The sequence below is a fragment of the Shinella sp. 20P9.1.1 genome, from assembly GCF_057798995.1.
In genome coordinates this window covers 56091-167334 of record NZ_JBYOLC010000009.1, presented here as the reverse complement: position 1 = coordinate 167334, position 111244 = coordinate 56091, and the positions used below count along the sequence as shown (strand labels likewise).

Below are 111244 nucleotides of genomic sequence, written 5' to 3'. Positions count from 1 at the left end.
GTCCTCATAGGCCGGACGCCAGGGAGCGATGGTCTTCGGGTCCTTGCCCTTCAGGATCTCTGCGGCGATCTTGCCGGCGGCAAGGCCGACCTGCTCGTAGTTCACGGCGAAGCTTGCCGGTACGACACCGTCGCGCACGGCGCCGTCGTCGGAATTGACGATCGGGATCTGCGCCTGGCGGGCTGCGGCCGAAACGGCGGCGATGGCCGGCTGGAGCAGGTTGGAGGCGGGCGTGTAGATCACGTCCGCCTTGCCGGCGAAGGAGGCGATGCGCTGCTGGATGTCGTTGACGTTGTCGACGCCGACATCGACGACCTCGAAGCCGGCCGCGGGGGCCGCTTCCTTGATCTTGTCGAGCAGCGCCACGTCGTTGGCCTCGCCCGGATTGTAGGGCACGCCGAAACGCTTGGCGTTCGGCAGCAGCTTGTGGGCGAATTCCATCACCGCGGCGACGTCCTGCAGGTCGGTCGCACCCGTCATGCCGTCGTCACCGGCTTCCCAGGAGGGCACCAGCTTGGCGGCGACCGGATCGGTGACGGCCGAGAAGACGACCGGAATGCCGGAGCCGGCGAGTGCCTTCTTGGCGATCTGCGAGACGGGCGTGGTGATCGTGTAGATCAGCTTCGGCTGTTCGGCCTGAAGCTTGGCGATCATCTGCGGCACCAGCGAGGCGTCGAAATTGGTGTGGCTCTCGGTGTAGACGACGTCGGTGCCTTCGACGAAGCCGTTCTCCGCCATCGCCTTCTTGAAACCGGCGATCGAGGCGGCAAGCTGCGGGTGCTCGCCGAAATTGGCGATCCCGATGCGGATCGGCTCAGCGAGCGCATTTGCGGCGCTGAGCGCCAGTGCGCCGGCCAGAACCAGTCCCGAAACGAATGACTTAGTAAGCCTGCTCATGAAATCCTCCCAGAGATGACAAGCGGCCGCCGTTCCTCAGCGGCTTGGCGCGGATCATGGCGGCGGTCGGACAGCTTGTCAAATAATATATATATTTTGATCACGGAGCCGAAAGTATATATATTCGGCGCAAAACATGCCTGCGCTGAGGGGCCTCGATGCAAGAGCACGAGCAATCGACCAAGACCGAATCCGCCTATCGCCTGCTGCGCCGCGATATTCTCGCGACGCGGCTGAAGCCCGGTGCGCCGATGAAGCTGAGTGCGCTCCGCGATCGCTACGAACTCGGCTGGACGCCGCTGCGCGAGGCGCTGTCGCGGCTGGAGGCCGAGGGACTGGTGACGGCGATCAGCAATCGCGGTTTTGCCGTCGCGCCGGTTTCCCTGGCTGCGCTGGAGGATTTGACGCGTGCCCGCATGGTCGTGGAAATCCCGCTCCTGCTGGAATCGATTGCCAATGGCGACGGCGCCTGGGAATCGGACGTCGTCACGGCGCATTACCGGCTTTCGCGGTGCAAGCTCGTCGTCGAGACGGCGACGGAGGCCGAGATCGACGAGTGGGACGAGCGGCATGCCGCCTTCCACACCGCCCTGATCAGCGCTGCCCGGTCGAATTGGCTGTTGCGTTTCCAGGCCACGGTGTCCGATCAGCTGCGCCGCCATCACCGCTTCCTCAGCCTCGCCCCGGCGCTCCGCGCGGCCGAGGGGAGGACGGAGGGCTATGAGGCGGCGGTCGCCGCCCTTCATGACGCCATGTCGATCGAGCACCATACCGAGCTGATGGAGGCCGCGCTCGACCGGAATGCCGCGCGCGCTCAGGCCCTGATGGCCGCGCATATCGGCCTGACGGTGAATGTTTTCGCCCAGTCCGAGGACGGCGACCGCGCCGAGCCGCATCCGTCCAAATGACGGCGCTGTCCAAGCGCTGCAAACATCTCTAAAAGGCAAGGCGACGGGACAGGAAACGGACCTTTGTTATGACGGGTGACGACGAATTCGCCATCGCGCCGGACTGGCTGGATGGCGAAACCAAGGTTCTGGAAGCGCCGCACGACCACCGTGCCGAGCTGCGTCTCTGGCTGCGTCTGCTCACCTGCTCGACGCTGGTTGAGAGTGAGGTCCGCCGCCGCCTGCGTGAGGAATTCGATTCCACCCTGCCGCGCTTCGACCTGATGGCCCAGCTGGAACGGGCGCCCGACGGCATGGTGCTCGGCGAAGTCTCCAAGCGCATGATGGTCTCGCCCGGCAATATCACCGTCCTCGTCGAGCGCCTGACGGAGAGCGGCCATCTTAGCCGCACGACGTTTCCAACCGACCGTCGCGTGCAGATCATCGCGCTCACCCCCTTCGGCCGCGCCGAATTCGAGAAGATGGCGGCCCGCCACGCCGACTGGATTTCCGACCTCTTCGCCGGTCTCGCACCGGCGGATGGCAGCGTGCTGATGGATGAGCTGGCCAAGCTCAAGCGCTCCATCATCGCCTCGCTTGCCAAGGGCGGCGGTTAGCGAAAAGGCCCATCCGCCCAAAACAATTTTAAGCTTGAAATTTCTCTGAAACGAGTCCACCCTGCGTTCACAGTCCGGGGTGCCCCTTTGCATCCGCGACACACGCAGCCGGAGCTCGGGAGGAGAACGACATGCGGATCGTTTGTATCGGTGGTGGGCCTGCCGGTCTCTATTTCGCGCTTCTGATGAAGCGCCAGCATCCCGAACATCACGTTACCGTCGTCGAGCGCAACCGGGCTTTCGATACGTTCGGCTGGGGCGTCGTCTTTTCCGATGCCACGATGCAGTCGATGCGCCAGTGGGATCCGGAAACGGCCGAGGCGATTGAAGTCTCCTTCAACCATTGGGACGATATCGAACTGGTCTTCAAGGGTCGCAAGATCCGCACCACCGGCCACGGCTTCGTCGGCATCGGCCGCAAGAAGATGCTCAACATCCTGCAGGAGCGCTGCCTTGAGCTCGGCGTCGAACTGCTGTTCGAGCGCGACGTGCAGGGCGACGAGGAATTCCCGGAGGCCGACCTCATCATCGCGGCCGATGGCGTCAATTCCCGCATCCGCAACAAATATGCCGATGTCTTCCAGCCCGACATGGTCATGCGGCCGAACCGCTATATCTGGCTCGGCACCAACAAGCCGTTCGATGCCTTCACCTTCGATTTTCAGCGCACCGAACACGGCTGGTTCCAGGCGCATGTTTACCGCTTCGACGACACGACCTCGACCTTCATCGTCGAGACGACTGACGAGGTGTTCAAGGCGCACGGGCTGGACAGGATGGACCAGGACCAGTCCATCGCCTTCTGCGAAAAGCTCTTTGCCGAAAGTCTCGACGGCCACGGCCTGATGACCAATGCGCGCCATCTGCGCGGCTCGGCATGGCTCAATTTCGGCCGGCTGATCTGCGAGAAGTGGAGCCATTTCAACGGCAACAGCCATGTCGTGCTGATGGGTGACAGCGCCCACACCGCCCATTTCGCCATCGGCTCGGGCACCAAGCTCGCCATCGACGACGCAATCGAGCTCACCCGGCAGTTCGACCTGATCGGCCACGACAAGGCGAGCATCCCCGCCGTGCTCGCGGCTTACGAGGAGGTGCGCCGCGTCGATGTCGCGCGCATCCAGAATGCCGCGCGCAACGCCATGGAATGGTTCGAGGTGGTCGGCACACGTTATGCCGATACGCTGGAGCCGGAACAGTTCATGTATTCCATGCTGACGCGCTCGCAGCGCATCAGCCACGAGAACCTTCGCCTGCGCGACAAGGTGTGGCTGGAAGGTTTCGAGCGCTGGTTCGCCGAGCGGGCCGGTGCGGAGAAGGCGGCAAACGGTGCCGTGCCGCCACCGATGTTCACGCCCTTCACGCTGCGCGGCCTGACGCTCAGGAACCGCATCGTCGTCTCGCCGATGGCGATGTATTCTGCGACGGACGGTCTGCCGGGCGATTTCCATCTCGTGCATCTCGGCGCGCGCGCCATGGGCGGTGCCGCCCTCGTTTTCCCCGAAATGACCTGCGTCTCGCCCGATGCACGCATCACGCCCGGCTGCCTCGGCCTCTGGAACGACGAGCAGCAGCAGGCCTTCCAGCGCATCGTCCATTTCGTGCATCATGAGACGCTTGCTAAAATCGGCATCCAGCTCGGCCATGCCGGGCGCAAGGGTGCGACGAAACTTGCCTGGGACGGCATCGACCAGCCGCTCGCCGAAGGCGGTTGGCCGCTGATCTCGGCTTCGGCCTTGCCCTATCTCAAGCATTCTGAGACGCCGCGCGAAATGACCCGCGAGGACATGGACCGCGTCGTCGCCGACTTCGTGGCGGCGACCGAACGGGCGCGCGACATCGGCTTCGATATTCTCGAACTGCACGCTGCGCACGGCTATCTCCTGTCGAGCTTCCTCTCGCCGCTGACCAACCAGCGCACCGACGACTACGGCGGCGATCATGCGGCGCGTGCCCGCTTCCCGCTCGAAGTATTCGACGCCATCCGCAAGGTGTGGCCTGAGGACAAGCCGATCTCCGTGCGCCTCTCGACGAACGATTGGCACGAGGGCGGCAACACGCCGGAGGATGCGGCGATCTTCGCGAAGATGTTCAAGGAGGCCGGCGCCGACATGATCGACTGCTCGTCCGGCCAGGTGGTGAAGGAGGAGAAGCCGGTCTATGGCCGCCTGTTCCAGACGCCGTTCTCCGACAAGATCCGCAACGAGATCCAGGTGCCGACCATCGCCGTCGGCGCGATTTCCGAGGCCGACCACGCCAATTCGATCATCGCCGCTGGCCGCGCCGATCTCTGCGCCGTCGCCCGCCCGCATCTGGCCGACCCGTCCTTCGTGATGCACGAGGCGGCGAAGATCGGCTATGACGCCCAGCCCTGGCCGAAACAATATTATTCCGCCCGCGCGCAATATGTGAACAACCTCGCCCGTGCGACGACGGCGGGCAAGCCATGAGCAGGCGGCACGCTTTTATCACAGGCGCCGGCAGCGGCATCGGCAAGGCCATCGCACTGGCGCTTGCCGCCGAGGGTCACATCGTCAGCCTCGCGGGTCGGCGGGCAGGATCTTTAGAAGCGGTGCGCGAGGAGATCCACGCAGCCGGTGGCGAGGCCTTCGTCCACGGTGGTTTCGACGTGACGGATGCTACGGCCGTCGAACGCGGCATCGCCGCCGCGATCGCATCGGCCGGCGAGATTGCCGTGTTGGTGAACTGCGCGGGTGAAGCCCCCTCCGCGCCGTTCGAAAAGACCGATTTCGCCCTCTGGCAGCGCGTGCTCTCCATCAACCTCACCGGCGTCTATCTGGTGACGCAGGCCGCACTCGCCTCCGTCCGCCGCGCCGGCAACGGCCGCATCGTCAATGTCGCAAGCACCGCCGGCCTCACGGGCTATGCCTATGTTTCCGCCTACTGCGCCTCCAAACACGGCGTCATCGGCTTGACGCGGGCGCTCGCCCTGGAGCTGGCGCGCAGCGACGTCACCGTCAACGCCGTCTGCCCCGGCTTCACCGATACGCCGCTGATCGACGGCGCCCTCGACACGATCAGCGAGAAGACCGGCCGCTCGCGCGAGGAGGCGCGCGCCAGTCTCGCGCGCTCCAACCCGCAGGGCCGGCTGGTGAGCCCGAGCGAGGTGGCGCACACCGTTTCCTGGCTCGTCTCCGAAGGGGCGAGCGCGATCACCGGCCAGGCCATCGCGGTCGCCGGCGGCGAAATCCTCTGAAGGACGACGACATGACCAACCCCATGCAGGCCAAGCAGCGCCCCTTCAAGAACCATAAGGCGAAGCATTTCCTGTTCGAGACGGATGCCGACGGCCGCGTCGCGACGATCACGCTCAACCGTCCTGACAAGAAGAACCCGCTGACCTTCGAAAGCTACGAGGAACTGGGCGATCTCTTCCGGTCGCTGACGCGGGCCAGCGATGTGCGCGCCGTGGTGCTGACGGGGGCGGCCGGCAATTTCTCCTCCGGCGGCGATGTGTTCGATATCATCAAGCCGCTGACCGAGATGGCGATGCCCGATCTTCTCGCCTTCACCCGCATGACGGGCGAGCTGGTGCGCCAGATGCGCGCCTGCCCGCAGCCGATCATCGCCGCCGTCGACGGCATCTGCGCCGGTGCCGGCGCGATCCTCGCCATGGCCTCGGACTATCGTGTTGCAACGCCGGAGGCCAAGACCGCCTTCCTCTTCACCCGCGTCGGTCTTGCCGGTGCCGACATGGGCGCCTGCGGCATCCTTCCCCGCATTATCGGCCAGGGCCGTGCTGCCGAATTGCTGTTCACCGGCCGCGTGATGAGCGCTTCGGAAGGCTACAACTGGGGCTTCTACAATGCGCTGCACGAGCACGACGCCGTGCTCGCCGAGGCGCAAAAATTCGCCCGCAATCTCGCCGATGGTCCGTGGTTCGCCCATGCCATGACGAAGAAGATGCTCGATCAGGAATGGGCGATGGGCATCGACCAGATGATCGAGGCGGAAGCGCAGGCGCAGGCGATCTGCATGGCGACCGGCGATTTCCGCCGCGCCTTCGAGGCCTTCGCCGCCAAGGAAAAACCCGCCTTCGAGGGGAACTGACGATGGCGCCGACCCGCGATCACCTCGACTGGCCGTTCTTCGACGAGAGCCATCGCGCGCTTGCGGCCGAACTCGACGGCTTCGTCGCCCGTCGCGGCCTCGACAATATCGACCATAGGAATGTCGATGCGGCCTGCCGGCAGCTGGTCGCGTCCCTCGGCGCTGACGGCATCCTGCGCCATTGCGTTCCAAAAGCCTTCGGCGGGGCCAGCGAAGAGATCGACAGCCGGGCGCTCTGCCTGGTGCGCGAAACGCTCGCCTATGCCGACGGCCTCGCCGATTTCGCCTTCGCCATGCAGGGGCTGGGAACGGGTGCGATCAGCCTGTCCGGTTCGCCGGTGCTGAAGGAACTGATCCTGCCGAAAGTGGCGCGCGGCGAATGGCTGTCCGCCTTCGCGCTGTCCGAGCCCGACGCCGGCTCCGACGTCGCCGCGCTGGCCTGTGCGGCCCGGCGCGAGGGCGACCACTTCGTTCTCGACGGCGAGAAGACCTGGATTTCCAATGGCGGCATCGCCGATGTCTACACGCTCTTTGCCCGCACCGGCGAGGCGCCCGGCACGCGCGGCATCTCCGCCTTCGTCGTCTTCGCAGATACGCCCGGCTTCAGCATCGTTGAGCGCATCGAGACCATCGCGCCACACCCGCTCGCCCGCATCCGCTTCGAAAATTGCCGGATCCCTGCTACGCAGCTGCTCGGCAGCCCCGGCGAGGGTTTCAAGATTGCCATGCGCACGCTCGACATTTTTCGCCCGTCCGTGGCGGCGGCCGCCATCGGCTTCGCCCGTCGCGCGCTCGACGAGGCTGTGGCGCACGCCAAGACCCGAAAGATGTTCGGCGCAACGCTCTCCGACCTGCCGACGGCGCAGAGCACGCTCGGTGAGATGGCAACCGCCATCGATGCCGCCGCACTCCTGACCAGCCGCACCGCCTGGAAGCGCGACGTGCAGAAGCAGCCGACGACGCGTGAGGCGGCGATGGCCAAGATGACCGCGACGGAAAACGCCCAATGGGTCATCGATCAGGCACTGCAGCTGTTCGGGGGCAGGGGGGTGCGCACCGGCGAAATCACCGAGCGGCTCTATCGCGAGATCCGCGCGCTGCGCATCTACGAGGGCGCGACGGAAGTCCAAAAACTCATCATCGGCCGCGAGCTGATGAAAGAAGCGGCACGATAGGAGACGCCATGCACACGATCCTGCAACCTGAAGGCTGGGCGAAGCCCATCGGCTATGCCAACGGCGTGGCGGCGAGCGGCCGCACGCTCTTCGTCGGTGGCCAGATCGGCTGGAACGAGAGCTGCGCGTTCGAGACCGACGATTTCGTCGAGCAGGTGCGCCAGACGCTGAAGAACGTCGTCGCCGTGCTCGCCGCCGGCGGTGCGGAACCGCACCACATCACCACCATGACCTGGTATTTCACCGACAAGCAGGAATATCTCGGCAATCTTCGCGGCATCGGCCAGGCCTATCGCGAGACCATCGGCCGGCATTATCCCGCCATGGCTGCCATGCAGGTGGTGGCGCTGGTGGAAGACCGCGCCAAGATCGAAATCCAGGCCACGGCCGTCATTCCCGAATAGGCGAAAAATGCGGTTTTCCGAGAGCGTTTCGGCCTCCAGCCATGACGGCGTGCTCGTCGTCACCATCGACAATCCGCCGGTCAATGCGCTCTCGGCCCATGTCCGGGCGGGGCTGGTCGCAGCCCTGGACCATGCCGCAGGCGCAACGGATATCGTCGGGATCGTGGTCACGGGCGCAGGCCGCACCTTCATCGGCGGCGCCGATATCAAGGAATTCGGCAAGCCACCGGTCGAGCCCATACTTCCTGATGTCATCGAGCGTATTGAGCGCTTCGAGAAACCCGTCGTCTCAGCCGTAAACGGCGTGGCCCTCGGCGGCGGCTGCGAGGTGGCGCTGGCCTGCCATGGCCGCATCGCCGGTGAAAGCGCGAGCTTCGGCCTGCCGGAAGTGAAACTCGGCCTCGTGCCCGGCGCCGGTGGTACACAGCGCCTGCCGCGTCTGATCGGCCCGGTCGCGGCCATCGACCTCATCGGTACGGGACGGGCGGTGAAGAGCGCGGAGGCCGTCGCATCGGGTCTTGCCGATGTCGTTGCCGCCGATGCTGTTGCCGCTGCCATCGCCGCCGTGCGGGAAAAGGCCGGACAGCCGTTACGCCGCACCGGCGCGCTTGCCGTGCCCGCCGCGGACGAGGCCGCAGTCAGCGCGGCGGAGGCGAAGGTCATCGGCAAGAGCCGGGGCCAGACCGCGCCCACTGAGGCCATCCGCCTTGTCAAGGCAGCCGGCCGGCTCGGTCTCGAACAGGGGCTCTCGGAAGAGCGGGCCACCTTCCTGCGCCTGCGTGACTCCAAGGAATCCGCTGCCTTGCGGCATGTCTTCTTCGCCGAGCGCGCCGCCGGCAAGGTCGATACGCTTGAAGGCGTGCAGCCGCGCCGGATCGAAACCATCGGCGTGGTCGGCACGGGGCTGATGGGCTCCGGCATTGCCGTTTCGGCGCTCACCGCCGGTTACCGCGTCGTCGCGCTGGAGCAGACCATGGAGGCGGCCGAGAGCGGCCGCGCCCGCATCGCCGGCCTGCTCGACAAGGCCGTCCAGTCAAAGCGCCTTACGCCCGACATGCGCGACGCCTGCCTCTCCCGGTTGGAAACGACAACCGAGGCCAAAAACCTCGCGACGGCCGATCTGGTCATAGAAGCGGTCTTCGACGATCTCGCGGTCAAGACGGAACTGTTCCGCAGGCTCGACGACATCGTCGCGCCGCAGGCCATCCTGGCGACCAATACGAGTTATCTCGATCCCGACACGATCGCTGCCGCAACCGCCGATCCGTCCCGCGTGGTCGGCCTGCATTTCTTTTCGCCGGCGAATATCATGCGCCTCGTGGAAGTGGTTGATTGCACGAAAACCGCGCCCGACGTGCTGGCAAGCGCGCTCGCCGTCGTCAAACTCCTCGGCAAGCTCCCCATCGTCTGCGGCGTCACCGAAGGTTTCGTCGGCAACCGCATCTTCTCCGCCTATCGCCGCGAGGCGGAATTCATGGTGGAGGATGGTGCGCTCCCGCAGGAGATCGATGCCGCGATGGAGGCTTACGGTTTCCCGATGGGCTTTTTTGCCGTCAGCGACATGGCCGGCCTCGACATTGCCTGGGCGCGCCGCAAGCGTCAGGCCGCGACACGCGATCCCGCCGAACGCTATGTCGACATCGCCGACAGATTGTGCGAGGCGGGCCGGCTCGGGCGCAAGACCGGGCTCGGTTGGTATGCCTATCCGAACGGTGAGAAAAGCGTCGACCCCGCTGTCACCGCTTTGATCGAAGCGGCGCGGGCGGCGAAGGGCACCGTGCCGCGCGCTTTCACGGCAGGCGAGATCATGGAACGGCTTCTGAAGGTGATGGCCGATGAGGGCAGGGCGCTGCTCTCCGAGGGCATTGCCGCGCGCGCCAGCGATATCGATCTGGTGATGATCAACGGCTACGGCTTTCCCGCGCACAAGGGCGGGCCGATGTTTGCCGCCGGGCTCATCTCCTAGGAGGATGGCGGCCGGCGGCGGAACGCGGCACACAGGAGCAGACAACAGCGTTCTGCAAAGGGTGCCGCCCATGACTGCCTATCCGATAGACCTGATCCGCGCCTCCTTCCCCGCTCTGGAGGGTTCGCGCACCGCCTATCTCGACAATCCCGCGGGAACGCTGGTTCCACGGATGGTGATCGACGCCGTGGCCGGGGCGATGGCGACGGCCTCGTCCAATCTCGGCGGGCGCTTTGCCGCTTCGCAGCGCGCGGATGCCACCTGGCGCGCCGCGCATGATGCGGCCGCCGAGTTCGTCAACGCCGCCTCCTGGCAGGAGATGATCATCGGCCCGAACATGACGACGCTCGCCTTCCAGATGGGGCGTGTCATCGGCAGCACGCTTTCGCCCGGCGACGAGGTCATCGTCACGCGCATGGATCATGAAGGCAACGTCTCGCCGTGGCTTGCCATGGCCGAGGCCTACGGGCTGACGGTGAAGTGGCTGCCCTTCAACAAGGAGACCTGGCGCATCGAGCCGGAGGACCTTGCAGCTCTTCTCACGCCGCGCACGAAATTCCTGGCGCTCAACTACGCCTCGAACATGACCGGCAGCATCAACGACGTCACTGCGCTGACAGCCTTGGCCAAGGCGGCCGGCGCGCTCGTCTGGATCGATGCGGTGCAGCTTGCGCCGCACCACCTGCCGGATGTGCAGGCGATCGGCTGCGATTTCCTCGTCTGCTCGTCCTACAAGTTCTTCGGCCCGCATCTTGGCGTGCTCTGGGGGCGCGGCGACCTGCTGCGCGCGCTGCCGCCGCATCGCGTACGCTGCCAGAGCGACGACATTCCCGACCGTTTCTGCACCGGCACGCCGCAGACCGAGCTTCTCGCCGGCCTCACCGCGACGATCGATTATCTGGCATCGACAGGTGAAGCGACCGGCAGCACGGGCACGCGGCGCGAAAAGATGGCCGGCGCCTACCAGGCGTTCGATGCCTATGAGGCGGGCCTGACGCGCCGGTTGATCGGCGGGTTGACGGCGCTGCCGGGTGTCCGGCTGGTCGGCATCGCCAATCCCAATCTCTTCGCCCATCGCGTGCCGACGATCTCCTTCACGCATGACCGCGTCTCGACCCATCGTTTCGCCGAAGCGCTGGCGGCAGAGGACATCAATGTCTGGTCCGGCCACAACTACGCGCTGGAGCCCGCCCGCCATCTCGGCCTTTCCGAAGAGGAGGGCGTGGTGCGCATCGGTATCGCGCATTACAATTCCGCAGAGGAGATCGAGCGCACGCTTGCGGCGGTCGGCAAGCTTGTGGCGTGAGGACGGTTGGCGTAAAGGGTTATAAGTAGCCGTTTTCCTTCGGGAATCTTGCAGATGGAACCATGACCGAAACCGCCAGCTGGATAGAGCCCTTCGCCCATGCGCTCGACCGCTACGACCAGCCGGACAGCGTGTCGGCGTTGTTGGCGGCCATCGGCTCTGTCGCACGGTTCCATCTGGCGCTCTCGGTGGTGCATCGCAAGAACGGCGGGCCGAGCTACGTGTTCGACACGTTCTCCGGCCCCAAGGCCAAGCGGGCGGTGCAACTCTTCATCGCCGGCACCTACCTACTCAATCCGTTCTACAACGCCTATCTCGCCGGTCTGCCGGCGGGTATCTACCTGATCCGGGACCTGGCGCCGGACGAGTATCTCGGCTCCGACCTCTATCGCGGCCTCGATATCCGCCGCCATGAGGACGAGGAGCTTGGCTACCGCACGCATGGCTGGCCGGAGGGCATGGAGGAGCTGCTGATCGCCATGGACCTGCCGGGCGGCGAAATGGCGGAGATCAGCCTGTCGCGCATCCGCAGCGAAGGCGGTTTCGACGCGGCGTCCATCGCCCGGCTGCGCGAGGCGCATCCGCTGATCGCGGCGATCTTCCGCCGGCTCTGGGCACATCTTTCGCGCAACGAAAACCAGCCGCAGGCGCGCCCCATCGATCATCTCTTCAGCGATTTCGGCCGCGACGTGCTGAGCCCGCGCGAGCGCGAGGTGGCGCTTCTGATCCTGAAGGGCCATTCCAGCGAGTCGATCAGCTATCACCTGGGCATCTCGATCGCGACGGTGAAGACACACCGGCAGAAGCTCTACGCCAAGCTCAATCTCTCCACGCAGCAGGAGCTGTTCTCGACGTTTCTGCGCAGCCTCAATCTGTGAGGTGAGGGGGGCATGCTCGTGTCCCAGGCCGCACCCACAGCCCGCGCCTCATTCAAAGCCCGTGCGCCCATCCCACACCCACCAACGTCATCCTCGGCTTTGAGCCGAGGATCCACGCTACAGGCAGTGCGGATGAGTGGATCCTCGGGTCAAGCCCGAGGATGACGGAGGAGAGGGCAGGAGGACTGCGTCGGCGGCGAGGGGCGAACTTGGTTCGCCCCCTGCATCGTTTTTCAAGACTTCAGGTTTTCGCGGATCGCGGCCGAGATGGCAGCAAGGCCCTTGCTCAGCTCGTCCTCGGTCGGCCAGGCATAGCCGATGCGGAAATGCCGGTCGTCCTGCTCGAACCAGCTGCCGCGGCCGACATAGGCCTGGTGGCGACTGTAGAGGCTTTCGTGGAAACCGGCGAGATCGACATTCGCCGACGGCACGATGCGCGGGAAACAGACGCAGCCGCCCGACGGCTCGACCCACTCGACCAGCGGCTCGGAAGCGATCCAGTCCTTGACGATGGCAAAGGCGCTGGCGATGCGGGCATTGTTGAAGGCAAGCCACGCATCGCGCTGGCTGAGCGCGACATAGGCGATGTACTCGTCCACCGTGCTGCCGGAAATTCCGATCTGCTCGCGCGCGGCGAGGAAGGTTTCCATCAGCGCAGCGTCGCGCGTGATCAGCCAACCGATGCGGATGCCGGGAATGCCGTAGGTCTTGGAGAGCGAGGACACGCTGATCACGTGGGTAGACAGGCTGGCGGCAACCGGCAGCATCGTGCCTGATGTCATCTCGCGATAGGTTTCGTCGAACAGCAAGCGCGTGCCCTTGCGCTCGATAAGCGCGACCAGCGCCTTCAGTTCGCGCTCGGAAATCATCACGCCGGTCGGATTGTGCGGATAGGTGACGGAGACATATTTCGTTTCCGGCCGGATCGCCGCCTCGATCGCCTGGAGGTCGAGCCGGTAGCCGGTCTCGAAGGTCAGATCGACGATGGTCATGTCGGCGCCGATGGTGCGCGGCGTTTCCAGGTTCGTCGCATAGTTCGGCCTGACCACGACGATGTGGTCGCCGGCCTCCAGCATCGAGGTCGCGATGATGAAGAGCGCGCCCGCCGCACCCGCCGTGACGAGCACGTCGTCCGCCGCCAGGCCTTCGCCCGTGCCGGCGATCAGGCCGCGCAGGTCCGGCGCGCCGCGATGGTCGCCGTAGCACAGCAGGATGTCGTCCAGCCTGAGGTTCAGCTCACCCAGACGACGGTCGGCGACCGAGCTTTCCGAGAGATTGTAGCGGATCGTGTCGTAGCCGAGCTGCTCGGGGGATTCCAGCTCGATGGGCATGCGGACATATTTCATGGGGCTCTCCTCTGGCCTGCATGTCAAAGGGCTAGATCAACCTGATGTCACATTCCATCCACCCCGAGGGTGATGGCGGTCGTCATTTTCGGTGTGACCGGCATCATCCTTCGGGTGGATTTCCTCCCCCCTCCTGGCAGCGCATCGTTGCCCATCGGCGGAGTGAGGACCGTCGTCAAAGAGCCAACAACGAAGGGGAATGCCATGAAATTCGTGACCGGTCTGTTGTCCGCCGCAGTCGTCAGCTTGACGGCGGCTGCCATGCCCGCCCAAGCCGAAACGCTGCGCGTCGGCATGGAATGCACCTACGCGCCCTTCAACTACCGCACGCCCGAGGGCGAGATGGCCGGCTACGACGTTGACGTCGCCAAGGGCATTGCCGAGCGCATCGGCGTCGAACTCGACTATGTTTGCCAGGAATGGGACGGCATGATCCCGGCGCTGCTCGCCAGCAAGTTCGACCTGATCGTCGCCTCCATGTCGATCACCGAGGAGCGCAAGCAGAAGATCGATTTCTCTGTTCCCTACCGCGTCTCGCTCGGCCGTATCCTCGGCTCCAAGGACGCCGCGCTGAAACTGTTCGACGCGGACGGCAAGCCGATCCCGGAGGCCTTCAACGGCCTGCGTTTCGGCGTGGAGCGCGCCTCGACCTATGCGAAATGGGTGGAAGCCAAGCTGCCGGGCGCGGAAATCGCGCTGTATGACGGTGCCCAGCCCATGCTGCTCGACCTGCAGAACGGCCGCATCGACATCGCCATCACCAATCCCATGAAGGCCTATCTCGACTTCCTCAGCAAGGAGAACGGTGCCGGCTTCGAATTCGTCTCGCCGCCGATCGACGAGGTCGAGTATTTCGGTCCGGGCGTCGGCGTCGGCCTGCGCAAGGGCAATGACGAACTGCTCGCCAAGATCGACAAGGCGCTCGAGGAGATGATCAAGGACGGTTCGCTGGAAAAGTACAGCCTGAAATACTTCCCCTTCTCCATCCAGCCGGCAAACTGGAAGGGTGTGGGCCAGTAAGCATGACCTCCGGGCGTCGCGTCAGACGCGGCGCCCGATCTGCATGACGAATATGGAGGTAGGGCATGTCGGTCCTCGACGGCTGGTGGGACGATTTCTTCTTCGGCCTGATGACGGTGTTGCAGGTCTTTTCGGTGTCGCTGGTGATCGCGGTGGTCTGCGGCCTTCTCGGCGCCTCGGCAAAACTGTCCAAAAGCCGCATCCTGCGCGGCATTGCCCAGGGCTACACCATCGTGTTTCGCGGCGCGCCGGAACTTCTGGTCCTGCTGCTCTTCTATTTCGGCATGGCGATCGCGCTCACCCAGCTGGTTCAGCTCGTCGATCCCTCGGTAAAATTCATCGACCTGCCGCCGTTCTGGGCGGGCTCCATCGCCATCGGCCTCATCGTCGGGGCCTATATGACGGAGACCTTCCGCGGCGCCTTTCTCGGCGTCGATCGCGGCCAGGTCGAGGCGGCGCGGGCGCTCAGCCTCAAGCGCCACCAGATCTTCCGTTATGTGCGGCTGCCGCAGATGTGGCGGCTGGCGCTGCCGAATTTCGGCAATCACATGCTGTCCATCATGAAGGATACGGCACTCGTCTCGATCATCGGGCTGGAGGAAATCCTCTTCGTGGCCAAGATGGCGAACTCGCTCATCCACCGTCCCTTCCTGCTCTACATGACCGTCGCCCTGATCTATCTGGCGATGACCACGGTCATCACGCTCATCGTCGGCTGGCTGGAGCGGCGCGCAAACCGTCATCTCAGAGGTGCCCGATGAGCTTCGATCTCTCGCTGATCGCCACCAGTCTGCCGAAAATCCTGCAGGGCCTGGGGCTGACCCTCAACCTGCTCGCCGTCTCCACCCTGTTCGGGCTGATCCTTGCCGTCGGCATCCTGCTGATGCGCCTGTCGCGGCGGGCGTGGCTTTCCTGGCCCGCCAAGGCCTATATCTACTTCTTCCGCGGCACGCCGCTGCTCGTGCAGCTCTTCGTCATCTATCACGGCCTGCCGCAGTTCGGCTTCATCCGGCAGAGCATCCTCTGGCCGATCCTGCGCGAGCCCTACTGGTGCTCGGTCATCGCGCTGTCGCTGAATACGGCGGCCTATGTCTCGGAAATCCTGCGCGGCGGCGTGCTCGGTGTCGACAAGGGCTTCGTTGAGGCGGGCAAGGCGCTCGGCCTTTCCAAGTTCCAGCGTACGACCCGCATCACCGCTCCGCTCGCCGTGCGCCTCGCGCTGCCCGCCTACAGCAACGAGATCGTCTCCATGCTGAAATCGACCGCGCTCGCCTCCACCGTGACCCTGATGGAAATGACGGGTGTCGCCCGCACCATCGTGGCCGATACCTTCGCCCCCTACGAGATCTTCATCGCCGCGACGATCATCTATCTCGTGCTCGTCTGGATCATCCAGACCGGCTTCACGCTGATCGAGACCTATGCGAACCGCCATGTGAGAAAGACCTGATGGCCGATATCATTGTCCTGGAAAAGATGAACAAGTTCTACGGCACCTATCACGCGCTGAAGGATGTCGATCTCTCGATCGCCAAGGGCGAGAAGGTCGTGGTCTGCGGTCCCTCGGGCTCGGGAAAATCCACCATGATCCGCTGCATCAACAGGCTCGAGGAGCATGACAGCGGCCGCATCATGGTTGCCGGCGAGGAGCTGACCGACGACGAGAAGAAGATCGATCTCGTGCGCCGCGAAGTCGGCATGGTGTTCCAGAGCTTCAACCTCTTCCCGCACATGACCGTGCTGGAGAACCTGACGCTCGCGCCGCGCCTGGTGCGCAAGATGGCGACCGCCGAGGCGGAAGCCGTCGCCATGAAGTATCTCAACCGCGTGCGCATTCCCGATCAGGCGCACAAATATCCCTCACAGCTTTCGGGCGGCCAGCAGCAGCGCGTCGCGATTGCCCGCGCGCTCTGCATGAACCCGGAGGTCATGCTCTTCGACGAGCCGACCTCAGCGCTCGACCCGGAAATGATTTCCGAAGTGCTCGACGTGATGACCGATCTTGCACGCGAGGGCATGACGATGGTCTGCGTAACGCACGAGATGGGCTTTGCCCGCTCCGTCGCCGACCGCATCGTCTTCATGGACCAGGGCGAGATCGTCGAAGTCTCCACCCCCGCCGAATTCTTCGCAGCCCCCAAGTCCGAGCGTGCCCGCACCTTCCTCGGACAGATCCTTGCCCATTGAGTAGAGCAGCCATGACCGACAGTACCGAAACCTTCCTCGCCTTCGCCGAGAAAATCGCCGACAGCTCCCGCGCCTTGCTTCTGGCCGCAGCCGAAGAGGCGCCACGCGTCGACCTGAAACAGGATGCGAGCTTCGTCACCGCCACCGACCGCGCGGTGGAAGCCCGGCTGCGCGAACAAATCCGCACCGCCTTCCCCGATCACGGCATCATGGGTGAGGAATATGGCAGCGAACGGCTGGATGCCGAATTCGTCTGGGTGCTCGATCCGATCGACGGCACCGCCGCCTGGGTCGCCGGCATTCCCGTTTATGGTACTCTGATTTCGCTGGCGCATGGCGGCAAGCCTTTGCTCGGCGTCATCGACCTTCCCGCCACCGCCGAGCGCCTGACCGGCATTTCCAGCCAAGGCGCCTGGCACAACGGCAAGCCGATCCGCTGCCGCAAGGGCACCGCACTTGCCGATGCCTATATGACCTCCTCCAACCCCCGCTTCGTGCCCGAGGCCGACCGTGCGCCCTTCGCACGGCTCGACAATTCCGTGCAGTTCACGCAATACGGCGGCAGCTGCTACAGCTATGCCTGCCTGGCGCGCGGCCGCACGGATTTGGCCGTCGATGCCGGCTTCGACGCCTATGACCTCTTTGCCCCGACCGCTATCATCGAAGGCGCAGGCGGCATCGTCACCGACTGGCAGGGTGGTCCGCTCGATCTCGGCTGGAAGGGCTGCGTCATCGCGGCGGGTGATCCGGCACTGCATGCGCAGGCGCTCACGGCGCTTGCGGCGGGCTGAAGCGCGAGGCGGAACAAAGCGCTGCCCAGTGCAGTTCGGCTCCATCATTCAAAACCGATGGAGCAAAGCAATGGGCGACCGCAAACAAGCCTCTCGCGAAGACGATTTCCGGGATTACGAACAGCGCGACACCCGCGACGGTTGGCCCTATGCGGACAGCGATGGCAGTGGGGCTGGCAGGAACGCGCCCTACGGCACCGCGGGCGCCAATCTCGAGCAGTCGGACAACAACGGCATCGAGATTTCCGGCGATCCCGAACTGCGGGACGTTGATGGCGCCCCGCTGCCGTTCTCCGACGAAGAGGCGGACACGATTGCCGACGACGATCTCGAGGAGCGCATCGCGCAACTGCTCGAAGAAGACGGGCGATTCGATCTCGATTCTCTGGAAATCACGATCCGCGGCGGGATTGCCGATCTCGATGGTTCCGTCGATGGCGAGGAAGACCGCCGTCGCCTGATCGGCCTTGTCCGCCGGGTGAAAGGCGTGCGCGCGGTAACGGCCGAGAACCTCATGACGCGCGGCGTCGATAGTCATATGCCGCGGGATATGGACGAATAGACACACGGATGAAATGCTGCCGGCCCGGCATCAACTGTCGGGTCGCCTCGTTCGTCCAGGGCGCCGTGGGTGTGAACAAAGAACGCTTCTAGTGAACGGTGATTGCGATATTCGCGTCGTAGGCGGCAGCCAGGAAGGCGTCGCGCACATCACCGTCCTCCACGTCGCCATCGAGAGCATCCGCACAGATACGGATGGCATTGAAGAACGCGGCGCCATGCTGCTTGGGCCAGAATTCCAAGAGATAGGCGGCCGCTTCCAGTGAGCTGCGAACAACCACGAACGATTGTGCTTCGTCGTTGGTCACCACGACGGGCATCGGCCAATTGTGAGCGCTTTCCATGACGAACCTCGTTTCGATGTTCCTTCCTCTACAATCAGGGATGGCGTGAAAAGTTCCATCGACTGTGGTTTCCGCACGCCTCGGATTGACAGAGCGCTACAGAACATATAGTGAACAAATATGAAGAAATCGCTGCAGCAACGCCTGGCCATCCTGTCTGATGCGGCCAAATACGATGCCTCCTGCGCGTCGAGTGGAACCGTCAAGCGCGACTCCGTGGTATCAGGCGGCCTCGGCTCGACCGAAGGGGCGGGGATTTGCCATGCCTATGCGCCGGACGGGCGCTGTATTTCGCTTTTGAAGATCCTGCTCACCAATTTCTGCATCTTCGATTGCGCCTATTGTATCAACCGCTCGTCGAGCAATGTGGAGCGCGCCCGCTTCACGCCGGACGAGGTTGTCTGGCTGACGCTGGAATTCTATCGGCGCAACTATATCGAGGGCCTGTTCCTCTCGTCGGGCATCATCCGCTCGCCCGATCATACGATGGGCGAAATGGTGAAGGTGGCGAAGGACCTGCGCGTGGTGCACGGCTTTCGCGGCTATATCCATCTCAAATCGATCCCCGACGCGTCGCCCGAACTGATCGAGCAGGCGGGGCTCTATGCCGATCGCCTGTCGCTCAATATCGAACTCCCGACGGATGCGGGTATCGGCCGTTTCGCGCCGGAAAAGCGCCCCGAGGGCATTCGCCGCGCCATGGGGGATCTGCGCCGCAAGATCGAGGCGGCAGACGAACCGACGTTGCAGACCAAGCGGCGCAAACGCTTCGTGCCGGGCGGCCAGAGCACCCAGATGATCGTGGGTGCCGATGGCGCTGACGATGCGACCATCCTAAAGACCAGCGCCCGGCTTTATGGCAGCTATGGCCTGAAGCGCGTCTACTATTCCGCCTTCAGCCCCATTCCGGATGCCTCGCGGGCATTGCCGCTGATCAAGCCGCCGCTGGTGCGCGAACACCGGCTCTACCAGGCCGACTGGCTCTATCGTTTCTACGGGTTCGGCGTCGACGAGATCACCGCGGCGACCGGCGGCATGCTGGATCTCGACATGGACCCCAAGCTCGCCTGGGCGCTCGCCAACCGGCAGGATTTCCCCGTCGACGTCAACAGGGCGGCGAAGGAGACCCTGCTGCGCGTGCCGGGCTTCGGCACGAAGACGGTCGATGCCATCCTCTCCAGCCGCCGTTTCCGCCGCCTGCGGCTGGAAGATCTGGCGCGGCTTAGCGTTTCCGTGCGCAAGGTGAAGGCGTTCATCGAGGCGGAGGGTTGGACGCCACTGAAGCTCGCCGACCGCGCCGACTTGAAGACGCTCTTCGCGCGCAAGCCGGAACAGCTTTCGTTGCTGTGATGTGGACGATCCCGCTTCTCGCCCGCGGTGATTTTTCCGAATGGCGCGATGCCGCCCGCGCGCTTGCCACAGCCGGCGTCTCGCCGCGCGAGGTGGACTGGCGCATCCAAGGCGACATAGAACTCTTCGAGGCCAGCACATTGCCGGAGCTGCCGGTGCCTGATGCCGCCGCACCCCCGCTCGTGGTGCCGCAGGCCTTCCTGCCGCTTGCCGAGGCCGTCGTATGCCACACGGATCCGGGGCGCTTTCATCTGCTCTACCGCCTGCTCTGGCGCCTGCAATCCGACCGGCGCCTGCTGGAACTGACGGCGGACAAGGATGTCGCCTGGGCGCGGCTGCTGGCCAAGAACGTCGCGCGTGACAGCCACAAGATGACGGCCTTCGTGCGGTTCAAGGAAATCGCAGGGGAGGTGGAAGGCCGCCGACGGTTTTTCGCCTGGTTCGAGCCGACGCATTTCGTCGTCGCGCGCACCGCGCCGTTCTTTCGCCGCCGCTTCGCCGATATGGACTGGATCATCGCAACGCCGAAGGGCACGGCGAGCTGGAATGGCGAAAGCCTGATCGCCGACATGCGGCCGGGCGAGGATCCTGGCCACGGCGATCCCACGGACGCGCTCTGGCGCACCTATTATGCCAGTATCTTCAATCCGGCGCGGCTGAAGACTAGGGCTATGCAGGCGGAGATGCCGAAGAAATACTGGCGCAACTTGCCCGAGGCGGCCCTCATTCCCGAACTGATCGCCAATGCGGAAGCCAATGTTCGCGCCATGGCCGAGCGTGCTGCCAGCGATCCGCCGGCCTTTCACTACCGGCTTCAGGATTTGGCACAGGCAATGCCGTCCGCCGGTTTTGCTGAAGCCGGCACGCTGGAAAGCCTGCGCGAAGAGGCCCGGCGCTGCACGCGCTGCCCGCTGCATTGCACGGCGACGCAGACCGTCTTCGGCGAGGGGCAGGAGGCGGCGGTGATGATGATGGTCGGCGAGCAGCCGGGCGATCAGGAAGACCTTGCCGGCCGTCCCTTTGTCGGCCCGGCCGGAAAAGTGCTGGATGGCGTGCTGAAGGAGGCCGGCCTTGCGCGCGAAACGCTTTACCTCACCAATGCCGTCAAGCATTTCAAATATCAGCCGCGCGGCAAGCGCCGCATCCACGAGAAGCCGAACCGGGGTGAGATCGATCATTGCCGCTGGTGGCTGACGAAGGAAATCGAACTCGTCAAACCTAGGATCATCGTGGCCCTGGGCGCCACGGCCCTCTATGCGCTGACGGGCGACCGGCGCCCGCTCAGCCAGGTGCGCAGCCAACCCATGGCGATGGAGGACAATGTCGTGCTCTACCCAACCATCCATCCCTCGTTCCTGCTACGCCTGCCCGATGAGGCCGAACGCCGGCGCCAGCATGCCCTCTTTCTCGAGGACATCAGGGATATCGGTCATCTGGCGAAGAGCTTTTCGGGCTAGATCTGGATCTGGTGCCGCTTGAAATCCGTCCGTGACACCACGCCGGAAAGGCGGCTCTGGCGGTCGAGCACGGCGAGGCGACGCAGGTGCAGCGACTGCATGTTGGCGAGCACAATGGCGGGATCCTCGTCGTCATAACAATAGGTGATGTTGGTGGTCATGATGTCGGAGACCTTGGTGACCTCGGCGTTAAGGCCCGGAGCGACGGCGCGCAGGATGATGTCGCGGTCCGTCAGCGTGCCGACAAGGCCGCTGGCATCGGCAACCGGCAGAAAGGCGATATCCCACTCCGCCATGAGGCTCGCGGCATAGTGCAACGTCTCCTCCGGGCGGACGAGGTGAACGTTGCGGGTCATGATGTCGCCGATATGCATGAGGACCTCTCGAAAACCATTTCGGTAGGAACCGCCGAAGGCACTTTTGGTTCCGAAATCCGCTGTGTCCTGTCGAAGGCGATGGATATCCACGGGCCGGCCTTGCCGCGCGGTGCAAAGCGGTAGATCGCCTCACCCGGCAAGGCGGGCACCGCTCCGCTCGCCTCCGTCAGATTGGCGCGAAGGAGAAGCGTTCCGTCGGGCGAACGCCAGTCGATCGCGACGATGCCGTCCTCGGCAGGCAGGATATGCGGTTCGATGGGCCTGATCTTCAGAAGCGGCGCGATATGCCGCTGCCGCAGGCCGGTGAGGTCGCGGATGAAAGCCATCTGTTGCCGGCCCTCGGGCGTGTCCGCGCGCGACCAGTCGAGCTTGGAGCGCTCAAAGGTTTGGTCGCAAAGCGGATCGGGCAGGTCCGAAAGGGCCCTGTCATCGGGCAGACCGCCGAATTTCTCCGCTTCCGCCTCCCGTCCGGCCTTTATCGCGCGGGCAAGCTCGCCCTCGAAATCGGCAAAAAACTGGAAGGGCTGCTCCTCACCGTATTCGTCACCCATGAAGAGGAGCGGCACCGGCGGAGACAGCATCAGCAGCGCCGTCATAACCTTGAGCAAATCGGGGTCGGTCTGGCGCGCCAGCCGGTCGCCGAAGGCGCGGTTGCCGATCTGGTCGTGGTTTTGCAGGAAGTTGATATTGACGTCGGGCGGGAGCGGATCCTGCGGCGCCAGGCCGACGCGATCCTTGCCGCGGTCTGCGCCGACGAACCCCCTGGCGGTGGCTTCCCGGAGCGTGCCGATCGTATCGTCGAGGAAATTCTTATAATAGCCGCCCGTCTCACCGGTCGCGATGACGTGCAGGGCATGGTGGAATTCATCATTCCAGCCGGCGGTGTAATGCCTGACGATGCCGCCGTCGCGGTTCAGTACGCTCTTGCGGCTGTGCTGGTCCTCTACGGCGAGGTGAATGTGCCGGCCGGGGGCTGCCGCCCGCACGGTTTCCGCAAGCTCGATCAAAAGATGCGTCTCGCTCTCGTCCTCGATCTGCTCCGTCGCATCGAGCCGCAGCCCGTCGAAGCGGTAATCGACGACCCATTGAAGGGCATTCTCGATAAAGTAGCGCCGCACGGCCGGTTCGTCGAAAGCGATCGCCGCGCCCCAGGGCGTGTGCCGCTCGGGGTGGAAGAAATCCGGTGCGATGCGCGGCAGCATATTCCCGACGGGGCCGAAGTGATTGTAGACGACGTCGAGCAGCACCATCATGCCCTGGCCATGCGCCGCATCGACGAGCGCCTTGAGGTCGTCGGGCGTACCATAGACGGGATGCGGTGCATGGAGCAGCACGCCGTCGTAACCCCAGCCGCGCCGGCCGGCGAAATGGGCAACCGGCATGAGCTCGATGGCGGTGATGCCGAGCGCCCGAAGATGCGGCAGGCGGTCGATTGCGGCGCGGAATGTCCCCTCGGGCGTGAAGGTGCCGATATGCAGTTCGTAGAGAACCGCCTCGGCCCAGGGGCGTCCCTTCCATTCGGCATTCTGCCAGGTATAGGCGTCATGATCGACGACAAGCGAGGGGCCGTGCGCGTCATCCACCTGGGCGTGGGCGGCGGGGTCCGGCAGCGTCGTGCCATCACGAAGGCGGAAGGCATAGCGGTCGCCGGCCTTTGCGCCTGTCGTCAGGCGGTGCCAGCCATCGTCCATACGCTGCATGGGGATTTCGCGGCCTTCGACCAGAACTGTGATTGTCTCCTGCGCCGGTGCCCAGAGGCGGAACGTCACGCCGCCATTCTTTTCCAAAACCGGTCCCCAGCCGCGCTGCATCATCGATGGCTCCGTCATCCGTTTCCTCTTCCGTTGGACAGGATCGGAACCGGGCGGGCGGCAAAATGTTCCGGAACAATCAGCGTCTTTTCGCGTTGCATCATCGCATTTTCGCGCCCTGAAAAACGGTCCGGTGGAGAACCGTAGGGTGTGATTGTGCAATCGCTGCAGCCTGTCGCAGCTCTATCCGGGGAGGCCATTTGCTCGCTCGAAGGGGACGCATTTCATGAGCTATTCTTTTTCCGAACTCGACTTCATGAAGCCGGAGCTTGGCGCCGAATTCACCGGCGACGGCACGCATTTCGCCATCTTTTCCGCCCATGCGGAGCAGATGGAGCTGTGTCTGTTTTCTACCGACGGGAAGGAAGAGACTGCGCGCCTTGCTTTGCCCAAGCGCGAGGGCGACATCTGGTCGGGTTATATAGCCGGCCTGAAACCGGGCACCGTCTACGGCTACCGGGCGCACGGCCCCTACGATCCGAAGGCGGGTCATCGCTTTAACCCGAACAAGCTGCTGCTCGATCCCTATGCCAAGCAGGTGCTCGGCGAAATCCAGTGGGATGACGCGCTCTACGGCTACAAGATCGGCGATGCGGCGGAGGATCTGTCCTTCGACGAGCGCGACAGCGCCCCCTTCATGGTCAAGGGCGTGGTGCAGGACCCGGATTTCGACTGGGCGGGCGATGCCGCCATCCGCCGGCCCTGGACCGACACGATCATCTACGAAGCCCATGTGCGCGGCATGACGATGACGCATCCCGGCGTGCCGGAGGAACTGCGCGGCACCTTCATGGGCATGGCGAGCGATGCGATCATCGAGCATCTCGTCGATCTCGGCATTTCGGCCATCGAGCTCCTGCCGATCCAGTATTTCCCCGATGACCGCTACCTGCTGGAAAAGGGGCTGCGCAATTACTGGGGCTACCAGACGCTCGGCTTCTTCGCGCCGCAACCGCGTTTCCTCTCCGGAAAGGCCATCACCGAATTCAAGACCATGGTGAAGCGGTTCCATGCCGCCGGCATCGAGGTGATCATGGACGTGGTTTACAACCACACGGCCGAGGGGTCGGAGCGCGGCCCGACGCTCAGCTTCCGCGGTCTCGACAATCTCAGCTATTACCGCCTGTCGCCGGACGATCCGCGCCACTCCTACGATACGACGGGTACCGGCAACACTGTCAACATCGCCCATCCCATGGTACTGCGCATGGTGCTGGACAGCCTGCGCTACTGGGTGGGCGTCATGCATGTCGATGGGTTCCGCTTCGATCTGGCGAGCACGCTCGGCCGCACGCGCCATATCGAATTCGACCGTGACGGCGCCTTCTTCGATGCCATCAGGCAGGATCCGATCCTGTCTGGTGTGAAGCTGATCGCCGAGCCCTGGGATGTCGGTGACGGCGGCTATCAGGTCGGCGGCTTCCCCTATCCGTTCCGCGAATGGAACGACAAGTACCGCGACGACGTGCGCCGCTTCTGGAAGGGCGACGGCGGGCTGGTCGCCGGCCTTGCCTCGCGCCTCACGGGCTCCGCGCCGCAGTTCAACCATTCCGATCGCGGCTCGACCTCGTCCGTCAACCTGATCAGCGCCCATGACGGCTTCACCCTGATGGACACCGTCTCCTATGACGGCAAGCACAACGAGGCGAATGGCGAAGACAATCGCGACGGCCATTCCGACAACCATTCGCACAATCTGGGTGCGGAAGGCGTGACCGACAACGCCGACATCATCGCCGCCCGCGACCGCCGCCGCCGCAACATGATCGCTACGCTGTTGCTGAGCCAGGGCGTGCCCATGCTGCTCGGGGGCGACGAACTCGGCAACAGCCAGGGCGGCAACAACAACGCCTATTGCCAGGACAACGAGATCGGCTGGACGGATTGGAGCGGGCTCGACGATCCCTTCCTGAATTTCTGCAAGGGGGCCATCGCCTTCCGCAAGGCCCATACCGCGCTGCGGCAGGAGCGTTTCCTGACGGGCGATGCGGCGGAAGACGGCTCGATCGAGATCGCCTGGTACAAGCCGGACGGCAGCTTTATGAGCGATGCCGCCTGGAAGGACGGCAATTTGCGCGCCCTCGGTCTCTTCCTCTCGAAGCCCGCAAACGGCGAAGGACCGGATCAGCTCTTCGTCGTCTGCAATGCCGGCGGCGATTGCACGATGACCCTGCCTTCCGTGAACGGCATTGCATCATGGAAACGTGTCCTGGATACCGGCGCTACGGACGATGCCTTCGCCGAGCACGCGGCGGAAAGCCCGGCCACCGTCTATGGCGCGAGCATCGCCGTCTTCGAACCTGTGAACTGACGGTTTGCCATGGCGCCTGACACGCTTTCGCAAACCGGTCTCGTCTATGTCTCCGACAGCGAGCCCGGAATCCGGCGCCAGCGTGCAGGCCGCAGTTTCTGCTATCGCCTGCCGGATGGTGCGCTCGTGCGGGATGCGGCGCTGAAGGCGCGCATATCCGCGCTTGGCTTACCACCGGCCTATGACAATGTCTGGATCTGCATCCACGACAACGGCCACTTGCAGGCCACCGGTTATGACGCGCGGGGGCGAAAGCAGTATCGCTATCATGCCGACTGGCAGGCGTTGAAAAGCGGTGACAAGTTCGGCCAGCTCATCGCTTTCGGCCGGGCGCTGCCGAAAATCCGCCGCGCGGTGCGGCGCGATCTCGACGGTGCACCGGGCGCGGTCGATACGATGCTGGCGGCGATCACCGTGCTGCTCGACGAGGCACAGTTGCGCGTCGGCAATCGCGCCTATGCGGAGGAAAACAAGACCTATGGCGCGACGACGCTGTTGAAACGCCACGTCAAGCTCGCTGACGGCCGCATCGAATTGCGCTTCACGGCAAAGGGCGGCAAGCGCGTGCAGCGCACGCTGAAACATCCGCGCCTGCAGCGCATCCTGGAAGACAGCGCCGATCTGCCCGGCCGACAGCTTTTCGTCTGGAAGGACGAGACGAACCTGGTGCGCCCGATCGATTCCGGCCGGCTCAACGGCTATCTCGCCGAAATCGCCGGCATCGCGGTCTCAGCCAAGACGTTCCGCACCTGGGCGGGGAGCCTTGCAGCCTTCGCCATGGCCCGCCAAGCCATCGAAGCGGGCGGGCGGCCGACGATCAAGGGCATGGCGAACGCCGCCTCCGAGGCCCTGCACAACACGCCGGCCATCGCCCGGTCGAGCTACATTCATCCTGATGTCATCGCGCTTGCCGAAACGCCCGAGACGCTGCGCATCGCCATGCGTCGCCCGCCGCTCGCCATCAAGGGATTGCGGGCGGAGGAGGAGCGGCTTCTGCGTTTCCTCGAAAACCGCCGCAACGCCCGCCGCCGCGCCGGCAAAAAAGCGCCGGCGGCGCGAACTGCGCAGCCGGCGGTATAAGCAGGTTTACGGAATCAGGCCGCGCGGCGTTCGTGGCGGCCTTCTTCGATCTCTTCCACGATCTTGGCCACGAAGGCGTCGAGATCCTCCGGGGAGCGCGAGGTAATGATGCCCTGGTCTGTCACCACCTTCTCGTCGTGCCACTCGGCGCCGGCATTGATGACATCCGTCTTGATCGATGCATAGGAGGTGGCCTTGCGGCCGCGCAGCGCATCGGCCTCGATCAGCAGCCAAGGTGCATGGCAGATCGCCGCGACGACCTTGCCGGAGGCGAGGAAGTCGCGCACGACGCGCATCGCCGTTTCGTCCTTGCGCAGCAGGTCCGGGTTGATCTGGCCGCCGGGCAGGACGAGCGCGTCGAAGGCGGTGGAGGAAACATCGGCCGCCGTCAAATCGACGTCGACCGTATCGCCCCAGTCTTTCTTGTCCCAGCTCTTGATCGGACGTTTTTCCAGCGAGGCGATGGAGACGGTCGCGCCGCGTTTCGTCAGCTCTTCCAGCGGCACGCGCAGTTCGGAGCGCTCGTAGCCGTCGGTCGCAAGAATGAGAATACGGGCTTCTTCGATGGAGGGCATGGGTTTTCCTTTCAAGTGTATGGGGTAGTGCCGCTGCCGTCAGGGACGGAGCGAGGGCACCTTGGCGGTGGAGTTCGGACTTGGATGCCGCCTTGAGGCGATAGCCTTCTCGGTGGCCGCGTCGGCATTGACTGAATTACGTTTCGTTTTGAGATGTTCGGGTAGGGCTACCTTTTCGAGGTCGGCGCGTTCGCGCGCTGCCTGTTCCCAGTGCTCTTGGTCCTTGCCATGCGGGCGGCCTTCCGCCTCCCACAGACTATAGGCACGTTTATTGATCCATTCCTGGCGTTCGTCGTCTTGCACGATTGATGTCCCTTCGAAGGTGTCAGCGGTCTATGCCGCCGTCCACGTGTTCACGCTGAAGCCGGCTTCCTTGGCGGCCTCGATAAAGGCCCGGCGGGCAAAAGCCGGGTCGTCGTCGCTGGTCAGCCCCTGCTCGCCGATGCTGGTCGCCGCCAGAAGAGCAGGGCCATCTTTTATCGGCCAGTGGTTTTTGAGGCAGAGGAGGGCGTCCCGCGTGCTGTGAACGCGCAGTACACGCCCGTCACCCTCAAGGATGACGGCCTCGTCCCACAGCCTGTCTGTCGCGTAGATCGTCATGTCACGCCCTCCACCGCCGGTTCGGCCGGAATATCGACAAGGCTGACGATGCCGACTACACGCCGCTCATCGTTGACAACCACGAGACGCCGCACCGCGAGATCGCGCATGCGGGCTGCGACAGTGGCCGTCTCGTCATTCTCGTTACACACCTCAGGCGATACGGTCATGAATTCGGCAAGGCCCGTCGAGGTCGAAAGCCCCTTGGCGAGCACCGAAACGACGATGTCGCGATCGGTGATGATACCGACGATGGCGCCGACGCCGGGCACCTCCACGGGGAGCGCGCCGACTTCGGTTTCCGCCATCAGACGGGCGGCCGACTGGGCCGTGTCATTGGGGGAGGCGGTGACGATCTGGGCGGAGATCACGTCCTTGACACGCATTCCCATCGCCTCCTTCAAAGCCTTCCATTGGACAGGCTGCGACCATGGACCGCTGCGGGCACGGCAATCTCGTCACGTCCCTGATCAAGCGGCAGATCGACCTGATGCGGCACGATGACCTGCGGCTCCCACGAATTGCGGCGTTTGCTGCGCTGGCTGGTTTCGGGATCCGTTTGGGGGGCGGGTTTGCGGGCGAGCGTTTTTTTCTTCTGGCGCACGTAAAACTCCTGCGAACTGAGTTGGTGTCTGAAACAAACGCCGAGGCCGGGCCATGGTTCCCGAAAAACACGGAACAGGATCGCTCCCGGAACATTCCTGTCGGGCTGTGCAACGGAGGAAATGCCATGCTTTTTGCAGGAAAGGTCGCTCTCGTGACAGGGGCTGGATCCGGGATCGGCAGGGCGACGGCAGAGGCCTTTGCCCGTCATGGTGCGAGCGTTGGGGTGCTCAGCCGAACCGAAGAAGAGGTTGAAGCCGTGGTGCACGATATCCGCGCCCTCGGCGGCGACGCCATCGCGCTGGTCGCCGATATCGCGGACGAGGCATCGATGCGGGCGGCGGTGGACCGGCTCGTGGGGGCTTTCGGCACTCTCGATATCGTGATCGCCAATGCCGGCATCAACGGCGTCTGGGCGCCGATCGAAGACCTGAAGCCCGCCGAATGGGACGAAACGATTGCTGTCAACCTGCGCGGAACCTATTTGACCCTGCATCTAACCGTGCCGCATCTCAAGGCCGCCGGAGAAGGCAGCATCGTCGTCGTCTCCTCCATCAACGGCACGCGCACCTTCACCACGCCGGGAGCCACCGCCTATTCCGCGACGAAGGCCGCGCAGCTTGCGATGGTGCAGCAGCTCGCGCTGGAACTCGGCAAGTCGCACATCCGCGTCAACGCCATTTGCCCTGGCGCCATCGAGACAGAGATCGACGACAACACCCGCCAGCGCGGAACGGACGAGACCGGCATCCCGGTGGTGTGGCCGCAGGGGCAAATCCCGATCTCGGCCGGCGAACCGGGCACGGCGGCGGACGTCGCCGATGCAATCGTCTTCCTCGCCTCCTCCAAGGCCCGCCACATCACCGGCGTGCCGCTTTGGATCGACGGCGGACAGGGGTTGTTGCGGTGAGTGCTGTCGCTTTGCGCCGATTGGGAATCGATAGAATTTGGAGAAGTCAGGGACGATCCGGAACTTATCGATGCCGGCCTCATTCTATCGCGTTGTATCGAAGGAGGATGCGATGAGCGAACAGTCCGATATCCAGCTGCATTTCGATGTGTTGAGTTGCCGTGCGATGCTGTCCTGCGAGGGCAGGGATTATGTGCTGCCGGATACCTATCCCACCAAGGAGGCCGCCGCGGCAGCGGCGAAGACTTTTGCATGGGAGCAGTTGGGCCTGAAAAGCGGCCGCGCTGCAAAACCCTCCGATCTTCCCGTTTTCCAGCGCTAGCGCCGGATCTAAATATTTGACCTTGCCTGTTCCCGCCCTATGTCCGTCGCGGCCCTCAGCTGTTTCGGCAGGGCGGGAAAAATTTGGTTGGACCGTTATCGATTGCGATCTTTCGCCGGGAAACCTCGCTAAAAAGCGATCCCGCAAGATCGGCGTATAAAAGGGGGTATGAATGCGGGTGGAAGACGGGCTGGAGGAGGCGGTCGACAGCCGTTATCCTTTCCTGAGCGGTGGCGGCGATGCCGCCCGTTTGATTTCCGCCTTCGACTGGACCCGCACCCCGATAGGCCCCGTCGACGGTTGGCCGCAGAGCCTCAAGACCACGGTCAGCATCATGCTGCGCTCCCCGGTGCCGATCGTCCTCCTCTGGGGCGAGGACGGCATCATGATCTACAACGATGCCTATTCGATCTTCGCCGGCGGGCGCCATCCGGCGCTTTTGGGCAGTAGGGTTCGCGAAGGCTGGCCCGAAGTTGCCGATTTCAACGACAATGTCATGAAAGTCGGCCTGGCCGGCGGAACACTTGCCTACAAGGATCAGGAGCTGACGCTGCTTCGCCACCGCGGCGAGCCTGAGCAGGTCTGGATGAATCTCGACTATTCGCCCGTGCTCGGCGAGGACGGCCGCCCGGCCGGCGTCATCGCCATCGTGGTCGAAACGACCGGCAAGGTGAAGGCGGAGGAGCGGCTGAAATCGGAAGGCGAGCGGCTGCGCCTGATGTTCGAGCAGGCGCCCGGTTTCGTGTCGACGCTTGTCGGGCCGGATCATGTTTTCGGTATTGCCAACAATGCCTATCGCCAGCTCGTCGACAACAGGGACATTATCGGCAAACCGCTGCGCGAGGCGCTGCCGGAGGTCGTGGAGCAGGGCTTCGTCGATATTCTCGACCGCGTGCTTGCCACGCGCCGCCCCTATGTGGGCAAGGGCGCGCGCGTGCTCCTGAAGCGCCGCCACGACATGGCGCCGGACGAGCGTTTCCTGGACTTCATCTACCAGCCGGTCTTCGACGAAGACGGCAGGCCGACCGGTGTCTTCGTGCAGGGTCACGATGTGACCGAACAGAAGACGGCCGAGGACGCGCTGCGGGAAAGCGAGGCCCGCTTCCGCCTTGCCGCGGACAACGCGCCGGTCATGCTCTGGATGGGCGACGAGAACGGCAAGTGCCTCTATCTCAACGCGGCAAAGCGCGCCTTCTGGGGTGTCGCGCCGGAGGAGATCGACGGTTTCGACTGGAACACCACGGTGCATCCCGATGACCGGCAGAGACTGGCCGAGGTTTTTCAGGATGCGATGCGCCGGCAGGTGCCGTTCGTCGTCGAGGCCCGCTATCGCCGCAAGCTCGGCTGCTACCGTCTGCTGCGTACGGATGCGCAGCCGCGTTTCGGGGCGGGCGGCGAATTTCTCGGCATGATCGGCGTCAATGTCGATGTGACCGAAGTCCGGGCCGAGGACATCAGGCGCAATGCGTTGATCGAGCTGACGGACCGTTTCAGCCAGCTCACCGAGCCTGCCGACATCGCGTTTGCGGCAGCGGAAATGCTGGCCCGTGTACACAATGTCAGCCGCGCCGGCTATGGCACGATCGACCTCGTCGCTGAAACGATCACCATCGAGCGCGACTGGAACGCGCCCGGCGTCAAGACGATTGCCGGCGTGCTGAACTTTCGCGAATATGGCACCTATATCGATGACCTCAAGCGCGGCGAGACGGTGGTCGTGGCGGATGCGGAACAGGATCCGCGCACCCAGGCGACGGCCGAGGCGCTGAAGGCGATCAAGGCGCGGGCCTTCATCAATATGCCGGTGACGGAAGCCTCCGGGCTCGTGGCACTTCTCTACCTCAATCATGAGGACGTGCGCGAATGGTCGGCGAGCGAACTGGATTTCGTGCGCGACGTCGCAGCCCGCACCCGCAGCGCCGTAGAGCGGCGGCGGGCGGAGCAGAAGCTCGAGCAGCTCGCCAATTCGCTGGAGCGGCAGGTCGGCGAACGCACCGCGGAGGTCAACCGCCTCTGGCGCAATGCGCGCGACCTACTTGTCGTGACCGGCGAGGACGGCACGATCCGCTCCGTCAATCCCGCCTGGTCCGAGGTGCTGGGTTTTTCGGCGCGCGAAAGCGTCGGCCGGCGCCTCGGCACGTTCGTGCGGCAGGAGGATGCGGCGCAATTCCTGGCCGGCGACCGTCGGTTCGGTTCGGAGGAGCGGGAGGTGCGCTTCCGGCATTTCGACGGGTCCGTGCGGTGGATTTCCTGGCGCATCTTCGCCGAAGAGGGCCTGACCTTCGCCTATGGCCGCGACGTGACCGGCGAGCGCGAACAGGCGCGGGCGTTGGCCGAAGCCGAGGAATTGCTGCGCCAGGCGCAGAAAATGGAATCCATCGGCCAGCTGACCGGCGGCGTCGCGCATGACTTTAACAACCTGCTCCAGGTGATCTCGGGCAATCTTCAGCTGCTCGGCAAGGACATTGCCGGCAATGCGCGCGCCGAACAGCGTGTGGCCAATGCCATCGCCGGCGTCAGCCGCGGCTCCAAGCTCGCCAGCCAGCTGCTCGCCTTCGGCCGCCGGCAGGCGCTGGAGCCGAAGGTCATCAATATCGGCCGCTTCGTCGCCGGGCTTGAGGACCTTTTGCGCCGCACGATCGGCGAGGCTATCGAGATCGAGACGATCCGCTCCGGCGGCCTCTGGAACACCTTCGTCGATCCGCTTCAGATCGAGAATGCCGTGCTCAATCTCGCGATCAATGCGCGCGATGCCATGAAGGGCGTCGGCAAGCTGACCGTCGAGGTCGGCAATGCCTATATCGACGACGCCTATGCAAGGCAGCATGCCGATATCAAGCCCGGCCAATATGTGCTCGTCGCGGTGACGGATACCGGCGAGGGCATGGCCGCGGATGTGGTGGAACGGGCCTTCGAGCCGTTCTTCTCCACGAAGCCCGCCGGCAAGGGCAGCGGTCTCGGTCTCTCCATGGTCTATGGTTTCGTCAAGCAGTCCGGCGGCCATATCAAGATCTACAGCGAGCCGGGCGAGGGCACGACCGTGCGCATCTATCTGCCGCGCTCGCTGGAAGAGGAGGACCGCCTCGCGGAGGTCGATTACGGCCCGATCATCGGCGGCACGGAAACCGTGCTGGTCGCGGAGGACGACGACGAGGTGCGCGCCACCGTCGTCGAGATGCTCGGCGATCTCGGCTATTCCGTGCTGAAGGCGCGCGATGCGGCGAGCGCCCTGACCGTCATCGAAAGCGGCGTCGGTATCGATCTTCTCTTCACCGACGTCGTGATGCCCGGCCCGCTGCGCAGCCCTGATCTCGCCCGCAAGGCGCGTGAGCGCCTGCCTGGCCTCGCGGTGCTGTTCACCTCGGGCTATACGGAAAATTCCATCGTGCATGAGGGCCGGCTCGATGCCGGTGTCGAGCTTCTGCCGAAACCCTATACGCGCGAGGCGCTGGCCCGAAAGCTGCGCGCGACACTTGCCGGTCGTAAACCGGTTCCGCCGAAGACGGAAACGCCGGTGCCCGAACCGGAAAAGCAACCTGAAAAGCCGCGGCGGCTCAGCATTCTCCTGGTCGAGGACGATTTCCTGATCCGCCTCAATGCGGTCGATCTCGTGCAGGAACTCGGTCATGAGGTGATCGAGGCGACGACCGCAGAGGAGGCATTGCCGCTTCTCAAGAGCCGCGCCTTCGACGTGCTCCTCACCGATGTCGGCCTGCCGGGCATGTCGGGCACGGACCTGGCGATCCGCGCTCGCGAGGTAAGGCCGGATGTTGGCGTCATCTTTGCCACAGGCCACAGCGACCTGCCGGCCCTTGCCGTCGGTCGCCCTGCCGTCCTCTTGCAAAAGCCCTATGACGCCAAGGAGATCGCGACGGCACTTGCCGCGACGGGCGTGTGAGGCTCGGGGAACATTGGGCGGCCTCGATAGTTTGACGGAAAACCGTCAACAGGAGACCGTACCATGCCTGCAAAATCCAAAGCGCAGCAGAAGGCTGCCGGCGCCGCGCTCTCGGCAAAACGCGGCGAGACCAAGAAAAGCGAATTGAAAGGTGCTTCGAAGAGCATGGAGAAATCCATGTCGGAAAAGGAGCTGAAGGAGATGGCCTCGACCAAGCGCAAGGGCAAACCCGAGCACGACTCGAAATCGGCCTGAAGCGGGAGAAAGCCATGCGCGTCATGATCGTCGAGGACGAATTTCTCATCGCCAGCCTGTTGGAAAGCGTGGTGCATGACAGCGGCCACGAAACCCTCGGGCCGGTCTCGACTGTCGAGCAGGCGCTCGCCTATGCGCCGCGCGCCGACATCGCGCTCGTCGATCTCGGCCTTTCCGACGGCAACAGCGGTCACCTGCTCGCCCGCCGGCTGATCGACCGTTTCGGCATCGACGTCATCTTCGTCACCGGCGATCCCGGCTCGCTGCCCTACGGGTTCGACGGCGCCTTGGCGGTGATCGCCAAGCCTTTCCGCGACGAGGAGATAACCGAGGCGCTGCAACGGGCGATCGACAAGCGCAGCCGCTCGGTCGCCCGGCGGGCCGCGCCCTAGAGGTCAGCCGGGGTCGCATCCAAACCCAGCGGATCGGCGACGCGCGGCCAGAGACCGGCGCTCGCCTTGCGATAGGCCGTCGTTGCCGGGTCGGTCGGGTAGGAGGTGGGGGCAGCGATATAGACGATCTCGGAGGCCACAGGCTGGAAGCCGGCGTGGAAATGGTTCGTCGACTTCACCAGCAGGAAGGCTTTCTGCGAAAAATCCACGCCCTGGTTGGAGAAGATATCCGGCTCATAGGTCTGGGTGCGGCTGGTGATCAGCACGATGTCGATCGTCGTGCCGACCGGCCGGATCACCGCCGTTCTGCCGAGCGTCACGCGGCTGTTGCGAAAGCTTTGCCAGCCGGCGTCGAAGACCTGTTCCACGGTGACGCGCAGGTCCAGCGGTTCGCCGCCTTCGGGACCGGATTTGCCGCCGAAGCGCAGTGCCAGTTCCGCCCCCTTGCCGGCCGCATGGCAGAAGGAGACGGCGATCGGATCCCAGATCGTCGCGACGGCAACGTGTTCGAAGTGGCGCTCGATCATGCGCCGCAGGATGAAGGTCGCATCACCTGCGACCCCGCCGCCCGGATTGTCCCAGACATCGGCGATGACGACGGGCCTTTGCGGATGTGCCGCCCGGATCGCCAGCGCCCTGTCGAGGCCGGCTTCCGTATCGAGCATCGGCATCGCCGTCTTCCTGCGCAGGCCGTAAAGCTCGTGGCCGAGCGCCTGCGCCAGGGCGTCGCCCTTCGCCTTGTCGCCATCGGTCACGACGACGATGCGCGTGCCCATATCCGGCACGTCGCCGGCCATGAAGCCGTGGATGACGGAGAGGGAGAGAATGCCGTCCTTGCCCTCCATCGCCTTCAGCCGGTCGACGAAGGAGCGCATCGGTTCGCGGCTCGTCGGGTAGATGGTGATCATGCGGCAGTCGAAGGTAGAGACGACGGGGCGGATCTCGCCCTTCAGCGTGCGCAGCGCCAGCTCCACCACATGCTCGCCGCGCTCCTCGAAATCCGTATGCGGAAATTCGAGGAAGGCCGCCATCAGGTCGAGATTGGCGACGCGCCTGGCGGTGAGGTGGCTGTGCGGATCGAATTCCACCGCAATCAGGACCTGCGGCCCGACGAGCGCCCGGATGCGTTCCAGAAAATCGCCCTCCGGGTCGTCATAGCCCTGCGCCACCATCGCGCCATGCAGGCCCAGAATGACGGCATCGACCGGCAGCGCGGCGGTGAGCTCGCCGAGGATCTGGTCGCGCAGCGTCTCGTAGGTCTGGCGCTGGATGAGGCCGGCGGGCTCTGCCCAGCAGGCGGTCCCCTCGATCACCGTAAAATCCTCCGCTCGGCCGCGCCGGCGCAGGATCGGCACGACCGAGGAGCAGAGCGTCGGCGTCTCCGGATGTTCGCCCGGTCCAGCATAGAAGGCGGCCTTGAACGAATTCATATCCGTCGGCACCGGCGAGAAGGTGTTGGTTTCCGTTGCAAGCGAGGCCGTAAAAATACGCATCTATAAGGCTCCCGATAGGGTTTTGGCGCACAGTCTCGACGACTGCGAAATTTATTTTCTAATTGTTGGGAAATGCAATGAAAGTCAATCGGTTAGCCGATTACACGCCGCATGAAGTTCCGCGTTATTGATATCCTCCCGAGGCAGTGAGATTTTCTCCGCTCCAAAAGAGTGGTCTGATCAAGGTGAGAGCAGAATGTCGTCTTCCGTCAGGGCGCTACGTCGGGTTTGACGGGCCTGTTCGGCAGCGGCGTAGACTGAGATCGTGAAAATAACCGCATAGAAACAGACGCGATTTTCTCGCATGTTGACTGATACGCCGCTCCTTCGGGCTCGTTTCGTCGAAAATTTCTGCAAAAAAACGGAACGAAGCCCGGCCGTTCGTGCGCGTTGCCATGGTTGGAGTATCGCTTGTGCGGCTTGATAAACCCGCCATCCGTGATATTTCTCCCGCAACTGAGAAAATCATTTTCATCATGTGCCCGCGGGAGACGGAAACGATGGACCTTTTTCACGTCCTGTCGGACGAGGATGGAAAGCTGTCGGGCCTCGACAGGCGGCTGGCGCAGGTCGCGCTCGACGACGTGGATTTCGTGGTCAATGCCTCGATCGGCGACATGGCCGCGCGGGCCGGCGTCTCGCCGCCCACCGTCACTCGCTTCTGCCGCCGGCTCGGCTGCAAGGGCTATCCGGATTTCAAGGTGCAACTTGCCGGGCTCACCTATGTCGGCCTGCGCTATGTAAAGCCTGAGGTCGCGACCGAAACGCCGGGCGAGGTGGCCGCGGACATTGTTGCCAAAGCGCAGAACGCGCTGTTCCAGCTGCATCGCCAGCTCGATTTCGCGGCACTCGAAACGGCCGCCCGCCTGCTGGGCGGAGCCGATTTCATCCAGGCCTTCGGCGCCAGCGGCAATTCGGCGATGATAGTCAACGAACTGCACAACCGGCTTTTCCGCCTGGGATGCCGGATCAGCGCCTCGAACGATCACAATATGAATGCGATGCTGTCCGCCGCCGCCCAGCCGGGCACGGTGGTGTTCGGCTCTTCGTTCACCGGGCGCGACATGGCGCTCGTGCATTGTCTCGAGCTTCTGCGCGAGCGGGGTGTGCCGAGCATCGTCATCACGCAGAGCGGTTCGCCCGTGGCGGCGGCGGCCGATGTCGTCATCGCCGTCGATCTGCCGGAGGGCCGCAACATCTTCCGCCCCACGTCGACGCGCTACGCCTACCTCGCCGTCATCGACATGCTCGCCAATCTCGTCGCCTATGCCGAACGCAACAGGGCGCTGAAGACGCTGCGCGGCATCAAGCAGGAGCTGGTCAGCCATCGCGACGGCGACGATCGGCAGCTGCTCGGGGATTGACGCCGCGCGGCCCATCGGCTTTGCATGGGCCATGTTGCTTCCCTCGCTCAATGCCATCAGGGTTTTCGAGGCCACGGCCCGGCTCGGCAGCCTGAAGGCCGCCGCCGCGGAGCTTGGACTTTCCCCCTCCGCCGTCAGCCGCCACATCGCCTCGCTGGAGGACACGCTGGGCGCCCGGCTGTTTACCCGCGGCACGCGCGGCGTCACGCTGACGGGGCGCGGCGAAAGCTATGCCCATCGCCTGTACGAGGCCTTCCGCATCATCGAGACGGCGACGGAGGAGGCGGCGGTGCATGGCAAGGTGCGGCCCAACCGCGCCCGCTTCATCACGCTCGGCGGCGAGACCACCTTCATCAGCCTGTGGTTGGTCGATCGCCTGGAGCAGTTTCGTACCCTGCATCCCGAGTTCGAATTCGAGGTCTCGACATCCTCCGCCAATGAGATCGGCGACAGCGACCTCTTCATCTTCTCCGAATTCGAAAACCACAACGACCCGTCCTTCAAGCCGCTGCTGCCGCTCACCATCATGCCCGTCTGCGCGCCGGCGCTGCTTCGCGAGCGCCCCATCCGCGTGCCCGCCGATCTCGTCGGCCACCGCCTGCTGCACGAGGGCACCACGGCGTGGTGGGAGGAATGGCTGGTACGCGAAGGCGTAACGTCGAATGCGGCGGTGAAGGCCGGCGCGATGTTCCACGATCCCATCCTGCTGATGCGCGAGGCGGTGAAAGGCGGCGGCATTGCGTTGGCCGATACGATCATGGCGGAGGATTTCCTCGCGCGCGGCGAGCTGGTCGCGCCGCTGCCGAGCCGCCATCGGCTGAAGGCCGGTTATTATCTGCGCCAGCGTGTCGGAGCTGCCGGCAAACCGGGGATTCGCCTCTTCCGCGATTGGCTGGACGGGCAGATCGAGATGCACAAGCGCAGCATGGATCTCGTCTGATCCCTCCGTACAGGTGAGTTTTCCGCACCTCGGCATGCGGAAATGATATTTGTCGCGACGGTCTTTCTCCCCGACCATCCCGCCCGAGTGAGGACAGGGAAGAGACCATGACAGGATACAGACATTCGGCAATGCCGGCTTTGGCCGGGAGGCTTTTGGGAAGCGCCGCCTTCGGCCTCACGCTTCTCGGCTCCAGCGCCGCTTTCGCGGCCGGCGAGCTCAATATCTACAATTGGGGCAACTACACCAACCCGGACCTGGTGAAGCGCTTCGAGGAGAAATACGACGTCAAGGTCACCGTGACCGACTACGATTCCAACGAGACGGCGCTGGCCAAGGTGCGCCAGGGTGGTCACGGCTTCGACATGGTCGTGCCGTCGAGCTACGCCATGGAGGTCTGGATCGGCGAGGGACTGCTGCTCCAGTCCGAGCCGAACCAGATGGAGAACTTCAAGAACGTCGATCCGAAATGGGTGGACGTGCCCTTCGATCCCGGCCGGCACTATTCGGTGCCGTGGCAATGGGGCGTGACGGGCGTCATGGTCAACAAATCCATCTACAAGGGCGATCCGAACACATCGGCGATCTTCCTCGATCCGCCGCCGGAGCTGGCCGGCAAGCTGAACATCATCCCGGAAATGTCCGACGTGATGTTCCTCGCCATTCACTATGCCGGCGGCAAGGTCTGCGAGAGCGACCTCACCGTTCTCAAGAAGGTGCGCGACCTGCTGGTGGCGGCAAAGCCGAAATGGCTGGCGGTGGACTACGGCACGATCGAGCAGGTCTCCAAGGGCGATTTCGCCGGCGGCACGTCGTGGAACGGCGCGACCTTCCGCGCCCGCCTGCTCAATCCCGATGTCGTCTTCGGTTATCCCAAGGAAGGATATCCGCTGTGGACAGACAGCCTCGCCATCCTGAAGGATGCGAAGAATGTCGAGAACGCCAAGCTCTTCCTGAACTTCGTGATGGATCCGGAAAACGCCGCGCTGATCTCCGCCTTCGCCCGCTACGGCAACGGCATCATGGGTTCGGAAAAGTTTATGCCCGCCGACATGCGGGATGCGCCCGAGCTGAACATTCCCGAGGCGCTGAAGGCCGCCGGTGAATTCAGCATCGCCTGCCCGCCGGATGTGCAGGCGCTCTACACGAAGATCTGGACCGACGTCCTGAAATGACCGACGCTGTACCGCACCGTCGCCGTCCGGTCGGACGCGACGGCGCGGTGCGTTCTTGCTATCGTCCAGCGGCTTTTTGAAATTCGGAATCTGCCATGAACCTTTCAGACTATTGCAGCCACGACGCCACCGGTCTTGCCGATCTGGTGCGTCGCGGAGACGTCTCCGCCCGCGAACTGACGGAGGCCGCACGTGCCGCGCATGAGAAGGTCGATCCTGATATCAACGCCGTCGTCGAATTCTACGACGATGCCGAGGCGGTGAGCGGCCCGCAGCAGGGCGCCTTTGCCGGCGTGCCCTTCCTGCGCAAGGACATCGGCTCCGCCGAGGCCGGGCGCTTGCAGGAATTCGGCAGCCGCTTGATGAAGGGTAACGTCGCGACGCTCGACAGCTATTACACGACCCGCGCCAAGCGATCGGGCCTGCGTTATGTCGGCCGCAGCGCGGTGCCGGAATTCGCCTTTGCCGGTTTTACCGAAACCTTGCTCGAGGGCATCACCCGCAACCCGTGGAACCTCGACCGCTCAGCCGGCGGTTCTTCCGGCGGGGCGGCCGCGGCGGTGGCGGCGGGTGTGGTCCCGATGGCGCATGCTTCCGATGGCGGCGGCTCGATCCGCATTCCCGCCGGCTGGTGCGGCCTCGTCGGCCTCAATCCCTCGCGCGGCCGGGTTTCCGGCGGGCCGGATGGTCAGGATTCGCTGTTCGGCCTGGCGCGTGAATTCGTCGTCTGCCGCACGGTGCGCGACATGGCCGCCGCCCTCGATGTGTTTTCCGGTCCCGAGCCGGGCGATCCCTTCATCATCGCGCAGCCGGAACGGCCCTATCGCGAAGAATTGCAGCGTCCGACCGGCAAGCTGCGCATCGGCCTGGCGCGCACCGCCTGGGGCCGGGTGCCGATCGCGGCGGACGTGCTGGCCGTTCTCGACGAGACGGCGGCACTTCTGGCCGCCATGGGCCACGAAATCGAGGAGATTTCCGCGCCGGCCGCCCCCGAGGACATCATGGTCGGCGTCATGGGCGGCTTCAATCTCGGCCTTGCCGACATGCCGGCCCTTGCCCGCTCGCTCGGCAAGCCGCTCGACGGCACGACGGTCGAGCCCGTGCTGCTGAAGCTGACGGAACAGACGCTCGCCATGTCGCCGGCCGAGATCGTCAATGTCTTCGAGGTCATGCGCAAGATCCGTCATGATGTCGCGATCGCCACGCAGCGCTTCGATATCCTGCTGACGCCGACGACGCCGGTGACGGCCCCCGAGCACGGCCGCTTCGCGACGACGCGGGAAGACCTGTCGGCCGCCGACTTCTCCGAAGGCGACACAACGCTGTTCACCTTCCTTGGCACCTTCAATGCCACCGGCCAGCCCTCCGTCAGCCTGCCGCTCGGTCTCGACGGCAACGGCATGCCCATCGGCATCCAGGTCGTCGGCCGCTTTGCCGACGAGGCGACGCTGGTCCGCGTCGCGCGCGATCTCGAAGAGGCCCGTCCGTGGAGCGGTCTTCGCGCACCGGTGCATGCCGCCCGCTGAAACGAAGAGAACCCCGTCGCTGTGGCGGGGTTCTCCAGATGCTCGACGAATTCTTCACGCTTGCGGCACGCTACAGGACGGCAGCAGAACGCGGTGGTGACTTGCAGGGCGATAAGCCGCAGGAACCTGTTGATCCCCCTTGGAAAATGCCGCACGATCCCTCTCTCTGGGAGGACATGATCATGGACACGACACCGGCCCCTTTCGGCTCCGAACCGGCGCCTTTCCTCGATTGTGCGGACCGCGCCTGGGCGCGCCATGCCATCGGCATTCTGGAGGGTGACGCCCGCCGGTCGGCGGATACGCATCTCGTCAACCCGGTGTTCAAGGGCCTCAAGGGCATCTCGATCTATCTCAAGGACGAGAGCACCCATCCGACGGGCAGTCTGAAGCACCGGCTCGCCCGCTCGCTGTTCCTCTACGGCATCTGCAACGGGCGGATCTGCAAGGGCACGACGCTGGTCGAGGCCTCCTCGGGCTCGACGGCGGTGTCGGAGGCCTATTTCGCCAATCTGCTGGAACTGCCCTTCATCGCCGTCATGCCGCGCAGCACCAGCAAGGCGAAGATCGATGTCATCGAGCGTTTCGGCGGCCGCTGCGCCTTCGTCGACCGCCCGGCGGAGGTCTATGACACCGCCACGCGCATCGCGGCCGAGACGAACGGCCACTATCTCGACCAGTTCACCAATGCCGAACGCGCCACCGACTGGCGCGGCAACAACAACATCGCCGAGAGCATTTTCGGCCAGATGGAGCGCGAAGCCTATCCGGTGCCGAGCTGGGTCATCATGGGCGCCGGCACGGGCGGCACCTCGGCCACCATCGGCCGCTACATCCGCTATCGCAACCTCGCGACGCGGCTCTGCGTGACCGATGTCGAGAACTCGGTGTTCTACGATGCCTGGAAGGACCGCGATCCGGACGCCACCTGCGCGACGCCGTCACGCATTGAAGGCGTCGGCCGCCCGCGCGTCGAGCCGTCCTTCATCCCGACGGTCATCGACCATATGATCAAGGTGCCGGACGCCGCCTCGATTGCCGCCGCCCATGTGCTGTCCGATCGGCTGTTCCGCCGGGTGGGCGCGTCCACCGGCACGAATTTCTTCGGCCTGCTCTCGATTGCCGAGGGCATGATGACGGAGGGACGCGAGGGCTCGCTCGTCACGCTGATCTGCGACAGCGGCGACCGCTACGCCGGCACCTATTTCAATGCCGACTGGCTGGCCCAGAACAAGATCGACATCGCCCCCTGGTGCCACGCCATCGAGACCTTCCTCGACACGGGAACCTTGAGGATGCCGTAGGTCACGCCTTGCGGCCGACGCGCGGATAGCTCGACGTAAAAATCTGTTCGAGCGGCGGGTGGCCGTAGGTACGGTCCGGGTAGCGGGTGAGCAGCCCGTCGAACTGGCGCTGGGCGCGGGCCTGTTCCGCTGCAGCATCGAAGCCGGGAATGACCCCGTCGACCATGACGAAGCGGCCGTCGATGACGACGGTGCGCACGTCGCGGCCTGAGGAATTCATCATCAGCGTCTGGATCGGATCGATGACATGGCCGATGCGGTCATGGCCCATGTCGATGACGATCATGTCCGCCTTGGCGCCCGGCTGGAGGCGGCCGAGATCGGGACGGCGCAGCGCATCGGCGCCGCCGAGCGTCGCGGCATCGAAATAATGCTCCGAGCGCACGCTCTCGATGGAGGCATCCATCACGCGCGACACCATGATGCCGACCTGCATGTTCTGGATGAAATCCGGCGGCCAGGTATCGGTGCCGAGCCCGATGCGCACGCCCATTGTGCGGAACTTGCTGAAGCTGTCCATGAAGCCGCCGTGGCGGGCCGAGACGATGGGGCAATGCACCAGCGTGGCGCCGGCCTTGGCGAGGATATCGAGGTCGCGCCCGGCGCGCGCCACGTTGCGCGTGCCGGCGACGAGTTCGCCATGCGGCAGCAGCGTGCGCTCGGACAGCACGCCGAGGCTGTCGAGCCATTCGAGCGGCGTCGCGTCATGCACCGCGACGATGCGGTCGAATTCGAGCTCCGACTGGCAGCAGTGCAGCCGCACCGGCACGTCGAGATCGTTGCCGGCCGCGGCGGTGCGGCGCAGGAATTCGGCGGTGCCGGTCTCGATGCGGTCGGGCGCCAGCATCGCGCGCACCAGCGGTGAGGCCATCGCCTCGATACGCTCGGCAAAGGCCACGGCGCCGGCGAGATTGGCAAGGCCGCGTTCCTCGTCGAAATAGAAGCCGATCTTGCCTTCGTCGTCGACGAAGCTGTTGCCGGCGCGATAGGCCGGGCCGAGATAGACGCGCAGGCCAAGATCGTGCGCGGCGTGGGCGGCGGCGGAGAACTCGCCGTCGGTTTCCGCCCATTCGCGGTAGAACAGCGAGGCGATGGGCAGCGCCGTCGTCACGCCGTTGCGGATGAGCTGGGCGAAGGCATAGCGCTTCTGGAAGGCCAGCTCCTCCGGCGTGTACATCTCGTAGGGGCCGCGATCCATGTAGCTCTTCGGCCAGACGCGGCCGGTGCGCCAGGAGGGCTGGTTGTCGAAGGCGAGCACCGTCGTGTCGAGGTCGGACAGCGCGTCGAGATCGATGAAGCCGGGCGAGAGAATGGCATTGCCGCAATCAATGCGATGGGCGACCTCGCCGGGATAATCATGGCCGACGAAAGTGACCGTATCCCCTTCGAAGACAACGCAGCCGTCGTCATAGAGCACATGGCGGCCGTCCCGGTGGCCGACGACCCAGCGCGCGCTCATCAGGACCGGGCCGGCAAGGCGTCCGGAATGCGGAAGTGTCGTCATGGACTGGTTCCCGATTGTATTAGATTGTGTTTCTTATTGCATACAAGAAAACGATGTCAATCAGCCGCGCCGTCACCGGAGCAGTGCCCGGTAGGCGCGCGGCGACAGGCCGCGCAGGCGGCGGAGATGACCGCCTCCTCAGCGAGGTGGAGACGCTGTCGCCGCGCCGGGAAGGTTCCCGCCTAGCGCTGTTTTTTCGGCGGCGCGGCGGGAAGGACGTCGAGCCGTTCGTCACTGAGGCTGCCATCCGCCTCCACGACCGCCTGCCAGCGCCGGTTGCCGCAGCGGACCGAAAGCCGCCAGCGGCCGGCATCCTCGCCTTCGCCGCGCTCGACGCGGGACGAGACGAGGCCTCGCCGCATCATGTCGCGGAAGGTCGCGACCGGCCAGCCGAAACGGGCGGCAAGCATGTCCGCCGGCAGCAGGAACTCGCCGTTCTCGTCCTGTGCGAGAGTGAGGGGTACGGTCACGTCAGCGCCTCCCGGGAGATCGGCAGAACGTTCATGGAATCCTCGCCGCGATGGAAGGCGATGGCGAGGCGGAAGGAATGGGCGATGCGCAGCGCCCGGTCGAGAAAGAGATCGGCCACTTCGGGTGGGCAGAGGCGTTCGACGGTTGCGCGAAACAGGGAAAGCCAGCGCTGGAAATGCGCCTCGCCAAGCTCGGGAATGGAAAGGTGCGGCGGCAGCGGCCGGCCCTCGTAGCGGCCGGTGCGCAGGAGCGTTGCGGACCAGAAATCGCACATTTGGGCGAGATGTCCAGGCCAGTCCTCTGCCGCGACAATGCCGGTGAAGACGGGGCCGAGCAGCGCGTCCTTGCGGATTTCGTCGTAGAAGCCGTGCACGACGGCGTGGATCATCGTCTCGTCGAGCATCTCGGGCAGCCGCTTGCCGTCGATGACGATGGTACGTTCGGGCGCGGTCCGGCCTTTCATGGGCTCACCTCGGGCATGGTCCAGTCCTTTCATCAGGCCGCGACGGCGTCGAGGCCGAGCAGCGGGCCGAGCGCGGCGCGATTGCGCACGATATCGGCGAGTGTGTATCGATCGAGCACGGCGAGGAAGGCGGCGAGCGCTTCGTGCAGCATGCCCTTCAGCCGGCATGCCGGCGAGATCGCGCAACCGCTGCCGCCCTCGGCCTGCATGCATTCGGCAAGCGAAAACGCCTCCTCCGTTGCCCGCACCAGCGCGCCGATGCCGATGGTTTCGGGCGCCTTGGCGAGCCTTATGCCGCCGGTCCGGCCGCGCGTCGTCTCGACGAGGCCGATATCCCGCAATGTCTGCGCCACCTTGAGAAGGTGGTTGCGCGAGAGCCCGTAGGCCTCTGCCACATCGCCGACTGTGCAGAGCCCATCCGGTCGTGCCGTCATATAGATCAGCATGCGGAGCGCATAGTCGGTGTGCAGCGTCAGGCGCATGATGCGGTCTTTCGGAAAACGGGTTGCATCATAAAAAGTATTTCGAATACCACTTTTAGCGCAAGCCGAGCCGCGCTGAAAGCGCCAAGGCGTCGCAGCCGATGGCGAGGAGCGCGATGGCGCGTTTTCCACGACTGCGGCTTGAAGGGTGACTGCGATGGGTGACGCGACAGCCAAGCTTTTCCGTCGCTGCGGGCGCTTTTCCCAACGAGAAGAAACCTTGCCGTTGGCCGGGAAAAGCGAAGAAAAGCGCGCAAGGGTTGCGTTTACGGCGGGACGAACAACTCGATCGATCAAATGCTTAATATAATCTTTACCATCCGTTTATATCCCTTTGAGTGAACGCGCTCTGAATGATCCGCTCAGACATCGTTCAGGGTGCATGCCCGAATATGCAACGCAGAAGCCGCTGTGGCTTGCGAGAGGAAGAATCATGAAGATTATTGGTGCTATGATCGGCGTTCTCGGCTTTGCGGCCGTTGCCCATGCAGATGACATTTCGCTCGGTGTGCCGGGCTACGGCGGCAGCGGCTGCCCCTCCAACAGCGTCTCGGCGACGCTCAGCCCCGATTCCAAGTCGCTCAGCCTGCTGTTCGACGAATATATCGTCCAGGCCGGCGGTGACACCGGCAAGTCGCTGGACCGCAAGACCTGCAACGTCGCGATCCCGGTTCACGTGCCGCAGGGCCGTAGCGTTTCGGTTCTGGCCATCGACTACCGCGGCTTCAATCAGCTGCCGCGCGGCGCCCGTTCGCAGTTCAGCGTGGAATATTTTTTCGCCGGCTCGCGCGGTCCGTCCTTTGCCAAGACCTTTACGGGTCCGAAGGAAGCCGACTACCTGATCACCAACAAGCTGGTGGCCGATGCGCTCGTCTGGTCGCCCTGCGGCCAGGACGTCAACCTGCGCACCAATTCCTCGATCCGCGTCTCGACGACGCGCAACCAGGAAGCCATGGCAACGGTCGATACGCAGGACGTCAAGGCTGCGATCATCTACCAGCTGCAGTGGCGCAAGTGCCGCTAAGCGGTTAAGAACGGACTGCGCGAATCGGGGCGGCCTGTGGGCCGCTCCCTTGTAAATCACTAAGACCGGGTGAAGTTTTGACGGTTCTGAAACATGCAAATCGTGCCCTGATCCTGACGGGTCTCGTACTCGCGGCGGGTTCCGCCCAGGCTGCCAACGGCTGTGCGCCGGGCACCTTTTCCACGACCCTGTCACCGGACAGGAATTCCACCAGTTTCCTCTTCGATTCCCTCTTCGCCATCAGCGACCGCACGCAAGGCTCAAGCCGCACGACCTGTTCGCTCTCCGCGCCGGTCACGCAGGCCAAGGGTTATTCGGTGTTCTCCGTCGATTATCGCGGCTTCACCACCAAGACCGGCGACCAGACGGTGACGCTCGACGGCGGCAAGAAGGGCGATCGCGTTCGTCTCTACAATCCGGACGGCGAGGTTTCCGAGGATTACGAAATCAACCGCCGCATGGGCACGGTCGATTCCGAAACGCTCGATCTCTCCATCCTGCTGACGGCGGAAGGTCAGGACGGCGATCTCGACGCCGCCCAGATATTCCTGGATACGCTCGACGTTTCGCGGATCGGCTTCACGACCCGCGAATCCGTCAAGGGATCGCTGGACGGCCTTGCCGAGCAGCGCCGCTCGCTTCTGGCTGGCGCCGATACCGTGGCCGGTCGCATTCTCGGCCTGACCGATCCCTTCGCCGGCGACGACTATATCTCCGCCTTTGCCGGCACCGAGGGCATGGTGGGCTTCAATGCGCGGTGGAACGCGACGGAAGAGATCACCCTGATGGGCGGCCTGGCCGGCTATGATGCGCGCCGGACCGGCACCGATGCCGACAACATGCTGATCGCCGCGGCTTCCGCACGCTATGCCGTACCGCTCGACGGCGGCTGGAAGGCCTTTGGCGAGGTCGGCATCTGGGGCTCGCCGGATGTCGAGGCGAAATATACGCGCGACTACATCAATGCCGGCAAGCTCGTTTCCCGCAGGAATGACGCCTCGGGCTCGCTGATTGGCGGTCATGTGCGGGTCGGCGTCGCCTATGCGCCGGATACGCAGAACGAGTTCACAGCGGCCGTACGGCTTTCCCGCTCGGCGCTCGATGTCGCGTCCTATGCGGAAACGCCCGATGCCGACAATCTCTTCGCCGCGGCCCTTTCCGGCAAGAGCACGGTTGCCGATACGGCCGACGTCACGGTCATGTGGACGCATGCTTTGAACCCGGCGGTCGACTATTCGCTCTTCGCCACCGCCGGCCAGACCTTTGGCAATGGCGATGCCGTCAAGGCGGATGTCGATTGGGTCGGCCAGGCGACGGGCGGTTGGGAAGCGCGCCGTTTCGGCTCGGTCGGTGCCCGCGTCGGCTGGAAGTTCCACGAGAACTGGGCGGTCGATACGCGCGCCAGCCTCACGGTCGCCGAAGAGAGCAAGCCGCGCTGGAATGCCGGCCTGCAACTCAAGGCGAGTTTCTGATCTGAAACAAGAGGGCGGCCATAGGGCCGCTCTCTTCGTTTCGAGTACTTCATAAAATCAGTAGAAATTATTTTCTCGTTCTCTGGCCATTCCGGAGAGCGAAAGTTCCCGTTCGCGCTGCCCAATAAATCGCCATTCGTTGTTCACGAAAGCGGCATTTGCGATTTTGCTTCCCAGAAACCGGGTCGGTTTCGAGCGTCGATCCTCCCAATCGCGAAAGCAGGCAATCATGTTGACTATCATCAAAAACCGTCTCTCCCGCCGCGTGGCGCTCGCAGCCATCGCCGTTGCCGCCGTGTCCGTCTCGGTCCTCTCCGTTTCCGGCCCCGCCGTTGCGGAGGACAAGAAGGACCTGAAGGTCGGCATCATCTCCGGTGAGGATGAGGATGTCTGGCGCGTCGTCACCGCCGAGGCCGCCAAGAAGGGCCTGACCATCGAAACCGTCGTCTTCAACGATTACACCCAGCCGAACGAAGCGCTGGAGCGCGGCGAGATCGACGCCAACGCCTTCCAGCACCTGCCGTATCTGGAAAACCAGATCAAGACGAACGGCTACAAGATCGTGCCCGTCGGCTATACCGGCGTCTGGCCGATCGGCCTCTATTCCAACAAGCACAAGACCCTTGCCGACCTGCCGGAAGGCGCCGTCGTCGGCGTGCCGAACGATCCGTCCAACGAGGGCCGGGCGCTGCGCGTGCTGCAGAACGAAGGCCTGATCAAGCTCAAGGACGGCACGGGCATTCTGGCGACCATCGCCGATATCGCCGAAAACCCGAAGAAGCTCGAGATCAAGGAACTCGACGCCGGCATCGTCGGCCGTTCGGTGGAAGATCTCGATGCGGCCGTGGTCAACACCGACTGGGCGCTGAAGAGCGGTCTCACCCCGGAAAACCGCATCGCGCAGGAGCCGGTCGCCGACAATCCGTATCGCAACTTCATCGCCGTGCGTGAAGAATCCAAGGACGAGCCCTGGGTCAAGCCGCTGGTCGAAGCCTATCAGAACGACGCCGTGAAGGCCGAATTCGACCGCGTCTACAAGGGCACGGGCATCAGCGCCTACTAAGGCACAGGACGGCCGATCCGGCAGCCCGCGACGCGCTGAAACGCCGTCGCGGGCTGTCTTGGCATTTGCGGAAGGACGCGCAATGAACTCACATGTGACCTGGAAGGCGGCCTCCGCCGCGACCGAAGAGGCGGATGTCATCCGCCTTGCGGACGTGCGCCGGCGTTTTGGCGAGACGGCGGCGCTGGATGGCGTGACGCTCAATGTCCGCCGCGGCGAGATCCTCGGCATCATCGGCCGCAGCGGTGCGGGCAAATCGACGCTGATCCGCTGCCTCAACGGGCTGGAACGGCCGGACAGCGGCACCATCGAGATCGAAGGCCGCGAGATCACCGGACTTGGCGAGGCCGATCTCCAGCCGCTGCGCCGCCGCATCGGCATGATCTTCCAGCACTTCAACCTGCTTTCCGCCAAGACGGTCGAGGAGAATGTCGCCCTGCCGCTGAAGATCGAGGGCTGGCCGAAGGCCAAGCGTCTCGCGCGCGCCGCCGAACTGCTGGAACTCGTCGGCCTCTCGGACAAGGCGAAGGCCTATCCGTCGGAACTCTCCGGCGGCCAGAAGCAGCGCGTCGGCATTGCCCGCGCGCTTGCCGCCAAGCCCGCGCTGCTGCTCTCCGACGAGGCGACCTCCGCGCTCGACCCGGAAACCACGCGCTCGATCCTGACGCTGCTGAAGGACATCAACCGCAAGCTCGGCCTCACCATCCTGCTCATCACCCATGAGATGGAAGTGGTGCGCGGCATCGCCGACCGCGTGACCGTGCTCGATGCCGGCCGCGTCGTGGAGGAGGGGCCGGTCTGGCAGGTCTTTTCCCGCCCGCAAGCCGAGACCACGCGCAGCCTGTTGAGCGGCATCCGCCCGCAGCTTCCCGCCTATATCGCCGAAAAGCTGACGGCGGATGTCGGCGGCGAGGCGATCCTCGGCGTCGATATTGCCGGCCCCGCCGCCACCGGCCCGCTGTTCCAGGGGCTGTCGCAGGAATTCCCCGGCGGCTACCGTCTCATCCATGGCGGCGTCGATCATATCCAGGAGCAGGCCGTTGGCCGCTTCTTCCTCGCGGTGCCGGCTGAAAACACCGCCGGTCTCGTGTCCTATGCAGAGCGCCTCGGCGCCCAGGTGGAGGTCCTCGGCCATGTCGCCGATCATGCTTGAACTTCTCGTCCGCTCGCTCTGGGAAACCGTCGTGATGACGGCCGCCTCCGGCATCATCTCGCTGGTCTTCGGCCTGCCGCTCGGGCTGGCGCTGGTGGCCACCGCGCGCGGCGGCATCGCGGAAAACCTCTGGGTCAACCGCATGCTCGGTGCCGTCATCAACGGCTTCCGCTCCGTGCCCTTCATCATCCTGCTCGTCGCGCTCATTCCGGTCACGCGCCTCATCGTCGGCACGTCGATCGGCACCTGGGCGGCCATCGTGCCGCTGTCGATTGCCGCCACACCCTATTATGCGCGCATCGCCGAAGTGTCGCTGCGCGAGGTCGATCGCGGGCTGATCGAGGCCGTGCGCGCCATGGGCGGCAATCGCTGGACGATCGTGCGTGAGGTGCTGATCCCCGAGGCGCTGCCCGGCATCGTCGCGGGCTTTACCGTGACGCTCGTCACGCTCATCGGCGCCTCGGCCATGGCCGGCGCCATCGGGGCCGGCGGTCTTGGCGATCTCGCCATCCGCTACGGCTACCAGCGTTTCGAAACCTCCGTGATGGTGGCCGTCGTCGCCGTGCTGATCGTCATGGTCTGCGGCATCCAATGGATCGGCGACCGCTGGGTGGCCAAGCTCGATCATCGCGGGTGAGTGAAGGATACGGCGGCGGGATCAGCCGCCGTATTCGATGATCTCCAGACCGGCATTGTAATCGGTCGCATAGATCAGGCCACGCGCATCGACGAAGACATCGGCCGACTGGATGACCTGCGGCCGGCCGGGCCGCCGGTCGGTCATCGTCCTAGGTGCGGCCGGCACCAATGCGCCGGTTTCCACCGGCCGGTAGGGATCGGAAATGTCGAAGGCGCGAATGCCGGCATTCTGCCAGGTGGCGAAGACCAGCCTATCCGAGACAAAGGATCCCGGTCGGTTCTCATGCAGGTTATGCGGCCCGAAATGGCCGCCCTTCCTCGCATAGTCGATCTCGTCAGGGATCGGGAAGGTCGCGATGCTGATCGGGTTCGACGGCTCGCGGATATCGAAGACCCAGGTGTGTTTGCGGCCGTCTTCCTCATGGTCGGCCACCGCCTCGTCGGCGACGATCAGCAGGCCGCGCTCCACCAGCGGCAGGGGCGAATGCGTGCCGCCGCCATAGGGCGGGCACCAATTGTGATGCTTGATGAGTTTCGGCGCGGCGTGATCCTTGATATCGAGCAGCGTCAGCCCGCCGTCGCGCCAGCAGGCATAGGCGGTGTCGCCATGCACCAGCGCGTGATGCAGCGCATGGCGCCGGCCCTCCGGAGCAAGCGAAACCTCGCCGGCCGCCGCATTCATGCCCGGCAGCCACCAGCGGCCGACAAGCTCCGGCTTCGTCGGGTCGGCCATGTCGATCGTCACGAAGATATAGTCGGTGAAACCGTCGAGCAGCGCCGACGCATAGGCATAACGACCACCGACATACCAGAGCCGGTGAAAGCCGACGCCGTCCACATCGAGCTGACCGATCTTTCGCGGCCGGTCGGGTGTGGAAATGTCATAGACCGTCATGCCCGCCGTCCAGGCGCGGGACCGCTTGGCCCGCGCGACCGTCTCGCCGACTGATTTTGTGTAATAGGCCTTCTCGTCCGTGAAGGTCTCGATATCGGCGAAGAGGTCAAGTGCGTTGATGACGAGCAGCAGGTCGTCATGGGTCTGGAGATGGATGTTCCAGGTGTTCGGCGGTGCCGGCACATAGGTCACATTGCCCGGCCGTTTCGGGTCGCGCACGTCGACGATCGAAAAACCCTGCGACCAGGGATGGGCGACATAGGCAAAACCCTTGTGCACCATCAGCTGCAGGCCATCGCCCCGCCCGCCGATATCGGAATGTCCGATCAGCGTCATGTTGCGGGCGAAATCGGGTATCGGCAGGCTCATCGCGGGCGTCCTCTTCAGGGGCATGAAACGGCACTCTCGCAGCTGGCGGCGGCGTTGAACAAGCGCGGGATTTGCGAAGAGGAATTGGAAAAAGAAAAATAATTCCAGATGCTTGCACGTGGTCCTGCGGTGGTGCCCGCATTTTCCGGAGGGTCGCGATATGTGCAAGGAAATTCTATGGTTTTTGCAGACTATAGCAGCCGCTTTCTTATCAATCCGGCCGTTTGCCCGCATCATTCCCTCTATCCTGTTTGCGAAGAAAGGGTGCTGCCATGCCGTCCATCGATATTCCCCTGGATACGCTGATCCTGCCGGGCCTCAACGGCTCATCCGAAGGACATTGGCAGCGGCATTGGGCGCAGGACAATCCGGGCAGCCGGGTCGTCGAGCAGTCCGACTGGGCCTGCCCGGATCGCCAGGCCTGGCTTTCCGAACTGGAACGGCAGGTGGCGATGACGACTGGCGATCTCTTTCTGGTCGGGCATAGTCTCGGCTGCGTGCTGGCGGCGCATTTCGCCGAAAGCCTGTTAGCGTCGCGCGTTCGCGGCGCGCTGCTCGTCGCGCCCTGCGATCTCGATACGACTGAGACGCTGCATCCCTGCATCATCCGCTTCGGCGCCATGCCGCACCGCCGCCTGCCGTTTCCCTCATTGGTCGTCGGTAGTCTGGACGATCCCTACATGCCGACAGACCAGCTGCGCCGCACGGCGCGCGCCTGGGGCAGCGATCTCGTCGATATAGGCAATGCCGGCCATATCAACATCGCCAGCGGCTTCGGCCGCTGGACGGCGGGCTACGATTTCCTCGAATTGCTCAAGCTGCGCAGCGAGCGCGATCCCTTTGCCGCAAACAGAGACGGCCGCCTGTTCACGGCGGCCGTTGCGGGCATGGGATTGGCGCTCAACTGAGCGCCAGTCGATTGCTTTGCGCCTATCGATGGGATGCCCAGGGCACCAGCCGCCGCTCGATGAGGCGCGCGACATATTCCAGCACGATGGCGATCAGCGCGATGACGATGATGCCGGCAATGACGATATCGGTGACGAGGAACTGTGCTGCCGACTGGATCATGAAGCCGATGCCGCTGGTTGCCGCCACCAGTTCCGCCGCCACCAGCGTCGTCCAGCCCGCGCCGAGCGCGATGCGGATGCCGGTCAGGATGGAGGGGATGGCACTCGGCAAAACCACTTCCCGCAGCACCTGCGCCTTGCTGGCGCCGAGCGAGCGGGCCGCATTGACGTGATCCTTCGAGACGGCGCGCACGCCGGCCGAGGTTGATAGGATGATCGAGGGCAGCATGGAGAGTGCGATAACCGTGATCTTCGAGGCTTCGCCGATGCCGACCCAGATGATGACGAGCGGCAGATAGGCAAGCGGCGGCAGGGGACGCAGGAACTCGACGATGGGATCGAGGATACCACGGCCGACCCGGCTCGTGCCGATGGCAAGGCCGGCGGGAATGCCGATGAGGATGGAGGCGATCAGCGCCCCGAAGATGCGGTAAAGGCTCGCGCCGACATGTTCGGCCAGCGTCGCATCGACAAAACCCGTCACGATGAGATTGTAGAGCGCGATGACCACCTGGCGCGGTGAGGGCAGGAAGACCGGCGAGACCAGCGCATAGGCCGAGGCGAGGCCCCACAGGCCGATGATGACGCCGACGGTGAGCGTGGAAATCACGGCGATGGGGAGGGGGCGGGCGGCGCGGGCCGGCGCCGTATCGTTCGTTTCGCCTGCGAGGGCGTTGAGTTCACTCAGAAGCGTCATGCGGCAAGCTCCTCTTCGCCGGCGTGGATGAGGCCGGTCAGCCCGGCATGCATGCGTTTGAAGATCGGCGAAGCCTTCACGTCTGCGACCGAAGCGCCATTCAGGATTTCAGCGTTGAAGCCGGCCTCGATCTCCGCCGTCAGACGGCCCGGATTGGGCGAAAGCACGACGACGCGCGTGCCGAGCAAAAGCGCCTCCTCGATGCTGTGGGTGATGAGAATCGCGCCCGCGCCGCTCTCGGCCTTGATGCGCAGCAGGAAGTCCTGCATGCGCGTGCGAGTGAGCGCATCGAGCGCGCCGAGCGGCTCGTCGAGCAGCAGGAAACGCGGCTCGGCGGCCAGCGCCCGGGCGATGCCGACCCGCTGGCGCATGCCGCCGGAGAGTTCCCAGATGCGCCGGTCGCCGGCATCCGCCAGGCCGACGCGCGAAAGAAGCGCATCCGCCTTCGCGCGGCGCTCCGTGAGGGAAACGCCCTTCAGCTTCAGCGGAAAGGCGATGTTGTCGCGCGCATCGAGCCAGGGATAGAGCGCATCGTCCTGGAAGACGACGGCGCGGTCGGCACCGGGGCCGGTCACGGGCGCACCGTCGACGGCGATGGTGCCCGCGGTGGGCGTCAGGAAGCCGGCGGCAAGGTTCAGCAGGCTGGTCTTGCCGGAGCCGGAGCGGCCGATGATCGCCACCAGCTCGTCGGAGGCGACCTGCAGGTTGATGCCGTCGAGGACGCGCTTTTCGCCCGCACCGCCCTTGCCGGTGCGCGCCGGATAGGTGAGCGAGACGTTGCGGAAGGTCAGGATGCTCATGGGGCCTCCGGAATGGCAGGATTTGGGATTGGCGATGGCCCGGCGGCGCTTGCGCGCGACCGGGCCACCTCCGCCGCAGAATGTTCGCCGATCAGTAGGCGAGTTTGGTCGCGTCCGTGACCCAGCGGGTGGAGACGTAGGGCTTGTAGTCGGAAAGGGTGGCCGGGATCTTGCCCTGTTCGAGCAGGAAGGCCGCAGTATCGGAAACTGCCTTCACCGTGCCGCCGCCGAGCAGCGCTTCGCCGGCCTGCTCTTCGAGTGTCGGGAAGATATAGCCCTTGAGCAGGGCCGGAACCTCGTCCTGCTTGGCGCCGGTCAGGCGGGCGATCTTTTCCGCTTCCGGCGAAGTGGCGTTCCAGGCGTCCGGATTGGCGCGGTAGGCGGCCGTCGCGTCACCCGTCACCTTCACGAAGGCGGTCACGACATCGGGATGCTCTTCGGCGAACTTCTTGCTGACGATCCAGGCGTCGAAGGTCGGGCCGCCCCATTCGGCGACGTCGGCCGAGGTCGCGAGCACCTTGCCGCTCTTCTTCAGTTCGGAGAGCACCGGATCCCAGACATAGGCGCCGTCGAGGTCGCCGCGCTCCCAGGCGGCCGCGATTTCCGGCGGACGCAGGTTGAGGATCTCCACCGATTTCGGATCGACGTTCCAGTGCTTCAGCGCGGTCAGCAGGCTGTAATGGGCGGTCGAGACGAAGGGGGTCGCGATCTTCTTGCCGGCGAGGTCTTCGGGCTTGTCGATGCCCTTCACCGCGAGCGCCTCGGCGTCGCTGATCAGGCCGACGACGAAGATCGTCTCGATCGGCAGTTCGCGGCTGGCGGCGGCGGTGAGCGGCGAGGAGCCGACATAGCCGATATCGAGCGAGCCGGAGGCGATGGCCGCGATCACGTCGGCGCCGCCGTCGAATTTCTGCCAGTTGATCTTGGCGCCGGTCACCTTCTCATAGGTGCCGTCGGCCTGGGGAACGCGTGAGGGCTCGACGATCGGCTGGTAGCCGATGTTGAGCGTTACCTCCTCTGCAAAGGCCGTGCCGAAGGATGTGGCAAGCGTCAGCGCGGCGGTCGCGGCCAGCAGGGTTCTGCGGGTGATGGTCATGGTGCTCTCCTCAAGTTGCCGTTGCCCGAGGTCTCTGGCGGGCCGGTGACTTGAGATTATATAATCGATAAATTTAGTAGAGAAATTTTCGCCTCAATTTTGCGGCCGCTCGGCAATTGGTTTTGCGTTCATTGCCGGCTGTCGTGGAACGGGGCGTGCGGCCCTACCGGGAGTGGCAGAAGCGGAAAATGCGGGGCTTGCCGCCGAAGACGGCAGAAAATGATGCGGATAGGGCACGTCTTGCAGAAAACCGCGTGAAAATGCGAAAAACCAGGCTGTTCTTCTTGCGACGAAGCGCGCAAATAAATTATACCGTTTTTATATGTTTTTCGCACTTCGGTGCCTAGAATGAGCCGGAATCACCCGTCAAGGGTGAACCGATCGATCTTCCCGAAGACGACGGACCCATCCGGAGAGCGGGACAGACGGTTTCGCGCCGCCGGGTGATCCGGACGAGTAAGACATGCGGATGGAAAGCAGGCGGACATGCTGACGAAAAAGGGAAAATACGGACTGAAAGCCCTGGTGGATCTGGCGCGGCTTGCGCCCGGTGAAACGGCTTTCGTCAGCGAGATCGCGCTGCGCAACAATATTCCGAAGAAGTTTCTCGACACGATCCTTCTGGAACTGCGCAATGCCGGCATGCTGCGCTCCAAGAAGGGGCCGGGCGGCGGCTATTCGCTGTCGCATGCCGCCTCCGAAATCCGCATCGGCCACGCCATCCGCGTGCTCGATGGTCCTCTGGCACCCATCCGCTGCGCCAGCCGCACGGCCTTCGAGGCTTGCGAGGATTGCGCCGATCCGGAAACCTGTCAGGTCCGCCGCGCCATGACTGATGTGCGCGATGCCATTGCCTCCATTCTCGATACCATGACGCTCGAGCAGTTCGTCGCCGTTCCCGGCGCTGCCGCGATCATCGACGAGGAAGAACTGGAAAAGCGCGCCGGCTGAGGCGCTTCACGGCCCGTCCATCGGGGCGGGCCAGCCCGACATGTTTCAGGTTTCGGCCTCCGGCGCATGCCGGTGCATCTCGATCAGCAGGCGGCCGCTTTGTTCCAGAGCTGCCCGTGACGGGGCAGACAAGGTTTGCTCCGCTTTTTCCATCCCGACCGATCCGACCTGCCGTATGGCGCTCGCCGCCTCCTGCGCCACCGTGAGCGCGGCCGTTGCGGCGAGGAAGGCGTTTGTCCGGTGCTGTCCGGCCAGGCCGATCTGGGCGGCGTCGATGGCGCGTCCGGCCTCCTCGGCCATGGCCTCCGCTGCGGCAAGGCGTGCGGCGAGCAGCCCGACCGGGAGCGGCTCCGTCGCCCCATCCAGGACCTGACGCAGCGCGCGGCGGCCGGCGCCGAGATGGCGGCTTGCCTCCAGCAGAAGATCGAGGGCGTGGGGAACGGGTGGCTGCGGCGTCTCGCCGGCAGCATGCAGCAGGACATCGCCGTCGATGAGCACATCCTTGAACAGGGCCGGCTCGGCGGGCTGCACGCCGCCGGTGGCGGGCTCGCAGCTGTTGGCGGCGTAGCGCAGGCCGTCGATGCGGGTCGGCAGCAGCAGGCCGGCGGTCTTGCCGGTGTCACCGAGCACGGGGATCAGCATCCAGTCCGCATGCCGCGTGCAGGGCGTCGACAGCGCCTCGCCGCTCAGGCGATGGGCAAGGCCGACAATGGCCAGCGGCAAGGCCTCCAGATCGGCGCCGTTGCGCCGGCCGACGGCCCTTGCGAGCCGGGCGCCCGAGCGGGCGGCGGCAAAGATCGTGTTGCGCTGGCCTTCCGTGCCGAAACTGCGGATATGTTCGAGCGCGGTGAAATGCGCGGCAAGGATCTCGCCAAGCGCGGCAGAATGCGAAGCCGCCTCCGCGCAGACGGCGACCAGCACCGTGTTGGAAACATCGATGCCGCCCTGTTCGGTGGGAACGGAAATGCCGAACAGGCCTGAGCGGGAGAGCAGATCGAGACGCGCTTCGGCCGTGCCACTTGCCGCCGGGCCTGAAAGATCGAACAGGCCCGAAACCGTGCGGGCCACATTTATCGCTTCGTCTTCGGTGCCGATCACGGCGGCGGTGCGCACCGGTCGGTCAAGCGCGGATGAAATCGTACCCACGGCGTCAGCTCCTTGCGGAAGGTGGTTTCAGGGTGCGCTGGTTCGGTCGGGCAAAAGATCATATTCTATAGACATTGTATAGATCGCTTTGGCGCCCGGCGCAAAGCCGGACAGTCCGGAGTTTTTGAACGGCTTGGCAATTCTGCCGCACTAACTTGGGCCGTCTCGCGAGCGAAAGACACAGTGGAAAAACCGTCGTCCGGTTCCTCGCTCCGCATCACGACGCTCATGCGGGGGCAGAATAGCACTGGCTCCGTTCCGTTCAAGCCGGCGGATCGCTCAAGCCGGACCGGCCCGGAACCAAGCGGAGCACCGGCCGTTTCACGGTCTGGGGATGGGGGATTAATAGTCTATAGATTTTGTAGATAAATGCCGCTAGAGTGCTCACGTCATCCTTCGGGAGGAAACGGAATGAGACAAGAGACGGATGTGGCGGTCATCGGTTCGGGTTTTTCGGCCGTGGCTCTGGCGCTCAATCTCGTTGAACTGGCACCGCCGACCGCACGGATCAGTCTGGTCGGCGCGCGCGAGGGGCAGGGCAGGGGCATCGCCTATGCGACGACCGCGTATTGCCATCGTCTCAACGTGCCCGCCGGCCGCATGAGCCTGTTTGCCGACAGGCCCGACCATTTTACGCAATGGCTTGCGGAAAACGGCCATGCCGGATCGGCTGGCGATTTCGTGCCCCGGCGCCTTTATGGCGACTATATCGGCCATTGCCTCGATGCCGCGCTGAAGCGCACGGCCAACCGCGCCGCACTCACGCTCGTCGATGCCGAAGCGCGGCGCGCCGAGGCACTGGCCAATGGCGGGCTGCTCTTCCATCTGTCCGACGGCTCCGAACTCGCCGCACGCGTTTCCGTGCTCTGTACCGGTGCCGGCACCGGCCGTCTGCCCCTGCCGGACGAACCGATTTCCGAGGACGTTCGCACCTTCGTCGTGCAGAACCCCTGGGAGGATGCGTGGTGGGAGCGCCTGCCCGATGATGGCGACGTACTTTTCGTCGGCACCGGCCTCACCATGGTCGATCAGTGCCTTCTCCTCGCGCGGAGCGGTTTTCGCGGCACCATGCATGCCGTCTCCCGCCACGGCCTCCTGCCGCAAGCGCATCTCGCGCACCGGGCCAACCCGCTTGCGCCGGTGCTTCAGCCTGAAGGCGGTGAACTCAGCGCCATGCTCGCGACGCTTCGTGCGGCTGCGACCGCCACGCCGGACTGGCGCGCCGTCATGGATGGTCTTCGCCCCGTCACCCAGGACCTCTGGAAAGGCTGGACGCCGGAACAGCAGCGCCGGTTCCTGCGCCACGCCGCGCCGTTCTGGAATGTCCATCGCCACCGCATGGCACCGGATGTTGCCGCGGAAATCGCGGCATTGCGCGAGACCGGGCGGCTCGTCTTGCATCGCGGCCGGCTGCGGGCGCTGCGCAGGCAAGGTAACGGCGTGATCGGCACCATCAAGGACGGGTTGCTGCCGGCGGCCATGGTGGTCAATTGCACCGGTTTCGAGCGATGTACGGTCTCGGCCTCGCCGCTTCTGTCCAGCCTTGCCGCCGAAGGGATCGTCGAACCCCATCCGATCGGCCTCGGCATCGCGGTCGACGACCATTCCGCGGTGCCCACGTCCGAAGGGCGTCTTTATGCGCTTGGTCCGCTCACCGCCGGCCGCCACTTCGAGATTACCGCGGTGCCCGATATCCGCGTGCAGGCCCGCACCGTCGCCGGGCGCATCGCGGCCGAGATCATCGGGACATGATCTCGCAGAAATCCAAATACGCCCTGCGGGCGCTTCTGGCGCTGGCCCGTATCGCGCCGGGCGAGACGATGCGCATCGCCGCCATTGCCGCACGGGAAACGATACCGAAGAAATTCCTGGAGCAGATCCTGCTGGAGCTGAAGCGGGCGGGCTTCGTCGCCAGCCGCCGGGGCAAGCACGGCGGCTACCTCCTGCTGCGCAGCCCGGAAGAAATCGTCTTCGGCGATGTGCTGCGCCTGATGGAGGGACCGTTCGTGCCGCTCGGCTGCCTGTCGCGCGGCGGGCATCGCCCCTGCACCGATTGCCGCGACCGGGCGCTCTGCGCAGTAAGGCGTGTCTTCGCGAAAGTCGCGGCCGCCTCGGATGAAATCCTCGACGGGACGACGCTGTCAGACCTGCTTGCCGACCCCAAAGGAGGCCCCGCCGCAGGGGCGGATGCCGGCATGGGAATCGTGCGCTCAATTAGTCTAGTAAAAATGTAGAAAATATCCGAAACTGCGCTATCATACCGTTCGGCTTCCATGGCGAAAGGAAGGGACAGCGAATGTTCTTCGACAGAGGCGTAAGGGAAGACGGGTCGTGGCCGGCGGGGGTGCCGGCATTGAAGATCGCGATCATCGGGGCCGGTCCGTCCGGTCTTGCCACGGCGATTGCGCTGATGAAGCGCCTACATCGGCCCTTCGAGGCCTGGCTCGTTGATGCCGAGGATGCGCCGGGCGCCTTCGGCAATGGCGCGGCCGGCCTGGTGCCGACCACCGAGCCGGCACGTGACCTCTCGGTCGTGCCCGAGCGCCCCGACGATTTCGCCGACTGGCTGAAGACCAACTGGCTGGCCGGCGGCATCGTCACCACGCTCTGCCGCCCGCAAGATCTGCATGCGCCGCGCGCGCTCTTCCGGGATTATGTCATGGCACGCTTCGGCGAGGTGATGGCGCTGCGCAAGGATGTGCGCATCCGCACCTTCCGCGGCCATGTCCGCCATGTCGACGCCGGTGGCGCCACGCCGAAGGTGATTTTCCGCGACGGCGAATACGCCGATTTCGACCATGTCTTCATCGCCACCGGTTTTGGCACCGCACAGCGTGAGGCGGCCTCGTGGCAGGCGGCACATAATGCTGCGGAACGCCTGTCCGGCCTCGAAAACCCGCCGCCGCTGACCCTTGTCGGCAATGGCCCGCGCCTGGCCGCCATCCTTCTCCACCTCCGGGCCACCGGCTATGCGGGCGAAATCCACATCGCTGCGGCGAGCGGCCGCCTGCCGCAGCCCCATGCCCGCCCGCAGTCTGGCCTCGCCTTCGGTGAGCCGCCGGCAAGCCGCTCGTTGCAGGAAGCGTTCCGCTATGTGCGGCGCGAATGTAGACGCGCGGAGGCGCGTGAGGGCGGTCAATGGCAGGCCGTGGTCGACGCTGCTTCCGCCCGTCTTGCCGTCGTCTGGCGCAATCTGCCCGAGGCCGAGCGCAACCGCTACCGCCGCCATCTGCTGCGCCTGCACCGCCACTTCTCCATCCGCCTCGCACCCGACGTCCACCGGCGCATCGCTGCCGAAATCGAGACCGGCCGCACGCGCTTCATCTCCCCACGCGCCCCAAAATCCGCCGACGAGACCGTCATCGACTGCCGCGAGGTGCCGTCCGTCCGCGCGCTCGCCGGCTTGCTGTCCTGCGATGCGGCGGCGCTGAGCGTCGAGGACGGCGGCCATCTCGCCCATCACCGTACGCCGATACCGGCGATTTCCGTGGTCGGTGCGATCGCCTCCAGCCTGCGGCCGGGACCCTTCACCTTTGCCGAAACCGTGCGCCAGGCCTATCGCGCGGTGCTGGCTGCCACTCCGCATGGCCTCGCCCGGACCTCCGAGCGCTGAAAAAAGTTTGAGACGAAGGCCAAAAACCGGCATTTTCGGCGGATGCATTTTGCGCTTCGGACCCCGTTTGCGAGATGAACCGTGCGCGACCTGTGGGTGAAAGCAGGTCTTCCATTGCGCCGTTTCGGCCCGTTTGGAACCGGTTTTGCGAACTTTCCGGGCATTGTTGACTAACTCTACTAATTCAATAGGGTTTTGGTCGGGACAAGCATCCAGGAGGTTGAGATGTCGATTTTGGTAAAACGGGTGGGGGCATTGCTCCTGAGTGTCGGGCTTGCGCTCGGCAGTGCAACGGCAACGCTGGCGGAGACGACGCTTCTGAACGTCTCCTACGATCCGACGCGTGAGCTGTACAAGGATTACAACGAGGCCTTCGCCAAGCATTGGAAGGCCGAGACCGGCGAGGACGTCACCGTCCAGCAGTCGCACGGTGGTTCGGGCAAGCAGGCCCGCGCGGTCATCGACGGGCTCGAAGCCGATGTCGTGACGCTCGCTCTGGAAAGCGATATCAACGCCATCGTCGAAAAGACCGGCAAGATCGCCAAGGACTGGCGCACGCGCCTTCCCAACAATTCGGCGCCCTACACCTCGACCATCGTCTTCCTGGTGCGCAAGGGCAATCCGAAGGGCATCCATAACTGGGGCGACCTGGTGAAGGGCGACGTGCAGATCGTCACCCCGAACCCGAAGACCTCGGGCGGCGCCCGCTGGAACTATCTCGCGGCCTGGGCCTGGGCGAACCAGGAATTCGGCGGCGACCAGGACAAGATCAAGGCTTACATTGCCGAGCTCTACAAGCGCGCGCCGGTTCTCGACACGGGTGCCCGCGGCTCGCTGACCACCTTCGCCCAGCGCCAGATCGGCGACGTTCTGCTCGCCTGGGAAAACGAGGCCTACCTCGCCGGTGCGGAATTCGGTGCGGACTCTTTCGATATCGTCGCGCCGCCGATCTCGATCCTCGCCGAGCCGCCGGTTGCCGTCGTTGACGGTAACGTCGATGCCAAGGGCACCCGCAAGCAGGCGGAAGCCTACCTGAACTACCTCTATTCCGAGGAAGGCCAGAACATCGCGGCAAAACACTTCTACCGTCCGTCGAAACGCGAACTGGTAAAGCCCGAGTTGCTGCAACAGCTTCCGGATATTAAGCTGGTGACGATCGACGACCCGATCTTCGGCGGCTGGGCCAAGGCACAGCCCGAGCACTTCGGCGACGGCGGCGTCTTCGACCAGATCTACAAGCCGGGGAACTAAGTCCTTTGACGACATCTGCTGCTGCCTCCGGGCGGTGGCGACTGAGACAGCCGAGTGTCATTCCGGGTTTCGGACTGACGCTCGGCTTTTCGCTCGCTTACCTGACCCTCATCATCCTGATCCCGCTCGCCGGCCTCGTCTGGCGCTCCGCCTCGCTCACGGGGCCGGAGTTTCTGGCCATCCTCTCTGACGAGCGCACCATCAAGGCGCTCGAAGTGTCCTTCGGCACCGCCTTCGTCGCCGCGCTGATCAATGTCGTCTTCGGCGTGCTCGTCGCCTGGGTCATCGTGCGCTACGAGTTTCCCGGTCGTCGCATCGTCGATGCGATCGTCGATCTTCCCTTCGCGCTGCCGACCGCCGTCGCCGGCATCGCGCTCGCCGCCCTCTATGCGCCGAACGGCTGGGTCGGTTCGATCCTCAACCTCGTCGGCATCAAGGCGGCGTTCAACCCGACCGGCATCGTCATCGCGCTCGTCTTCATCGGCCTGCCCTTCGTGGTGCGCACGGTGCAGCCGATCATGGAGGAGATCGACCGCGAGGTGGAGGAGGCGGCAGCGACGCTGGGAGCCAACCGTTTCCAGACCATCCGCCGCGTGCTGCTGCCGGGTCTCGCGCCCGCCATCCTCACCGGCTTCGCGCTCGCCTTCGCCCGCGGTGTCGGCGAATACGGCTCGGTCATCTTCATCGCCGGCAACATTCCCTATGTCTCGGAAATCGCGCCGCTCCTCATCGTCATCCGGCTGGAGGAGTTCAACTATGGTGCCGCGACGGCCATCGCCACGATCATGCTGTGTCTGTCCTTCGCCATGCTCTTGGTGATCAACCTCATCCAGACCTGGAACCGCAGGAGGTACGGACATGGCGCGTAAGACCCTGCGTTCGCCGACGGCAGAGGCACCGCTGGCGCGTTACGCGCTGATGGCGACGGCCTTCCTGTTCCTGGCGCTTTTCCTCATCCTGCCGCTGGCGGCCGTGTTCATCGAGGCCTTCCGCAAGGGGCCGGGTGAGTTCTTCGCCTCGCTCGGCGATCCCGATACGCGTGCGGCCATCCGGCTGACGCTGTTGGTGGCCGGCATTGCCGTGCCGCTCAATCTCGTCTTCGGCGTGGCGGCCGCCTGGGCCATTGCCAAGTTCGAGTTCAAGGGCAAGGCCTTTCTGACGACGCTGATCGACCTGCCGTTCTCGGTCTCGCCGGTCATTTCCGGCCTGGTCTATGTGCTGTTGTTCGGTGCGGGCAGTATGCTCGGTCCCTGGCTGAAAAGCCACGGCATCGAAATCCTGTTCGCCGTGCCGGGCATCGTGTTGGCCACCATCTTCGTGACCTTCCCCTTCGTCGCGCGCGAATTGATCCCGCTAATGCAGGAGCAGGGCACGGGCGATGAGGAGGCCGCCTTGTCGCTCGGCGCGAGCGGCTGGCAGACCTTCTGGTACGTGACGCTGCCCAATATCAAATGGGGCCTGCTCTACGGCGTGCTGCTCTGCAACGCGCGCGCCATGGGCGAGTTCGGCGCGGTCTCGGTGGTCTCGGGCCATATCCGCGGCCTTACCAACACGATGCCGCTGCATGTCGAGATCCTCTACAACGAGTACAATTTCGTCGCCGCCTTCGCGGTGGCGTCGCTGCTCGCGGCACTCGCGCTCGTCACGCTCGTCGTCAAGACGGCCCTCGAACTTCACTACGGCGCGGAAATCGCGGCCGGCCGCAAGCATTGAAAGGCACGCCCTCTATGGACGTCAGTGTAAAAAACATCCGCAAGGAATTCGATCGATACCCGGCCTTGAACGACGTATCGCTCGATATCCGCTCGGGCGAGCTGATCGCGCTTCTCGGACCCTCGGGTTCCGGCAAGACGACGCTGCTGCGCCTCATCGCCGGCCTGGAGACGCCGACGCTCGGCAGCATCTATTTCGGCGCCGAGGATGCCTCGCACCGCACGGTGCAGGAGCGTCATGTCGGCTTCGTCTTCCAACATTACGCGCTCTTCCGCCACATGACCGTCGCCGACAACATCGCCTTCGGCCTTACGGTGCGCCCGCGCGGCGAACGCCCGCCGAAGGCCGAAATCCAGCGCCGCGTCAGCGACCTCCTGGAGATGGTGCAGCTTTCGGGCCTCGAAAAGCGCTATCCCAACCAGCTCTCCGGCGGCCAGCGCCAGCGCGTGGCGCTCGCCCGCGCCATGGCCATCGAGCCGAAGGTGCTTTTGCTCGACGAGCCCTTCGGCGCGCTCGACGCCAAGGTTCGCAAGGAACTGCGCCGCTGGCTGCGCGAATTCCATGACCGCACCGGCCACACCACGGTCTTCGTGACGCACGACCAGGAAGAGGCGCTGGAACTCGCCGACCGCGTGGTTGTGATGAGCCAGGGCAAGATCGAACAGGTCGGCTCGTCGGATGACGTCTATGACCGGCCGAACTCGCCCTTCGTGTTCTCCTTCATAGGCGATAGCGCCAGCCTGCCGGTCAGCATTACGGATGGGGCCGTGCGCTTCCAGAACGAGCCGATCGGCATCGCCCCGCATGGCGGCGATATCACCTCCGGCGACGGCACGCTGTTCTTCCGCCCGCAGGATGTCGTGCTCGTCGCCGATCCGGCCGCACCGGCCCTGGAAGGCCGGGTTTCGACCTCGCGGCGTCTGGCGGGCACCCGCATCGCCGATATCGACGTCGGCAAGTCGGGCGAGCCGCATCACGTGGAGATCGAGGTGCCGCTCGACGCGCAGGCCTCGACCGGCACGGTGCTCCGCTTCCGCCCGACCCGCTGGAAGACATTCGCGGCATGAAGCGAAAAAGGCCGGCGGTGACGCCGGCCTTTTCATTTGCGCAAAGCGAGACTTAGCTGAAAGCTTTATCGACGCCGCCGGAAACGAGGCGGCCCTTGTGGAAGGTCGCCGTGCGCGGCGAAACGCGCGCGACCGCTTCGGCCGTGCAGCTCGCCTCGGCCAGCGAAAAGCCGGCTTCGTCGCCGACTGTCGGCCAGGCACGGTTGCCGTCCTTGTCGAGCGGCAGCACGCCGCCGGTGGCAATGGCCAGCGAACGGGACAGCTGGTACTCGTCCGAGCCGCGATAGAGCTGGGCGTAGAGACAGGCCTTTTCCAGCATGTCGCCGCTGCCGAAGGGCGACCAATGGTCGATCACGCTGTCGGTGCCCGTCATCACGAAGACGCCCTTTTCGGAAAGCGCCGGCAGCGGCATCATCAGGTCGCCGATCGGCACCGTCGAGGTGATCGTCATGCCGTTCGCAGCGAGCCGACCGGCCGTTTCTTCCAGCTGCTCGGGCGAGAGCGTCGTCAGCGCGAAGGCATGGCTGATCGTCACCTTGCCCTTCAGCGCCGGGTTCTTCTCCACCGTATCAATCATGTAGTCGACCGCGGCGACACCCGCCGGGCTCGTCTCGTGCAGGTGGATATCGACGCCCTTGCCGGTGTCGAGCGCGATCTGGAACATCGCGTCGAGCGACTTTTCCATGGCGCTGTCGATATTGGTCGGGTCGAGCCCGCCGACATACTCCACGCCCATCTGCATGGCCTCGCGCATCAGGCCGTCGACCTTGGAATGCAACAGGCCATGCTGCGGGAAGGCGACGATCTCGCAGACGAAATCTTGCCTGTGCCTTTCCAGCGCGATCTTCAGGTGTTCGAGGCTCTTCAGCCCGCTGACGGGATCGATGTTGCAATGGCTGCGGGCAACCGTGCTGCCCCTGGATTGCAGGAGGGCGATCAGACCCTCGGCGCGCTCGACGGAGGTCGGCAACAGTTGCGGCAGGAGCTTTTCCTCCAGTGCGATCATGTCCATGATCGTCTTGCCCTGGCGCGGACGCGGCGCCCGCCACGGGCCGCCGTAAAACGTCTTGTCGAGATGGATGTGCATGTCACGCATGGTGGGCAGCGCGAGCTGGCCGTTCGCGTGGTAGGTCGGCAGGCCGGCGGGCAGGGGACTGCCTGAGGCATGCAGGGCGGCGATCCGGCCGTCCTTGATTTCGAGCGTATAGAGCGCCGTGCGGGTGGCGACGATGACGTCACCGTCCTTTTCGAAGCCCTCTTCGAGCCTGACATCGGCCAGCAGATAGAGGCTGTCCTTGAGTGCCGTCACGGTCTTCTCCTTCCCGCAGTCTTTTGTCTGCGCCGCGGCGTGGCCGCCCGTGCCGACCAGTCCCCATTGTAGTCGACGCGGACCCGCTTCGACAGGCACCGGCCGCGTCGAAAACGCGGCCGGCTCCTTTGCTTAGAAGCTGACGGCGCGGTCGCCGTCCTCGTCCTGGATGCGGGTCGGAAGACCCATGCCGTTCAGCAGGTTGATGAAAGGCTTCGGCGGCAGTTCCTCGACATTCGCCATCATCGTCACATCCCACTCGCCGGTCGCGACGAGCATCGCGGCGGCGACGGGGGGAACGCCGGCGGTGTAGGAAATGCCCTGAGAACCGACTTCCTCATAGGCTTCTTTGTGGTCGGCCACGTTGTAGATGAAGACAGTCTTTTCCTTACCGTCCTTAAAGCCTTTCACGTAGTCGCCGATGCAGGTCTTGCCTTCATAGCCCGGCGCAAGCGATGCCGGATCGGGCAGCACGGCCTTGACCACCTTGAGCGGAACGACTTCCTGGCCCTCGGCCGTCTTAACCGGCTGCTCGGAAAGAAGGCCAAGGCTCTTCAGCACCGTGAAGACGTTGATGTAGTGATCGCCGAAGCCCATCCAGAAACGCACATTGGCGCCGTCCATGTTCTTGGCCAGCGAATGCACTTCGTCATGGCCGCAGAGATAGGCGCGGCGCGTGCCGACGACCGGCAGGTCGTAGTCCTTGCCGATTTCGAACATCTTGTTCGTCTGCCATTCGCCGTTCTGCCACGAATAGACGACGCCGGTGAACTCGCGAAAATTGATTTCCGGGTCGAAGTTCGTGGCGAAGTATTTTCCATGGTTGCCGGCATTGATGTCGACGATATCGACGTCGGTCACCGTGTCGAGATATTCGTCCTTGGCGAGCTTGGCATAGGCGTTGACGACACCCGGATCGAAGCCGGCGCCGAGGATGGCGGTGATGCCCTTCTCCTTGCATTCGGCGGCGCGCTTCCACTCGTAGTTCCCGTACCATGGCGGGGTCTCGCAGATCTTGCCCGGCTCCTCGTGGATCGCCGTGTCGATATAGGCGACGCCCGTATCCATGCAGGCGCGCAGCACCGACATGTTCAGGAAGGCGGTGCCGACATTGATGACGATCTGCGAGCTGGTGGCGGTGATCAGCGCCTTGGTGGCTTCGATGTCGAGCGCGTCGAGTGCATGGCCTTCCAGCACGCCCGGCTGCTTCAGCGCCTTCTTCTCATGGACCGACGCGATGATCTTGTCGCACTTGGCCTTGGTGCGCGAGGCGATATGGATGTCGCCGAGCACGTCGTTATTCTGGGCGCATTTGTGCGCGACGACCTGTGCGACGCCGCCGGCGCCGATGATGAGCACGTTCTTCTTCATGTCGGGGGATATCTCCTTCTAACCCGGTACAGCCTCAGGAGAGGCTTTCTTCAAAGTTCGCGTAGGTGAATTCGCGGACCGTTCTGATGGTGCCGTCCAGTTCGCGGATGGCGATCGCCGGCATTTTCACGCCGTTGAACCAGTTCTTCTTGACCATGGTGTAGCCGGCCGCATCCTGGATGGAGATGCGGTCGCCGACCTTCAATTGGTTCTCGAAATTGAACTCGCCGAAGATATCGCCGGCGAGGCAGGACTTACCGCAGACCATGGTGCGGTACGGGCCCGTATTGGGGGAAATCTTGGCATTCTCCCGGTAGATCAACAGGTCCAGCATATGGGCCTCGATCGATGCATCGACGATGGCCAGGTTCTTGCCGTTGTTGAGCAGGTCCAGCACCGTCACCTCCAGCGTGGTGGACCTGGTGATCGAGGCCTCACCCGGCTCCAGATAGACCTGCACGCCGTATTCGCCGGAGAAGCGCTTCAGCCGCTCGGCGAATTTTTCCAGCGGATAGTTTTCGCCGGTGAAATGGATGCCGCCGCCGAGGCTCACCCATTCGGCCTTCTTCAGGAGCGGGGCGAACTTCTCCTCGATCGTACCGAGCATGCGGTCGAACAGGTCGAAATCGCCGTTCTCGCAGTTGTTGTGGATCATGAAGCCGGAGATGCGGTCCATCACCGGCTCGACCTTTCTCACATCCCATTCGCCGAGCCGCGAGAAGGGGCGGGCGGGGTCGGCGAGGTCGAAGGTCGAGGACGAGATGCCGGGATTGAGGCGCAGGCCGCGCACGATGCCGGAGGCCTTGTCGGCGAAGCGGTCGAGCTGGCCGATGGAGTTGAAGATGATCTTGTCGGCGTGGCTGACGACCTCGTCGATCTCGTAATCCGCATAGGCGACGGAATAGGCATGCGTCTCCTTGCCGAAGCGCTCATGGCCGAGGCGCACCTCGTTGAGCGAGGAGGAGGTGGTACCGTCCATATAGTCGCGCATGAAGTCGAAGACCGACCAGGTCGCGAAGCATTTCAGCGCCAGAAGCGCATTGGCGCCGGAGAGTTCGCGAAGACGCGCGATCTTCTCCATGTTGGCGAGGAGCTTCGACTTGTCGATCAGGTAATAGGGTGTGGTCAGGGACATCGGGGACCTGTCTGCTGCGGTGGAACGGCCACCGGCGAAACAGCCGGCAACGCGATAGGAACGCGGGTGAGGGCAGGCGCAAACCGCCCGCTCCGCGTGGCTCAAAAAAGGGGAAGCCGCTGTTACGGTATCGTCGTGCGGACACGGCGATGGGACAGCGCTTTGGCGCTGTTACCCCGGTCGCGATAACGCTCAAGGAAGAGATTGGGCAGGCGCGGTGTCTTCACCGGACGGCGCAACGACGCAGCCAGCCTGACGGCGTAAAAGCCAGAGCGGGCCACAAGGGCGCGCATCGAGTAGCGTTCTTCCGTTCGGGGGGCATCCGAGCCCATCCCCGATTGGAAGAGGGTTTGCCAAGCCATGGCGTCCTCCCCAACCAGCAGATGAAACCTGCATTCAATGGGGCGCTCCCTAGCACAGGGCCGCCGGCAATTTCAATGCGTCCTTTTGTTCGAAAATTTCTTGAAATCGCTCTTGCACCTCTAGTCGCTAGAGGTCGTAGAACCATTTCATGAGACTGAAGAGGATTGTGCGATGGCTGATGTGAAAGAGACCCGGTTTCGCGTGGAGGGCATGGATTGCGCCTCCTGCGCCAGCAAGATCGATACCGCCGTGCGCCGCATGCCCGGTGTATCCGACGTTTCCGTTTCGGTGACGGCGGGCACGATGCGCGTGCAGCACGATGCGGAAAGCGATCTGGAGGCGATCCGCAAGAAGGTCTCCGGCCTCGGCTATGCGGTGACGCCGGCCGGCGCGGTGGCCGAAAAGACGGCGGCCAAACATGAGCATGGTCCGAATTGCAATCATGACCACGGCCACAGCCATGACCATGGGCACGACCACCATGATCACGCCGGGCATGACCACGATGCACCGAAGACGGCGGCCATCGAGGGCTTGCATGGCCATGATCATGGCCCGTCCGAGGGGCCGTGGTGGAAGGGCAAGAAGGGGCGGCTGACCATTCTCGCCGGTGCCGCACTCGTCGTCGCCTATGCCGTGGGCCATCTCTTTCCGGCCATCGAAACCTATGCCTTCATTGTCGCCATGGTCGTCGGCCTGCTGCCGATCGCGCGCCGCGCCATCATGGCGGCGCTGGCCGGCACGCCGTTCTCCATCGAGATGCTGATGACCATCGCCGCCGTCGGCGCGGTCATCATCAATGCGACGGAGGAAGCCGCGATGGTCGTCTTCCTCTTCCTCGTCGGTGAATTGCTGGAAGGTGTTGCGGCCGGCAAGGCGCGTGACAGCATCCGCTCGCTCTCCACGCTCGTGCCGAAGACGGCGCTGCTCGATGAGGACGGCCGCACGAAGGAAGTCCCGGCCGAATCGCTTGCTGTCGGTGCCGTCATTCTCGTGCGCCCCGGCGACCGCATTTCCGCCGATGGCACGATCATCGAAGGCGAAAGCGCCATCGACGAAGCACCGGTGACGGGCGAGAGCACGCCGGTGCGCAAGGAGGTCGGCGACGCGGTCTTTGCCGGCACGGTCAATGGCGATGCGGCTTTGCGCGTGCGCGTCACGGCGGCTGCGGCTGATAATACGATTGCCCGCGTCATCAAGCTGGTCGAGGAAGCACAGGAATCCAAGGCGCCGACCGAGCGCTTCATCGACCGCTTCTCGAAATATTACACGCCCGGCGTGGTCGTCGTCGCGGCCCTCGTCGCGATCATCCCGCCGCTGTTCTTCGGCGGCATCTGGAGCGAGTGGGTCTATAAGGGCCTCGCCGTGCTCCTGATCGGCTGCCCCTGCGCGCTGGTCATCTCGACGCCCGCCGCTATCGCGGCATCGCTCTCCGCCGGCGCCCGCCGCGGCCTGCTGATGAAGGGCGGCGCGGTGCTGGAAGGCCTCGGCAAGCTGACGGCCATCGCCTTCGACAAGACCGGTACCCTGACGGAGGGCAAACCCAAGGTCACCGACGTCGTCGCCTTCTCGGCTTCGGCCGAAGAGGTGCTGCGCCTCTCCGCAGCACTCGAAGCCGGCTCCAGCCATCCGCTGGCGCTCGCCATCCTTGCCAAGGCCGCCGAAGACGGTGTCGTCCCGCCGGTTGCCACCGGCTCGCGCGCGCTGGGCGGCAAGGGTGTGACGGCCACCGTCGAGGGCAAAGAGGTCTTCCTCGCCTCGCCGAAGGCCGCCGCCGAGCGCGTCGCTTTGTCCGCAGAGGTGCAGGCCGTCACGACGGCGCTTAACGACGACGGCAAGACCGTCTCCATGTTGATCGTCGACGGCGTGCTGGCCGGCGCCATCGCCATGCGCGACGAGCCGCGTGCGGATGCCGCCGCCGGCCTCAAGGCCCTCAGGGATCTCGGTATCAAGACCGTCATGCTGACCGGCGACAATGCCCGCACCGCCAAGGCCGTCGGCGCCGAACTCGGCATCGAGGTGCGTGCCGAGCTGATGCCGGAGGACAAGCAGCGCATCGTCGGCGAACTCCAGCGCGAAGGTTTCGTGGTCGGCAAGATCGGCGACGGCATCAACGACGCGCCGGCACTCGCCGCCGCCGATGTCGGCATCGCCATGGGTGGCGGCACGGATGTGGCGCTGGAAACGGCCGATGCCGCCATCCTACACGGCCGCGTCGGCGATGTCGCGCTGATGACGGACCTGTCGAAGCGCACCATGCGCAACATCGTGCAGAACATCGCGCTGTCGCTCGGCCTCAAGGGCGTATTCCTGGTGACGACGATCATCGGCATCACCGGCCTGTGGCCGGCGATTCTCGCCGATACCGGCGCCACGGTGCTCGTCACGCTGAACGCGCTGCGGCTGCTGCGGCCGATCCAGTAATGCGGCGCAGGACCCTTCTCGGTCTTGCCGGGCTCGCCGCGATCGTCGGAGCGACGGTCGCGGCAAAGCGGCGTCCCGCAGACCGGCCAAAACAGCGCGTCTTCGCCTTGCAGACGGTCGACGGCAAGCCCTTCGGCTCGGCCGATCTCGCCGGAAAACCCTATCTCGCCTTCTTCGGCTTCACCCATTGCCCGGATGTCTGCCCGACCGCGCTTTTCGAACTGAGCGGCCTGCTCAAGGAGATCGGCCCGGCAGCAGATCGCATCACGCCGCTCTTCATCTCCATCGATCCCAAGCGCGACACGGCGGAGCTTCTGAAGCTTTACATGACGTCCTTCGATCCGCGCATCATCGCGCTGCGCGGCGATGCTGCCCAGACCAAGGAGGCGGCGGAGGCCTTTTCCGCCTTTTACAGGAAGGTCGCGACGGAATCGGACAGCTACACGATGGAGCACACCGCCGGGCTTTTCCTCATCCGGGCGGATGGCCGGTTGCAGGGCATGCTCGACATGCATGAGCCACGCGCGGCGCAGCTCCAGAAATTGAAACGGCTTGCCGCGTCCTAATTGTGTTCGTCCTGGCAGAGATCGTGGTTCGCCAATGCGCGGATGACGTAGCAGTCACGAATCTGGTCGGAATGGCAATGGCTGGTGATGCGCACCAGCTCTGCCTCCAGCTTCTGCAGGCGCTCGATCTTGCGGCGCACGGTGCTCAGCTGCTCGGCGGCGATGCGGTCGGCGTCGTGGCAGGGGCGTTCGGGATGCTGGCTGAGTTCGATCAGCTCGCGGATGGCGTCGATGGTTAGGCCGAGATCGCGGGCGTGGCGGATGAAGGTGAGCCGGTCACGCTCGCCGCTGGAGTAGCGCCGCTGGTTGCCCTCGGAACGCTCGGCATGGGAAAGCAGGCCCATCTGCTCGTAATAGCGGATGGTCGGAACCTTGACGCCCGTGGCCTTGGAAAGATCGCCGATCGTCAGCATGGTCTGCCCTCCTGAAACGCACTCCCCCACAGATGTGCCGGGACGGCCGGCAAATCAAGCACCCGTCGTCCGGTTAAGGCTCGCTGCGGCCGGGGTTTTCCCGATCCCGGTCATAATGCCGCGCCAGCGGAAACGGCGGCAGCCAGGCCTCGCGGCGGATCGTCCAGAGTTCATAGGTCGGCGTGAACCGGTCGGGTGCATCAAGCGCACCGAGATTGACCTCGATTTCATCGCCGGTGCAGGCAAAGACCGGCGAGCCGCAGCGCGGGCAGAAGAAGCGCCCGGCATAATCGCGCGTCTCGCCCGTCACGGTCACGGCGTCGCGGGGGAAGATCGCCGAGGCGTGAAACAGCGCGCCGTGATGCTTGCGGCAATCGAGGCAATGGCAGATCCCGACCCGATAGGGAGAACCCGAGGTCTCAAGACGGACATTGCCGCACAGGCAGCCACCGGTCACGCGTTCCATGTCGTTCACCTCCCGATCCTAGGCTGATCCTGGAAAGGAGAACCATCCTAACGATATTTTGTTCGCCGTGTGATCCCGCGACGAAAGAAAGCCGCAAAGCTGGTCTTGAAGCTCAAGCGGCTTGAGGGTTTATGCTTTCCGCAAGATCGATGCCGGATTCGCGGCATTCCCACGGCATGATGCCGGGCAACGACCCTTCCGGGTCATAAGATTAACGAAGTTCTAAGCAATCGCTTGGACTCTAGGCACGAGATGCGCCGCCGATACTGCGGCGCCCCGATATTCAACACCGGCCCCAGCAATCGAAACCGATCCATGTTTGCGCTTCGCCATATCCTTTCTCGTGAAACCACCCGCCCGCGTCTTTCGCTTGTTACGCGCCTTGCTGCTGCGACCGTCGCCGGCAGCCTGCTTGCCGGCTGCATGGCCATGGATGTCGCCTCGCTTGCCGAAGCGCCGCAGCTTTCCAGCAAGGTGAAGGCGGAAATGGCGGCCAAGAAGATGCGGCCGGAAAGCCCTGTGCTGGTGCGTATCTTCAAGCAGGAAAGCGAGCTTGAGGTCTGGAAGGTCAATGCGAGCGGCCAGTACGCGCTGTTCAAGACCTATCCGATGTGCCGCTGGTCCGGAAAGCTCGGGCCCAAGACGAAGAGCGGCGACCGCCAGGCGCCGGAAGGCTTCTACCATGTCTCCGCCGGCATGCTGAACCCGAACTCGCAATACTACGTCTCGTTCAACCTCGGTTATCCGAACCGGCTGGAATCGGCGCTCGGCTATTCCGGCGAGGCGCTGATGGTGCATGGCGCCTGCTCGTCGTCGGGCTGTTACGCCATGACCGACCAGGGCGTCGGCGAAATCTACGCGATCGTGCAGAAGGCGCTGGATAGCGGCCAGGAGCGTTTCCAGGTGCAGGCCTATCCCTTCCGTATGACCACGGAAAACATGGCCAAGCACAAGGGCGATCCGAACATGCCGTTCTGGCGCACGCTGAAGGAGGGCTATGACGCCTTCGCCTTCACGCGCAAGCAGCCAAAGGTGTCCGTCTGCGGCGGCCGCTATGTCTTCAACCGGGATTTCGTGAATGGCGAGCCTGATGATCCGCTCGCCCAGTGCCCGGCCACGGTCGATGGCGCTCAAAATGATGTGATCGCGAAGATCGGTGCGGAACAAAAGAAGCTGGATGCGGCTTTTGCGAGCGCCACACCGGTTTCGAGCTTCGCCTATGTGGACGGCGGCATGCATCCGAGCTTCCGCTCGCTCCTGAAGCAGCAGGGCGCCAAGGGCATGGCCGCTCGCATTTCGCGCACGAAATATCCGGTCAGCCGGCCCGATGCCGCGCTGGCCGATCCCTATGACGATTGAGGTGTGAGGGCATTCCTTGACTGGTGAAAGCGTAACCCGCCGCTCCTTCCTGCTCGGTAGCGCAGGATTGGCAACCACGGTTCTGGCCGGCTGCACGACGCCGCAGCAGCCGAGGATCGTGCTCCACGCCGACCCGGTCGTCGATACCAGCATCTACGCCGCCATGTACGGCCCGAAGGACGACGAGCCCTATCCGCTGCCCGCCATTCCCTACCAGAAGATCGATCCGCGCTTCTATCGCCAGATGGTGCCCAACCCGACGGGCGAGCGCGCCGGCGTCATCGTCGTCGATACCGCGAGCCACTTCCTCTACCTGACCTATGAAGACGGGCAGGCGATGCGTTACGGCGTCGGCCTTGGCCGCGCGGGTTTCGAATGGGCCGGCCGCGGAGTCATCCAGTACAAGCGCGCGTGGCCGCGCTGGACGCCGCCGGACGAGATGATCGCCCGCCAGCCGGAGCTGGAGCCCTACAGCTCGCGCAATGGCGGCATGGAGCCTGGGCTGAAAAACCCGCTCGGCGCGCGCGCCATGTATATCTTCAAGGACAAGGAAGACACGCTCTACCGCATCCACGGCTCCCCCGAATGGTGGACGATCGGCAAGTCCGTCTCGTCGGGCTGCGTGCGCATGATAAACCAGGACGTGGTCGATCTGTTCAACCGCGTCCAGAACGGCACGCCCATCGTGGTGCTGGGCAATGCGGCCGTCGCCGCGGCCTATTGACTGGATACGATTTTCGCGCGTTATTGCATACAGTTTTCGGCCTGCCCTCCGAGGGGTGGGCTGACCCCTGTGCAAATGGAGACGCGCAAGAATGGCCGGCATCGAAACCCTGTTCACCAATGCGAAGCTGGCGGACGGCACGCTGAACGATATCGGCGTTGCCGGCGGCCGCATCGTCTCGATTGCGCCGGCCGGTTCGGCCGCCAACGCGGCGAAGAACATTGATATCGCCGGTGCGCTTCTCGTGCCCGCCTTCGTCGAGGGGCATATTCATCTCGATACCAGCTTTTTCGGCGACAAATGGATTCCGCACAAAGCCTGCACCAACGGGTTTGACGTGCATGAGCGCGTGGCCTTCCAGGCTCAGAACATGGCGCAGGCAGCCCCGATGGCGGAGCGCGCCCGCAAGCAGCTGGAACTTTGCGTCGGACACGGCTCCCTCTCCATGCGCAGCCATGTCATGGTCGATGCGTCGGTCGGCCTGAAATCGCTGGAGACGATCCTGGCGATTCGCGAGGAATATCGCGATATCATCGATATCCAGCTCGTCGCCTTCCCGCAGAGCGGCATCCTCAAGAGCCCCGGCACGGCCGCATTGCTGGATGAGGCGATCGCGATGGGCGCCGATCTCGTCGGCGGCCTCGACCCGGCGAGCTTCGACCGCGACCTGCAAGGCCATCTCGATGTCGTCTTCGGCGTGGCGGAGAAGCGCGGCGTCGGCGTCGATATCCACCTGCACGATTTCGGCTCGCTCGGCGTTTTTACGGTGGAGGAAATCTGTGCCTGCACGGTCGCGCTCGGAATGCAGGGCAGGGTGGCGATCAGCCACGCCTATGGCCTTGGTGATCTCGACGCGGATTCGGCCCGCCGCACCGGCGCGAAAATCGCCGCCGCCGGCGTCTCCATCATGACCAACGCCCCCGGCGACCATGCCTTTCCGCCGGTAGCACTTCTGCGCGCGGAGGGCGTCAATGTCTTCGCCGGCAGCGACAACATCCGCGATTCCTGGTGGCCCTATGGCGACGGCGACATGCTCGGCCGCGCGATGATGATCGGCTATCGCTCCGGCTTCTACACCGACGAGGAACTGAGCGCCGCCTTCGACGTGGTGACATCGGCCAGTGCGAAGGCGCTCGGCCTGGAAGCCTACGGCATCGCTGTCGGCGCGAAAGCGGATTTCGTGACGCTTGATGCCGAGCATGTTCCTGAGGCCGTCGTGGCCGTGCCGAAAGGGCGCCGGGTGTTTAAGGGCGGGCGGCTCGTCGCGGAAAATGGAAGCGTGATCCGGTAAAGCTGGCTCAAGAAGAAAGTTGGCTAGGTGAGGTTTGGCATTGGGGCTCCAAGCTTACCTGTGTCGCTAACCGTGCGAAAGCCTGCCTCGCTCTCCTCCGTCATCCTCGGGCTTGACCCGAGGATCCATCCACGCCCGCTGAGTTTGCCGCTTGGATCCTCGGGTCAAGCCCGAGGATGACGAAGGAGAGGTGAGGTGGAGGGGCCAGAAGGAGAGCGCCCAGGAGCTCTACGCGTCCAAATTACCCAAAAACAAAAAGGGCGCGCCATCGGCACACCCTTTCTTTTTTGCGCCTTGCAGCCGCTTACGTGCGCGGCTTGAGGTTTTCGGGGTCGTAGAGCGGCTTGTAGCCGATGCTGACGACCTCGACCGGGTAGATCTCGTCGAAATAGGAGATGGTGAGCTTGCGGCCTTCCTGGCAGTAGGCGTGCGGCAGGTAGGCCAGCGCGATGTTCTTGCCGATGGTCGGGCCGAAGGCGATGGAGGTCGTGTAGGAGCGGCGGCCGAGGTCGTCGATGAGGACTTCGCCGGTTGCCGGATCCATGACCGGCAGGTTGCCGAGCGGGTAACGTTTCACACCGTTCTTGTCCGTATTCTCGGTCATGACCAGCGTGCAGAGCATGGCGGGCTGGTGGGGCCTGGCCTTGTATTCCAGATGCTTGGCCTTGCCCCGGAAATCGGCTTCCTTGACCTTCGGACGGGCAAGGTCGGCTTCGATCAGGTTGTACTGGGTGAGCAGGTCGGCATTCTGCAGGCGCAGGCTCTTTTCCATGCGGCGCGAGTTGGCATAGGTCTCGACGCCGACGGCCATGGCGCCGGTGGAACGCAGCGCATCCCAGACGGCCAGGCCATCCTCGTACTTCATGTGCAGTTCCCAGCCCTGCTCGCCGACATAGGAGATGCGGAAGGCGGTCACGGACTTGCCCGCGATCTCGATCTGCTTGATCGCGGCGAAGGCGAAGTTCTCCTGGTCGAGACCGGCGGGATCCGCGACCACCTTCTTCAGGTTCTCGCGGGCGTTCGGCCCCCAGATGCCGATGGTGATGTACTTTTCCGACGTATCGGTGATGGTGACGTCAAGGCCACGATCCTCGGCAACGCGCTTCATATAGTGGAAGTCGCGCGGGCCGGCGTCGGCGCCGTTGACGAGGCGGCAGCGGTCGGCCATGCGGAAGACCGTGAAGTCGGCGCGCACCATGCCCTCGTCGTCGAGGAAGTGGGTGTAGATGCCCTTGCCGATATTGCCGTCGCCGCCGATTTTTGCCGCGCAGAGCCATTCCAAGAGCTCGACATGATCGGGGCCTTCGATATCCACCATGTGGAAGTGCGAGAGGTTGATGATGCCGACATCCTCGCTGAGCGCCAGGTGCTCGGCGTTGGAAACGCGCCAGAAATGGCGGCTGTCCCATTCGTTCTCGCGCACCGGAACGCGGTCGCCGTATTTTTCCAGGAGGTGCTCGTTGGCGGCGTATCCATGCGCACGCTCCCAGCCGCCGAGTTCCATGAAGTAGCCGCCGAGTTCCTTTTCGCGCTCATGGAAGGGTGAGCGCTTGGCGCCGCGACCCGAGGCATAGGGCTCGCGGTTGTGCACGGCCGGGAAGTAGATCTTCTGGGCGGCCTCGTAAGAGCGGCCCTCGATGAACTCTTCCGTCAGCTGGTGCGGATAGAAACGCGAATAGTCGATCGAGTTGTGGTCGATCTCGGTGCGGCCGTCCGTCATCCAGTCGGCGATCAGCTTGCCGTAGCCGGGGCCGTCCTTGACCCAGATGGCGACGCAATACCACAGGCCGCGCACCTTCTGGCTCTCGCCGCAGGACGGGCCGCCGGCGGCGGAAACCTGCAGCAGGCCGTTGAAGGAATGGCCTTCGTTATAGCCGAGTTCGCCGAGGATCGGCGTCAGTTCCATCGCCTTTTCGAGCGGCTCGAGGATCTGCTCCATGTCGAGGTCGCGCTGCGAGGGCGACAGGCGTGCCTCGTGCTTTTCGAGAATGTCGCGCGGGTGGCAGAGGCGCGGATTGGTCTGTTCGTAATAGCCCCACTCGATCTGGCCGCCCTCGGTGGTCTTCGGGTCGCCGGTGTCGCGCATATAGGCGGAGTTGCCCTGGTCGCGCAAAAGCGGGAAGCCGATTTCCTTGCCGGTGCCCTCGAACTCGTTATACGGGCCGAAGAAGGTCAGCGGATGGTCGACCGGCATGACGGGCAGGTCCTCGCCGACCATTTCAGCGATCAGGCGGCCCCAGATGCCGGCGCAGACGATGACGTGATCGGCCATGATCGTGCCGCGATGGGTGACGACGCCCTTGATGCGGCCACCCTCGACGATCAGCGACTGGGCCGGCGTGTTGCCATAGACCTGCAGCTTGCCGGATTTCTCGGCGGCGTCGACCAGCTTGCCGGCAACCGTCTGCGAACGCGGGACGACGAGGCCGGCATCCGGGTCGAACAGGCCGCCCATGACCTGATCCTGCTCGATCAGCGGGAACATGTCCTTGATCTCGGCCGGCGAGACATAATGCGCGCGGGTGCCGAACGCCTTGGCGGAGGAAAGCTTCCGCTTGATCTCTTCCATCCAGGTGTCGTCGCCGGTGCGGGCGACTTCCAGGCCGCCGATGCGGGCGTAGTGGCCCATCTTCTCGTAGAAATCGATCGAGTACTGGGTGGTCCAGACCGAGAGGTAGTCGTGGCTCGTCGTGTAGCAGAAGTCCGAGGCATGCGCCGTCGAACCGATGTCTGTCGGAATGCCCGACTTGTCGATGCCTACGATATCGTCCCATCCGCGCTCGATGAGATGATGGGCGATCGACGCGCCGACGATACCACCCAAACCGATGATGACGACCTTCGCCTTTTGCGGAAACTCTGCCATGTGCTGGACCCCGATGAAATATTGCGGCCGATCTTAGGGCCTGTGTTTGCGCCATTAAAGCCTGTCTGCGACGGGGCTGCGACCAGTTCCGACAGTGCTCGTCCGGTCGGGCGACCCTAGCGGATCGACCTGCCTGCGCAATGGCTTTCGTGAGATGCGTTTTGCGCGCGGCACTGCGACTTTGGAAGCGCATGCCGGGCATCGCCTGTCACATTTGCTATATATCGACGGGATAGAGCGCAGGGCGCATCGACAAGGGGAGGGGAATTGGTGAACGACACGGCGGCACAGGCTGATCTGCCTTCTCCTCAACCGGCCCATGGCGTCTCCTTCGGCGAGGCGTTCAAGGTTTGGGCGCGGGTGGCGGCGTTGAGTTTCGGCGGACCGGCGGGGCAGATCGCGGTCATGCACCGCATCGTCGTCGATGAGAAACGCTGGATCGGCGAGGGCCGCTTCCTCCATGCGCTCAACTATTGCATGCTCTTGCCTGGCCCGGAGGCGCAGCAGCTCGCCGTCTATATCGGCTGGCTGATGCACAGGACGCTGGGCGGCCTCGTCGCCGGCCTGCTCTTCATCCTGCCCGGTTTCCTGTCGATCCTCGCGTTGAGCTATGTCTATGTCATCTTCGGCGATGCGAGTGTGGTGGAAGGCCTGTTCTTCGGGCTGAAGGCGGCGGTGCTGGCCGTCGTCGTGCAGGCGGTCTTCCGCATCGGCAGCCGCGCGCTCACCAATCCGGCCATGCTCGCCATTGCCGCAATTGCCTTCATCGCCATCTTCGCCTTTAGGGTGCCGTTCCCGCTCATCGTGCTTCTGGCCGGCATCATCGGCTATCTCGGCTCGAAATCCGGCTCGCGCCTGTTTCGCACCGCCGGCGGCCATGCCGCGGCGAAAGGCGCGATCGTGCAGGATCGCGATTCGCTGCTCGGCGAGGCGATGCCCGCCCATGCGCGGCCCGGTCTCGGCTGGTCGCTGAAAATCTCGGGCACGCTGCTCTGTCTCTGGCTGCTGCCGGTTGGGCTCATCTGGTTCGTCGCCGGCGGCAACAGCGTCTTCGCGCAGATCGGCTTCTTCTTCAGCAAGATGGCGGTCGTCACCTTCGGCGGCGCCTATGCGGTGCTCGCCTATGTCGCGCAGGAGGCGGTGCAGCACTATGGCTGGCTGAAGCCCGGCGAAATGCTCGACGGGCTCGGCATGGCCGAGACGACGCCCGGGCCGCTGATCATGGTGCTGCAATTCGTCGGTTTCCTCGGCGCCTACCGCGATCCCGGCAGCCTCAGCCCCATGACGGCGGCGACGCTGGCGGCGATCCTCACCACCTGGGTCACCTTCGTGCCCTGCTTCCTGTGGATTTTCCTCGGCGCCCCCTTCATCGAGCGGCTGCGCGGCAATGCGGCCCTTTCGGGCGCGCTCTCGGCGATCACCGCCGCCGTCGTCGGCGTCATCCTCAATCTGGCCGTCTGGTTTGCCGTGCATACGCTGTTCGGCGAGGCAACGGTGCTGGCCGCCGGGCCGCTTCGCCTCGAATTGCCCGTGCCGGCCACGATCAACCTGCCATCGGCGCTGCTTGCCGTGGCCGCCGCCGTCGCGCTCTTCCGGTTCAGGATTTCCGTGCTGCTGACGCTCGGCCTCTCAGCGCTCGCCGGCGTGGTCTGGACATTGCTTTAGGCGATCACATTGCGCACGAAGCGCACCACGCTCTCGCCGGCATTGAGATAGGCATAGGGCTGATCAGTGTCGTAAACGGCGAAGCTGCCCGCCGGTAAATCCTTCGCGACGCCGGACAGTTCCAGCCGCAGCGTACCCTCGGTGACGAAGATCATCTCATGCCAGCCGGCCGGGTCCGGCTCGGCGTCGTAGCGCTCGCCCGGACCGAGCGACCAGTGCCACATCTGCGCCTCGGTCGTCGCAGGCGCGGAGCCGAGCAGCACGGCGGCGCTGTCCTCGTTTGCGCCGCGCCACGTCACCTCGTTGATCTCGGCCGATGGCGGGCGGGCCGGATCGCGCACCAGATCGACGAAACCGACGCCGATCGCGGCGGCGAGCTTGTCCAGGCTCGACAGGCTGATATTCGCATCGCCCCCCTCGACTGCCACGATCATGCGCCGGCTGATGCCAGACGCCTCCGCAAGGGCGGCCTGGCTGAGGCCCGCCTTCTGGCGCAGGCGCCGCAAATTGCCGGATACGTGGGCGAGGACGTCACTGCGTTCTTGACTGTGCAATATACTGCTCATATCGTTTGTTTGAAAAGCGGCGCAGCCGCACGACACCTTCTAACCCGAAAGGAGCCCGCCATGAAGATACGTGATTTCGGCGTCGAGATCTGGATGAACCGCTATGAGAACCATTGCGAGCTGAACCTTGCGGAAACCTGCGTGGAATCGCTGACGGTAGAGGAGCTTTTGGATATGGCCGGCAAGAAGGAGGCGATCCTTGCCGAGCTGCTGCCGATGAAGCTGACCTATGGCGCGATCGAAGGCAGCGAGCGGCTGCGCAAGCTGATCGCCGGCCTCTATGAAAAGCAGGCCTTGGAAAACGTCGTCGTCACCCATGGCGCGATCGGCGCCAATGCGCTGGTGCACGAAACGCTGGTGGAACCGGGCGACCGCGTCATCTCGGTCCTGCCGACCTACCAGCAGCACTATTCCATCCCGGAAAGCTTCGGCGCCGACGTGCAGATCCTCAAGCTGACGGCCGAGCACGGCTTCCTGCCGGATCTGGAGGAGCTACGCCGTCTCGCGACGCCGGGCACCAAGCTGATCTGCCTCAACAACCCGAACAACCCGACCGGCTCGCTGATGGACCGCGATTTCCTGATCGAGGTCGTCGACATCGCCCGCGCTGCCGGTGCCTGGATCCTCTGCGATGAGGTCTATCGCGGCACGGACCAGGAGGGCGACGGCATGACAGCCTCGATTGCCGACCTCTATGAGAAGGGCATTTCGACGGGCAGCATGTCAAAAACCTATTCGCTGGCCGGCCTGCGCCTCGGCTGGATCGTCGGCCCGAAGGACCTGCTGCACGCCGTCTCCATCCACCGCGACTACAACACGATCAGCGTCGGCATGCTGGACGATCATTTCGCGGCAATCGCGCTGGAAAACCGCGACAAGATCCTTGCGCGCAGCCATGCCATCACCCGCACCAACCTCGCCATCCTCGCCGTATGGGTGGAGGGCGAGCCGCTGATCTCCTGGGTGAAGCCGAAATCCGGCACGACGGCGCTTTTGAAATTCGACCTGCCGATGACCTCGGAAGCCTTCTGCACCAAGCTGCTGGAGGCCACCGGCGTGATGCTCACACCCGGCAGCGCCATGGACATGGAGGGATACCTGCGGATCGGCTACACCAATGGCGAAGAGGTGTTGCACGCGGGTCTCAAGCGAATCTCCGCCTTCCTGAAGCAGGAGCAGGCAGCACGGGCCGCCTGAATGCATCCTTAACAAAGCTTTACTGCACCCATGCGCCATTCGCATGGGTGTTCTGCCATCTCAGCGCTGTTCCGCATTGCAGCATAAAGCTATAAAGCCGTCATCGAAAGACGCGGCGCCATGGACCGGTGCCGAACAGAGAGCCTCCGGAAAGGGGATCATCATGAACATGGCACGTTCCTTCAACAATTGGCGCAAGTATCGTCAGACCGTCAACGAACTCGACCGCATGACCACGCGTGAACTGCGCGATCTCGGTATCGAACGTTCGGAAATCAAGACCGTCGCCCGCGCTGCCGTCGGTTTCTGATCGATTGCTGCAAAGCATCAGGATTTCGAAAACGCCCGCCCTCCGGCGGGCGTTTTCGCATGTGCGAACAACCTGGCGGTATTCGGGATTGGTTCGGAGGATTGAGATATTCGATCCGCGCATAGCGCATAGCTGCTTTGCAAAACGATGCCTATGAAATGATCAAGAATCGCATATAGTCATATTTATCGAAGCAACGTACCTCCTCCCACGAAGCTTCGATTGTGCAGAAGGCCCACTCCTCCTCCCAGGGCCGACTGCGGGAATGGCGGCACTCCTCCTCCCAGTCGCCATTCGGTTCTATCGGAAAGCCTGCCGCACCTCCTCCCGCGGCAGGCTTTTCCATTTCTGGACCTGCTTTCTTTTTCCCACCGCAATCGTCGCCGCTTTTCAGCGGCCGCCATCACAGGCTTTTCACCGGAGTCTGTTTCCCTGTATTTTTGAAAATATAGCGCTGGCCAAGCCGTAAATGCCGATATATTCAATGAGATATCACGCTGCCGGGAAGGCAGGAAAAGGGAGAGCCGGAATGAATCGTCGCCTGATTTTGAAACTCGTCGTCGCCGCCGTTGCGTCGCTGCCGCTTGCCTTGCCGGCCATTGCCGCCGAAAAGGTCACCGTCTTCGCCGCCGCGAGCCTCAAGAATGCGCTGGATGCCGCCAATGCCGCCTGGTCGAAGGACAGCGGCAACGAGACGACCGTCTCCTATGCCGCAAGCTCGGCGCTCGCCAAGCAGATCGAGGCGGCCGCACCTGCCGATCTCTTCATCTCGGCCGATCTTGCCTGGATGGATTATGTCGCTGAAAAGAAGCTGATCAAGGACGACACCCGCGTCAACCTACTCGGCAACCGCATCGTTCTCGTCGCACCCAAGGACAAGGCTTCGACGGTCGAGATCAAGGAAGGCTTCGATCTCGCCGGTCTTGTCGGTGACGGCAAGCTCGCCATGGGCGCGGTCGACAGCGTACCGGCCGGCAAATACGGCAAGGCGGCGCTGGAAAAGCTCGGTGTCTGGTCCTCCGTCGAGGGCAAGGTTGCCGGTGCGGAAAGCGTGCGCGCAGCGCTCGCGCTCGTCTCGCGCGGTGAAGCGCCCTACGGTATCGTCTACCAGACGGATGCCGCCGCCGATCCGGGCGTTGCCGTGGTCGGTACCTTCCCGGAAGACAGCCACCCGCCGATCATCTACCCGGTCGCCATCCTCTCGGAATCCAAGAGCGCTGCCGCTGCAGCCTATCTCGATTTCCTGAAGTCCGACAAGGCCGCGCCGTTCTTCACCGAACAGGGTTTTACGATCCTGAAATGAGGCGAGCCTCGCGATAGGTCAAGGCATTACACCGGTCTTGATTGATGAAGAGCCTTACCCCTTCTCCGTCATGTCAGGGCTTGACCCGAGGATCCACTCCCAAGGCAAGCCGGAGGGATGTGGCATGGATCCTCGGGTCAAGCCCTGACATGACGGAGGAGGGGGCGAGGCCTTGTCGACGTTTGGTCCCGGTCTTGCTGCCGGGGCTTTCGCTTTTTAAAAGGAACCAGAGTGGACTGGCTAACACTCAGCAGCGAGGAATGGACTGCGATCCGGTTGAGCCTTCGGGTCTCGTCGGTGGCCGTGTTCGTCAGCCTGCCGCTCGGCATTCTCGTGGCGCTGGCGCTGGCGCGGGGCCGCTTCTGGGGCAAGTCGCTCTTGAACGGCATCGTGCACCTGCCGCTCATCCTGCCGCCCGTCGTCACCGGCTTTATCCTGCTCATCCTGTTCGGCCGCCGCGGCCCGGTCGGTGCGTTCCTCAACGACTGGTTCGGCATCGTGCTCTCCTTCCGCTGGACGGGCGCAGCACTTGCCTGCGGCGTCATGGGCTTTCCGCTGATGGTGCGCTCCATCCGGCTCTCCATCGAGGCCGTGGACCGCAAGCTGGAGGAGGCGGCCGGCACGCTGGGCGCGAGCCCCGCCTGGGTCTTCCTCACCGTCACCCTGCCGCTCATCCTGCCCGGCGTCCTCGCCGGCATGATCCTCGCTTTCGCCAAGGCGATGGGCGAGTTCGGCGCGACCATCACCTTCGTCTCCAACATTCCCGGCGAAACGCAGACGCTGTCGGCCGCCATCTACACCTTCACCCAGGTGCCCGGCGGCGATGCCGGGGCGCTGCGCCTTACCCTCGTCGCCATCGCCATTTCCATGGTCGCGCTGCTCGCCTCCGAAATCCTGGCGCAGCGCCTCGGCCGCAAGGTGAACCTCGAATGAGCCTCGTGGTCGAAGCCCGCCACCGGCTCGGCGATTTCTCGCTGGATGCCGGCTTTGCCGCCGATGGCGGCGTGACCGCCCTGTTCGGCCGCTCCGGCTCGGGGAAAACCTCGCTCATCCGCATCATCGCCGGCCTGACCCGGCCGTCGGAAGGCCGTGTGCAGCTCGGCGACGACGTGCTGGTCGATACCGCTCGCCGCCTCTTCGTGCCGCCGCACCGCCGCCGTTTCGGCTATGTCTTTCAGGAAGCCCGCCTTTTCCCGCATCTCACGGTGCGGCAGAACCTGAATTACGGCCGCTGGTTCTCGCCGAAAGGCGCGCGCTCGGAAAATCCCGGCCGCATCATCGATCTGCTCGGCATCGGCGACCTGCTCGACCGCGAGCCGGCAAACCTGTCGGGCGGCGAGAAGCAGCGTGTCGCCATCGGCCGCGCCCTGCTCGCATCCCCGCGCTTGTTGCTGATGGACGAGCCGCTCGCCGCACTGGACGAGGAGCGCAAGGCCGAAATCCTGCCCTATCTCGAACGCCTGCGCGACGAGGCTGGCATTCCTATCGTCTATGTCAGCCACTCCGTCGCGGAAGTCGCGCGTCTCGCCGACAGGGTCGTGCTGATGACCGGCGGCCGCGTCGAAGCCATCGGCCCGGTTTCCGATGTGCTCGGCGGCCCGCGCCTGGCCTCGGCCATCGACCGCCGTGAGGCTGGCAGCGTGCTGGCGGGCCATGTCGAGACGCGCGATGCCGAGCATGGCCTCGCCACCATCCGCCTCGAGGGCGGTGCCGCCATCCTCGTGCCGGGCGCCATGGTATCTCCGGGTGACGCGGTGCGCCTGCGCATCCCCGCCCGCGACGTCATGGTGGCGACGGTGCGCCCGGAGGGCTTGAGCGCGCTCAATATCCTGGAAGGCACGGTGGAGGCCATCGAGCCTGATGGCGAGGGCATGGCAAGCTTGCGCATCGCCTGCGGCGAAGATCACGTGCGCGCCCGCATCACCGCATGGTCGGTCGAGCGGCTTGGTCTGACGCCGGGTCTGCCGGTTCATGCGGTGATCAAGACGGTCGCGCTAGAGTAGGTGTTACTCCGCGAGGTTCGCGACGATCCAGCCGATCTCGTCGGCCAGCGCCGCCTGTGCCTTCTCTTCCATGGCATGATAGTGCGCAATCAGCGCCTCGCCGAAGGGCGTGAGCACCGCGCCGCCGCCCTGCTTGCCGCCGCGCTGCGATTCCACCACCGGCTCGCGAAACAGCCGGTTCATCTCGTCGACCAGCAGCCAGGCCCGGCGATAGGACATGTCCATCGCCCGCCCGCCGGCGGAAATCGAACCGGTCTCCTTGATATGCGCGAGAAGCTCGATCTTGCCGCGCCCGATGCGTCCCTCCGGATCGAACTGTAGGCGGAAGATGAGTTTCGGTTCGCTTTTGCCGGATGCTGACATGAAAAGGGCCCGTACTGAAAATACGGGCCCAGATATAACAGCGTTTTGCGTCGTGGGAAGTTTAAGCTGCGCGCTTCAGCGCATCGCCGAGGATCGAGACGATATCCTCGAAGTGCTTCTTTTCGGCAATCAGCGGCGGCGAGAAGGCGATGATGTCGCCGGTGACGCGGATGAGCAGGCCCTTCTCGAAGCAATCGACGAAGACGTCATAGGCGCGCGCGCCGACGGCGCCGTCGCGCGGAGCAAGCTCGATGCCGGCGATCAGGCCGATCGTGCGGATGTCGATGACATGCGGCAGGCCCTTCAGCGAATGCATCGCGGTATGCCAGTCGTCCTGCAGCTCGGCGGCGCGGGTCAGCAGGCCCTCGTCGCGGTAGATATCGAGCGTCGCGATGCCGGCGGCGCAGGCGGCCGGGTGGCCGGAATAGGTGTAGCCGTGGAATAGCTCGATGGCGTTTTCCGGACCGTGCATCAGCGCGTCATGCACCTTGCGGCTGGAGAACACCGCGCCCATCGGGATGGCGCCGTTGGTGAGGCCCTTGGCGGTGGTGACGAGATCGGGCGTCACGCCGAAATAATCGGTCGCGAAGGCGGCACCCAGGCGGCCGAAGCCGGTGATGACTTCATCGAAGATCAGGAGGATGCCGTGCTTGTCGCAGATGGCGCGCAGCTTTTCGAGATAGCCCTTCGGCGGGATGAGAACGCCGGTGGAGCCGGCAACGGGTTCCACGATGCAGGCGGCGATCGTCTCGGCGCCATGCAGCGCGACCAGCCGCTCGAGATCGTCGGCAAGCTCCGCGCCGTGTTCCGGCATGCCCTTCACATAGGCGTTCTTGGAGAGGTCATGCGTGTGGCGCAGATGGTCGGAGCCGTTAAGCTGCGGGAAGACGCGGCGGTTGTTGAGAATGCCGCCGACCGAGATGCCACCGAAGCCGACGCCATGGTAGCCGCGCTCGCGGCCGATGAGGCGCGTGCGCGTGCCCTGGCCGATGGCGCGCTGGTAGGCGATCGCCATCTTCAGCGCGGTGTCGACCGATTCGGAGCCGGAGCCGGTGTAGAACACGCGGTCGAGCTTGGCGCCCTCGGGGCCGGGCGCGATTTCGGCGAGCCGTTCGGCAAAGTCGAAGGCAATCGGGTGGCCCATCTGGAAGGAGGGCGCGAAATCCAACTGCGTCAGCTGGCGCTCGACGGCGGACGCGATCTGGCGGCGGCCGTGGCCGGCATTGACGCACCACAGGCCAGCGGTGCCATCGAGCACCTTTCGGCCGTCGGCGCTGGTGTAATACATGCCTTCGGCGCTCGCGAGCAGGCGCGGGGCTGCCTTGAACTGGCGGTTGGCGGTAAAGGGCATCCAGTAGCTGTCGAGCACCGGTGCATTGGGTTTGTTGTGGGCGTTCATGGCAGATCTCCTCTGGCTGGCGCGATAGACGCCATGATTTGCCATGCCGAACAAGTCCTTTTCTGGTTGACGTCAAGCATTTGAAATTAAAGGATGGGAGAAGAGCGGTTTTCGCTATTTCGAACATCTAGAACAGGAAATGCCATGTCGGTCGATATCGGGGGCAGGCTGCGCCACCTGCGCATGGCGCACAATCTCTCCCAGCGCGAGCTCGCCAAACGCGCCGGCGTCACCAATTCGACGATCTCGCTGATCGAATCGAATGCCTCCAACCCCTCGGTCGGCGCGCTGAAGCGCATCCTCGACGGCATTCCCATCGGCCTTGCCGAGTTCTTCGCCTTCGAACCCGACCGCCCGAAGAAGGCCTTCTACCGCGCCGATGAACTGGTGGAGATCGGCAAAGGCCCGATTTCCTTCCGCCAAATCGGCGAAAACACCTTCGGCCGCAGCCTGCAGATCCTGAAGGAATGTTATCAACCCGGCGCCGACACCGGCAAGGTGCCGCTGGTACATGACGGCGAGGAGGGTGGTATCGTTCTGTCCGGCCGCCTCGAAGTCACCGTCGACGACGAGCGCCGCATTCTCGGCCCCGGTGACGCTTACTATTTCGAAAGCCGCCGTCCACACCGCTTCCGCTGCGTCGGCCCGGTGCCCTGCGAGGTCATCAGCGCCTGCACCCCGCCGACTTTCTGACGCCTTGCCTGAAACGCAAAAAGCCCGCCGGAGCGGGCTTTTCAAGAGGCAAGACCGATCAGGCCTGCGGTGTCGTATTGTCTTCGACGGGCGCGCCAGGACCGTTCTTCTTGATCGAATCGATGGCGTTCTGCGCACTGGCCTTCGAGGAATAGCCTTCCGTCGCGAACATCACTTCGCTGTTGTACTTGAAGCGAACGCGGAATTCGCCCGCCTTGTCCTTGTAGATCTCGAACTTGTGCGCCATGGGCCTTTGCCTCCGTGCAAGTGTGAATCACGCAGTCGCAACGTGCCAGCCGCTGAGAGCGCTGACAAGAGAGCAAAGGTTTGTTTGCAACGAAGAAAGTTCTGACGGCGGCGGCTTACAGTCTTTAGATCGTAGTCTTTCCGGATCGGTTGAGCAGAGCTTTGTGCCGGATGGTGCGGCCTGGATGCTAAGGTCGTTCGAACCGGTAGAAAAAGTTTGGCTCGGAGACGATGTAAACTGCGCCTTTCGGATCCAGGGCGACGCCTTCTGCTTGGGGAACCGTCTCATCCAGCCCGTGGCGCCCCTTGTGAAGGGCCAGCATGCCGAGGGTCTTTCCATCCAGCGTGTAGTTCACCAGCATGGACGACGCATGGCTGAGCAGAAACAGGCTGCGGGTCTGTTCGTGGAAGGACACGGAGGAGAGGTCGAGCGAGAAGACTTTCGATAAATCGCCCGAAGTCCATTCTTTCAATCTCGGCAGCGATGAATCGCCTTCTATCCTGCCGAGAAGCCCCTCGACGACGAGAATGCGCAGCGGAAGTGCTTCCTGAACGATGTAGAGCCGATTGTTGTCCGAATCCCAGGACACCCCCTCGATACCGAGATTCCTGTATGCGCTGAGGTTAAGGACCAGCCGTCGCTCGTCCGTCAGGGTCAACTCGGTCGTTTCGGGCTTGATGTTGACCCAATGGATCGACTGGTCGCCTTCATCCACGATGACGAACAGATCGTCGGCAATATGCGTGATCCCCTCGGGATCCTTGCCGCCGATGATGGGAATGCGCCGGATGAGATCGCCCTCGACCGAAATCTCGGCAACGGCCGGCTTCTTGTTGATCACGGTGAAGAGCGTCTGGGTCGATGACGAGAATGTCAGCCCCGACACATTGCTTGTCAGCCCCGCGATCACCTTCTTCTGCGTTGTGGCCGCGTAGGCCGACAGATTGATCTTTGGGGCTATGCTATGTGCATGGTTGGTATTGGCGAGGATCCAGTAATATCCGAAACTCAGGATGGCGGATTTCCAGAGTGCAAATGAAGCCAACGCTATTCCGGCAAGCCAGAGCAGGGGCCATTTGAAAACAAAGCGGCGTCTGAGCCGCATTTGGGCAGAGGGCATACGCAATACCAGAAAACCGACGACGCAATGAAAGCTATCCGATTCAGTGGCGGCCGGACAGTCACGCTCAGCAAAATTAGCGTGCGAGAAATCCGATAGCGCGACTCGCAGAAACGACAACGCCAGAAAAGCACTGCGAGGTGCTTTCACGAACCTATGGCTTTATGCCCATAGAGGTATGGGGCGCATAAGAATAATTTCAGTGTTTTGGAAGGGAATTGGCTGGGGAACCTGGATTCGAACCAAGATTAACGGAGTCAGAGTCCGTCGTTCTACCGTTGAACTATTCCCCAGCATGGCTGGTTCCGGTATGGCCGGGGCCTGTGAGGCGGGCTTATAAACAAACGGCGGCGAGATGCAAATGGTTTTTTTGAGAAAATTGCATCGGATTTGGCAAGACCGCTTACGTGGCGGTTCCGTCATAAAAAGAATTTGGCGAACGGGCCGGGCGCTGGTAATGTCGCGCCAACGAAAATCGAGAGAGCGCCTGCTTGCAGCCTCAGGGCTTTGCGCGGCGCCATAGGCAGTAACGTGAACGACCCCGACAGCGGCGAAAAGCCGTCCGTTTCCGGGGCGCGAGTTGCGGACGATACGGGACGACCGAAGCGGTCGCGCCGTCGCAAGGGAAAGCAGAAGGGCGCAAGCCCCGCTGCCGTTTCTCCGTCCGCAGGCCAGGCGACCGGACCATCCGCAGCCGCCGAGCGCCCCCCGTCCGCCCCGAGCGGCACACATGCGCGCCGGAACAAGCGTCGCAAGCACGGCAAGAGCGCCGGCGGCGAAAATGTGCGCCCGCTTGCGCCTGTGGGCCAGCGCGAGGGCGGTCAGCAGGGCCCGCATTCGGCAGACGGCCAGAAAGGCCGGCGCAAGCATCGCGGCCGCAAATCCGCCGCGCGTGCCACGCAGCCCGTTGCCGACGCGGCGATCGTATCGCTCGTTGCGGAAACGGTTTCCGAACAGCATCCCGTTTCCCACGAACCACGCCGCGAGGCCGCGCTGCCGCGCGCTGCCGAGCGCGAGGGTTACGACGCGCCCCTCTATGCCGCGCTCGATCTCGGCACCAACAACTGCCGCTTGCTCATCGCTCAGCCGACGCGACCGGGGCAGTTCCGTGTCGTCGATGCCTTTTCGCGCATCGTGCGGCTCGGCGAGGGGCTTGCGGCGAGCGGGCGACTGTCCGACGAAGCGATGGACCGCTCGGTCGAGGCCCTGAAGATCTGCGCGGCGAAGCTGAAGAGCCGCAACATCCGCCGCGCCCGCCTGATCGCCACGGAGGCCTGCCGCGCGGCGACGAACGGCGAGACCTTCCTCGAACGGGTGAAGCAGGAGACGGGGCTCGATCTCGAAATCATCAACCGCGAGACTGAAGCGCGGCTGGCCGTGTCCGGCTGCTCGTCGCTGGTCGGGCGCGAGGCGAAATCCGTCGTGCTCTTCGATATCGGCGGCGGCTCGTCGGAAATCGCGGTCATCCGCATCGGCGACAACCGTTCCAGCCGGCTCGCCAACCACATCACACACTGGACCTCGCTGCCGGTCGGCGTCGTCACGCTTTCGGAGCGTCATGGCGGGCGGGACGTGACGCCGGAAGGTTTCCAGGGCATGGTCTCGGAAGTCGAGGGCATGCTGGCGAATTTCGATTGCCCCGGCGAAAGCACCTATGCGCCGGAGGATTTTCACCTCATCGGCACGTCCGGCACGGTCACAACGCTTGCCGGCGTGCATCTCGATCTGCCGCGCTACGATCGTCGCCGTGTCGATGGTGTGTGGCTGTCGGACGACGAGGTCACGGCCATGCAGGCACGGCTGCTGTCCTGGGATTTCTCCGCCCGCGCGGCCAATCCGTGCATCGGGCCTGATAGGGCCGATCTCGTGCTGGCCGGCTGCGCCATTCTCGAAGCGATCCGCAAGCGCTGGCCCTCGCGCCGCATGCGCGTGGCCGACCGCGGCTTGCGGGAAGGCCTGCTCACCGACATGATGGCCGATGACGGCGTCTGGCGCCGTGGCCGCCACCGCCGCAACCATCGCGGCGGGCACCGCAACCCGGCAAAGCCCGAAGGACAGGCGTCATGACCAAGCCCCCCATCGGCCGCAAGCTCGGCCAGAAGGTCAAGAAGGGCAAGCTGAAGGCCTCCTCCCGCCGCTGGCTGGAGCGCCATATCAACGACCCCTATGTGCAGCGCGCCAAGCTGGAAGGCTATCGCGCCCGCGCCGCCTTCAAACTGCTGGAGATCGACGAGAAGCACCACATTCTCGATGGCGCCCGGCGCATCATCGACCTGGGGGCCGCTCCGGGAAGCTGGTCGCAGATCGCCGCGAAGGTCACCAATTCGACCGATGCCGATCCGCGCGTCGCGGCCATCGATTTCCTGGAACTCGATCCGCTGCCGGGCGTGCGCATCCTGCAGATGGATTTTCTCGAGCCGGATGCACCCGAAAAATTGATCGAGGCCGTCGGCGGCACGCCGAACCTCGTCATATCGGACATGGCGGCGCCGACGACCGGCCATCGCCAGACGGACCACATCCGCACCATGCATCTGTGCGAGGTCGCGGCGCATTTCGCGATCGAGGTTCTTGCGGAAGGCGGGCATTTCCTGGCGAAAACCTTCCAGGGCGGCACGGAGCGCGAATTGCTCAACCTGCTCAAGCAGAATTTCAAGCAGGTCATCCATGTGAAGCCGGGTGCCTCGCGCGCCGAATCGGTGGAAATGTTCCTGCTCGCCAAGGGTTTCAAGGGCCGCAAGGCGCGCGACGAGGCGGCCGAAGCCGAAGAGGAGGCCTGATGCTTCTCTATACCACCGTCGGCACCAACGATCTCGACCGCGCCGGCCGCTTCTACGATACCATCCTGCCGCTCATCGGCTATCGCCGCCAGAAGCAGGCGCCCGATGAAATCGGCTATGCGGCGGACGAGGATGTGCGCTGCCGCTTCTGGGTGGTCGAGCCGTTCAACCGCGAGCCCGCCACCTTCGGCAACGGCGTGACCATCGCCTTCGACGCGCCGACCCGCGCCTCCGTCGATGCCTTCCATGCCGCAGCGCTCGCGCAGGGCGGCGCGGATGAGGGGGCGCCGGGCATCCGGCCGTTCCACGCCAATTTCTACGCGGCCTTCGTGCGCGACCACGACGGCAACAAGCTCGTCGCCGTCTGCGAAAAGCCGGAATAGGCCTTTTACTTCACAGCGATCGTTTCCTCTTCTTCCGCCCCCATGCGGTGGCCGGAGACGGAGGCGCCTGCGTTTTTCGCCATGGTGAGGAAGGGCAGTGCTGCGAGCAGGGTGATGGCTGATATCACCATGAAGGCGATCTGGAAGTCGCGCAGCTCAAGCGGCGAGCCGGTCAGCGAGGTCTCGATTTCGAGGATCGCGCCGGCGACAGCGACCCCCATCGCAAGGCTGATCTGCTGAAGCACCGCGCTCATCGAGGTCGCCTTGCTGGCATCCGCATCCGGAATGTCGGCGAAGGACAGCGCGTTCACGCTGGTGAAGAAGAACGAGCGCACGAAGCCTGCGATCAATAGCACGCCCGCGATGAACCAGAAGGGCGTCGTCGGCGCGAAAAGCCCGTTCACGAAGGTGAGTGCGGCGCCGAAGATGCTGGCGGCGATCAGCGTCGTGCGGAAGCCGGCGAAGGTGAGGACGCGCTTGGCGATGACCTTGGTGGTGATCGCGCCGATCGCGCCGGTAAAGGTGACGAGGCCGGACTGGAAGGGCGTGAGTCCGAAGCCGACCTGCAGCATCAGCGGCATCAGGAACGGCACCGCGCCGACCGAGATGCGAAACAGCGTGCCGCCGATGGAGGCGGCGCGGAACGCGCTGTCGCGGAAGAGTTTGAGGTCGAGCAGCGGCGTCGGGTGGCGCTTTGCATGGCGCACATAGAGCACGCCGCAGACAAGGCCGACGACGGTCGCGACGACGCCGATGACCGGGGGAAGCGCCGGAAGGCTGATGACGGAGAGGCCGAACATCGTGCCGGAGGCCGCAACTGCGCTGAGGAAGAAGCCCGTCCAGTCGAGCGGCGGCGGGGCGGCGGCGCGGATTTCCGGCAGGTAGATGCCCGAGAGGATGTAGCCGACGATGCCGACGGGCACGTTGATCAGAAAAATCCAGTGCCAGGAGAAATAGGTGGTGATGAAGCCGCCGAGCGGCGGGCCGGCCAGCGGTCCGACGAGGGCGGGGATGGTTAGCAGCGCCATGGCTGAGACGAGTTCCGAGCGCGAGGTGCTGCGCACCAGCACAAGGCGGGCGACCGGCGTCATCATCGCCCCGCCCATGCCCTGCAGGAAGCGTGAGACGACGAAAGCGACGAGGCTGTCGGCAACGGCGCAGAGAATGGAGCCGGCGACGAAGACCAGGATGGCGAAGCGGAAGATGCGCTTGGCGCCGAAGCGGTCTGCCATCCAGCCGGAGAGCGGAATGAAGGTGGCGAGCGACACCATATAGGCGGTCAATGCCAGCTTCAGCGTGATCGGACCCACGCCGAGATCGGCGGCGATGGCCGGCAGCGAGGTGGCGATGACGGTGGAATCCATCTGCTCCATGAAGAGCGCGACGGCGAGAATGAGGGGGACGATACGGTTCATCGGCAAATCGGGGTAGGAGGCCCTCGTGCAGGCCCACCCGTCTTCTGCGCCCCGCATTGCCATCTGTCAAATCCTGGAGATCACAAGCCCGTGATGCGGCGGGACGACAACGTTACAGCGCCCTAGATCGTCGCGTGTCATCCTCACGTCGATGCCGGCTCCTATAACGGCGAAACGATTTTCAGAAGGGAAGCTCCATGGCAGATCATTCGACAATCTCGCGCCGGTCCTTGTTTCTCGCCGCGGGCATCACGACATTGGCCGCACCGCTGCTGTTGAACCGCGCGGGCGCCCTTGCTCAAACCGAAAGCGATGCCACCGATATGCGCGTAAGTCCCCTCGAAGCCCGCAGCTTCAAGCTCGGCAGTTTCCGCGTGCTGGCCATCCGCGACGGCATGCGCGCTTCCGACAAGCCGAACGAGACGTTTGGGATCAACCAGTCCGCCCAGTCCGTCGGCGCGCTTCTGGCGGAAAATTTCCTGCCAGCGGACAAATTCGTCAACAGCTTCACGCCGACGCTGGTCGATACCGGTTCGGAGGTCGTGCTGTTCGATACCGGAATGGGCGAGGGTGGGCGCGATGCCGGCATGGGCCGCCTCGTCGAAGGCCTGAAATATGCCGGCTATACGGCCGACCAGATTTCCGTCGTCGTCCTCACCCACATGCATGGCGATCATATCGGCGGCCTGATGGAGGGCGGCAAGCCGGCCTTCCCGAATGCCCGCTACGTCACCGGCCGCACGGAATATGATTTCTGGGTCAACCCGGAGCGCATGGGCACGCCCGCCGAACAGGGCCATCAGGGCGTTCTCGCCAAGGTGCAGCCGCTCGCCGAAAAGCTGACCTTCATCGAGAACGAAGGCCAGGTCGTACCCGGCATTACCGGCCTGGATGCCTTCGGCCACTCGCCGGGCCACATGATCTTCCGTGTCGAATCGGAAGGCAAGGCGCTCATCCTGACGGCCGATACCGCCAATCACTATGTGCTCTCCCTCCAGCGCCCGGACTGGGAGGTGCGCTTCGACATGGACAAGGCGCAGGCCGCGGCGACACGTAAGAAGGTTTTCGACATGATCGCGACCGACAAGCTCGCCTTTCTCGGCTACCACATGCCCTTCCCGGCGGCGGGATTCGTGGAGAAGGCGGGCGAGGGCTATCGTTTCGTGCCGATGAGCTATCAGTTCGATATCTGAGGTTGCTCGTCGGGGCATGAAGTCCCCTCCCCAACCCCTCCCCACGAGGGGGAGGGGCTTACAGTGCGGCACTCTCGACGCAAAACTTTCAGGAAAAGCAGGCTGCTAGCCTTTCTCCCCCCTGGTGGGGGAGATGCCGGCAGGCAGAGAGGGTCTTTGTTGGACAAGCCAAGGCCCGGAAGGCATTCCGGGCTTTTTGCTATTTCCAAGCCGTCATGAACGTGTTACCAGCCCTCGCCAACTTCCAAGAATTTCTTGCAAGCGACCGAGGTGGACATCTCCCAATGTTCCCCTTGGTGCGTAAGCTTTACCCTGAAGGAACTTGGCCCCATGGCGCGCATCATTGAAACGGCAACCGGTCTCGAAGCCCTGACCTTCGACGACGTCCTCCTGCAACCCGGTCACTCCGAGGTCATGCCGGGCCAGACGAACATCGCGACCCGCATCGCCCACGATTTCGAACTCAACCTGCCGATCCTCTCTTCCGCCATGGACACGGTGACGGAAAGCCGTCTTGCCATCGCGATGGCGCAGGCCGGCGGCCTCGGCGTCATCCACCGCAACCTGACGCCCGCCGAGCAGGCCGAGGAAGTTCGCCAGGTCAAGAAGTTCGAAAGCGGCATGGTCGTCAATCCCGTGACGATCGGTCCGGATGCCACGCTGGCCGACGCGCTGTCGCTGATGAAGTTTCACGGTATTTCCGGTATTCCGGTCGTTGAAAACGGCGGCAGCGGCAAGGCCGGCCGCCTCGTCGGCATCCTGACGAACCGCGACGTGCGCTTCGCCTCCGACCAGAGCCAGAAGATCTACGAACTGATGACCCGTGAGAACCTCATCACGGTGAAGGAAAGCGTCGACCAGCAGGAGGCCAAGCGCCTGCTGCACATGCACCGCATCGAGAAGCTGCTGGTGGTCGATGGCGACGGCCGCTGCGTCGGCCTCATCACGGTCAAGGACATGGAGAAATCGCAGCTGAACCCCAACGCATCGAAGGATGCGCAGGGCAGGCTTCGCGCCGCCGCCGCGATCTCCGTCGGCGATGACGGCTTCGAGCGCGCCGAGCGCCTGATCGATGCCGGCATCGACCTGATCGTCGTCGATACCGCGCACGGCCATTCGCAGCGCGTTCTCGATGCCGTCGCCCGCGTCAAGAAGCTCTCCAACTCCGTGCGCATCATGGCCGGCAACGTCGCTACATCAGATGGCACGAAGGCGCTGATCGATGTCGGTGCTGACGCCGTCAAGGTCGGTATCGGTCCGGGCTCGATCTGCACCACGCGCATCGTCGCCGGCGTCGGCGTGCCGCAGCTTGCGGCCATCATGGCGTCGGTCGAGGCCGCGCAGGCCCAGGGCATTCCCGTTATCGCCGATGGCGGCATCAAGTTCTCCGGCGACCTGGCCAAGGCGATCGCCGCCGGCGCTTCCGCCGTCATGGTCGGCTCGCTGCTTGCCGGTACCGATGAAAGCCCGGGTGAAGTGTTCCTCTACCAGGGTCGCTCCTTCAAGGCCTATCGCGGCATGGGCTCCGTCGGCGCCATGGCGCGCGGCTCGGCAGATCGCTACTTCCAGGCGGAAGTGCGCGACACGCTGAAGCTGGTGCCCGAGGGCATCGAAGGCCAGGTGCCGTACAAGGGCCCGGTCTCGGGCGTGCTGCACCAGCTCGCCGGCGGCCTGAAGGCCTCCATGGGCTATGTCGGCGGCAAGGATCTTAGGGAGTACCAGGAGCGCGCCACCTTCGTGCGCATCTCCGGCGCCGGCCTGCGCGAAAGCCATGCGCACGACGTGACGATCACCCGCGAGAGCCCGAACTATCCGGGCGCCGTCTGATCGCATCGTCGAAAATGGATGTCTTGAATGCCCGGCTTGCCGGGCATTTTTGTTTTGAAAGGCGCTCCCGCCTGTTCCGTTTTTTCAAGCATGCGCTAGGATCGGCCATCGGCAATTTCGCCGGTTATCTGGGGGATATCATGAAGACGTTTTTGGCTGGTGCCGTTCTGGCCCTGGGGCTGGTTTCGTCCGCGCAGGCGCAGACGGTCAACGCCGGCACGTATAATGTCGAGGGCACCAATCTCGACGGTTCGGCCTACACGGGCACCGCGACAATCGAGCTGACCAGCGAGACGACCTGCTCGATCGAATGGCAGACCGGCGGAACCACCTCGAACGGCATCTGCATGCTCTATGGCGATGCTTTTGCGGCCGGCTACGTGCTGGGCGATGCCGTCGGCCTCGTCGTCTATCACGTCAAGGGCGATGGCGTTCTGGAAGGCGCCTGGACGATCAGCGGCAAGGACGGCTCGGGCACCGAGAACCTGACCCTGCAGCAGTAAGCCTCTCTCCCTCGGCTTGTCGCAAAAGGCCGTTTCCGGTTGAGCCTTCGGCCGGAAACCCCTATCAAGGGGCCCGAAACGACAAGCCGAAGGATAACCATGTCTCCCACGGAAGCCACGATCTGGCCTGTCATCGCGCATGTCGCGCTGGTCTTCGCCCTTTATTTCCTGTTGTCGTCACGCCGCATGGGCGCGGTGAAATCCGGGCGGGCAAAGCCTGAGCAGTTCCGCGAGAACCGCGACGAGCCGGCGGAAAGCGTGACCGTCAAAAACGCCATCGCCAACCAGTTCGAGCTGCCGGTCCTGTTTTATGCCGTCAGCATCCTGCTCTATCTCGTCGATGCCGATAATCCGGTGACCGTCGCCGGTGGCTGGCTGTTCGTGGCGCTGCGCTATGCCCACGCCTATGTGCATGTCACCAGCAACCGCCTGCGCTATCGCCGGCCGCTGTTCATCGCCGGGTTCGCGGTCGTCGGCCTCCTGTGGATCTGGCTCGGCGTCTGGCTCGCCTTCACCTGAAACGTCATTGGCCTTGAATAAAGCAAAGCACTGATCCGTTTGAGAAAACGGGGCCGGGTTCTGACGGATCCGGCCCCGTTCTTTTAGGGGCAACAGCACCATCGCAATCCGAAGGCCAAGCAAAATATTGCAGCATCCGGCATGCGGTTTCATAACTCATAACGGGATCATTTTCGTGAAATCTCTCGCGACCAAAACGTTCGCCGCCCTTGCCGCGGCGGCCATGCTCATCTCTGTGCCTGCCGCTTATGCCGCCGGCCAGAAGTTCGATATCAAGAACGACTCCGAATATATCATCGACGGTTTCTATACCGGCGAAGGTAACGAATGGAGCGCCAACTGGATGAACTTCAAGCTCAATGGCGGCGAAAGCGCCAACATGGAGTTCAACTATGACGGCCCGTGCGACATCGAATTCTATGTCACCTGGGAAGGCGAGGACGGCTCCAGCATCAAGGGCGACGAGACGACGATCAATATCTGCGAAGCCAACACGATCTATTTCGACGGCAAGCAGGCGACCTACGACTGATCGTATCCGTCGCAGGATAGGATAGAGCGGACCCCGGCATGGCAGCATGCCGGGGTTTTCTATGGCGCGCTGATGTCGAGCCGCATGGCGCAGCGCGTGTCGCGCCGCAGCCCGTGGGCTTCCTCAAGGTCGAGCACGTCCCGCAGACGCGGCGAAAGCGCATCCTCGTCCAGCACGCGAAACCCGAGCCGCTCATAGAACGGGCAGTTCCAGGGAATGGTGCGGAAGGTCGTGAGCGTGACGGCTTGGAGGCCGCGGGTCGTCGCGATGTCGATGGCATGCGCAATTAGCTTGCGGCCGATGCCGAACCCCTGATGCAGATGGTCGACGGAGATTTCGCAGATATGCAGGTCCCGGCCGGATATTTCCGCACTGAGGAAACCGAGCGGATGATCGCCGTCATCGACGGCCACCCAGTTCGTGCCGGCCGCAAGGAGTGCGTGATGCACCTCCGCACTCTGCACCTCGCCGACCGACAGCCAGGAAAAAGCCTCGATCAGCCGGAAGGCCTGCGCGGCCGAGCGTTCGATCTGGCGCAGCGTTTCCACGTCGTCGTCGCGCACGGGGCGGATCGTCACGCCGGAAGGGCCGGTCTTGACGAGGGGAACGCCGTCGAGCGGCAGCTGCGTTACCATCCCGGCAGGATGTTCCCGGTCCGCATGCGCGCTACGCGCGGGAAGACCTTCACATCCGCCTCCGGCAGGTCATCGGCAGCCGTCAGCGGCGTGATGTTGTCGAGGCAGGCGGTGATGTGGCTGGTGATCGCGTTGGACAGCGAAGGCGAAAGGCCGGGCCTGCGCATGATGCCGATCTGGACGGGGGCAAGCGGCGGGAAGCCGTCGGCCTGCGTCAGCACCTTCATGCCGGGGCGCAGCGCCGATTCCGGCAGCACCGAGACGGCCATGCCGGCCATGACGGCGGCGGCCACGACGGTGGAGGACCAGCTGGTGAACAGCACCTGATAGTCGCGCCCGACGGAATCGAGCGCCGCGCAGGCGATCTGCCGCCACTGGCAATCCCGCCGTCCCACGGCAAGCGGCACCGGCGCATTTTCCGGCAGCGGATGGTTGGCGGACATGACCCAGCAGAGCGGCTCCGTGCGCACCACGTCCGACTGGCGCTGGCGCGGATTGTGCGTCACGAGCGCGATATCGAGTTCGCCCTTGGCCATCTTCTCCGCAAGGTCCACCGAAGGCTCGCAGACGATGTAGAGCTCGACATTCGGATGGGTCTTGGCAAACCGCATGATGATCTCGGGCATGTAGCGGTCGGCATAATCGTCCGGCGTGCCGATGCGCAGCATGCCTTCCAGCCGGTTGTCGTCGAAGGCGGCGATGGCCTCGTTGTTGAGGCGAAGCATCCGGCGGGCATAGTTGAGCAGGCGCTCGCCCTCGGCCGTCAGGCGGTTGCCGCGGCCGTCCTTCATGAAGAGCTGCTTGCCGATGCGCTCCTCAAGGCGGCGCATCTGCATGGAAACGGCCGACTGGGTCTTGAACACCCGCTCCGCGGCGCGCGTGAAGCTTCCGGTATCGGCAATCGCCACGAAGGTCTGCAGCTGGTCGATGTCTAGCGGAGCGGACATAACGTCACCCATAAGATTGTTTGATTGATACTATTAGAAACATTCGTTGGACTGATCAATGGGATTCTGCGAAAAAGCAATTGTTGAACGATGGGTCTCAAGTTGATCCATCGCTCGACGGGATCTGCCGTTCCGCTTCGACCTCCGCGGGCGGCTCTTCTTCAAATCCGACCCTTTAACCGCCGCTCGATCCCTGTGAGCAGCGAACGATCACGGGCGTCGTGCGAAACCCCATCGAAGGACGATGGATCGCCGAGCCGGAAAGGAGAAATGCCATGCGCATGATCGACCGTAAGATGGAAATCGATATCCTCGCAACGCGCCGTCCGGCCCCGAACCTCTTTGCCCGCGTCAGCAATGCCGCCGCCAAATTTGTCCGTGCATGGCAGAACCGTCGCGTGATCAATCGCCTGAACGAACTCGACGACCACCAGCTCTATGACATGGGGCTGTGCCGCAACGACGTTCAGGACGTCCGCGCCGCATCCTTCTTCACGGATGCCGGCCTGCACCTGACGATCGCCTCGCGCGAACGCGCCCGTCGTCATCTGCGCAGCGGCCGTCTGGATTGATTTTCGATGGTGCCGGCCTGCCTCCCGGTTTGGCACCACAGCATTGACGCAATTCCGGACGCAAAACCGCCGCACGCTTTTGCTGGAATTGCCTGCCTTCCCCGCAGGGTGAGAGCCAATAACCCTGCCGCTTGCCCGACGTGCGACTCCCAAGGTCCGCGTCGGGCTTTTTCATATGGGGAGCGTGGTCAGCTCTTCTCGCCGCCGCGCATGGTCTCGAAGATCGATTCGATGTTGCGCTGATAATCCTTCTGCATGTCGAGGCCGGTGTCGAACATCGTGTTGACGAGGCTCTTCAGCGAATCCGCCGGGGTGGCTTCCGGCGCGCTTGGCTTTTCGCTCGCCGCCGGCTGGCCGGCCATGCCGCCCATCATGTCCTGAAAGGCCTTGGCGAAAGGATTGTCCGTGAAGGGATTTGCGGGCGCCGCTTCCTTCTTCGTGCCGAAGAATTCCTGCGCAGCCTGCGTGAATGGGTTGTCGGTGAAGGGGTTGGCTGGTTCCTGCTTCTTGGCAAAACCCGTCGCTTCCGCCCATTGCTGCATCATGTCGGCGAAGGGATTGGCTTGCGTCGATGAAGTGCCGGGGAAGAACGGGGCAAGCGACTGCTTGAAGATGCCGCCCATCAGCGCGCTCGCCATGACAGGCAGCATCTGCTTGTAGATTTCCTGGCCGATGCCGGTCATCTGTGCGGCCTGCGCGGCAATCGCCCGCGAGACGTCCTTGTTGCCGAAGAGGTGGCCGAGAATGCCGTTGCCCTCGGCAAGCCCCTGCGGCGTGAAAGTCTTGGAAATGTCCTCGAAATATTGCGCGTGCCCGCCCGTCGTCAGCGCCTTCATGAAGGCGGCCATGTCATAGGGATTGGCGGCGTTGCGCTTGAACCCCTCGGAAAAGGCCGGCATCAGCGCGGCGACGGCCTTTGCGGCCTGTTCCTGCGCAAGGCCGAACTGGCGCGCCATGGTCTCCACGGCATTGCCGTTCTGCGCCTGCATCATCATGTCGTAAAGCGAAAGCATCTTGGCGTCCTTCCCCCGGTACAGGCACAGCATGTGCCTGCACTATAACGGGAATTTCGGCCGCGCAAACCGCTTTTTGGCGTGATGCTCAGTACTGGTAGTCGGTAAAGACCGGCTCGACGGAACCATTCCAGCGGCCGTTATAGAGCGCCAGCATGTCCTCGGCGAGCGTCGCCTTCTTGGCCAGAACCTCGTCGAGCGGGGCGAGGAAGATCGTCTCGTCGACGCCGTCGCCGTTGATGCGGGCGCGGGCCGCAAGGCCCTGCCGCGAGATCGACACCACTTCGCGGGCGACGTCGAGCAACGTCTTGCCGCGGAAATCGGCCTTGAGGCCTTGCGCCGGCACGGCATTACGCAGTGCGGAGACCTCCTCGACCGTCCAGTCGCGCGTCAGGCTTTCGGCGGCATCGAGCGCGCCGTCGTCATAGAGCAGGCCGACCCAGAAGGCAGGCAGCGCACAGATGCGGCGCCACGGGCCGCCGTCGGCGCCGCGCATTTCGAGGAAGCGCTTCAGTCGCACATCCGGGAAGAGCGTCGAAAGGTGGTTCGTCCAGTCGCCGATATTGGGCTCGTAGTCGGCGACCTCGCCCTTCAGCGCGCCGGCCATGAACTGGCGGAAGGTGACATGGGTGCAGTCATGGTACTTGCCGTCGCGCACGATGAAATACATCGGCACGTCGAGCGCCCATTCGACATAGTCCTCGAAGCCGAAATCCGGCTTGAAAGCGAAGGGGATGAGGCCGGCGCGGTTGTTGTCGGTGTCGCGCCAGATATCGCCGCGCCAGGACAAGAGGCCATTCGGCTTGCCGTCGGTGAAGGGCGAGGAGGCGAAGAGCGCGGTCGCCATGGATTGCAGCTTCAGCGACACCTGCATCTTGCGGCGCATGTCGACTTCCGAGGAGAAGTCGAGGTTCACCTGGATCGTGCAGGTGCGATACATCATGTCGAGGCCCTGGCTGCCGACCTTCGGCATATAGCGGGTCATGATGTCGTAGCGGCTTTTCGGCATGCGCGGGGTTTCGGCCAGCGTCCATTTCGGGCTGCCGCCCATGCCGAGGAAACGGATGCCGAGCGGTTCGGCGATCTCGCGCAGCGTGGCGAGGTGCTGGTTGGATTCCTTGCAGGTCTGGTGCAGCGTTTCGAGCGGCGCGCCCGAAAGCTCGAACTGGCCGCCGGGCTCCAGCGAGATCGCGCCCATGCCGGACGGTTCGGCCAGGCCGATAATGTTGCCGGCGTCGACGATCGGCTCCCAGCCGGTCTTTTTCTGCATGCCGTTAAGTAGCGCGGAAATGCTGGCATCTCCGAAATAGGGAACGGGACTGTTGTCGGCCGTAAAGAAGACGAATTTCTCATGCTCGGTGCCGATGCGGAACCTTTCCTTCGGCTTGTTGCCGTCGGCGAGGTATTCCGCCATGTCCGCAACGGTGCGGATCGGCGTCTGGTCGGTGGTATCACGGGCCATGGGCGTCTTCTTCTGAACGGATGGCGCCCGGCGGAACGTCGGGCATGGGAGGGTGCTTGGACCGGAAATAGATGCGGTGCAAGCGAATTCCTTTCAAGGCAGATTCAAAAAATCCCATTCGACTTTTCAGAAAAATCTTGCCTGCCGACAGGCCGCGCGCGCAAAAGCCTGCCACTCTTGCCTAATGCCAATCGCCGATCGCCGCCTGGATGACCGCCATGGCCGCGACAGCCGCCGTATCGGCCCGCAGGATGCGGGGGCCGAGCGGAATGGGCGTCACGAAATCGAGATTGCGGAGCAGCGCGCGTTCCTCGTCGGAAAACCCGCCTTCCGGCCCGACGAGCAGCGCCAGCTTGCGCTCCGTGATCCCCTGCAGCACCGGCAGCGGGTTCTGGCTGCCATGGCCCTCGTCGCAGAAGATGATGCGGCGCTCGCGCGGCCAGTCGGCAAGCAGGTCCTCCAGTTTGCGCGGCGCGGCAACGCTCGGAATGGCGAGAATGCCGCATTGCTCTGCCGCTTCGGTGGCGTTCGCTTCCAGCCGTTCGATGCTGGTGATCTTGCCCTGGACATGCTGGGTCATGACGGGTTGAAGCACGCCGGCCCCCATCTCGACGGCCTTCTGCACGAGATAGTCAAGCCGCCCGACCTTCAAGGGGGCGAAAAGATAGTGCAAATCGGATGGCGCCGGCTGCGGCCGGGTCTGTTCGGTCGGTGTCAGCAGCAGACGCTTGCGGGTCGGCAGCGACAGCGTGGAATGCCACTCGCCGTCCCGCCCGTTGAACAGCAGCACGGCATCGCCTTCGCTCATGCGCAGCACATTGGTCAGGTAGTGGAAATGATCCTTCGAGGCCTCGAAGGCCTGGCCCTCGGCAAGGGCGTCGCCGACGAAGAGGCGCTGCATCCGGTAGTTGGCACGCATGGTCAAGGTCTCAGGTGAAGAGCGCGTTGAGCGCGAGGAAGACGAGGGCCGAGAGCATGGCCGAGACGGGCAGCGTCACGATCCAGGCCGAGATGATCGTCATGAAATGCGAGCGGCGCACGAGATAGCGCCGGCGCGTCTCGTCGAGATTGGCCGGCGGCTCCTCCGGCGCGATGCCGTTGCCGCGGCTGCGGATATAGTCGATGCGGCGGATCGAGTTGCGCGTGTACCATTCGCGGAAGAGCCCGACGCCGAAGACGGCACCGACGGCGATATGCGTCGAGGAGACGGGGATGGCGAGGGCTGAGGCCGTCAGCACGGCGACGGCGGAGGAGAGCGCCACGCAGAAGGCGCGCATCGGATTGAGCTTGGTGATCTCGTTGCCGACGATGCGGATGAGGCGCGGGCCGAAGAGAAGCAGGCCAAGCGAGATGCCGAAGGCGCCGATGATCATCACCCAGAGCGGGATTGTCGCCCCGCCGCCGACGTCACCCGAACGCAGCGCCGAGACGATGCCGTAGAGCGGGCCGACGGCGTTGGACACGTCGTTTGCGCCATGAGCGAAGGAGAGCAGCGCCGCCGAACAGATCAGCGGAAGGCGGAAGAGCACGCGCAGCGACTGGTTGCGGTTGTCGAGGCCATTGGCCGCGCGGCGCACGATAGGCCGGGTGACGATATAGGTGACGACGCCGAAGCCGAGGCCGATGGTGAGCGCCTTGCCGAGCGGCAGGTCGTAGAAGCCGTTCGTGCCGCCATTGGCGAGAAAAGCAGCGAAGGCCCCGGCCATCACGGCGACGAGCAACGGAACCCAGGTCTTGGCCGCTTCGATCTTGTCGTCGCGGTAGATGATGAATTCCTTGATGAAATAGAGAAAGGCCGCCGCGATCACGCCGCCGAGAATCGGCGAGACGGTCCAGCTGACGACGATCAGGGCAATCGAATCCCACTGCACGCTCTGGAAGCCGCTGGCAGCCGCCCCCGCGCCGATGACGCCGCCGATGATCGAATGGGTGGTGGAGATCGGCGCATTGGCGAGCGTGGCAATGTTGATCCAGAGCGCTGCGGAAATGAGGGCCGCCATCATCGCCCAGGCGAAAACCGTGGGGCTCGGGAAGATGGTGCGGTCGACGATGCCGGACGCGACGGTCTCGGCCACGCCCTGGCCGGCGAGCAGCGCCCCGGCGATCTCGAAGATCGCGGCGATGATGAGCGCCACGCCCATGCTCATGGCGCGCGCGCCGACGGCTGCACCCACATTGTTCGTCACGTCGTTGGCGCCGATGTTCATCGCCATATAGGCGGCGAGGGCAGCGGCGACGGCAACGACGAGAACGCCCGGCGTGCCGGTGGCGAAGGTGCTGGCGACTGCCATGGCGATCAGGAGGAAGATCAGGGCAATGCCGACACCCGTCCACGACCGCAGCACGAAATGCGTGGCCTGTTCGGTGAAGGTCAGTTTTTCCAGATCCTTGTCCAGCGTCGGCTTGCGTAGCTGGACCTGAGAATTCGCCATTCATGCTGCTCCGTTATTGCCAGAAGGCAGTATCGCCTCACAGCATCGGCGGCAATATGACGATAGCGCTATCAGGCGCCGGTCGTGCCGTTTTTGGCCGGGGGAGTGAGATCGGAGAGGATCTTCTGCTCGAAATTCACCAGCAGCGTCTTGAGGCCCGGCTCCTGCACGCGGGCGGCGGCCTCCGTGCAATCGACCCATTCGGCGCGGCGTTCGCCCTTTTCCGGGAAATTCTTGGCGATATCGTCCACTTCAAGTGCGAAGACGCGCACGCGGCAATCGAGCTTCAGCCCCTCCGGCATGCCCTTCATGTAGCGGTAGCTGCCGATCGATTCTGCGATGACCTTGCCCTTGACGCCGGCCTCTTCCCAGGCCTCGCGCGCCGCGGCAGCGCTGGCGCTCTTGCCATCCATCGGCCAGCCCTTGGGAATGACCCAGCGGCCGGTGTCGCGGCTGGTGATGAGCAGGACCTCGACCTCCGAACGCTTCTTCTTCAGCCGGTAGCACAGCGCGCCATACTGCTCCTTGCAGGGTCTGCGGAACATGAGCTGGACGTCGTTGGCGAGGCGGTTGAGAATGTTCAAGGTCTTTTTGTTCCTCTTGCGGCACTGATCTGCCGAGTCATGTATCGACCATCATGCTTGCGCGAGATTTACGGCGCAAGTCAGGCTTGTGGGGGAATACCGCGTTTTTGCATGCGCAGCTGTGCAATTCTTTGCCACTCCCCGCTGCGTTCGGCGTCGCGGATTGCGACGGCGATATAATCCATATGCGCCTGTGCGGCCTGTCGCGCGCCATTTCCGTCGCCGGCCATGATCGCCGCGTAGATCGCCTCATGCTGCGCGAGAAGGTGGCCGCGTGCCGTCTCGGAGGCAAAAACGAGGTGGCGGTGGAAGAAGATGCCTTGGGCCAGCAGCCGGTAACACGCGCGCAGCGTGTGCAGGAGGACGATATTGTGCGCGGCCTCGCCGATCGCGTTGTGCAACTCCACGTCGGCGTCGAGCTCGGCATCGAAGGAGCCGCCCTCATGGGCTGCGCGCATCGCTTGCATGATGCGGGTCAGCATCTGCCGGTCGTAATCCGTCGCGCGGCGGGCGGCGAGTTCGGCGGTTATGCCCTCGAGCTCCCGGCGATATTCGATATAGTCCTGCGTCGCGCGCTGGTGGCGGGCGATGAGATCGACGACGGGGCGGGAAAACACCTGGCCGATGATATCGGCGACATAGGTGCCGTCGCCATGCTGGCTGATGAGCAGGCCCCGGCTTTCCAGTTCCTTCAGCGCATCGCGCAGGATGGGGCGGGACACGTCGAGGCGTTTGGAAAGCTCCCGCTCGCCGGGCAGCCGTTCGCCGTCGCGCAGCACGCCCTCGAGTAGCAAAAGCTCGATCTGCCGCACGACCTCATCGGCGGTGCGGCTGGGGCTGATGCGGGAGAAAAGGTCGAACGGCGCGTCTGTCACGCCGCAAGTCTATCAACCCCGGCGGAAACTGGTCAATAATCTTGTCCACTGCCTTGAAAGAGCCTGCGTCAATGCGCCCTATCTCTCGGCGCCTGACATTTGTTAAGACTATGCTGTTGCACGAAGGGGGACGGTGCAGAATGGGTAACGGAAGCTTCGCTTTTCCGCAGGCGACTGCGCGTGCGCAGGCGCTGGGGGAAATCCACGCAAGGCCATATGCGCTGGTGCCGTCGCCACGCGTCATCTTCCAGCTCGCCTTCCTCACCGAGGGTGGTTCGGCGGTCGATCATGCGGTGATGGGAGAATTGTCGCGCTCGCGCGGCATCTCGCCGCCGGGGCGCGATTCCAGCCACCATGCACTGAGCTGGGGCCAGGGCACGCTGCGCTGGGAGCGCCACACGGAATTCTCGACCTATTTCTGGGATGGTCCGGTGCCGGAAAAATTCGCCGGCGAAGTGGCCGTGCATCCGTTCGGCGACAGCTTTTCGCCGCCCGGTACGCTGATCTCGGGCATCCGCCTCGAAATCCGCCCGGATTCGCCGGAAACCCGCGAAGCGATCGCCAGCTTCGACCCGACCAGCCTCTGTTACAGCGAGATCAAGAACGGCCAGGGCGTCGTGCTCACCGACTTCCGCCAGAACGGCGACGGGCTGACGCAGATCCTCGTCATCGATCGCGGCATGACGGAGGCCGGGCGCGGCGCGCTCGTCCAGCGCCTCCTCGATATCGAGACCTATCGCACGCTCGCCATGATGGGCCTGCCGCTCGCCCAGTCGCTGTCGCCGGATATCCGCCGCATCGAGGACGGCCTGACCGGCATCACCAATGCCATGAAGCAGCATGCTCGCGACAAGGCCGACGAACTCTTGACCGAGATCACCCGCCTGGCCGCCGAGCTGGAGGCCAATGCAGCGCTCAGCCTCTACCGCTTCGGCGCCAGCCGCGCCTATTACGGCATCGTGCAGGAGCGTATCCGCACGCTCGCCGAAAGTGCCGTGCCCGGTTACGAAACGCTCGGCTTCTTCCTCGAGCGCCGTCTGGCGCCGGCCATGCGCACCTGCCAGTCGATCGAGGAGCGGCAGGCCAACCTGTCGCGCAAGCTCGCCCGTGCGACGGCGCTGCTGCGCAGCTGGATCGACGTGGAACTGGAACAGCTCAACACGACGCTGCTCAACTCGATGGACCGCCGCGCCAAGTTGCAGCTGCGGCTGCAGCAGACCGTCGAAGGCCTCTCAGTCGCCGCGATCTCCTATTATGTCATTGGCCTGTTCGGCTATGTGGCGAAGGCAGCGCACGGCCTCGGGCTGGAGGTGAAGCCGGAAACGCTGACCGGCATCGCCGTGCCCTTCGTCATCGTCGGCATGTGGCTGCTCGTCCGCGCGATCAAGCACAAGCACGCGGAAGAGGACAAGCATTAAGCCTGTCTGCCGGCCGAAGTCGGATTCGCCCTGCCGCGCATGGCTTCCCCCGTCAGCGTTCCCAATAGGGCAGGGGGCCGTAGAGGTCGGCGAGATAATCGATGAACAGCCGCACCTTGACCGGCAGGAACTGCCGGCTCGGATAGACGGCGGACAGCACCACGTTGCGCGAGCCCTCGTATTCCGGCAGCACCTGCACGAGATCGCCGCTCTTCAGCGCCGGACCGACATCCCAGGTGGAGCGCAGCGCAATGCCCATGCCGGAAAACACCGCCTCGCGCACCACTTCGCTCGAATTGGTGTAGAGCGATCCGTGCGGGCGATAGGTGACGCTGCCTTCCGGGCCTTCGAGGCGCCAGACATCCTGCGTGTGCGGCGGCAGGCAGACATGCTCGGCAAGCGCCTCCAGCGAGGCCGGCGAGCCGTGGCGGGCAATGTAATCGGGCGAGGCGCACAGCACGCGCCGCACCGAGGCGAGACGGCGGGCAACGAGCGAGGAATCCGACAGTTCGCCGATGCGGATGGCGATATCGAAACCGCCGCCGACGATATCGGAGAAATCGTCGGTGAGAACGAGGTTCACGACGAGTTCGGGATAGGCATCCATGAAGCCCTTGAGATTGGGGGCGATATGCATGCGGCCGAAGGAGGTGGGCGCGGAAATGCGCAGCGTGCCGCGCACCGCGCCCGACCGGCCGGACGCGAAGGCCTCCGCCTCCTCGATGCCCGAGAGAATGCCGACGATGCGGTCGTAGAAGCCTTGTCCCGCCTCGGTCAGCGAGATCTGCCGCGTCGTGCGCTGGAAGAGCCGCGTGCCGAGCCGCTCCTCCAGCCGCTTGACGCGTTTGGAGATGACGGCTGGGGACAGACCGAGCGCCCGCCCCGCTGCCGACATACTTCCCATGGAAATGACGCGGGAGAAGATTTCGAGGTCACCAAGATTTGTCACGCGTCATGTCCTTGCAGGAATTTGGGCAAGCTTATGGGTCAGTTGGTCGAGTCGACGATCACTTCCTCGCCGAATTTACCGTTCTTCGGCTCCGGTTTGTAGGTCGAGTTCTGCGCGCGCATGACGCGGATCGGGCGGATGCCCGCGGCGATCGCCGCCTTCATGTCGCTGTCGGCATCGCCATAGTAGATCTTCAGCTTGTGCTCCTTCAGGAATTCCACCTTGTTTTCCGAAGAGGCGGTGAACACCACGTCGTTCATCTTTTCAATGCCGAAGGCCTTCTTGATGGCCCCGGTCAGGGTTTCGCCGCCGGTGCCGCGCGTGCGGCCGGTGATGAAGAAGATTTCGTCGCCGCGCGCCTCGTGCATGTCGATCAGCTTGCGGGCAACCTCTTTCGGCACCGAATACTGGTCGCAATTGTTGGTGTGGATGTCCGTCCAGAACGCGTCCATCTTCAGGTAGTCTTCCGAGGCCGGCGAGTATTTCATCTTGCCGTAATAGAAGCAGGGGCTGGAAAACAGCACCGTATCATCCACGTCGAAGCCCACCGCCATGGCAGGCTGGCCTTCCAGCGTCGCCGCGATCTGGTCGACGGAGACCCAATGCACCGGCGCGGTCGCCAGAAGCTCGGAGGTCGTCACGCCGGGATTGAGATTGGGCAGGTCCTCGGCGAAAGCGGGACCGGCGAGAAGCAGAAGAGCCGAAATGGCGGCGAGCGATCTGCGCATGATATGTCCTCCCTTGCCTGCGGTCGCAAGGCCGTCCGTGATCGTTCCGCCTTCCGATCGCCGGACTGTCGCATTCGCGCTGGGGGGCGGTCAATCGCATGATCTTGCTACCGCCGCGTTTGTCCCCGCAAGTCGGAGCGCTTCGCGGTACGACGACCATGCTTAGGATTTGCACCGCTCAGGCCTGAGTGG

109 protein-coding genes and 1 tRNA gene (1 of these 110 running past the window's edge) are annotated in these 111244 nt (G+C 64.1%); 66 read left to right on the top strand and 44 right to left on the bottom strand.

The window, feature by feature from the left end:
* On the bottom strand, window positions 1-897 hold the 5' portion of the coding sequence (locus tag AC27VQ_RS17035) for an ABC transporter substrate-binding protein (protein ID WP_488717194.1). The gene continues 90 nt to the left of window position 1, outside the view; only the first 897 of its 987 coding nucleotides appear in the window; its start codon is at window positions 895-897; the stop codon falls past the left edge of the window.
* A gap of 158 nt (window positions 898-1055) precedes the next feature.
* Here AC27VQ_RS17035 and AC27VQ_RS17030 point away from each other — a divergent pair, with 158 nt between their 5' ends.
* The 10 genes from AC27VQ_RS17030 to AC27VQ_RS16985 all read left to right on the top strand — a co-directional run bounded on the left by AC27VQ_RS17030 (window position 1056) and on the right by AC27VQ_RS16985 (window position 12201).
* Window positions 1056-1805, top strand: a complete 750-nt coding sequence (locus AC27VQ_RS17030; RefSeq protein WP_488717193.1) for a GntR family transcriptional regulator — start codon at window positions 1056-1058, stop codon at window positions 1803-1805.
* A gap of 68 nt (window positions 1806-1873) precedes the next feature.
* Window positions 1874-2401 (top strand): MarR family winged helix-turn-helix transcriptional regulator, encoded by a 528-nt coding sequence (locus AC27VQ_RS17025; protein ID WP_488717192.1) that lies wholly within the window; start codon window positions 1874-1876, stop codon window positions 2399-2401.
* A 131-nt stretch (window positions 2402-2532) separates the two neighbouring features.
* Window positions 2533-4851, top strand: a complete 2319-nt coding sequence (locus tag AC27VQ_RS17020) for a bifunctional salicylyl-CoA 5-hydroxylase/oxidoreductase (protein WP_488717191.1) — start codon at window positions 2533-2535, stop codon at window positions 4849-4851.
* On the top strand, window positions 4848-5618 hold the full coding sequence (locus tag AC27VQ_RS17015) for an SDR family NAD(P)-dependent oxidoreductase (RefSeq protein WP_488717190.1): 771 nt from the start codon (window positions 4848-4850) through the stop codon (window positions 5616-5618). The genes AC27VQ_RS17020 and AC27VQ_RS17015 overlap by 4 nt, the downstream gene beginning before the upstream one ends.
* An 11-nt stretch (window positions 5619-5629) precedes the next feature.
* The gene (locus AC27VQ_RS17010; protein WP_488717189.1) at window positions 5630-6472 is read left to right on the top strand and encodes an enoyl-CoA hydratase family protein; all 843 of its coding nucleotides are present in this window, start codon (window positions 5630-5632) and stop codon (window positions 6470-6472) included.
* Between the two features lie 2 nt (window positions 6473-6474).
* Window positions 6475-7647 (top strand): acyl-CoA dehydrogenase family protein, encoded by a 1173-nt coding sequence (locus AC27VQ_RS17005; protein ID WP_488717188.1) that lies wholly within the window; start codon window positions 6475-6477, stop codon window positions 7645-7647.
* A gap of 8 nt (window positions 7648-7655) precedes the next feature.
* A complete protein-coding gene (locus AC27VQ_RS17000) occupies window positions 7656-8051 on the top strand; it encodes a RidA family protein (protein ID WP_488717187.1) in 396 nt (131 codons plus the stop codon).
* Window positions 8052-8058: 7 nt separating this feature from the next.
* Window positions 8059-10017, top strand: coding sequence for a 3-hydroxyacyl-CoA dehydrogenase NAD-binding domain-containing protein (locus AC27VQ_RS16995; RefSeq protein ID WP_488717186.1), 1959 nt, complete (start codon window positions 8059-8061; stop codon window positions 10015-10017).
* Between the two features lie 70 nt (window positions 10018-10087).
* Window positions 10088-11323, top strand: coding sequence for a cysteine desulfurase-like protein (locus AC27VQ_RS16990; protein ID WP_488717185.1), 1236 nt, complete (start codon window positions 10088-10090; stop codon window positions 11321-11323).
* Between the two features lie 62 nt (window positions 11324-11385).
* Complete coding sequence (locus AC27VQ_RS16985) at window positions 11386-12201, top strand: helix-turn-helix transcriptional regulator (protein WP_488717184.1); 816 nt, start codon at window positions 11386-11388, stop codon at window positions 12199-12201.
* Between the two features lie 233 nt (window positions 12202-12434).
* On the opposite strand, the gene AC27VQ_RS16980 is transcribed toward AC27VQ_RS16985, so the two are convergent.
* Window positions 12435-13547, bottom strand: a complete 1113-nt coding sequence (locus AC27VQ_RS16980; RefSeq protein WP_488717183.1) for an aminotransferase class I/II-fold pyridoxal phosphate-dependent enzyme — start codon at window positions 13545-13547, stop codon at window positions 12435-12437.
* A 204-nt stretch (window positions 13548-13751) separates the two neighbouring features.
* Here AC27VQ_RS16980 and AC27VQ_RS16975 point away from each other — a divergent pair, with 204 nt between their 5' ends.
* From AC27VQ_RS16975 to AC27VQ_RS16950, 6 genes are all read left to right on the top strand, one after another.
* Window positions 13752-14567: a transporter substrate-binding domain-containing protein gene (locus tag AC27VQ_RS16975; RefSeq protein WP_313530257.1), complete on the top strand. Its 816-nt coding sequence runs from the start codon at window positions 13752-13754 to the stop codon at window positions 14565-14567.
* Window positions 14568-14632: 65 nt separating this feature from the next.
* The gene (locus tag AC27VQ_RS16970) at window positions 14633-15328 is read left to right on the top strand and encodes an ABC transporter permease (protein WP_488717182.1); all 696 of its coding nucleotides are present in this window, start codon (window positions 14633-14635) and stop codon (window positions 15326-15328) included.
* On the top strand, window positions 15325-16017 hold the full coding sequence (locus tag AC27VQ_RS16965; RefSeq protein WP_313530262.1) for an ABC transporter permease: 693 nt from the start codon (window positions 15325-15327) through the stop codon (window positions 16015-16017). The genes AC27VQ_RS16970 and AC27VQ_RS16965 overlap by 4 nt, the downstream gene beginning before the upstream one ends.
* Window positions 16017-16754, top strand: coding sequence for an amino acid ABC transporter ATP-binding protein (locus AC27VQ_RS16960; RefSeq protein WP_488717181.1), 738 nt, complete (start codon window positions 16017-16019; stop codon window positions 16752-16754). Before AC27VQ_RS16965 ends, AC27VQ_RS16960 begins: the two co-directional genes overlap by 1 nt.
* Before the next feature lie 11 nt (window positions 16755-16765).
* A complete protein-coding gene (locus AC27VQ_RS16955) occupies window positions 16766-17545 on the top strand; it encodes an inositol monophosphatase family protein (RefSeq protein WP_488717180.1) in 780 nt (259 codons plus the stop codon).
* A gap of 70 nt (window positions 17546-17615) precedes the next feature.
* Entirely contained in the window at window positions 17616-18107 is a 492-nt protein-coding gene (locus tag AC27VQ_RS16950) for a BON domain-containing protein (RefSeq protein WP_488717179.1), read from the top strand.
* An 88-nt stretch (window positions 18108-18195) separates the two neighbouring features.
* Here the strand turns inward: AC27VQ_RS16950 and AC27VQ_RS16945 are convergent, their stop codons facing one another.
* Window positions 18196-18450, bottom strand: a complete 255-nt coding sequence (locus AC27VQ_RS16945) for a DUF982 domain-containing protein (protein ID WP_488717178.1) — start codon at window positions 18448-18450, stop codon at window positions 18196-18198.
* A gap of 120 nt (window positions 18451-18570) precedes the next feature.
* Here AC27VQ_RS16945 and AC27VQ_RS16940 point away from each other — a divergent pair, with 120 nt between their 5' ends.
* Window positions 18571-19800, top strand: a complete 1230-nt coding sequence (locus AC27VQ_RS16940; protein WP_488717177.1) for a putative DNA modification/repair radical SAM protein — start codon at window positions 18571-18573, stop codon at window positions 19798-19800.
* The gene (locus AC27VQ_RS16935) at window positions 19800-21257 is read left to right on the top strand and encodes a UdgX family uracil-DNA binding protein (protein WP_488717176.1); all 1458 of its coding nucleotides are present in this window, start codon (window positions 19800-19802) and stop codon (window positions 21255-21257) included. Before AC27VQ_RS16940 ends, AC27VQ_RS16935 begins: the two co-directional genes overlap by 1 nt.
* On the opposite strand, the gene AC27VQ_RS16930 is transcribed toward AC27VQ_RS16935, so the two are convergent.
* A complete protein-coding gene (locus AC27VQ_RS16930) occupies window positions 21254-21631 on the bottom strand; it encodes a CBS domain-containing protein (protein WP_488717175.1) in 378 nt (125 codons plus the stop codon). The genes AC27VQ_RS16935 and AC27VQ_RS16930 overlap by 4 nt on opposite strands.
* Window positions 21610-23463: a malto-oligosyltrehalose trehalohydrolase gene (gene treZ / locus AC27VQ_RS16925; protein ID WP_488717174.1), complete on the bottom strand. Its 1854-nt coding sequence runs from the start codon at window positions 23461-23463 to the stop codon at window positions 21610-21612. The genes AC27VQ_RS16930 and treZ overlap by 22 nt, the downstream gene beginning before the upstream one ends.
* Window positions 23464-23671: 208 nt before the next feature.
* Here treZ and glgX point away from each other — a divergent pair, with 208 nt between their 5' ends.
* Both glgX and AC27VQ_RS16915 read left to right on the top strand, forming a co-directional pair.
* On the top strand, window positions 23672-25756 hold the full coding sequence (glgX, locus tag AC27VQ_RS16920) for a glycogen debranching protein GlgX (protein WP_488717173.1): 2085 nt from the start codon (window positions 23672-23674) through the stop codon (window positions 25754-25756).
* A 9-nt stretch (window positions 25757-25765) separates the two neighbouring features.
* A complete protein-coding gene (locus AC27VQ_RS16915; RefSeq protein ID WP_488717172.1) occupies window positions 25766-26836 on the top strand; it encodes a DNA topoisomerase IB in 1071 nt (356 codons plus the stop codon).
* Window positions 26837-26850: 14 nt separating this feature from the next.
* On the opposite strand, the gene AC27VQ_RS16910 is transcribed toward AC27VQ_RS16915, so the two are convergent.
* Genes AC27VQ_RS16910 through AC27VQ_RS16890 form a run of 5 tightly spaced genes read right to left on the bottom strand, consistent with a single transcriptional unit; the run spans window position 26851 to window position 28615 of the window.
* Window positions 26851-27411 (bottom strand): type 1 glutamine amidotransferase domain-containing protein, encoded by a 561-nt coding sequence (locus tag AC27VQ_RS16910; protein ID WP_488717171.1) that lies wholly within the window; start codon window positions 27409-27411, stop codon window positions 26851-26853.
* Window positions 27412-27450: 39 nt separating this feature from the next.
* Window positions 27451-27714 (bottom strand): DUF2934 domain-containing protein, encoded by a 264-nt coding sequence (locus AC27VQ_RS16905; RefSeq protein WP_313530290.1) that lies wholly within the window; start codon window positions 27712-27714, stop codon window positions 27451-27453.
* Window positions 27715-27744: 30 nt separating this feature from the next.
* Window positions 27745-28005 (bottom strand): DUF982 domain-containing protein, encoded by a 261-nt coding sequence (locus AC27VQ_RS16900; RefSeq protein WP_409530395.1) that lies wholly within the window; start codon window positions 28003-28005, stop codon window positions 27745-27747.
* A 2-nt stretch (window positions 28006-28007) separates the two neighbouring features.
* A complete protein-coding gene (locus AC27VQ_RS16895; protein WP_488717170.1) occupies window positions 28008-28397 on the bottom strand; it encodes a CBS domain-containing protein in 390 nt (129 codons plus the stop codon).
* 14 nt (window positions 28398-28411) lie between these two features.
* Complete coding sequence (locus AC27VQ_RS16890) at window positions 28412-28615, bottom strand: hypothetical protein (RefSeq protein WP_488717169.1); 204 nt, start codon at window positions 28613-28615, stop codon at window positions 28412-28414.
* Between the two features lie 126 nt (window positions 28616-28741).
* Between AC27VQ_RS16890 and AC27VQ_RS16885 the strand changes: the two genes are divergently transcribed.
* The 5 genes from AC27VQ_RS16885 to AC27VQ_RS16865 all read left to right on the top strand — a co-directional run bounded on the left by AC27VQ_RS16885 (window position 28742) and on the right by AC27VQ_RS16865 (window position 34391).
* Complete coding sequence (locus AC27VQ_RS16885; RefSeq protein WP_488717168.1) at window positions 28742-29524, top strand: SDR family oxidoreductase; 783 nt, start codon at window positions 28742-28744, stop codon at window positions 29522-29524.
* Window positions 29525-29636: 112 nt separating this feature from the next.
* Window positions 29637-29846 carry a hypothetical protein gene (locus AC27VQ_RS16880; RefSeq protein ID WP_488717167.1) on the top strand — a complete coding sequence of 70 codons (210 nt, stop codon included), beginning with the start codon at window positions 29637-29639 and terminating at the stop codon, window positions 29844-29846.
* Between the two features lie 172 nt (window positions 29847-30018).
* On the top strand, window positions 30019-33744 hold the full coding sequence (locus tag AC27VQ_RS16875; RefSeq protein WP_488717166.1) for a PAS domain S-box protein: 3726 nt from the start codon (window positions 30019-30021) through the stop codon (window positions 33742-33744).
* 63 nt (window positions 33745-33807) lie between these two features.
* On the top strand, window positions 33808-33999 hold the full coding sequence (locus AC27VQ_RS16870; protein WP_421592826.1) for a DUF3008 family protein: 192 nt from the start codon (window positions 33808-33810) through the stop codon (window positions 33997-33999).
* A gap of 14 nt (window positions 34000-34013) precedes the next feature.
* Window positions 34014-34391 carry a response regulator gene (locus tag AC27VQ_RS16865; protein WP_313530305.1) on the top strand — a complete coding sequence of 126 codons (378 nt, stop codon included), beginning with the start codon at window positions 34014-34016 and terminating at the stop codon, window positions 34389-34391.
* Here AC27VQ_RS16865 and AC27VQ_RS16860 read toward each other — a convergent pair.
* A complete protein-coding gene (locus AC27VQ_RS16860; RefSeq protein ID WP_488717165.1) occupies window positions 34388-35884 on the bottom strand; it encodes a M81 family metallopeptidase in 1497 nt (498 codons plus the stop codon). The two genes, AC27VQ_RS16865 and AC27VQ_RS16860, sit on opposite strands and share 4 nt — an antisense overlap.
* 500 nt (window positions 35885-36384) lie before the next feature.
* On the opposite strand from AC27VQ_RS16860, the gene AC27VQ_RS16855 reads away from it, so the two are divergent.
* The 5 genes from AC27VQ_RS16855 to AC27VQ_RS16835 all read left to right on the top strand — a co-directional run bounded on the left by AC27VQ_RS16855 (window position 36385) and on the right by AC27VQ_RS16835 (window position 42193).
* On the top strand, window positions 36385-37248 hold the full coding sequence (locus AC27VQ_RS16855; RefSeq protein WP_488717164.1) for a MurR/RpiR family transcriptional regulator: 864 nt from the start codon (window positions 36385-36387) through the stop codon (window positions 37246-37248).
* A gap of 31 nt (window positions 37249-37279) precedes the next feature.
* On the top strand, window positions 37280-38188 hold the full coding sequence (locus AC27VQ_RS16850; RefSeq protein WP_421592823.1) for a LysR family transcriptional regulator: 909 nt from the start codon (window positions 37280-37282) through the stop codon (window positions 38186-38188).
* A gap of 107 nt (window positions 38189-38295) precedes the next feature.
* Entirely contained in the window at window positions 38296-39363 is a 1068-nt protein-coding gene (locus AC27VQ_RS16845) for an extracellular solute-binding protein (protein WP_488717163.1), read from the top strand.
* Window positions 39364-39458: 95 nt separating this feature from the next.
* Entirely contained in the window at window positions 39459-40889 is a 1431-nt protein-coding gene (locus AC27VQ_RS16840; RefSeq protein WP_488717162.1) for an amidase, read from the top strand.
* Between the two features lie 182 nt (window positions 40890-41071).
* Window positions 41072-42193: a PLP-dependent cysteine synthase family protein gene (locus tag AC27VQ_RS16835; RefSeq protein WP_488717247.1), complete on the top strand. Its 1122-nt coding sequence runs from the start codon at window positions 41072-41074 to the stop codon at window positions 42191-42193.
* 1 nt (window position 42194) lies between these two features.
* Here the strand turns inward: AC27VQ_RS16835 and AC27VQ_RS16830 are convergent, their stop codons facing one another.
* The 4 genes from AC27VQ_RS16830 to AC27VQ_RS16815 all read right to left on the bottom strand — a co-directional run bounded on the left by AC27VQ_RS16830 (window position 42195) and on the right by AC27VQ_RS16815 (window position 45113).
* Window positions 42195-43697, bottom strand: coding sequence for an amidohydrolase family protein (locus AC27VQ_RS16830; RefSeq protein ID WP_488717161.1), 1503 nt, complete (start codon window positions 43695-43697; stop codon window positions 42195-42197).
* A 182-nt stretch (window positions 43698-43879) separates the two neighbouring features.
* Window positions 43880-44167 (bottom strand): DUF6522 family protein, encoded by a 288-nt coding sequence (locus AC27VQ_RS16825; protein WP_488717160.1) that lies wholly within the window; start codon window positions 44165-44167, stop codon window positions 43880-43882.
* The gene (locus tag AC27VQ_RS16820) at window positions 44164-44631 is read right to left on the bottom strand and encodes a group III truncated hemoglobin (protein ID WP_488717159.1); all 468 of its coding nucleotides are present in this window, start codon (window positions 44629-44631) and stop codon (window positions 44164-44166) included. Before AC27VQ_RS16820 ends, AC27VQ_RS16825 begins: the two co-directional genes overlap by 4 nt.
* 32 nt (window positions 44632-44663) lie before the next feature.
* On the bottom strand, window positions 44664-45113 hold the full coding sequence (locus tag AC27VQ_RS16815) for an Rrf2 family transcriptional regulator (protein ID WP_488717158.1): 450 nt from the start codon (window positions 45111-45113) through the stop codon (window positions 44664-44666).
* 433 nt (window positions 45114-45546) lie between these two features.
* Between AC27VQ_RS16815 and AC27VQ_RS16810 the strand changes: the two genes are divergently transcribed.
* From AC27VQ_RS16810 to AC27VQ_RS16790, 5 genes are all read left to right on the top strand, one after another.
* Window positions 45547-46137 (top strand): DUF4360 domain-containing protein, encoded by a 591-nt coding sequence (locus AC27VQ_RS16810; RefSeq protein WP_313531953.1) that lies wholly within the window; start codon window positions 45547-45549, stop codon window positions 46135-46137.
* A gap of 77 nt (window positions 46138-46214) precedes the next feature.
* Complete coding sequence (locus AC27VQ_RS16805; protein ID WP_488717157.1) at window positions 46215-47609, top strand: DUF4360 domain-containing protein; 1395 nt, start codon at window positions 46215-46217, stop codon at window positions 47607-47609.
* Between the two features lie 229 nt (window positions 47610-47838).
* Entirely contained in the window at window positions 47839-48672 is an 834-nt protein-coding gene (locus tag AC27VQ_RS16800) for a MetQ/NlpA family ABC transporter substrate-binding protein (protein ID WP_488717156.1), read from the top strand.
* Window positions 48673-48754: 82 nt separating this feature from the next.
* Entirely contained in the window at window positions 48755-49825 is a 1071-nt protein-coding gene (locus AC27VQ_RS16795) for a methionine ABC transporter ATP-binding protein (protein ID WP_488717155.1), read from the top strand.
* Complete coding sequence (locus AC27VQ_RS16790; RefSeq protein WP_488717154.1) at window positions 49806-50462, top strand: methionine ABC transporter permease; 657 nt, start codon at window positions 49806-49808, stop codon at window positions 50460-50462. Before AC27VQ_RS16795 ends, AC27VQ_RS16790 begins: the two co-directional genes overlap by 20 nt.
* Window positions 50463-50483: 21 nt before the next feature.
* On the opposite strand, the gene AC27VQ_RS16785 is transcribed toward AC27VQ_RS16790, so the two are convergent.
* Window positions 50484-51728 (bottom strand): LVIVD repeat-containing protein, encoded by a 1245-nt coding sequence (locus tag AC27VQ_RS16785; protein ID WP_488717153.1) that lies wholly within the window; start codon window positions 51726-51728, stop codon window positions 50484-50486.
* A 272-nt stretch (window positions 51729-52000) separates the two neighbouring features.
* On the opposite strand from AC27VQ_RS16785, the gene AC27VQ_RS16780 reads away from it, so the two are divergent.
* Complete coding sequence (locus tag AC27VQ_RS16780) at window positions 52001-52636, top strand: RBBP9/YdeN family alpha/beta hydrolase (RefSeq protein ID WP_488717152.1); 636 nt, start codon at window positions 52001-52003, stop codon at window positions 52634-52636.
* 22 nt (window positions 52637-52658) lie between these two features.
* On the opposite strand, the gene AC27VQ_RS16775 is transcribed toward AC27VQ_RS16780, so the two are convergent.
* The 3 genes from AC27VQ_RS16775 to tauA all read right to left on the bottom strand — a co-directional run bounded on the left by AC27VQ_RS16775 (window position 52659) and on the right by tauA (window position 55391).
* Complete coding sequence (locus tag AC27VQ_RS16775) at window positions 52659-53495, bottom strand: ABC transporter permease subunit (protein ID WP_488717151.1); 837 nt, start codon at window positions 53493-53495, stop codon at window positions 52659-52661.
* Window positions 53492-54295: a taurine ABC transporter ATP-binding protein gene (locus AC27VQ_RS16770; RefSeq protein WP_488717150.1), complete on the bottom strand. Its 804-nt coding sequence runs from the start codon at window positions 54293-54295 to the stop codon at window positions 53492-53494. The genes AC27VQ_RS16775 and AC27VQ_RS16770 overlap by 4 nt, the downstream gene beginning before the upstream one ends.
* 91 nt (window positions 54296-54386) lie before the next feature.
* Complete coding sequence (gene tauA / locus AC27VQ_RS16765; protein WP_488717149.1) at window positions 54387-55391, bottom strand: taurine ABC transporter substrate-binding protein; 1005 nt, start codon at window positions 55389-55391, stop codon at window positions 54387-54389.
* A gap of 486 nt (window positions 55392-55877) precedes the next feature.
* Here tauA and AC27VQ_RS16760 point away from each other — a divergent pair, with 486 nt between their 5' ends.
* Entirely contained in the window at window positions 55878-56342 is a 465-nt protein-coding gene (locus AC27VQ_RS16760) for an RrF2 family transcriptional regulator (protein WP_421594162.1), read from the top strand.
* Window positions 56343-56387: 45 nt separating this feature from the next.
* Here AC27VQ_RS16760 and AC27VQ_RS16755 read toward each other — a convergent pair whose 3' ends face one another.
* Complete coding sequence (locus AC27VQ_RS16755) at window positions 56388-57488, bottom strand: acyl-CoA dehydrogenase family protein (RefSeq protein ID WP_488717148.1); 1101 nt, start codon at window positions 57486-57488, stop codon at window positions 56388-56390.
* Window positions 57489-57899: 411 nt separating this feature from the next.
* Here AC27VQ_RS16755 and AC27VQ_RS16750 point away from each other — a divergent pair, with 411 nt between their 5' ends.
* The 7 genes from AC27VQ_RS16750 to AC27VQ_RS16720 all read left to right on the top strand — a co-directional run bounded on the left by AC27VQ_RS16750 (window position 57900) and on the right by AC27VQ_RS16720 (window position 65132).
* On the top strand, window positions 57900-59240 hold the full coding sequence (locus AC27VQ_RS16750; protein WP_488717147.1) for an FAD/NAD(P)-binding protein: 1341 nt from the start codon (window positions 57900-57902) through the stop codon (window positions 59238-59240).
* Window positions 59237-59722 carry an RrF2 family transcriptional regulator gene (locus AC27VQ_RS16745; protein ID WP_488717146.1) on the top strand — a complete coding sequence of 162 codons (486 nt, stop codon included), beginning with the start codon at window positions 59237-59239 and terminating at the stop codon, window positions 59720-59722. Before AC27VQ_RS16750 ends, AC27VQ_RS16745 begins: the two co-directional genes overlap by 4 nt.
* Window positions 59723-59784: 62 nt before the next feature.
* Window positions 59785-61101, top strand: coding sequence for an FAD/NAD(P)-binding protein (locus tag AC27VQ_RS16740; protein ID WP_488717145.1), 1317 nt, complete (start codon window positions 59785-59787; stop codon window positions 61099-61101).
* Between the two features lie 225 nt (window positions 61102-61326).
* Window positions 61327-62352 (top strand): sulfate ABC transporter substrate-binding protein, encoded by a 1026-nt coding sequence (locus tag AC27VQ_RS16735; protein WP_421593342.1) that lies wholly within the window; start codon window positions 61327-61329, stop codon window positions 62350-62352.
* A gap of 5 nt (window positions 62353-62357) precedes the next feature.
* Window positions 62358-63221 carry a sulfate ABC transporter permease subunit CysT gene (gene cysT, locus AC27VQ_RS16730; RefSeq protein ID WP_488717144.1) on the top strand — a complete coding sequence of 288 codons (864 nt, stop codon included), beginning with the start codon at window positions 62358-62360 and terminating at the stop codon, window positions 63219-63221.
* Window positions 63211-64065 carry a sulfate ABC transporter permease subunit CysW gene (cysW, locus tag AC27VQ_RS16725; protein WP_488717143.1) on the top strand — a complete coding sequence of 285 codons (855 nt, stop codon included), beginning with the start codon at window positions 63211-63213 and terminating at the stop codon, window positions 64063-64065. Before cysT ends, cysW begins: the two co-directional genes overlap by 11 nt.
* Window positions 64066-64079: 14 nt before the next feature.
* Entirely contained in the window at window positions 64080-65132 is a 1053-nt protein-coding gene (locus AC27VQ_RS16720; RefSeq protein WP_421593346.1) for a sulfate/molybdate ABC transporter ATP-binding protein, read from the top strand.
* A gap of 52 nt (window positions 65133-65184) precedes the next feature.
* Here the strand turns inward: AC27VQ_RS16720 and AC27VQ_RS16715 are convergent, their stop codons facing one another.
* From AC27VQ_RS16715 to AC27VQ_RS16700, 4 genes are all read right to left on the bottom strand, one after another.
* A complete protein-coding gene (locus AC27VQ_RS16715; protein ID WP_488717142.1) occupies window positions 65185-66441 on the bottom strand; it encodes an amidohydrolase family protein in 1257 nt (418 codons plus the stop codon).
* A gap of 132 nt (window positions 66442-66573) precedes the next feature.
* The gene (locus AC27VQ_RS16710) at window positions 66574-67812 is read right to left on the bottom strand and encodes a saccharopine dehydrogenase family protein (protein ID WP_488717141.1); all 1239 of its coding nucleotides are present in this window, start codon (window positions 67810-67812) and stop codon (window positions 66574-66576) included.
* A gap of 34 nt (window positions 67813-67846) precedes the next feature.
* Entirely contained in the window at window positions 67847-68947 is a 1101-nt protein-coding gene (locus AC27VQ_RS16705; protein WP_488717140.1) for a carboxynorspermidine decarboxylase, read from the bottom strand.
* A gap of 122 nt (window positions 68948-69069) precedes the next feature.
* Window positions 69070-69309 (bottom strand): hypothetical protein, encoded by a 240-nt coding sequence (locus tag AC27VQ_RS16700; protein WP_488717139.1) that lies wholly within the window; start codon window positions 69307-69309, stop codon window positions 69070-69072.
* A gap of 172 nt (window positions 69310-69481) precedes the next feature.
* Here AC27VQ_RS16700 and AC27VQ_RS16695 point away from each other — a divergent pair, with 172 nt between their 5' ends.
* Both AC27VQ_RS16695 and AC27VQ_RS16690 read left to right on the top strand, forming a co-directional pair.
* Window positions 69482-71734 carry a heavy metal translocating P-type ATPase gene (locus AC27VQ_RS16695; RefSeq protein WP_488717138.1) on the top strand — a complete coding sequence of 751 codons (2253 nt, stop codon included), beginning with the start codon at window positions 69482-69484 and terminating at the stop codon, window positions 71732-71734.
* Entirely contained in the window at window positions 71734-72300 is a 567-nt protein-coding gene (locus AC27VQ_RS16690) for an SCO family protein (protein ID WP_488717137.1), read from the top strand. The genes AC27VQ_RS16695 and AC27VQ_RS16690 overlap by 1 nt, the downstream gene beginning before the upstream one ends.
* On the opposite strand, the gene AC27VQ_RS16685 is transcribed toward AC27VQ_RS16690, so the two are convergent.
* Entirely contained in the window at window positions 72297-72713 is a 417-nt protein-coding gene (locus AC27VQ_RS16685; RefSeq protein ID WP_488717136.1) for a MerR family transcriptional regulator, read from the bottom strand. The two genes, AC27VQ_RS16690 and AC27VQ_RS16685, sit on opposite strands and share 4 nt — an antisense overlap.
* A 73-nt stretch (window positions 72714-72786) precedes the next feature.
* Window positions 72787-73179 (bottom strand): GFA family protein, encoded by a 393-nt coding sequence (locus AC27VQ_RS16680; RefSeq protein ID WP_488717135.1) that lies wholly within the window; start codon window positions 73177-73179, stop codon window positions 72787-72789.
* A 315-nt stretch (window positions 73180-73494) separates the two neighbouring features.
* Here AC27VQ_RS16680 and AC27VQ_RS16675 point away from each other — a divergent pair, with 315 nt between their 5' ends.
* The 3 genes from AC27VQ_RS16675 to AC27VQ_RS16665 all read left to right on the top strand — a co-directional run bounded on the left by AC27VQ_RS16675 (window position 73495) and on the right by AC27VQ_RS16665 (window position 76553).
* Window positions 73495-74538, top strand: coding sequence for a L,D-transpeptidase family protein (locus AC27VQ_RS16675; protein ID WP_488717134.1), 1044 nt, complete (start codon window positions 73495-73497; stop codon window positions 74536-74538).
* A gap of 16 nt (window positions 74539-74554) precedes the next feature.
* Window positions 74555-75262: a L,D-transpeptidase gene (locus AC27VQ_RS16670; RefSeq protein WP_488717133.1), complete on the top strand. Its 708-nt coding sequence runs from the start codon at window positions 74555-74557 to the stop codon at window positions 75260-75262.
* A gap of 91 nt (window positions 75263-75353) precedes the next feature.
* On the top strand, window positions 75354-76553 hold the full coding sequence (locus AC27VQ_RS16665) for an amidohydrolase family protein (RefSeq protein WP_488717132.1): 1200 nt from the start codon (window positions 75354-75356) through the stop codon (window positions 76551-76553).
* A 304-nt stretch (window positions 76554-76857) separates the two neighbouring features.
* Here the strand turns inward: AC27VQ_RS16665 and AC27VQ_RS16660 are convergent, their stop codons facing one another.
* A complete protein-coding gene (locus AC27VQ_RS16660; RefSeq protein ID WP_488717131.1) occupies window positions 76858-79419 on the bottom strand; it encodes a GcvT family protein in 2562 nt (853 codons plus the stop codon).
* 270 nt (window positions 79420-79689) lie between these two features.
* Between AC27VQ_RS16660 and chrA the strand changes: the two genes are divergently transcribed.
* Window positions 79690-81084 (top strand): chromate efflux transporter, encoded by a 1395-nt coding sequence (gene chrA / locus AC27VQ_RS16655; RefSeq protein WP_488717130.1) that lies wholly within the window; start codon window positions 79690-79692, stop codon window positions 81082-81084.
* Here the strand turns inward: chrA and AC27VQ_RS16650 are convergent.
* Entirely contained in the window at window positions 81081-81638 is a 558-nt protein-coding gene (locus AC27VQ_RS16650) for a helix-turn-helix domain-containing protein (RefSeq protein ID WP_488717129.1), read from the bottom strand. The two genes, chrA and AC27VQ_RS16650, sit on opposite strands and share 4 nt — an antisense overlap.
* A gap of 72 nt (window positions 81639-81710) precedes the next feature.
* On the opposite strand from AC27VQ_RS16650, the gene AC27VQ_RS16645 reads away from it, so the two are divergent.
* The 5 genes from AC27VQ_RS16645 to modC all read left to right on the top strand — a co-directional run bounded on the left by AC27VQ_RS16645 (window position 81711) and on the right by modC (window position 86463).
* Window positions 81711-82847, top strand: a complete 1137-nt coding sequence (locus AC27VQ_RS16645; RefSeq protein WP_488717128.1) for an aminotransferase — start codon at window positions 81711-81713, stop codon at window positions 82845-82847.
* Window positions 82848-83010: 163 nt separating this feature from the next.
* Entirely contained in the window at window positions 83011-83157 is a 147-nt protein-coding gene (locus AC27VQ_RS16640) for a DUF1127 domain-containing protein (RefSeq protein ID WP_117371435.1), read from the top strand.
* Window positions 83158-83686: 529 nt separating this feature from the next.
* Window positions 83687-84460, top strand: a complete 774-nt coding sequence (gene modA / locus AC27VQ_RS16635) for a molybdate ABC transporter substrate-binding protein (protein WP_488717127.1) — start codon at window positions 83687-83689, stop codon at window positions 84458-84460.
* Window positions 84461-84691: 231 nt separating this feature from the next.
* Window positions 84692-85393 (top strand): molybdate ABC transporter permease subunit, encoded by a 702-nt coding sequence (gene modB / locus AC27VQ_RS16630; protein ID WP_488717126.1) that lies wholly within the window; start codon window positions 84692-84694, stop codon window positions 85391-85393.
* Complete coding sequence (modC, locus tag AC27VQ_RS16625) at window positions 85390-86463, top strand: molybdenum ABC transporter ATP-binding protein (RefSeq protein WP_488717125.1); 1074 nt, start codon at window positions 85390-85392, stop codon at window positions 86461-86463. The genes modB and modC overlap by 4 nt, the downstream gene beginning before the upstream one ends.
* A 3-nt stretch (window positions 86464-86466) precedes the next feature.
* Here the strand turns inward: modC and AC27VQ_RS16620 are convergent, their stop codons facing one another.
* Entirely contained in the window at window positions 86467-86826 is a 360-nt protein-coding gene (locus AC27VQ_RS16620) for a winged helix-turn-helix domain-containing protein (RefSeq protein ID WP_488717124.1), read from the bottom strand.
* Between the two features lie 61 nt (window positions 86827-86887).
* A complete protein-coding gene (gene aptA / locus AC27VQ_RS16615) occupies window positions 86888-88225 on the bottom strand; it encodes an omega-aminotransferase AptA (protein ID WP_488717123.1) in 1338 nt (445 codons plus the stop codon).
* 144 nt (window positions 88226-88369) lie between these two features.
* Here aptA and AC27VQ_RS16610 point away from each other — a divergent pair, with 144 nt between their 5' ends.
* Window positions 88370-88918, top strand: a complete 549-nt coding sequence (locus tag AC27VQ_RS16610; RefSeq protein ID WP_257948028.1) for a cupin domain-containing protein — start codon at window positions 88370-88372, stop codon at window positions 88916-88918.
* A 58-nt stretch (window positions 88919-88976) separates the two neighbouring features.
* On the opposite strand, the gene AC27VQ_RS16605 is transcribed toward AC27VQ_RS16610, so the two are convergent.
* The 3 genes from AC27VQ_RS16605 to AC27VQ_RS16595 form a co-directional block, all read right to left on the bottom strand.
* A complete protein-coding gene (locus tag AC27VQ_RS16605) occupies window positions 88977-89165 on the bottom strand; it encodes a YegP family protein (protein ID WP_488717122.1) in 189 nt (62 codons plus the stop codon).
* A 187-nt stretch (window positions 89166-89352) separates the two neighbouring features.
* Window positions 89353-90435: an SdiA-regulated domain-containing protein gene (locus AC27VQ_RS16600; protein ID WP_488717121.1), complete on the bottom strand. Its 1083-nt coding sequence runs from the start codon at window positions 90433-90435 to the stop codon at window positions 89353-89355.
* Window positions 90436-90504: 69 nt separating this feature from the next.
* Window positions 90505-90578: transfer RNA gene (locus AC27VQ_RS16595), tRNA-Gln, on the bottom strand.
* 238 nt (window positions 90579-90816) lie between these two features.
* On the opposite strand from AC27VQ_RS16595, the gene AC27VQ_RS16590 reads away from it, so the two are divergent.
* The 3 genes from AC27VQ_RS16590 to AC27VQ_RS16580 are packed head-to-tail and all read left to right on the top strand — an operon-like array spanning window position 90817 to window position 93448.
* Complete coding sequence (locus AC27VQ_RS16590; RefSeq protein WP_488717120.1) at window positions 90817-92352, top strand: Ppx/GppA phosphatase family protein; 1536 nt, start codon at window positions 90817-90819, stop codon at window positions 92350-92352.
* Window positions 92349-93065: an RlmE family RNA methyltransferase gene (locus AC27VQ_RS16585; RefSeq protein ID WP_488717119.1), complete on the top strand. Its 717-nt coding sequence runs from the start codon at window positions 92349-92351 to the stop codon at window positions 93063-93065. Before AC27VQ_RS16590 ends, AC27VQ_RS16585 begins: the two co-directional genes overlap by 4 nt.
* Window positions 93065-93448 (top strand): VOC family protein, encoded by a 384-nt coding sequence (locus AC27VQ_RS16580; protein ID WP_488717118.1) that lies wholly within the window; start codon window positions 93065-93067, stop codon window positions 93446-93448. The genes AC27VQ_RS16585 and AC27VQ_RS16580 overlap by 1 nt, the downstream gene beginning before the upstream one ends.
* A 5-nt stretch (window positions 93449-93453) precedes the next feature.
* On the opposite strand, the gene AC27VQ_RS16575 is transcribed toward AC27VQ_RS16580, so the two are convergent.
* The gene (locus AC27VQ_RS16575) at window positions 93454-94863 is read right to left on the bottom strand and encodes a DHA2 family efflux MFS transporter permease subunit (RefSeq protein ID WP_488717117.1); all 1410 of its coding nucleotides are present in this window, start codon (window positions 94861-94863) and stop codon (window positions 93454-93456) included.
* A 197-nt stretch (window positions 94864-95060) separates the two neighbouring features.
* On the opposite strand from AC27VQ_RS16575, the gene AC27VQ_RS16570 reads away from it, so the two are divergent.
* From AC27VQ_RS16570 to AC27VQ_RS16550, 5 genes are all read left to right on the top strand, one after another.
* Complete coding sequence (locus AC27VQ_RS16570; protein WP_488717116.1) at window positions 95061-96056, top strand: MBL fold metallo-hydrolase; 996 nt, start codon at window positions 95061-95063, stop codon at window positions 96054-96056.
* A gap of 330 nt (window positions 96057-96386) precedes the next feature.
* Window positions 96387-97883, top strand: a complete 1497-nt coding sequence (gene guaB, locus AC27VQ_RS16565) for an IMP dehydrogenase (protein WP_313527732.1) — start codon at window positions 96387-96389, stop codon at window positions 97881-97883.
* A gap of 140 nt (window positions 97884-98023) precedes the next feature.
* Entirely contained in the window at window positions 98024-98386 is a 363-nt protein-coding gene (locus tag AC27VQ_RS16560; RefSeq protein WP_313527734.1) for a hypothetical protein, read from the top strand.
* A 99-nt stretch (window positions 98387-98485) separates the two neighbouring features.
* The gene (locus AC27VQ_RS16555; protein ID WP_488717115.1) at window positions 98486-98905 is read left to right on the top strand and encodes an MAPEG family protein; all 420 of its coding nucleotides are present in this window, start codon (window positions 98486-98488) and stop codon (window positions 98903-98905) included.
* A 175-nt stretch (window positions 98906-99080) separates the two neighbouring features.
* Window positions 99081-99437 (top strand): hypothetical protein, encoded by a 357-nt coding sequence (locus AC27VQ_RS16550; protein WP_488717114.1) that lies wholly within the window; start codon window positions 99081-99083, stop codon window positions 99435-99437.
* A 59-nt stretch (window positions 99438-99496) separates the two neighbouring features.
* On the opposite strand, the gene AC27VQ_RS16545 is transcribed toward AC27VQ_RS16550, so the two are convergent.
* Complete coding sequence (locus AC27VQ_RS16545; RefSeq protein ID WP_313527740.1) at window positions 99497-100072, bottom strand: GNAT family N-acetyltransferase; 576 nt, start codon at window positions 100070-100072, stop codon at window positions 99497-99499.
* The gene (locus tag AC27VQ_RS16540) at window positions 100066-101019 is read right to left on the bottom strand and encodes a LysR substrate-binding domain-containing protein (protein WP_313527742.1); all 954 of its coding nucleotides are present in this window, start codon (window positions 101017-101019) and stop codon (window positions 100066-100068) included. The genes AC27VQ_RS16545 and AC27VQ_RS16540 overlap by 7 nt, the downstream gene beginning before the upstream one ends.
* Before the next feature lie 275 nt (window positions 101020-101294).
* Here AC27VQ_RS16540 and AC27VQ_RS16535 point away from each other — a divergent pair, with 275 nt between their 5' ends.
* The gene (locus AC27VQ_RS16535; RefSeq protein WP_313527744.1) at window positions 101295-101591 is read left to right on the top strand and encodes a DUF1127 domain-containing protein; all 297 of its coding nucleotides are present in this window, start codon (window positions 101295-101297) and stop codon (window positions 101589-101591) included.
* 188 nt (window positions 101592-101779) lie between these two features.
* Here the strand turns inward: AC27VQ_RS16535 and AC27VQ_RS16530 are convergent, their stop codons facing one another.
* The 6 genes from AC27VQ_RS16530 to AC27VQ_RS16505 all read right to left on the bottom strand — a co-directional run bounded on the left by AC27VQ_RS16530 (window position 101780) and on the right by AC27VQ_RS16505 (window position 107957).
* Window positions 101780-102604, bottom strand: a complete 825-nt coding sequence (locus tag AC27VQ_RS16530; protein ID WP_488717113.1) for a DUF937 domain-containing protein — start codon at window positions 102602-102604, stop codon at window positions 101780-101782.
* A gap of 88 nt (window positions 102605-102692) precedes the next feature.
* Window positions 102693-104066: a glutamate--cysteine ligase gene (locus AC27VQ_RS16525; RefSeq protein WP_488717112.1), complete on the bottom strand. Its 1374-nt coding sequence runs from the start codon at window positions 104064-104066 to the stop codon at window positions 102693-102695.
* 181 nt (window positions 104067-104247) lie between these two features.
* Window positions 104248-104985: a 16S rRNA (uracil(1498)-N(3))-methyltransferase gene (locus AC27VQ_RS16520; RefSeq protein WP_488717111.1), complete on the bottom strand. Its 738-nt coding sequence runs from the start codon at window positions 104983-104985 to the stop codon at window positions 104248-104250.
* 10 nt (window positions 104986-104995) lie between these two features.
* Complete coding sequence (locus AC27VQ_RS16515; protein ID WP_488717110.1) at window positions 104996-106498, bottom strand: inorganic phosphate transporter; 1503 nt, start codon at window positions 106496-106498, stop codon at window positions 104996-104998.
* Between the two features lie 71 nt (window positions 106499-106569).
* The gene (locus AC27VQ_RS16510) at window positions 106570-107082 is read right to left on the bottom strand and encodes an NUDIX hydrolase (protein ID WP_313527751.1); all 513 of its coding nucleotides are present in this window, start codon (window positions 107080-107082) and stop codon (window positions 106570-106572) included.
* Window positions 107083-107162: 80 nt separating this feature from the next.
* The gene (locus AC27VQ_RS16505; protein WP_488717109.1) at window positions 107163-107957 is read right to left on the bottom strand and encodes a FadR/GntR family transcriptional regulator; all 795 of its coding nucleotides are present in this window, start codon (window positions 107955-107957) and stop codon (window positions 107163-107165) included.
* Between the two features lie 140 nt (window positions 107958-108097).
* On the opposite strand from AC27VQ_RS16505, the gene AC27VQ_RS16500 reads away from it, so the two are divergent.
* On the top strand, window positions 108098-109375 hold the full coding sequence (locus AC27VQ_RS16500) for a DUF3422 family protein (RefSeq protein WP_488717108.1): 1278 nt from the start codon (window positions 108098-108100) through the stop codon (window positions 109373-109375).
* Between the two features lie 52 nt (window positions 109376-109427).
* Here AC27VQ_RS16500 and AC27VQ_RS16495 read toward each other — a convergent pair whose 3' ends face one another.
* Complete coding sequence (locus AC27VQ_RS16495) at window positions 109428-110324, bottom strand: LysR family transcriptional regulator (protein WP_488717107.1); 897 nt, start codon at window positions 110322-110324, stop codon at window positions 109428-109430.
* 38 nt (window positions 110325-110362) lie between these two features.
* Window positions 110363-111052 (bottom strand): acid phosphatase AphA, encoded by a 690-nt coding sequence (aphA, locus tag AC27VQ_RS16490; RefSeq protein ID WP_488717106.1) that lies wholly within the window; start codon window positions 111050-111052, stop codon window positions 110363-110365.
* Window positions 111053-111244: the final 192 nt, after the last annotated feature.

Excerpts from the sequence above, each read along its gene's own strand:
- AC27VQ_RS16700 (WP_488717139.1), bottom strand. The coding sequence starts at position 69,309 with ATGGCTTGGCAAACCCTCTTCCAATCGGGGATGGGCTCGGATGCCCCC.
- AC27VQ_RS16770 (WP_488717150.1), bottom strand. The coding sequence starts at position 54,295 with ATGAGCATCCTGACCTTCCGCAACGTCTCGCTCACCTATCCGGCGCGC.
- AC27VQ_RS16960 (WP_488717181.1), top strand. The coding sequence starts at position 16,017 with ATGGCCGATATCATTGTCCTGGAAAAGATGAACAAGTTCTACGGCACC.
- AC27VQ_RS16680 (WP_488717135.1), bottom strand. The coding sequence starts at position 73,179 with ATGGAACGCGTGACCGGTGGCTGCCTGTGCGGCAATGTCCGTCTTGAG.
- AC27VQ_RS16745 (WP_488717146.1), top strand. The coding sequence starts at position 59,237 with ATGATCTCGCAGAAATCCAAATACGCCCTGCGGGCGCTTCTGGCGCTG.
- AC27VQ_RS16880 (WP_488717167.1), top strand. The coding sequence starts at position 29,637 with ATGAGCGAACAGTCCGATATCCAGCTGCATTTCGATGTGTTGAGTTGC.
- AC27VQ_RS16695 (WP_488717138.1), top strand. The coding sequence starts at position 69,482 with ATGGCTGATGTGAAAGAGACCCGGTTTCGCGTGGAGGGCATGGATTGC.
- AC27VQ_RS16610 (WP_257948028.1), top strand. The coding sequence starts at position 88,370 with ATGTCGGTCGATATCGGGGGCAGGCTGCGCCACCTGCGCATGGCGCAC.
- AC27VQ_RS16685 (WP_488717136.1), bottom strand. The coding sequence starts at position 72,713 with ATGCTGACGATCGGCGATCTTTCCAAGGCCACGGGCGTCAAGGTTCCG.
- AC27VQ_RS16915 (WP_488717172.1), top strand. The coding sequence starts at position 25,766 with ATGGCGCCTGACACGCTTTCGCAAACCGGTCTCGTCTATGTCTCCGAC.
- AC27VQ_RS16835 (WP_488717247.1), top strand. The coding sequence starts at position 41,072 with ATGGACACGACACCGGCCCCTTTCGGCTCCGAACCGGCGCCTTTCCTC.
- AC27VQ_RS16965 (WP_313530262.1), top strand. The coding sequence starts at position 15,325 with ATGAGCTTCGATCTCTCGCTGATCGCCACCAGTCTGCCGAAAATCCTG.
- AC27VQ_RS16820 (WP_488717159.1), bottom strand. The coding sequence starts at position 44,631 with ATGAAAGGCCGGACCGCGCCCGAACGTACCATCGTCATCGACGGCAAG.
- AC27VQ_RS16750 (WP_488717147.1), top strand. The coding sequence starts at position 57,900 with ATGAGACAAGAGACGGATGTGGCGGTCATCGGTTCGGGTTTTTCGGCC.
- aphA (WP_488717106.1), bottom strand. The coding sequence starts at position 111,052 with ATGCGCAGATCGCTCGCCGCCATTTCGGCTCTTCTGCTTCTCGCCGGT.
- AC27VQ_RS16810 (WP_313531953.1), top strand. The coding sequence starts at position 45,547 with ATGAAGATTATTGGTGCTATGATCGGCGTTCTCGGCTTTGCGGCCGTT.
- AC27VQ_RS16885 (WP_488717168.1), top strand. The coding sequence starts at position 28,742 with ATGCTTTTTGCAGGAAAGGTCGCTCTCGTGACAGGGGCTGGATCCGGG.
- AC27VQ_RS16500 (WP_488717108.1), top strand. The coding sequence starts at position 108,098 with ATGGGTAACGGAAGCTTCGCTTTTCCGCAGGCGACTGCGCGTGCGCAG.
- AC27VQ_RS16720 (WP_421593346.1), top strand. The coding sequence starts at position 64,080 with ATGGACGTCAGTGTAAAAAACATCCGCAAGGAATTCGATCGATACCCG.
- AC27VQ_RS16790 (WP_488717154.1), top strand. The coding sequence starts at position 49,806 with ATGTCGCCGATCATGCTTGAACTTCTCGTCCGCTCGCTCTGGGAAACC.
- AC27VQ_RS16970 (WP_488717182.1), top strand. The coding sequence starts at position 14,633 with ATGTCGGTCCTCGACGGCTGGTGGGACGATTTCTTCTTCGGCCTGATG.
- guaB (WP_313527732.1), top strand. The coding sequence starts at position 96,387 with ATGGCGCGCATCATTGAAACGGCAACCGGTCTCGAAGCCCTGACCTTC.
- modA (WP_488717127.1), top strand. The coding sequence starts at position 83,687 with ATGAATCGTCGCCTGATTTTGAAACTCGTCGTCGCCGCCGTTGCGTCG.
- AC27VQ_RS16705 (WP_488717140.1), bottom strand. The coding sequence starts at position 68,947 with ATGTCCCTGACCACACCCTATTACCTGATCGACAAGTCGAAGCTCCTC.
- AC27VQ_RS16795 (WP_488717155.1), top strand. The coding sequence starts at position 48,755 with ATGAACTCACATGTGACCTGGAAGGCGGCCTCCGCCGCGACCGAAGAG.
- AC27VQ_RS16875 (WP_488717166.1), top strand. The coding sequence starts at position 30,019 with ATGCGGGTGGAAGACGGGCTGGAGGAGGCGGTCGACAGCCGTTATCCT.
- AC27VQ_RS16830 (WP_488717161.1), bottom strand. The coding sequence starts at position 43,697 with ATGACGACACTTCCGCATTCCGGACGCCTTGCCGGCCCGGTCCTGATG.
- AC27VQ_RS16580 (WP_488717118.1), top strand. The coding sequence starts at position 93,065 with ATGCTTCTCTATACCACCGTCGGCACCAACGATCTCGACCGCGCCGGC.
- AC27VQ_RS16780 (WP_488717152.1), top strand. The coding sequence starts at position 52,001 with ATGCCGTCCATCGATATTCCCCTGGATACGCTGATCCTGCCGGGCCTC.
- AC27VQ_RS16735 (WP_421593342.1), top strand. The coding sequence starts at position 61,327 with ATGTCGATTTTGGTAAAACGGGTGGGGGCATTGCTCCTGAGTGTCGGG.
- AC27VQ_RS16980 (WP_488717183.1), bottom strand. The coding sequence starts at position 13,547 with ATGAAATATGTCCGCATGCCCATCGAGCTGGAATCCCCCGAGCAGCTC.
- AC27VQ_RS16955 (WP_488717180.1), top strand. The coding sequence starts at position 16,766 with ATGACCGACAGTACCGAAACCTTCCTCGCCTTCGCCGAGAAAATCGCC.
- AC27VQ_RS16560 (WP_313527734.1), top strand. The coding sequence starts at position 98,024 with ATGAAGACGTTTTTGGCTGGTGCCGTTCTGGCCCTGGGGCTGGTTTCG.
- AC27VQ_RS16910 (WP_488717171.1), bottom strand. The coding sequence starts at position 27,411 with ATGCCCTCCATCGAAGAAGCCCGTATTCTCATTCTTGCGACCGACGGC.
- AC27VQ_RS16945 (WP_488717178.1), bottom strand. The coding sequence starts at position 18,450 with ATGGAAAGCGCTCACAATTGGCCGATGCCCGTCGTGGTGACCAACGAC.
- AC27VQ_RS16870 (WP_421592826.1), top strand. The coding sequence starts at position 33,808 with ATGCCTGCAAAATCCAAAGCGCAGCAGAAGGCTGCCGGCGCCGCGCTC.
- AC27VQ_RS16555 (WP_488717115.1), top strand. The coding sequence starts at position 98,486 with ATGTCTCCCACGGAAGCCACGATCTGGCCTGTCATCGCGCATGTCGCG.
- AC27VQ_RS16800 (WP_488717156.1), top strand. The coding sequence starts at position 47,839 with ATGTTGACTATCATCAAAAACCGTCTCTCCCGCCGCGTGGCGCTCGCA.
- AC27VQ_RS16530 (WP_488717113.1), bottom strand. The coding sequence starts at position 102,604 with ATGCTTTCGCTTTACGACATGATGATGCAGGCGCAGAACGGCAATGCC.
- AC27VQ_RS16995 (WP_488717186.1), top strand. The coding sequence starts at position 8,059 with ATGCGGTTTTCCGAGAGCGTTTCGGCCTCCAGCCATGACGGCGTGCTC.
- AC27VQ_RS16985 (WP_488717184.1), top strand. The coding sequence starts at position 11,386 with ATGACCGAAACCGCCAGCTGGATAGAGCCCTTCGCCCATGCGCTCGAC.
- AC27VQ_RS17010 (WP_488717189.1), top strand. The coding sequence starts at position 5,630 with ATGACCAACCCCATGCAGGCCAAGCAGCGCCCCTTCAAGAACCATAAG.
- AC27VQ_RS16545 (WP_313527740.1), bottom strand. The coding sequence starts at position 100,072 with ATGGTAACGCAGCTGCCGCTCGACGGCGTTCCCCTCGTCAAGACCGGC.
- AC27VQ_RS16540 (WP_313527742.1), bottom strand. The coding sequence starts at position 101,019 with ATGTCCGCTCCGCTAGACATCGACCAGCTGCAGACCTTCGTGGCGATT.
- AC27VQ_RS16840 (WP_488717162.1), top strand. The coding sequence starts at position 39,459 with ATGAACCTTTCAGACTATTGCAGCCACGACGCCACCGGTCTTGCCGAT.
- AC27VQ_RS17020 (WP_488717191.1), top strand. The coding sequence starts at position 2,533 with ATGCGGATCGTTTGTATCGGTGGTGGGCCTGCCGGTCTCTATTTCGCG.
- aptA (WP_488717123.1), bottom strand. The coding sequence starts at position 88,225 with ATGAACGCCCACAACAAACCCAATGCACCGGTGCTCGACAGCTACTGG.
- AC27VQ_RS16570 (WP_488717116.1), top strand. The coding sequence starts at position 95,061 with ATGGCAGATCATTCGACAATCTCGCGCCGGTCCTTGTTTCTCGCCGCG.
- AC27VQ_RS16605 (WP_488717122.1), bottom strand. The coding sequence starts at position 89,165 with ATGGCGCACAAGTTCGAGATCTACAAGGACAAGGCGGGCGAATTCCGC.
- AC27VQ_RS16785 (WP_488717153.1), bottom strand. The coding sequence starts at position 51,728 with ATGAGCCTGCCGATACCCGATTTCGCCCGCAACATGACGCTGATCGGA.
- AC27VQ_RS16860 (WP_488717165.1), bottom strand. The coding sequence starts at position 35,884 with ATGCGTATTTTTACGGCCTCGCTTGCAACGGAAACCAACACCTTCTCG.
- AC27VQ_RS16690 (WP_488717137.1), top strand. The coding sequence starts at position 71,734 with ATGCGGCGCAGGACCCTTCTCGGTCTTGCCGGGCTCGCCGCGATCGTC.
- AC27VQ_RS16525 (WP_488717112.1), bottom strand. The coding sequence starts at position 104,066 with ATGGCCCGTGATACCACCGACCAGACGCCGATCCGCACCGTTGCGGAC.
- AC27VQ_RS16620 (WP_488717124.1), bottom strand. The coding sequence starts at position 86,826 with ATGTCAGCATCCGGCAAAAGCGAACCGAAACTCATCTTCCGCCTACAG.
- AC27VQ_RS16950 (WP_488717179.1), top strand. The coding sequence starts at position 17,616 with ATGGGCGACCGCAAACAAGCCTCTCGCGAAGACGATTTCCGGGATTAC.
- AC27VQ_RS17000 (WP_488717187.1), top strand. The coding sequence starts at position 7,656 with ATGCACACGATCCTGCAACCTGAAGGCTGGGCGAAGCCCATCGGCTAT.
- AC27VQ_RS16760 (WP_421594162.1), top strand. The coding sequence starts at position 55,878 with ATGCTGACGAAAAAGGGAAAATACGGACTGAAAGCCCTGGTGGATCTG.
- AC27VQ_RS16935 (WP_488717176.1), top strand. The coding sequence starts at position 19,800 with ATGTGGACGATCCCGCTTCTCGCCCGCGGTGATTTTTCCGAATGGCGC.
- AC27VQ_RS16775 (WP_488717151.1), bottom strand. The coding sequence starts at position 53,495 with ATGACGCTTCTGAGTGAACTCAACGCCCTCGCAGGCGAAACGAACGAT.
- glgX (WP_488717173.1), top strand. The coding sequence starts at position 23,672 with ATGAGCTATTCTTTTTCCGAACTCGACTTCATGAAGCCGGAGCTTGGC.
- modC (WP_488717125.1), top strand. The coding sequence starts at position 85,390 with ATGAGCCTCGTGGTCGAAGCCCGCCACCGGCTCGGCGATTTCTCGCTG.
- AC27VQ_RS16990 (WP_488717185.1), top strand. The coding sequence starts at position 10,088 with ATGACTGCCTATCCGATAGACCTGATCCGCGCCTCCTTCCCCGCTCTG.
- AC27VQ_RS16895 (WP_488717170.1), bottom strand. The coding sequence starts at position 28,397 with ATGCGTGTCAAGGACGTGATCTCCGCCCAGATCGTCACCGCCTCCCCC.
- AC27VQ_RS16710 (WP_488717141.1), bottom strand. The coding sequence starts at position 67,812 with ATGAAGAAGAACGTGCTCATCATCGGCGCCGGCGGCGTCGCACAGGTC.
- AC27VQ_RS16520 (WP_488717111.1), bottom strand. The coding sequence starts at position 104,985 with ATGCGTGCCAACTACCGGATGCAGCGCCTCTTCGTCGGCGACGCCCTT.
- AC27VQ_RS16585 (WP_488717119.1), top strand. The coding sequence starts at position 92,349 with ATGACCAAGCCCCCCATCGGCCGCAAGCTCGGCCAGAAGGTCAAGAAG.
- AC27VQ_RS16855 (WP_488717164.1), top strand. The coding sequence starts at position 36,385 with ATGGACCTTTTTCACGTCCTGTCGGACGAGGATGGAAAGCTGTCGGGC.
- cysW (WP_488717143.1), top strand. The coding sequence starts at position 63,211 with ATGGCGCGTAAGACCCTGCGTTCGCCGACGGCAGAGGCACCGCTGGCG.
- AC27VQ_RS16640 (WP_117371435.1), top strand. The coding sequence starts at position 83,011 with ATGAACATGGCACGTTCCTTCAACAATTGGCGCAAGTATCGTCAGACC.
- AC27VQ_RS16930 (WP_488717175.1), bottom strand. The coding sequence starts at position 21,631 with ATGCATATCGGCGACATCATGACCCGCAACGTTCACCTCGTCCGCCCG.
- AC27VQ_RS16815 (WP_488717158.1), bottom strand. The coding sequence starts at position 45,113 with ATGCGCCTGACGCTGCACACCGACTATGCGCTCCGCATGCTGATCTAT.
- AC27VQ_RS16675 (WP_488717134.1), top strand. The coding sequence starts at position 73,495 with ATGTTTGCGCTTCGCCATATCCTTTCTCGTGAAACCACCCGCCCGCGT.
- AC27VQ_RS16575 (WP_488717117.1), bottom strand. The coding sequence starts at position 94,863 with ATGAACCGTATCGTCCCCCTCATTCTCGCCGTCGCGCTCTTCATGGAG.
- AC27VQ_RS16645 (WP_488717128.1), top strand. The coding sequence starts at position 81,711 with ATGAAGATACGTGATTTCGGCGTCGAGATCTGGATGAACCGCTATGAG.
- AC27VQ_RS16740 (WP_488717145.1), top strand. The coding sequence starts at position 59,785 with ATGTTCTTCGACAGAGGCGTAAGGGAAGACGGGTCGTGGCCGGCGGGG.
- tauA (WP_488717149.1), bottom strand. The coding sequence starts at position 55,391 with ATGACCATCACCCGCAGAACCCTGCTGGCCGCGACCGCCGCGCTGACG.
- AC27VQ_RS17030 (WP_488717193.1), top strand. The coding sequence starts at position 1,056 with ATGCAAGAGCACGAGCAATCGACCAAGACCGAATCCGCCTATCGCCTG.
- AC27VQ_RS16845 (WP_488717163.1), top strand. The coding sequence starts at position 38,296 with ATGACAGGATACAGACATTCGGCAATGCCGGCTTTGGCCGGGAGGCTT.
- AC27VQ_RS17025 (WP_488717192.1), top strand. The coding sequence starts at position 1,874 with ATGACGGGTGACGACGAATTCGCCATCGCGCCGGACTGGCTGGATGGC.
- AC27VQ_RS16975 (WP_313530257.1), top strand. The coding sequence starts at position 13,752 with ATGAAATTCGTGACCGGTCTGTTGTCCGCCGCAGTCGTCAGCTTGACG.
- AC27VQ_RS16515 (WP_488717110.1), bottom strand. The coding sequence starts at position 106,498 with ATGGCGAATTCTCAGGTCCAGCTACGCAAGCCGACGCTGGACAAGGAT.
- AC27VQ_RS17015 (WP_488717190.1), top strand. The coding sequence starts at position 4,848 with ATGAGCAGGCGGCACGCTTTTATCACAGGCGCCGGCAGCGGCATCGGC.
- AC27VQ_RS16940 (WP_488717177.1), top strand. The coding sequence starts at position 18,571 with ATGAAGAAATCGCTGCAGCAACGCCTGGCCATCCTGTCTGATGCGGCC.
- treZ (WP_488717174.1), bottom strand. The coding sequence starts at position 23,463 with ATGACGGAGCCATCGATGATGCAGCGCGGCTGGGGACCGGTTTTGGAA.
- AC27VQ_RS16865 (WP_313530305.1), top strand. The coding sequence starts at position 34,014 with ATGCGCGTCATGATCGTCGAGGACGAATTTCTCATCGCCAGCCTGTTG.
- AC27VQ_RS16665 (WP_488717132.1), top strand. The coding sequence starts at position 75,354 with ATGGCCGGCATCGAAACCCTGTTCACCAATGCGAAGCTGGCGGACGGC.
- AC27VQ_RS16660 (WP_488717131.1), bottom strand. The coding sequence starts at position 79,419 with ATGGCAGAGTTTCCGCAAAAGGCGAAGGTCGTCATCATCGGTTTGGGT.
- AC27VQ_RS17005 (WP_488717188.1), top strand. The coding sequence starts at position 6,475 with ATGGCGCCGACCCGCGATCACCTCGACTGGCCGTTCTTCGACGAGAGC.
- AC27VQ_RS16850 (WP_421592823.1), top strand. The coding sequence starts at position 37,280 with ATGTTGCTTCCCTCGCTCAATGCCATCAGGGTTTTCGAGGCCACGGCC.
- AC27VQ_RS16535 (WP_313527744.1), top strand. The coding sequence starts at position 101,295 with ATGCGCATGATCGACCGTAAGATGGAAATCGATATCCTCGCAACGCGC.